Origin of the sequence: Methylobacter tundripaludum, from assembly GCF_002934365.1 — a bacterium.
GTDB lineage: Bacteria > Pseudomonadota > Gammaproteobacteria > Methylococcales > Methylomonadaceae > Methylobacter_A > Methylobacter_A tundripaludum_A.
Map to the genome: position 1 here is coordinate 55,938 of NZ_PTIY01000011.1, position 115,343 is coordinate 171,280.

Consider the following 115,343-nt stretch of genomic DNA (forward strand, 5'->3'; position numbering starts at 1 on the left):
CCGGGCGCAAGTCTGAACTTGGCCCGGTTCAATATAGAAGTCTAATCATAACTATTCAGCACGAAGCGCCTTATCCCTCTCCTGCTGGAGAGGGGGTGATCCAGCTGAAATTCGCGGGCTGTTGCGCTGGTTCCCAAGCTCCGGCTTGGGAACCCAGTTAGCGAAGCTCCAGCTTCGCGAGTCGGGAAGCTGGAGCTTCCCAAGACTGCATTCCCAAGCTGGAGCTTGGGAACGAGCGAACCCGTGAGTTGCAGATCAATGTATCTTAATGAATTACGCCGCCTATATCAGGCCGCCTGTTTTAGCCCCACTTTCGGAAAGTCGATACTAACCCGGCTGGCCTTGCCCAGGATATTGGTCATTATGTTCATGCCGACGTGGGTGATCACCTCGACGATGTCCGCCTCGCTGAAACCGGCGTCACTCATGGCCTGCAACTCGGCGTTGGTGACCTCGCCCTTGTGCTCGACCAGGGCGCGGGCGAATTTAACCGCCACCGCCGCCTTGGCGTCCTGGCTGGAACCGGCCCGGTTGGCTTCGATTTCCGCCCCGTTCAAACCGGCTTTGCGGCCGATGGCGGTGTGTGCGGACAGGCAGTATTCGCATTCGTTCTGCTGGGCCAGCGCCAGCGCGATGCGTTCGCGGGTGGCGGCGTCCAGCGAACCGTGATTGGCGATGTGATGCAAGCCGAGGAAGGCTTTCAGGGCATCCGGCGAGTGGGCGAACACCCGCAAGAAATTAGGCACCATGCCCAACTGGCTTTGAATCGCATCCAACAGGCTGAGTTGTTCGGTGTTGGCGCTTTCGTTGCTAACGGTGGTAATACGGCTCATGATAGTTCTCCAAATAATGAAAGGGTTTGTTAGTCGCCTGGGTGAAATTCAGCAGGCGGGTACAGTGTGTCTTATTGCAAAATATTAAAGAATAGCTAAAATTATCAACTTACTATTCCGATAACTGGAGCTATCAATGAGTCGTCTGCATTTAATGAGCGTGTATGTCGCGGTGGTCGATGCGGAAGGCTTTGCCGGCGGCGCCCGCAAGCTACACATGTCGCCACCGGCTGTGACGCGTGCGGTGGCGGCGTTGGAAGAGCGCTTGGGCGTCAAATTGCTGAACCGCACCACCCGCTACGTGCGGATGACCGAGGCCGGCCAGAAATACTACGAGGACGCCAAACACATCATCGCCTTGGCCGATGAAGCCGACAACGCAGTGCTGGGCATCAACGCCGAACCGCGCGGCCAACTCACCGTCACAGCCTCGGTTTTGTTCGGCCGCATGTACGTGATGCCCGGCATCGTCGAGTATTTGCGCCGTTACCCGGCGGTGGAAGTCAACGCATTGTTCGTCGACCGGGTTGTCAACATGCTGGAGGAAGGCGTGGACATGGCGATCCGCATCGGCGATTTGCCGGATTCGTCGTACCGGGCGCTACGGGTCGGCGCGGTGCGGCGAGTGGTGTGCGCGTCGCCCGACTATTTGGCGGCACGCGGCATCCCGCAAACGCCGGAAGATTTACCGGCGCACGACATTATCCTGGCGCGGGGCTTAAATCCCGTCAACGAGATGCGCTTTGTGCGCGACGGCCTGCCGCAGACGGTCAAGTTACAACCGATATTGAGCGTCAGCGACAACGACTCGGCGGCCGGCGCGGCGCTGGCCGGACTAGGCATCACCCGCTTGCTGTCCTACCAAATTGCCGAGCCGCTACAGACAGGCAAACTGAAAATCGTGCTCAGCGAGTTTGAAAGCCCGCCGGTGCCGATCCACATCCTGCACCGCGAAGGCCGCCACTCGTCGGCCAAAATCCGTTCGTTCGTCGATATGATGGCAGAGCGTTTGCGGGCGGAGTTGTCGCTGAATTGATCGGTTTAGGAAGGATAGGGCATCCAGTAGCCAGTCTCTGTCAATAGGCCTAAAAAATCTTGTTCGGTACAGATTTAAGCAATGACCATGAAGCGCATGAAGGACATGAAGACTTCAATCCTTCATGCCTTTCATGTTCTTCATGGTTTAAAAATAAAACTCACATCACATCGCTCCGGGGCCGCTGTTTTCGGCCACCCAAAAGTAATACGGCAACTTTATCCGGCTTAGTTGCGCGGTGCCGTGGAATGATAGGTTGGAACGGGCGTTGAAAAAGCTGGGGGGATATGGCTGGGGAATTGATGCCGGTATTATGGCTTGTATAGACAGGCGAAGCATCACTGCCATTAAGTTAATAAGACAATGACAGCGTAGGAGCGGGCCGCGCCCGCGACATTTGGGCGACGATTGCAGTGCTTTCATCGCGGCATGGCCCGCTCCTACAATGCTTAATTTAATGGCAGTGAGGCAAACCATGATTAATTAATTCAATAATCGCTCAATTCCCTTTACCACTTCCAACCATGCTTGGTTTTCATTAACCCAATGTTGGGTGTTGGTTACCGGTTCGCCTTTATTCGGCAATGCATTGTATTTAGCAAAGTCCAATTTTTCCCAAAGGCAAAAATCGACAATGATTGGGACAAGTTTGCATTCGTCGTTTTTACAAAGCTCCTCAATCAACGGCAGCTCCACATTTTGAATATAATCGGTTGCCATACTATGGTGAGATACCAAATACAGCACTATATCGGCTTGGTGTAGCTCTTGTTTGATGCGCGTGTCCCATTCTTCACCTGCGAGCAAATCCCTATCGTTCCAAGTGATCATGTTGTTTCGTAATCCGGCAAGATGTTTGATTAACGTGTCTTTATGATCATTGTCGTGTTTGGAATACGAAATAAAAATGCTCGGTAAAATTTTTGCTTGGCCCCAGTCCGGCATCTTGTGGACTTGGATGCCATCCAACAGCTCCAATACCCGTACATCCTCATAACTGGCAGGGCATTCGATAGTTAATTTGCCGTCTTTTTTACGTTTCAATAGTTGTTTTTGCCCGAAAAACTCCGGCTCTGTTTGTAGACGGCAACTTTTACAATGACAAGGAATCAACTTGGTCACTTTTTCCGCCAAGCCGTTAAAAGTGTTGTTTAACTTATCCAAATCTGCCGCAAGCACACTCAATAATTCCTTACGTTCAACACCTCTGGCGCGTAACACGATTTCGCCGCCTTTGGGCGGAATTTCCACCAGCACTTGGGTTTCGTCACGCTCGAATAATGCCCCCGACATCCACGCTAATTCCGGCTGCTGCACAAAATAGTGCTGGCGCACCATCAGCCGACTGACCATGCCTTTGGGCAAAAACTCGTAGCAAAATCGCAATACCAAGTCGCCGGGCTTGGCCCAGTCGTTTAGCACCTCGGGTTTGGACGGCGGCAACAATTGCGGAGCCAGCCAAGTTTCAGGTCGGGTGTCGGGCAAGGCATAACATAATTCAAATTTTTGCATCAAAGCCAGCAGCTCCGGGTGCATATCCCTATAGTCCGAATCCTGCCACAGTCTGGCGCAATCACCGGCAGTAAAACGGCCTAACTGCGCTTTAACAGTTTCATCATCGAGCATCTTGAAAACTGCCGTCGTTGCCCACTGGTTTTGCAAAATCACTGTGCGTGCCAATAACTTGTCGTCCTGAAAATGCAAAAACACACCCAAGTCATGTAAATAGCGGCTTAAATGCAGCGCCTTGTCACGGTCGAACGGCAGATGTTTTCGGTAAAGATCAAAATATTCGTTCTGGGTGATGGTGGCTTGCAACTCGGCTAATTGCTCGATGTCGGCGCGTATGTCCAGCCAGCGTGCGGGCAGCTCTTCGCCGATATGCGGCAAGTTTTGGGCAAAAAATTCTATGGCTGTGCGTAAAGGCTCCGCCACGTCTTGTTGCTCAAGATTGCCCCGATAACAGTCCTTGACGTTATCGAAGCCGCCTTTAATACCGGCCAGATCGATAGATTTACTGCGCCCGCCTTTTTCGTTTTGAAAAATCAGCACCGGGCTATGGCTACTGAGCAAATCCACGGCTTCCAGCCAATATTTAAAGCCCTCGTCCAGCAAGGTTTTATGATCCTTTCGAGTGTCGTCCAGCAATACATACAAAGAACGCTGGGTTAAAAAAAATTGGTGGGTCGCATGGTAAATTTCCTGTCCGCCAAAATCCCAAACATTCAGCCGGAACATGCGCCCGTTCGGATAACGGGCGTCGCGCACCTCAAATTCATGCCGGTGTATCGCAATGCCCTTGGTGGTTTCGTTCTCTTCGGGCAAGGGTAATGCGGGTTGATACAAGCGCCGCAACAAACTGGTCTTGCCTGCGCCGCCTTCGCCGACCAACAGCAACTTGGCTTCATAAATATGGTCTGTGCCTTGGGCTTGTTTTTCACGGAAATAGTTCAGAATAGCGGCATTGCCTTGTTGGGCTATCGCTACCGGTGGGTTGATCAGCGGGCAGCCTTTGACATAAATCCCGTTGCCATTCCAATAATCTGAACTCCACTTTACCTCAAGACCTTTCTCAATCAGACGCAGTAATATTTTGATATCCGTGACTTGTGTGCCGAGGACATTAAGCTGCTGTAAACCTTCCAGGTTTGCTAGCGGTCTGAGGTCCGTGACTTTTGTGTAGCTGACATCAAGCCCCTTTAAACCGCCCAGGTTTGCCAGCGGGCTGAGGTCCATGATTTGTGTGCCGCTGACATTAAGCTGCTTCAAACCTCTCAGGTTCGCCAATGGACTTAAGTCTGCGATTTGTGTGTAGAGAGCATAAAACTGTTGCAAACTACTTAGGCGTTTTAAGGGGCTTAGGTTAACAACTCGTGTGTTACTAACTTCAAGGTATTTCAATCTGCCCAGAATTGCTAGTGGGCTTAGGTCTGTGACGGGGGTGCCGAGAATATCAAGTTGTTGTAAATTGCCTAGAGTAGCCAGAGGTCTTAAATCAGTAACTTCTGTAAGGCTAATAATCAGTTGTCGCAAACCGCTCAATCTCACTAATGGACTTAGGTCCGTAACTTGGGTACCTCCGATATCAAGCCGGTGTAATCCCGTCAGATTAGCCAGTGGGCTTAAACTAGCAACTTCTGTAGTGTTAATATCAAGCAATTGCAAAGTGTTCAGGCTCGCTAGCGGGCTCAGGTCAATCAAGTCGTGTCTTCCGAAAATGACGCCATTTAAAAAAAGTCTTTTTAATTGCTTAAGCCCCCTAAAACCACCACTGAGCCAGGCGATGTTATTTTTAGATGCGGTGTTTTGGCTTTCATATTTTTGTTTGCCATCTCTCCATTCACCAGCAAACGACAAACCTTCCAACCAAACCAACTCTCCAATTTCATCCGGCACCTCGGTTAAGCCGCAATTACCCAAATCAAGAAAAGTGGCGCGGGTCTTTTTATTTTCGGCGATAAGCCGCAGGGCAAGTTCTGACATGGTAAATCCAAAAATACATAGTAAAAGCTAACGTCAGCCAGGCTGACGTTCTGCATGACGGTTTGATTTAGACGGACTGGACGTAATTCAAAATGACGGATTCGCAGCCGAACGGAACGGGTTGACGATGGTCAAACAACCTTCAATCGTTTGCCCGTGTTGCATATCTTCACTGAACAAAGTTGCACAGCCGGCATCGATAGCTGCGGCGACAATCAGGCTGTCCCAGTAACTGAGCGAATAGGATTTTCTCAGACGGGATGCCAGCAAATGTTGGGATGCATTCGAGGTAATGACTTCGCAGTCTTGATACCAGCCTTGGATCAAGACGCGCATTTGCTCTTCCGGCATGTTCACTTTTTTAATCAGGTTGCTGCAAATTTCGCGGATAACTTGAGAATTAATGACGGGACGAGCCAAGTTCAGGAGAAAGCCGGCAGCCTGCCGATGCCTGTCATCGTGTTCTTCCGCTCTCCGAATCAGCGAATACAGCCAGATATTGGTATCGACAAAGACTTTAGCGGGCATTAGCTTCCTCACGGCTTAAAGGGGTAAAGTCGGCGACAAGCTGCGGGTGCGTTATCAAAGAAGCCAGGGACGATTGCGCAAGGGTTTTTTCTTGTCCATGTTCAGCCTGATTGCGGGCAGCCAAAAATTCAACAAAATCGAAAACCTCGGCTTGTTTGGCTTCGGGAAGTTGCTGTAATTTTTCGATTAATTCTGCATAGCTCATTTTTAAGCCCATTTATTTAATATGTTTATACGTGGTGGTGCAGTAGAAAGACACCAAGGTTTCCGAGAATATCACTCTCAAAGGTTCAGGCGCATATACAAATCTTGATCACGTCTATCGGATGGGGCGTTTTCGCAAAGCCCAGTGAGTCTTGTCTTTTGGAAATTAACAAAAAAGCGGGGAATAAGCCAGCGCTATTAACTCGCGCGGTGTCGATAGGGGTTGCCCCTGCGCCACGGTGACAGGTTCGTAAAGCTGTAAGGCGGTTTCGCGACAGCAAACCGCCATAGCCGGGAAGAGCTAATCTGATTCTCGCTCGGATTGTTTCAAGCGGTTTTATTATCCGTTGTATTTAGTCTTGTGCGGTGATTGCGGTAGCCGCCACGTTTTACTTTTTAATAACCAGCACATCATCAAGATAATCCCGAAACACCGCATCGTAAGTCACAATACATAGCTTCTCGTACTTGGCTTGGGCAATCAACAATCGATCGAACGGGTCTTTATGACGATCATCCAGTTCGAGAACGGTTTGGGCATGGTAAGGCGTGATATTCAGCCATTGAAAACCTTGCGCTTCAATATCTTCGGCGATGTGTTCCGAGGGCAAGGGCATTTTACCCAAGCCGTTTTTGATCGCCATTTCCCAGACCGTAACAGAACTGACCAATGCGCCTTCAGCCTGAATCCGCTCGATGATCGGGCGGTCCTTGATTTCGCCCATCAGCCAGTCGTAAACAATGCAGGTATCAAGCAGCAGGCGCATTGTTGCTATCGGTGAATAATTGTTCTACTTCGGCGTTGGTTGCGGCGGAATTCCAGTCCGCCGCATAAGCGGCCCGGCCTTTCCAGGCACCGGGGGGAGCGACTTTGTTGGCCGTATATTTAACAAGTTTGGCGACGGGGACGCCGTTACGGGCGATCACGACTTCCTCATCTCTCTCGGCGGCAACGATGAGGCTGGACAAGTTGTTTTTGGCTTCGAGTATGTTGACTTGCATCGAGGACACCGGGGCTAAATTGGCTAATGCTAGCCAACTTAATTGAGTCCGCCTTTATTGTCAAGAGAACGCTTCTTCTGTGGCGTTTGTAGGCGCGGATAAATCCGCACCTACAAACGCTCAAGTTATTACGAGTCAATTACCCTGACGCCTGACTCATCGCGCGAATGGCATCGGTGGTGACGGCTTGTCCGCCGACGCCCCATTGGCCCGAAGCGACATCCTCGATGATCACCCAGGTGACCGGTCTTAAGCCTTCGCCCTCTACCGAGACGATCGCATCGGTGACCTTGCTGATGATTTCCTGTTTTTGTTGTAGCGATAAATATCCGCCGATACCTTTGATTTGTACGAGTGGCATGGTGTTTCTCCTGTCAAAATGATTGTGGTTGTGTTGTTAAACGCGTATTTTTACTGGCCGCAGGATGAGCCGGGACTGGTAACGCAGCATGATCCTGCGGCCTGCTCAAGAAATTCCCGCTGCGTCACCGGCAAGGAAAACATCGGCCAGTTGTTCTCGACGGAAATGCGGTACTGCTCGAGACCGATGGTCGCGCTGGCGTCGGTGATGCCGAACACCCGGTAGCCTTTGTCGTAAGCGGAACGCATTGTGGATTCGATGCAGATATTGGTCAGCTGGCCCGCAAGCGCTATGGTGGTGATGCCGTGGGCGCGCAATACGAAGTCGAGGTTGGTTCCGGCGAACGCATCGATGCTGGATTTTCCGTCGATAACAATATCGCTGTCCCGGCGGTCGATGACCGGTGCGATTTCGCTGCCCCAAGTCTTCTTGACCAAAGCGCCCGCATCTTTCACCGTTGCCATGATGCCGTAAGGCGCATGGCCCATCTCCCGGTAATCGGGGGAAAATTGGATCGGCGTATGCACGATCAGCATGCCTTGTTCGCGCGCACCGTTGATCAGCCGGTTAAGATTGGCGATGACTTGGTGTTTTTCGAGCACGGGTTTCAAGAGCGGATACAGCTTGCCGCCCTCGCTGAGAAAGTCGTTCTGTAATTCCAGCAGGACGATTGCGGTCTGTTTTGCATTCATATAGGGTTCCTTCGATTGAGTTGAACGGCCGTGGTTATTGAGCGTAGGATGATTACGCGCATTGTTTGCCGCACTGGGCCGGTTCCTCCCATGCTTCAGCCTGGAATTGGGCGTCCAGCGGCGTGTGCATAATATGATTGGCGTAGTTGCTGAGGGTCTTCATGGTCACGCCCAGCACCACTTCCAATACCTGAGCGCGGCTATAGCCTGCGGCGATAAAGCTGTCCAACGCCTTGCCGACTACCATGCCCCGCTGCTTGACAACGGCACGGGTGAACGTCGCCAAGGCGTCCAGCTTCTTGTCCGGCAACGGCTGCTGTTCACGCAGTGCATTCACCATAGCGGCATCGGCCTTCACCATGTGCTTGGCAATGATTGAATGCGCCGCTACGCAGTAAGCGCAGTGGTTTTCGATGCTAGCCGAAAGCAGCACCACTTGCCGCTCCACCGGCGTCAGCGAGGTCTTGTCGAGGATGGCGCCCAGATTTAGATAGGCTTGTAAAACCGTGGGCGATTCGGCGAGGCCGCCCAGTAAATTCGGCACAAAGCCGTAATTTTGCTGAGCGCCTTCGAGCAACGACTGGGCGGCAAGAGGCGCTTTCGGGATGGAATAAATGTTAAATTGGGACATACTATATCTCCTGTTTTTCGATTAATCTGGATGGGTTTTGTTATGCAAGGGTTTGGGCTAAACGTTCATTTCACGGTCTACGCACTGAAAAATTTCGACGGGGATAGGTTAAGCAATTCGGCTTGCCGAACCCATGCTCGGGACTCCGGGATTGTTGTCCGATTGTCCGGGAGATTGATGTGGATGCTTTAACGGCGCTGGTCAACGCGCTGAACTTGCGCGCCAAACTGGTTTATTCGGGCGGCGTTTGCGGGCGCTGGTTGATGGATCACAATTCCGATACGTCGGTTTGGTTTCATTTAGTCAGCAAGGGGCAAGGCTGGGTGCATTCGCCGAGCCGGGAAACGCCGCTGGCGTTGGAAAACGGCGATTTGATTTTGTTTCTGCCGCATGCGCCGAAGCACTTTTTGTCCTACAGCGCCGAGCATTTGCCTTGCGATGCGGCCGACACCCGTTTGACCGGCTGGGAGGGCGGCGAGTCGGGATTTGTTTGCGGGGAAATCGAGCTGGCTACGCCCCGTTCATTGTTGTGGCAGGCGCTGCCCGCCGAGATTGTGATCAAAAAGAACCAGGCAGGCGACATACTGGCCAAGCTGATCGAGCTGGTTATCGGCGAGGCTTCCGGCCGGCGCTTCGGCAGCGACTCGGTCGTGGAACGGTTATGCGACAGCCTGTTCGTGCTGGTGATCCGCTACTGCATAGAGGAAGGTTTGGTAGGGCAAGGCGTGTTTGCGGCGATGCAGGACAGGCGGCTGGCAACCGTGTTGGGCTTGATTCATCAGCAGCCCTGGCAGCCCTGGACAATCGCCGAACTCTGCTCCCACGCCGGTATATCAAAAACCCTGCTGTCGGAAAAATTTGCCTTGTACCTTGGCGCATCACCGATTGAATATCTGACTCTTTGGCGCATGCAAATTGCGGCGCATTGGTTAAAAGAAACCGGGATGACGGTGGAGCGCGTCGCCGAGCGCTGCGGCTACGAATCCGTGCCTGCATTCAGCAAAGCCTTCAAGCGCTGTTTGGGCGCGTCTCCCGGCGCATTTCACCGTGCAGAGACAATTAGATAAAACCTCCCTGCCATGCGTTTCCCCGCGCCGCCTGAACCGAGAATGCGGTGTAAGGGTTGCGTTCCTCGTTTTCGCCGGGGGGCGAAGGGCCATCCTTGGCCCCTCTGGCAACGCGCAGTATCCCAATAGCGCCTTACGGGCTATTCCCGGTGAAAGCTCCGGTATTTTTTCTCGTTCCCACGCGCTGCGTGGGAATGCAGTTAAAGGCGCGCTGCGCCGCGAATTGAGTGCATTCTAGGCGCTCCATAGTATCTTACGCTTGTAAGGAATTCAGGGCGGCTCCGACCGATAGACAGGGCGGCTTTACGGCGTTTGTTGTTAAAACGCTCCCTGCCGTTTCAAACCGAAGTCCATCCGCTGTAAGGCGAGCGGGATAAATTTATCAGGATAGCTGTAAATCGCATCCGGTCTATATGAGGAATAAACATGGCGAACATCAGACGCCTCAGTACCTTGGCCCAAGGAGACACCGTCTGGGAAAGGCTGCGCCGAGCCGCGGTATGGCGGTTACAAGCTGCTGGGATCGTTGCCGCTCAACGGCCGGATAAGCGTCGATTTCCGGCTGTCAACCGCCGACAAAACCAGTCACAATCAACGCATAAACGTTTATGCAACATGGGGGGAATATGTACAAAAAGCTTCTGATCCGGCTGTTGCCGATCGCGATAGCCGCCTTCTTTCTGTTCGACGGTTCGCAAATGTTAAGCCTGGACAATATTCGCGAGCATCGGCAGGCTTTGATGGACTTTACCGACCGGTACTATTTGTTGATGTTGATCGCTTGCGCTATCGGTTACAGCCTGTCCACCGCGTTAAGCCTGCCGGGCGGTACGGTGTTGTCGCCGCTGCCTATATGGCTGAAACACAGGGCAAACGAGTGAGCGGAGAATTGGCATGAGAAGGTTAATCATCATGTTATTGGCGGTTTTAGCTATACCGGAGACGGCTGCCGAGTCTAAGCCGATGCTGGGCGAATTCAGCCGCAACCGGCTCGACGGTTGGGAGCGGCAAAGTTTTAAAGGCGAAACCCGCTATCAATTGCAAAACCTGGATGGTGTCGTGGTGCTTAAGGCCGACAGCCGCGCAGCGGGTTCCGGCTTGTTCAAGGAGCAGCGCATCGATCTGGAGCAAACGCCGTTTCTGAATTGGTCCTGGCGCGTTGCCAACCGTTTGAGCGGCTTGAACGAGCAAAGCAAGGCCGGAGACGATTATGCCGCCCGCATTTATGTGGTGATTAAGGGCGGCCTGGCGTTTTGGCAGACCAAAGCGATTAATTACGTCTGGGCGGGCGGCAGCGGAAAAGACAGTATCTGGCCCAACGCGTTTGCCGGCGACCATGCGATGATGCTGGCTTTGCGCGGCCCGGAAGCGGCGTTGAACCGCTGGTACAGCGAAAAGCGCAATGTCAGGGCCGACCTGCAAACACTGTTCGGCGAGGACCTGCGCATTATCGATGCGGTGGCGCTGATGACCGATACCGACAACAGCGGCAAGCAAGTTACCGCCTTTTACGGCGATATTTGGTTTTCCAGGGATTGACGATGCGTGTACCCGCTCTCTTCGGCTGAGCTCAGGGCTAACGGGATGTTGAAATACCCGGCTGCATTTTTAGGATCAAGCGCCTTGTTCAAAACAGGGCTAAGCCTTATACCCGCTGAAGAAGCTCCAGCGCATTGCCGTCCGGGTCGCGGCAAAACAGCGCTTTTCGCCCTGATTTGCTCAGGGTGTAGGCAATGCCGTTTTGGTCCAGCGCCTCCCGAACCGGCTCCAGGTCCGGCACGCTTAAGGCGACATGCCGATCGCGTCCGCCGTGATCGGGGCGTCCGGTTGTCGGGTCGGGATTTTCCAGCTCCAGTAAATGAATCTGTTGCGCGCCCAGTTGCAGCCACGCGCCGGGAAAGCCCAGATCGGGCCTGTCGGTTTGCTGCATGTCGAGAACATCGCAGTAAAACTTCAGCGATGCCGCCGTATCGGAAACAACCAGACTGGCATGATGCAGGGTGAAATTAAATTTTGACATTAAGCTCTCTTCCAAAGTGCGGACGAAAATCCAACTGCGATCGGCTCATTGCAGGGTTTTTACTTTTTCCAATACGTCCCGGGCATGGCCGTCGGGCGTGACGCCATACTCCACATCAACCAATGCGCCTTGTTTGTCGATGATGAACGTGGAGCGGAGAATGGCCATGCTTTTAACGCCGTTCTTTTCCCGTTCCCGCCATACGCCGTAGCTTTCGCAAAGTTCGCCATCGACGTCGGCCAGCAAATCCACTTTCAGATCGAATTTTTTAATGAAATCCACATGGCTGGCGCAGGAATCCTTGCTCACACCGATAACCACGGTATCCGCCTTCGCAAATTCCCCGGCAAGCTGGGTGAACTGGTTGGCTTCTATGGTGCAGCCCGGCGTGTCGTCTTTGGGGTAAAAATACAAAACGACATTCTTTTTCCCGGCGTAATCGGACAAATTAACCGTTTCATCGAATTGATTTTTTGAGCTGAACAGCGGGGCTTGTTGGTGTTTTTCTAACATGGGAATCTCCTTCAGAGTTCGCGGATTGTTAAAGCCTGAAACCGCAGTGTAAGCGGATCAAAGATTCCCTGCAAGCCCCATAAAACCTGGGTATATGTGCGTTATTTAGCCTGAAACGTGAAAAGCCTCTTATTCACCACGAAGGACACGAAGAAATAAAACTTCGTGTCCTTCGTGGTGATAGTTTTAATCGTAATTAATGATGAATTACGATTATGCCTTATTCTCGCCGCCGAATAACTCCAGCAAACGCGGCAGGAAATTAGCCAGTTCCAGCGACATAATCGAGAAATCGACATCGAACTGCTCGGCTTCGGAAGCGGTATCAATATCGGCCACCTGATCCTGGATCAAATCAAGAAACTTCAGGCGCTTAACGGCCAGATTCTCGTCGATAATGAAAGCAATGCGGTCGGCCCAATTGACCGCCAGTTTGATGACTTCCTTGCCGGTATCCAGGTGGTTTTTGATTTCCGGCAGGCTCAGGTCATGGCGTTTGCAACGGATGATGCCGCCTTCCTCTTCCGGTGCGCGCAATTCGCACTCGTCTTCGATGGTGATGTCGTCCGGGGGCTGATTGTTGACCAGCCACTCGGTCATGACTTTGACCGGTTTTTCGACGGTATTCAGCGGAACGGCTGGCAGCGAACCCAGGCATTTGCGCAAACTGCTGAGCAAATCCTCGGCTTTTTTGGCGGACGCCGCATCGACGATCAGCCAGCCGCCCTTGGGATCGATATAGGCGTAAGTCTTGTTCGAGAACGTGAAAGCTCTGGGCAGCAACTCAAAGATAAGCTCGTCCTTAATAGCCGTGCGTTCTTTTTTGGATAATTTACGGCCTTGCTGTTCCTCGGTTTCAAGAATCTTTTCCTGCATCATTTCATTGACGACGGACGCAGGCAGGACTCGTTCTTCCTTTTTTCCGCAGACCATCAAAAAGCCGTTCGCGCTGTGCACCAGCTGTTCGGACGATTTACCCAGCGGCGAGGTCCAGCCGAAAGTAAATTCTTCATGGCTGCCGCAGGGGCGGAACGCCATTTGTGCAAGTTTTTCTTCCAGCTCTGCCGGAGTCAACGTGAAATCTTCAGTAAGACGGAAAATGCTCAGATTTTTAAACCACATGTGCAACGGAACCCTTGTAAATAAAATGACTGCGCATTATCGCAAATTTGACGAGGTAAAAATAAAGTAAATTTCGGGCAAACGGGACAGGGGAATGTTTTAAAGGCAGCATGGCTATGGTTTGCATATGTCTAAATGGTAAAATTTACACAGGCATTATTAAATCAAGGAATTAAGCAAGATGAGATTAAAAGAAAAAGAGGTTGAAGTCGGCTATTTATATTTGACCACTGTAAATCAATATCGTGCCGTACTCGCGATGAAAGGCGAATTTTTGATTTATGCTCCCAGTTCGGAAGGGACTGCACCATTAAATCTGAATTTTGCAGAAATGCCGTTTGAAAACCAACCCTTTAAGAAATGCCAAATCGTTACCTTTGCCAAAAAGGATTATCAAGCGTTTGACTTCAACGGCACTGAAGCGATCAAACATAAATTGAATGAATTACAGCTGGCGGAAGCAATAGCACAGTGTAATGCCAAGTCAGCTATTGCCGCACTGTTGGCAGAATAAAGCCGTTACAACAGAAAAATCCGCTGGTTCGCTGGTTCCCAAGCTCCAGCTTGGGAACCCAGTGTCGGAAGCTCCAGCTTCCCGTCTACTTTCACCATACAGGAGCACAACCATGCCCAGAAGCCGCTACCGCGTCCAATGCGACCCGTGCCCACACTTCCTGACTGCAGCGGTAAACCACTGGCAGCCGTTATTTACCCGCCCTGAAACCGTAAACATCATTCTGGATTCCTGGCGTTTTTTACAGCGGGATGCAGGGTTTCGACTCTACGGTTACGTCATCCTTGAAAATCATCTACATATTATCGCCGCTTCGGAGAATTTGAGTCATGACATGCAGCGTTTTAAATCCTACACGGCGAAGCAAATCATCGCGCATCTGGAACAACGCCGCTCGGTCAAGCTGTTGGAGTTGCTGGCATTTTTTAAACGCGCTCATAAGCAGGAAACCACTTATCAGGTTTGGGAAGAAGGCAATCATCCGCAAATCATCGAATCTGAGGCGGTTATGCGGCAGAAGCTGGATTACATTCATCATAATCCCGTAAAGCGAGGCTAAGTAGATCAGCCGGAACATTGGCGATATTCCAGTGCGCGCAATTATGCCGGTCAAAGGGTTGATTGAGGTGATTCGGTCATGGTGAGTTGCTCGGGAAGCTGGAGCTTCCGAGACTGAGTTCCCAAGCTGGAGCTTGGGAACCAGCGCACATCTTCTTAGAATTTATGCCCATAAATAAAGGACTTGTACATCCACGATTACTTCGGGCAAGGCCATTCTTTCATGAGTGCAGCTTTAACAAGTGACTCGGCACTTGAACTCCATAATTCTGGATGCTCATTTAGGTATTTAGACACAACATTTGCAGCTTGATCCGAAGTGATATTTTGTGGGCAAAATAAACCCGACCCAATAGTTGCGTCAACAACACCCATTACATAATAAACATAAGCCCCGGCATCATAGAGCTCCGCATTGTCTATATCACCGCTTTTATAGGCGGTTGACTTGTCGTGAAGCTTCTGGCCATTTATAAAAGCATTGAAACCGGCGTTAGCTGAGATTGGCATCAGCATTGTAGCGATTAGGATTAACTTTGACGCTTTCATTTTTACACTCCATGAATTTTTTGTTACATCAGGACAGTTTATATCGATATAAACTGGATTACACGCGCAACTGATAATGACAGGGTTCGGCCCAGGCTGTGTCAAAACACACAAAAAACCTTCAGAGATAGAAATTACTCCATTTACTTGTAAAAACAGGATTAACTATTAATGACTACTCCCACTTTGGAGTGTAATTCAAGCAAAAGTAGGTTGATTATTTCCACCGACATGGGTGATTTTACGTTTTGACACAGCCTGGGCCAAAACCGGTCAATCAATAATTCTACATCAACGGCAGGTGAAAGTTCGATAACGGTCATTTAACGTAAAGTTGAGGGGCGCGCCGCTTTTGGCGCGTCCCTCTCGACCGCCATGTCAGGCTTGATATGTGTGCTGTGCATTCATTTTTTGTCGTTGCTTTCCAGCAGTTTTTTTCGTTCAGCTTCGTACTCCTGATACGAGATGAATTTGTCAGCCGATTTTTGCTCTACCGAAGGGCGAACAATCGATTCCCTTGTCTTTAAACCTTCGTAGACGTTGCCATAGTAGCGTTCGCTAATGGCGCACCCGGAAAGAAGTCCGAGGGGGACGCATAAGACAATGGCTATTGCTGTACGCATGATGTCCTCCTATTTCGGACCAATGAGTTGATGGCGTTGTTCGGCATTACTCAAAAGAACTCTGAATAATGAAGCCGAAGTGAGGAGTCGGATTGCTTACAATGATCTGCTCCCCAGAGGACTTTTTAATTACATACCCATCGAATATTTTTTCCTGCCCGCCCTGCAAATTTCCATACACTTTGACTTTCTCACCAATGGAAAGATCGAGTTCTTTGTTGTCTAAGAGCTTGGCTCTGACCTGGATTGAACCGGAATTATCCACCAGGGTAAATCCACTTTCACCAAGTTGCGTGATATTTCCCTCGATTGTGCTTACCGGCGGCAAGGCCAAATTTTTGATCGGCGTAGTGCCAGCACACCCGCTGATCATTAAAACAACTACAGCCAATAGAGGCAGAAAGCTAGCTTTCATTGCGATTTCTCCTTTTTCATTGATATACCTAAGCGGACGCTTTGAAGCGTCAGCGTAAAAGCGGTCCGGTTGACCGACTGGTTAAATGCTGTACTCACGCTCAACCTTAGCCACCCTAACCCGAAAACTGGAATACCATTGCTGATGGCCAAGTCTCTGAGCCTCTTGATGCTCAGTATTTTTCTTCCAGTTGGTGATTGCTTCAAGGCTTACCCAGTACGACACAGTAATACCTACGTTCTCTCTAGCAGACTCAATGCCCAGAAAACCTGGTTGCTCTGACGCTAATTCCACCATTCGTTCAGCCATTTCAGAGTAACCATTGTCGCCCTCTGTGCGATAGCTGCTGAAGATCACCGCGTAGTATGGAGGTTCAGGTGTATTGGCAATCTCTGACATAACTTCCTCTAGGTATTTAACGTAGAGCTAAGCCGGCCGCTGGAGCGGATCGGCTTGAGCGTTTTGTTAGCCATGTCATTCGTTTCATATACACAAGATCAATAAGATGTTCCGTCTTCGCGAAAAAATGCCCATGCTCCATTTACGAATTTCGCGCATAAATCGTCATCAGGATAACTGACCTCATCGCCGTCTGTTCTATCGCCAATTTCCAAATAGAGAACATCTTCTTTTGTTTCGTTGATGAGGGAGTGTGCATTGCCCGTTCCGGCCTTGAATCCTGCGCACATGCCAGGCGACAACTGTGTCTTGCCATTGTTGGAGTGCAGGGTTGGGCGTCCCTCCAAGATGTATACGATTTCATTCTGCTTAGCGTGCGCGTGGCGCAAAGACGACGCTGCGCCTGGAGGTAGGCGCGTCAGGTTGACTCCATAATTGGTTAATCCGAAAACATCCCCTAGTAGACGTTTCTCGCGTCCTTTTACTCGATCAGCCAACATCGGAGGATAAACGGAGGGCTTTGTACGCAAAGGCGCGTCGGCTGCATAGATAAAATCTGGATATTCTGTTTTCATCAAGGTTCCTTTATTGCTTTAGTTTTTTCTACTCTAGTGACAAGAAAATAGGTGCAACCGAGTTCGATCTCACGCACACGCTACGGATTGCAGCGTGCGCCGCGAAGGGTTAATCATTTACCACTTGTCATAATGACACTGGACGCGACTCACAAGTCCGTTTTCATCGAACTCAAATACCTCGGATGCGTTTAGATTATTTACGCTCTGATACTGAATAACAATGCTACGCACCCCGAATAATACGTTTTTTAGCACAAAATTAAGATCGGGATACGCTGCCAGCCCTTTTGCCAAATACTCTTTTAACGCCCATTTTCCGCGGAGTGTTCCGTGGGGATTGTTGGCTAGCCGTGTAAGGAATGGACTGAAGTATTCAACGTCACCTGCATAGTGAGAAACAATGGATTCAATGTCATGGTTATTCCATGCCTGTATCCAGTGCTCGGCAAATTCCTTCGCTTTGTGTTCGGTAAGCATGGAGCCTCCTGAATGGCTAACGTTACGGTAAGGGGCGCGCCGCTCACTGAGCTTAAACGAAGCCGCCAAACCTTGATAAAAAACCGAACTTCAAAACTGCCAACGGGTGGCGCGTCCCTTTGACTGACTTGTTAGGCCAGGCAATACCCACCAAGCCCACATGGGACGGTAATAAACTACAAATATTTAACACATCGCTATATTACAAGTTTTGACCAACGAATTTTTTTGCACGCCATAGTGCAATAACAACATCCATCTGGCTATTGTGCTTTTTGTTAGAGCCTTCTATAACGCGCAGCCACAGTTCCCGCGGGCTTTGTGCCCATGATTCGTTCTCGCGAAGTAGCTTTAATGCTGTTTCGGCATATGTTCTATTGTCCATTGACTTCGTGTATTTTCCTGATTTGACGCCAGCAATTTCACCGGACTCTGCCAGCCCAAGAAAGGTGGATTTTGGGCACCCCTTATGTTCGCAGGAAGGACTATCGGGGAACATCCTCGCGGCAGATGCTTTCCATGCAGCAATTGGATCAACGCCTTCGCTTGCAAAGCAAGCCGCTTCGACAGCAACTACCCCGTACTTTGATTTGCCGTATGTCATTGTTTACGCAATTCTATTGAGTGCAATGTTATGAAAATTCTTTAAAATCGGTAATTTGAACAGGATACATTGCAAACCATTTGTGCTCAAAAACAGCCTGCTGATCAAGAGGCAGGTTCTTGATAGTAGTTAATCCATCACCGGGCACCCCTGTGGTTTTATTTACAACCAAGCTTGTAAGTGGTGGAAGCCCATTTTTATCACAGTAACGCATGATGCAATCGAGAAGCGGAGCGAATACACCAGCCCCAGCAAAACCGAGGTAATCCGCTAACTCCCCATAGGTTATAGTGCTTTGATTGTCTGCTTTGCTTATCAAAATTTGCCAAATCTGCATTGCTCGCTCTGAGCGTGTCATGAAGTTACCTCGCAATAGCCTAACAAGTAATTATATGGTTTCTGTATATCATCCCTGATTGCCGTACTCTGGGCAATAAGCTCCGGTATTTTATCGTGACACTAACTGTGTATCTTTCCGTGTCGGACGATGTACAATTTCTTTTTATCGCGGTAACAGTCGGCTATGTAGCGGTAAACAGCCAACCATAGTTCGGTAGATTGGGTTGAATGCAATGAATCCCAGCCTCGACGGGCATAAATCTGGGTTTCGCGTTGCTCTACTCAGCCTACGACACTGCGTGGTATCGCAAATTTGACGGGATAAAACTGAAGTAAATTACCCTCAAAACCATATCAACTTAGCCGCCATCACAAACAGCAGCAGCGAGAAATAGCGTTTTAATTGTTCCGCGGGCAGTTTATGGGCCAGCTTTGCGCCGATCGGCGCGGTGTACATGCTGGTCAGCACGATGCCGAGAAAAGAGGGGACATAGATATAGCCCAAACTCCAGTCAGGCAGCTGGGACGCATCCTTGCCCAGCAGGGCGTAGCCCACCGTTCCGACCACGGCTATCGGCAAGCCGCAGGCGCTGGCTATGGCGACCGCATTGCGCATCGGCGTTTGAAAATGCACTAAATAAGGCACTATCAGCGTACCCCCGCCTATTCCCAGCAGCGACGACAGCAGCCCCATGATGCCTGCCGCAGCCAAATCCAGCTCCTTGGACGGTTGCTGTTGGCCCGGTTTGGGCTTTAACTGCAAAGCCATTTGCACGCCAACGCCTATCAAATAGATGATGAATATGAACCGCAATACGCCGCCGCTGACGTGATCCGCGACCACGGCTCCGACAGCCGAGCCGATCATGATTCCCGGTCCCAGGATACGCACTTTATTCCACAATACGGAATCCAAACGATGGTGCGCCAGCACCGAAGAGATCGAAGTAAGAATAATGGTCGCCAGCGAGGTTGCGACCGACATGATCATGACCAGTTCGGTGGGGAATCCTTGCGCCGCAAACAACATTGCTAAAACCGGCACAATAATCAAACCGCCGCCTATCCCGAAAAGCCCCGCCGTTAATCCTGCGACTGTACCCAATAAAACACTGGCTAAAAAAATGGCTATCACGTTGTTCCTTTGATTATGTTTGAGGTGATTCGTTGGTTTCCCGCAAGGCGCGTAAATCAGCGGAACATATCCTTGTTAACCGCTTTTTCCATTGCTATTTTTGCGGTAATCACGCCTCTGTCCACCAGCTCTTTCAGGTTCTGATCCAGCGTCTGCATGCCGTCCTTGCGTCCGGTTTGAATCGCAGAATACATTTGCGCAACTTTGGCTTCACGGATCAGGTTCCTGATAGCCGGTGTGCCGACCATGATTTCATGCGCGGCGACACGGCCGCCGCCGGTTCTCTTCAGCAAGGTTTGGGATATGACCGCCTGCAACGATTCGGAAAGCATGGCCCGGATCATGTCTTTTTCCGCGGCGGGAAATACGTCGATAATACGGTCGATGGTTTTCGCGGCGGAGGTCGTATGCAGTGTGCCGAACACAAGGTGGCCGGTTTCGGCCGCCGTCATCGCCAGCCGGATGGTTTCCAGGTCGCGCATTTCGCCGACCAGGATAATGTCGGGATCTTCCCGCAACGCCGAGCGCAACGCTTCGTTAAAGCCGTGGGTATCGCGGTGGACTTCGCGTTGGTTGATCAACGATTTCTGGCTTTCGTGAACAAACTCGATGGGATCTTCGACGGTCAGGATGTGCGCGTAATCATTGCAGTTGATATGATTGATCATCGCCGCCAGCGTAGTCGATTTGCCGGAGCCGGTAGGGCCGGTCACCAGAACTAGGCCGCGCGGTTTTTGGCAGAGTTCTTCAAAAAATCGGGGCGCTTTCAGGTCTTCAAGGCTCAATACTGTCGATGGAATGGTCCTGAAAACGGCCGCCGCGCCGCGCTCCTGATTAAACGCATTCACACGAAACCGGGCGACGCCGGGCAATTCAAACGAAAAATCGGTCTCCAGGAATTCCTCATAATCTTTGCGTTGCTTGTCATTCATAATGTCATAAATCAGCGCATGCACTTCCTTATGATCCAATGCGGGAATATTGATGCGCCGAATATCGCCGTCAACCCTGATCATAGGCGGGAGCCCCGCCGACAAATGTAAATCCGACGCTTTGTTTTTGGCTGAGAAAGCCAGTAATTCGGCAATATCCATAACATCCTCGTGAAGACAAAAATAAAATCGTTTTTATACCATAGTTCATCTTTTTGTTTTTTGAATGTTGCCGTTGTGTTAGTTTTTCGTGAAAACCATTGTCTAATGGGAGCCTCGAAAAACCTGTTCCGTTCATGCTTCGACAAGCTCAGCACGAACGGAACAGCTTGGTTTTCCTAGAGCCGTTCGTATTGAGCTTGTCGAAATGCGAGGTTTTTCGAGGTTCCCTAATAATTGATAGATTGATAGCTAACTGAACGCGGACAAGCAATGACCATAACTCAAAGACTCAAACAAATACGCTCCCAAATCAGTAATGCGGAGCTCGCCTTTAATCGCCAGCCCGGCTCGGTGCTGTTATTGGCCGTCAGCAAGACCAAGCCGGCCGAAGATCTTGCCGCCGCCTATCAATCCGGGCAACGCCATTTCGGCGAAAATTATTTGCAGGAAGCATTAGGCAAACAGCAGGCATTGGGGGCCTACGATATTACCTGGCACTTTATCGGCCCGATACAATCGAATAAAACCAAGGCGTTGGCGACGCATTTCGACTGGGTGCACAGCGTGGACAGCTTGAAGATAGCCCGGAGGCTTAGCGATCAGCGCCCGGCCCATTTGCCGCCGCTGAATATTTGCCTGCAAGTCAATATCAGCGATGAGCAAAGCAAATCCGGCATTACTCTGGACGAATTGCCGGAGCTGTGCGAACAGGTCGTAAAACTGCCCAAGCTGAAGCTGCGCGGCGTAATGGCGATTCCGGCCCCGCAAGACGATTTTGAGCGGCAACGCCGGCCTTATAAAACGCTGTATCAGGCTGTTGCAAAGCTGGGGCGGCCCGAATTGGATACCTTTTCGTTCGGCATGACCGGGGATTTACAAGCCGCGATAGCCGAAGGCTCGACGATCGTCAGAATCGGCACCGCGTTGTTTGGCGAACGGAATTATGCCGGCAAGTTAGTTTGACTCTCCACCGCTTAGCACAGGCCGCAGAGTCGAGCGTATATACAATCTGCCGAGGATTACAAAAAGATCAGCTTTTGCTGACATACGCCGGTGACTTTTTACTCCACAATGCCGCCTTGCCGTTTAGGCGGCGTTTTGCGTTCTTCAATATGGATTAAATCCCAGGGAACGATATTCCGTTAAGGAAGCGCTGAACAAATTGATTCCGTTTATGGTTCGACAAGCTCACCACGAATGGAATCAATACGTTACCGTTCGTCCTGAGCTTGTCGAAGGACTAAATCAGCGCTTCCTTAAGTTAAGCGATTATTTATTTCATATAAGAAAGAGCGTTTGCCGGAGTGCAAGCTCTGCTTGCGTTAGCAGGCGAAGCCTGCACTCCAATGGCCTGAAGCCTTAACTTAACGATATTGAGGTATTTAATCCGCAAGCAACCGAACCGGTAGCCGCTTTAATTTGCCGCCGGATCATAAAACACGCACACACAAAGAACCCCGGCCGCGTTCCGGGCAAATACAAAGAAGGGGATATCCATGTTTAACAGCACCACCCTGGAAGTCGCAATCGGGCTAGTCTTCTGTTACGCGTCCGTCGCGCTTATTGTCAGCTCGATTAACGAAGCCATTGCATCATTGTTTAATCTGCGTTCCAACACGCTGTTGGAAGGCGTCAAATCGATGCTCAATGATCCGAATTTTGACGGGCTTGCGCTTAATGTCTACAACCATAGTTTTGTCAGCCATTTAGGCCAGGGAAATGCCAAGAGCGCGCAAGACCTTGACAATAAACCCTCTTATATCGATCCCAAGCATTTTGCTGTCGCCCTTATAGACTGCATACAGACCAAAACCGGTGATGTCGCACAGCTGGGCAAGGACATCGACGCAATCCCCGACCCCCAGTTGAAACAGCTGTTGCAAGGCATCTACGCACGAGCCTCGGGAATTGAGGGCGTCTATACCGAGCTGGCGGCCTGGTTCGATGCCGGAATGAACCGCTTGTCGGGCAACTATAAGCGCAAATCCCAGCTTTATTGCTTCATGATCGCCTTGGCCATTGCGGCCCTGTTCAACATCGATACTTTTCATCTGTTCTCGACGCTTTGGCTGCACCCCGCCATTGCGGCCGGGATCAGCGCGGCAGACCACCCGACGGCCATTTCATGGGATACGTTAATGGCCTTGCCTATCGGCTGGCCGGACGGCGCGGCCTCAATCAGCGGGACTCAAGTTGCGGGCTGGCTGGTCACCGCATCGGCGACGCTGTTCGGCGCGCCGTTTTGGTTCGATCTGTTGCAGAAACTGGTTAACCTGCGGGGCACCGGCAACAAGCCGGTAACGGTCGGAACGCAAACTGGCGGCTAAGGCCGGACGGGCAAGCCTCAATCGCCTGGGGCAATGCAGAAACCGGAATTTAAACAAAAGGATAATACGATGTCTTATATCAAAATAATCGGCAACGCGGCCATCGCATTGATGCTGGTCTTGAGTCTTTCCGCTCATGCGGACGGCCAGCCGGGGAAGTTCGACTATTACCTGCTGACCCTTTCCTGGTCGCCCGAGCATTGCGCGGAAGCGCCGGGCGATAAGACTCAGTGCGACGGCGGGAAACATTACGGATTCGTCGTGCATGGATTATGGCCGCAATACAATAAAGGTTACCCCGATTCCTGCTCCACGGCGCCTGCCGTTCCCAAAGCGGTCGTGCAGGAAATGCTGCCGATCATGCCCAGCGAAAAGCTGATCCGGCACGAATGGGAAAAGCACGGCACATGCAGCGGAGAACAGGTCGGCGATTACTTCAAGCTGATCAAAAATACTTTCCAGGCCATCAAAATCCCGGATGCTTTCACCGATCCGAGCCGTCAGGTCAACACTTCGACCGCAAAAATCCGCAAACAGTTCAAAGACTCGAATCCGGGCTTGCAGATGGCCGTCGCCTGCAAAGGCGAATATCTGCAAGAGGTCCGCCTTTGTTTCGACAAGAAAATGCGGCCCACGGCATGCAGCTCCGGGGTCCGGGACTATTGCCCTTCTTCGTCCGTGATCATGCGTCCGGCGAAATAACTATCAAGAACATGGTGTGTGTATGAAACGTTATGCTTTAGTATTTATAGTTTTCTTATCGGTTGCTTATTTGACCACGCCGGCAAGCGCCAACGAGGCGATCGCAACGACTGAAACATGTTCCGCGCTGCCTAGTTCATCTTCCAGCGATGACTACTACATTAGCGATTGCCAAACCGTCGGTTCGGGTACTTATACTTACCAATATCTGCATGTGGTCAACGGCGGCAAGCTTATATTTAATGATGACGGCGGCACCATAAACTTTAATGCCAAATCGATTTTAGTAGAGCAAGGCGGCTCAATCAAAGCAGGGTCGTATGACGTGCCGTTTGGTACAGCGGGCGGCAAATTGATCATTGGGCTATACGGAGCAGGTCCCGGTAATATTGCGACAAACCCGAACCCGGATTATTCGCCGATCGGCTGCCAAGGTGATACTTGTTACGACAGTTCGCGCGTGGGCAAAGGTTGTCTCAATTCCGGCACATTTAACCCGGCGGATCCCTGTCAGGCGATATTGGCAACAGATCATTCCCAGGATAACAGCTATTTTGAAGGTTACGCCGCCGGTCAAGACGGGGATAATTCCATTTTCGGCTATAAAGTTTTTGCGGTCAGCTACGGCGGAAGCCTGGAGCTGTTCGGAAGCAAGGGCGTAGCGGCTCAATTCAGAACCGACCCCAGCATTCGAACCGCTACCTGCCCCGTCCCGGCGGCAGCCAATCAAAACGACATTACGCAATGGGCGGCATTAACCGGAAACAGCTGGGCGCGCGCCGGCGCTTCAAGTGCGGGCACTACCCTGACCCTGGATCGCGCCGTCGACTGGACGCCGGGCGACCAATTGATCGTCGGGACTACCGACTGGTCTGCCAGTCATTCCGAGCTTGCGTCCGTCAGCGCCGTTGATACGACCAAAACAATCGCCACGCTTAATACAGCCCTGCAATACCCGCATAATGGCGCGGCTTATACGGTGCCTTCCGCGTTGTTAACAAGCACCGGCAATCCGAATGGGCAGGTGGAAAACCGCGCCGCTATTGGATTGTTAACGCGCAGCATCACGATTCAATCTCTCGGCGCAACGGCTACGGATCCTTTTCCCGCGTCGGCAAATTGCGCCGCCGCGGCAAATAACCCCGACTGTTATTTCGGCGCTCAGATGATGGTGCGCCAGGGCTTTGCGAAGTTCCAGGTACAGGGCGTGGAATTTCACCAGATGGGGCAGGGCGGACGGATGGGGCGCTATCCGGTGCATTTTCACATGGTAAAAGACGCCTCCTACACCAATGCCTTCGTTAAAGACAGCTCGATCTGGGAATCGAACACCCGCTTTGTCGTGGTTCACGCCACGCATAATGTCGAGGTGTCGCGCAATGTGGGCTATCTGTCGATGGGGCATGGTTTTTACATTGAGGACGGTTCCGAAATCAACAATCTTTTTTGCCAGAACCTGGGCGTCTCCGCGCGCGCCGCATTGACCGATTATTTTACCAGCCAGGAAAGCACAAGCCCGGAGTACCGCTTCATTCCTCCGATTTTAAATACGATGAACGATCAAACCGTTCAGGGTAGCGACGCCGTTTATCCGACCATGTTCTGGATCATGAATGCCTATAATGAATTTGTCGGCAACCAGTCGGTCGGGGTGCATGGTTTCGGGGCGTGTTACTGGCCGCTCAGCTCCTCGGTCAGCGGGCCGAGCGCAACGATGACATGGGCTCGTAATAATGCGGCGGCACCCACGTACCAGACCTATTCGGAGCTGGACTACGCAAATTTTAACCAAGCTGGGGCGAGACAGGCGCCGTTTAAGCGATTCCGCGGCAATGGCTGCGCCACCGCAGCTTATGCGTTGATGACGGAGCGCGCCTCCCTGCAACCGGACGCAAGCAATTTTGCATTTACCCCTGCACTGAATCCGCCCGCTACCCCTCCAACCGCGAGTTCTCCTGTTCCGGTTAACGTAGCCTCCAATCCATACACGATTGCAACGTCAATGCTTCCGGTTGTCGCCAGCAATTTTTACGGCATCAAATATGCGATGAGTCCCGATACGAACCCTACCTGCGCTTCGGGTTATGGCCCCGGTCAAGCCAGTACAAACGGCCAGTATTGCGTGGCGACGGTAATAGACCGGTTTACCACCTCTTTCAACTGGGCTCAGACCAATTTCGGCTCGGTATGGCTGCGCCCCTGGAGTTATGTGTTCAGCAATAGCGCGATAACCGACCAGTTATTCGGCGGCCTGGGATTTGTCAGCGGCGGCAGCTGGGATCAGGTTCTTAATCGCCAGCTGGCCATAGCGAAAGACAGTCTTTTTGTCGGCAGTATTGCGCCTACAGATCAATACGCGGGCCAAAACGGCCCCGACATGAGCAATGCGATATGCTCACAAAACAATGGAACTCAACCGATGCCGTTTTGCTATTTCCAGAAAGACGGTACCGGTTTGTACATGGGCGGTTTTAACTCCAAACGGATGATCACCATTTATGACGGGCCGTTTTTTTCCGAGGGCAATATCTTCACGCAAGTGAATACGTCCAATTCCGGCGTCAAGACACAGCCCGGTTCAACGCCGCCTTATGCGACCGGTACATCTATTTACGATGCGACCAACCAGCCCGCTTATCCTCTAACGGCGTCCAGCATCCAGAATCCGGCCTTGAGTCAATACAGCGTCATCAATGCGGCGATAGGCTGGAAGCAGCCCAACGGTTTTTACTATCCTCCGGCTTTTGCGTTCCGCAAATCCGGCTTTGATTCTACAACTGAGCGCCACAATGTTTTGGATCAATATGCTTACTATATCCAAGGCCAGTTATGGGGCACGCCAATATCCAACACCGTTAATAATATGGGGGCTACACCGATCGATTCGACAACGATATTGAACGATCTGGACGGCAGCCTCAACGGTATGGCGCCATCAACCGGCGGCGCGCGGACATCGGGGCTTAGCAACAATGCTTTTTATGACGCGCCTTTTAAAGTAGCGCAATGCAACTCCTTCGGCACGGAAACCATCCCCCAGGATTTTGTTACGACCGTCATTACCAAATTGCAGGCGCCGGTGACGGCGGGCGGTTCCGCCACGAACACCGACACAACGTGGAGTCAAAGCCACCCCGCAGTGCCGGTGTACCGGCAGCTTGAAACCGGCAGCTCCGGCGACAGTTGCAGCACCAACGCTCAAGTCTGCGGCGTCGGCGTTACCCCCTGTTGCCGGCGCAGCACGCTCTTTATGGGCGCGGGCATTGGAGCGGCGCCGGGACTCACCATGAATCAGGGGACTTACTATATCGATACCAATGCGGCAGCCCTGAACGGCAGCGTTCCGGCCCCCTTCGTGAATGCAAACTTCACGGCTGGCGCAAGCTATTTGATTCACCATCTTTATGCCGCCGGCAACAGCAAAACGACCTACCAGGTCTATGTCGGGCCTAATTATGTGCCGGGCAGCGGGCAATGGGTGCGTGTAGATCCTCATGTCCAGAATAACGGATTGCAGGTTACTCCGGCTCCTGTAAGCAGTAGCTACGGGTCCAGCAGCTATGACGGCACATCGGGCATTCTGACCGTGACGCTGGATAACGGCACCGTGGCTTCAGATTATGCCTTTCCAACCAGCGCCGCTCCCGAGGATGCCTGTTTCCCGTCGAATCTCTGCCAGATCGAACCGGGAAATAATCCGCAGAAATGCACGGTGTCGGACACATTCCCTGAGCCTGATTTGAAGGAGTCTATCAAGAGCGTCTGTAATTATTGGAGTAGCAGGACGACCGGTCAAAGCGCGGACGGCGTCTATCTGAACGATTGCCCGCGAGGCGGCTGCATTGGTTTCAGCTTTACTCTGCCCGCAGGGTTCACCGCCGTACCCTATGCAACCGCAGGACAGGCTCTCGCAAGCTGTTATCCGAACAGCGCGCCCTGGAAAACCGGCTTGAAAATTACAGACAAGAACTGTGCGAAGCCTCCCAGCAAAGGTAATTTTTGTAAGTGACTTGCAAAGCATCGGGAACCGATGAGTGGCGAACGGGGCGGAGGGTATCTATAGCTCAACCTTGCCCGGCAGGCGTTTCTATTGAATGACGTGACCCAGCAAAATGATGCTACGGTAGAGCAAGCCGCCGCGGTCTTATTTGAAAGGAGAATCCAGATGCCGTCATGGCTCATGTTTGTGATTATCGGTATTTTCGGCGGCATCGCGGCGGGGCTTTTCGGCATCGGCGGCGGCATTATCATCGTACCGGCGCTTATTTATTGGGCCGGTTTCTCTCAGCACATGGCGACCGGAACGACGCTTGCGTTGCTGCTCCCGCCGGTCGGTCTCGCCGCCGCATTCGAATATTACCGGCACGGAAACGTAGATATTAAGGCCGCCGTCATTCTGGCCGCGACCATGTTCCTCGGTTCGTGGATTGGCGCTTACTTCGCGAATCAAATGGCGGGGCCGCAGCTTCGGCTTATCTTCGGCCTGTTTGTTTGCGGTCTTGGCGTGTATCTCGTCTATGGCGCTTGCAAGCGGCTTGGTTGGATTTGAATGCTGCCAGCGACACCTTGTCATGTACGTTAGACGTGTTGCTGATTGAGCCTCAAGAAAAGGCTGTGCTAAACTCCCGGCATGAAAGTTAAAGATCTTATCGCTTTGATTGAGTCGGATGGCTGGCAGTTGGTGCGGCAAAGAGGAAGCCATCGTCAGTTCCATCATTCCATCAAATCCGGTACGGTCACAATTGCTCTGGCAAGCCCAGCGTAGATGTCCCGCCCGGAACGCTTATCAGTGTTCTGAAACAAGCGGGCCTCAAGCAGTAGAGGTTTATATGCGTTATATGGTTGTCATTGAAGAAGGCCCGACAAGTTTTGGCGCCTATGTCCCCGATCTTCCTGGCTGTATAGCAGTAGGAGAGTCATCAGAAGAGGCGCTGCAACTTATCCAGGAAGCTATCGAGTTTCACATCGAGGGGCTTAAAGAAGAAGGCCAATGCATTCCGATGCCGCATTCTTCAAGTTCGTTCGTTGAGGTTCATGCCTGACATTGCGCTCAATCGGACCGCTGCTTATATTCCTTCATATTCGAGTAGCTAGTGGAATACGGGATGATCGGAGTCGCGAAGCCCCGGATTCCGCAAGCTACATCCAGGCTACTAGCTTATACTCTATCTAACTTTTGAGTTTTCTGATACCGCACTCTGTTGCCTTTAACGTTAGAATTACTCTGACTCCAAACATTTCTCTTGCCCCAAACATTTTTCTTTTTGCTTTCAAAAATATCATAAATTGTGCTGGCAAACTCAAGTGGTCCTTCAGTATCGTTAGAATCTGCCTTCATTAACTCTACCATTTCATCTAGTTCAAATGTTTGAATACCTATATCTTTCGGTGTTAAATAAAAGTATCTAATTATTTTATTCATGAGATTTTCTTAATGTTATTTTGATTAACAGTTTCTTTCCTAAACCCTAAGCAAATAATATTTGAAATTGCATTTGCGGCAACGTCAGCAGCAAATGCAACAGAATCGACATGCTTAATTGAAAAAGTTTTTCTATTTTTTGATGTGATAAATAAAATACCGATCATATCCTGCTTTTTACCACCCCAAGCATTCATTGGAGCTATCATTGCCGTTACAACTTCACTTGGATATTTTCTATCATTTTTAGTTGTCTTATACAAACCTAATTTTTCCGCCTCTATAAAATCATGATAAATCAGTACGCCTTGAGCATCATAATTCCTAAGAATCTTTGGGACACCTTCATTAATTGAGATAACCTCAGATGTTTTTTCCCTGTTAGGGTTTAAACCTTTTGTCCTTGCATATGTTTTATATACAATATTTTTATCTTTTAATACTGCAAGTCTAATTGCTACATCAATATGTCGATCATTTGTAAGCAAAATGAAATACTGTTTTAAGTTTTCGCATATTTCCTTTAAATACAGCTCAAGTTCATTTTTAGGCAATCTTTCGAATTTGTTATCATGATGATTTAACTTGTCAATTATTTTTGTTTGTTCATCCCTGATCGAATGTGCAAGCCGGTGTAAGTAATATTTTATTTGTAAAGAACGAATAGAACGGTCTCGTAAGTACAAGAATCCGAGACCAGTAGAAAAACCTAAAATGAATAAGAAATATACAATTGAATAAATCAAATCAATCTGAATCAATTGGGTTGTAAACCACCAGGGAGCCCCAGTTGCTGTCAAAAAGATAAATACCAAACTTGAAACAATTCCCCTACTACGTACAAAGAAGCCAGTAAATCCAAGTTTCCACGCTTCTCTGCCATCAGTTATATGTTCAACAGGTGGTTGCAATGCTTTTCTCATATTTATATAAACATCTAACGCATAACTATGCGGCCTCAATAGATATTATACCTTTTTCATTTACATTTGTTAGAAAAATGGTCGCGACGCGGACTACTAACTAAAGCTCCGCATACTTATGTTGGGCATAAAAAGCATGCTAAACCTACACAACCAATCTCAAAAATTAAACGCCTTAGTCGTGTAGGTTGGGCAACAGCTTTTCGTTGCCCAACATTTCGGCTTCCGGTGAAGGGAAAATCCGTCGCCATATCGAAACATTGCGATGTTGGGCATAAAAAGCATGCCCAACCTACAAAATTCAAAAATTAAACGCCTTAGCCTTAGCTGCCTGCACCTTAAACTGCTTCAACCACGATTTTCCCGACATTTTCTCAGCCAACGTAACGGCAAGATGCTGCGGATCGACGCCCATACCCTTGTTCCGGCCCAAGCCCTGGATGCAGGACGGGCAGTTGGTCAGGATCGTGGCCCGGCCTTTTTCCGGCATGACTTCCGCCAACGACTCGCGTTTGCGGTGCAGCATCGCGGCGGAGATGTCGGGACGGGACAAGGACAGCGTTCCCGCCTCGGAGCAGCAATTAGGCACGGGCGTAACGCTGCCGAATCCGCCAAGCCGGTCAAGCACGTCCAGCGCCTTGCCGTCCAGCGAGTCGTGGCAGGGCGCGTGATACAGATAGCTCTCGCTGCCGGTGCCTGCCAATTGCAAGTCCCGCTCCAGCGCATAGCGGGTTATATCGACCAGCCTGCCGCCGAACAGTTTGGCCGCTTCCATTTCGTTAAGCCCCTCGCGGCAGGTGCCGCAGGTCACGACGCAGCCGTCGAATTCCAGATGGGTGAACATGTCGCGGATTTGGTTCAGCAGAATGGTCACGCGCAAGCCGTTTTGCGAATGCATTTCGGCTTGACCGTTGGCGTAGGCCGGAAATCCGCAGCACAGGAACGGCGGCGGCAACACCACACGGGTTTTTAATCCCATCAAGACATGGAGGGCCGCCATCGATATGTCGGACACCATGCGTTCGGAACCGCAGCCCGGAAAATAGAATACGGTGCGTTCGGCTTCCTCGTCAGGTTCAAATACCAAAACCTGATCTTCCTTGCAGTTGGGCAGCAAATCGCGCAAGGTTTTTGACGGCACGGTCGGCATCGGCGAGCTCAGCAGTTGCAAGGGGTAATGCTTGGACTGGCCTTTTTTCGGTTGCAGCGGCTTGGCTATTACAGCGCCCAGCTGCTGGCCGACAAAACCGGCCCGAAGAACGCCGAAACGGAAAACCTTGTTGAACATCGGCGAATCGCTGTGCAGATAGCGCAGCGTCATCTTGGTCGCCGCCGCCGTGTGCTTGTAACCCCAATCGGCCAGAATCCGGCGCTCCAGCACCGATACGTCTGCGGAGTCTATATCGACCGGACAGGGCTTGGCGCATTTGTGGCAGGTCGTGCAATGGTCCGACACTTCTTCCAGCCATTGCAGCAGCTCGAATTTGGTCGAATATTCGCGCTGGGCGTCGAACAGCAAGGCCTCGATAATCGCGCCGATCGCCAGGTTCTTGTTGCGCGGATGATAGAACAGGCTGCCCGCAGGATGGAATACGCCGCAATCGGGTTTGCACTTTCCGCAACGCACGCAATGGGCGATTTTGTTCGCCAACTCTTCCAGCTGTCCGTGGCGGAGGATGCGCGCTTCCAGACCCAACAGGTTGAACGACGGCGTGAAGATATGTTCCAGCGCATCAAAATCATTCAGCTTGCCGGGATTCATCAGCCCGGTCGGATCGACTTCGCTGCGGTAGGCGCTCAGCGCCGCAAGGCGTTCCGGTTCCAGGTATTTCAGTTTGGTCACGCCGATGCCGTGCTCGCCGGAAACCACGCCGCCCAGTTCGACCACTTTATACATCACATGATCGATGACTTCGCCCGACCGCTCCAGCATGTCCCTGTCGTTGGACAGCACCGGCAGGTTCACATGCACGTTGCCGTCCCCGGCGTGCATGTGGGTTGCCAGCACGATGCGCCGGTCGCGCACTTCCTGATGAGCCAGCTCTACGGCGGCGATAATTTTGGGGAATCCGCGCGCCAGCTCGGCGAATTGCTGCCTGAACTCGTTGATGACCGATAGGCTGCGCAATGTTTTTTCGTCGGCTGTCGCCAGCGCGTTTCTGGCGGCTGCATCAAGTTCCAGCGCAACGCTTGACCGGGCGTCGAATGAATCGTTATTGTCTTCAAGCGGCGGTTCGCGGAATAATGCGGCCGCCCGGTCCAGGAATTTCAGCTGGGCGTAGCGCTCTTCTTCCACGTTGACTTCGTCGATAAAGCGGGCGAATTCGGCCAGCGTTTCCAACGGAATCACGACGTCCTCATTCAGCTTGAAGGCGTTGGTGCGGCGCGCAATCGCGCCGAATTTTTTGCGGTCGGCCCAGTACCGTTCGGCCTCGGCCGCATCGTGGGCTTCGAACAGTTCGCTGTTGGGATACTGCTCCAGAATCGCGCGGATTTTATCGATGCCTCGCTGCGCCTGTTCCAAAGAATGCCCCGCAACATCGATCAGCAGCACGGCTTTCGGCGTTTTAAACCGGCTCGATTTGACCTGGTAGTCGATCGCGCGCACGTACTCGTCATCGAAATGCTCCAGCGCCACCAGCGTGTCTTCGCCCCGGTCGGGAAACGGAAACGCCTTGGACAGCTCGACAATCACGCGGCTGGCTTCTTCCATATCATGGCCGAAAAATTCCAGACAAATCGTGCGCGTGGCTTCGAATTTCGGATAAAGGATAAATTCCGCCGAGGTGATGAGGCCGTCGGTGCCTTCCTTTTGCAGACCCGGAACGCCGCCCAAGGCCTTGTTGGTGATGTCTTTCCACAGGCCTTTTTTTCTGATCTCGCTGCCTTTCAAGACAATGATCTTGATCGATTCGCCGCTTTTCTGGTCCAATACTTCAAAAGTTACGTTATCTTCCGGCAATATTTTGCGCAATTGATGGTCGATTCTGCGCACTTCCCAACGCTTGCCGCCGGGCATCGCCATCCGCCAGGAAATCAGGTTGTCGATGCAGGTGCCCCAGCGTACCGCGCATTTTCCGCCGGCGTTTTCGGCTATGTTGCCGCCTATCGAGGACGCCCAGGCGCTGGTGGGATCGGTCGCAAAGACCAGGCCCCGGTTGCTTGCGAATTGATGGGCTTTTTCGGTGATGACGCCGACTTCGACTTCAAGCACTTGGGCCGTTGCGGTCTGCCCGTCGCTAAGCTTAAATTCCATGTCCCGCGTGCCGCGAATACGGTCGAGCTTTTCGGTGTTGACCACCACGCAGTCGGAGCGCAACGGAACCGCGCCGCCGGTCAGTCCGGTACCGCCGCCGCGAGGCACGGCTTTAAGGCCCATTTTGGCAATCGCCGTGAGCAGCGGCGCGAGCTGTGCTTCCTTGTCCGGCATCACGACCGCGACCGGTAAAAACAAACGCCAGTCGGTCGCATCGGTGGCATGGGAGACCAGCGAGAACGGGTCGAACAGGACGTTGGCAACCCCGGTGATAGCGCCCAGCTCCCTTTTCATGCGTTTGCGCAACCCCGGCGTTTTTTCGACGTCGCTGCGAAAATCGTCCAGCAGTTGCCGGGACGCGACCAGCACTTTATGTACCCTGGATTCGTCGCCGATATTCTGTTCGATGATCTTCAAGTGCTTTTCGGCATTCTCGAACATGCGTTTGCGCCTGCCGGCCGAAGTCACCAGCTCCTGAAACAGGTAGGGGTTGCGGCGGTAAATCATGATTTCCCCGAAAAAGCGCATCAACAAACGGGCGGAGCGCCCGGTGACGCGGCGGTCGCGCAATTCTTCCAGAATCAGCGCGATTTCGGCGCCCAGCAGGAAGGATACGACCTGCCAATCGTCGGCGGACGTGTAGTTGAACGGAATTTCCCGGTAGCCTCTGGGAATGCTGATCGTGGAATTGGCTGCGGTTTTTACGGTAGTTGGCGACATGGTTAATCTTATCCGGGCTAGTCAATATAACGTATTGTCTCTTAAAAATTGAGACGGGATGATGACAAAGGATTGCAGGGGCGGGGTTATGTTAATCATCATGGCGTATTGTCCCATTAATGATTGAGATGGTGAAATGTTGCTTGCGCGCTCACCGTCCCCGGCGCCGGTTTACTTACGCATTGACTGTATGACTTCAAGCAGCGAGGCCGACACAGCCAGAATCCAGATGCTGACAAAATACGGCAAGAATAATAGGAATCCGACCAGCGGCGCGGCAAAAGCCGCAACAATCAGCGCCGCCCAGATGGGGCTATCGCCCTGCATCGTCATCGCATAGGCGCAAACAAAACCGGCGGCCATTATTATTTGCGCGTGATAAGGCCAGTCTATGATGCGATCAAAGTTGCTTTTAGGCACGGCAAGCTCCTCTTTGAAGTAAAGCGCGGGTGTTCCGCCTCTTAGCCATACTATCGGAATTGCAAACGCTGCGCAAAAAAACAGTTGCACCGGACTGGCGTTATCAAGATGTTGAAAAATAAGTTTTTTCCACCCGCTGTCGCAACTTTAGCGGCTCTTTATAAGCGAATAAGCTTTGAGCCGCATATCATAAAAGTTTTCGGAAGCGGTCAGGCCCAACGCACCATGTAGGCTTCTATGATGTATTAACCTTTATCCAATATCGATAAGACTTCAGCGCCGGGCAGCGGCCGGCTGAACCAATAGCCCTGAAATGCGTTGCAGCCGCAATCGGCAAGATAAGCAACCTGTTCCGGGGTTTCGACGCCTTCGGCAATAATGTCCAGATTAAGACTGCCCGCCATTGCGATAATCGTATTGACAATCGCGGCGTCGTTTTCGTTGTGGGTGATGTCTTGCACAAAAGAGCGGTCAATTTTTAACTGGTCGATCGGCATGCGTCGTAAATAAGCCAGCGAGGAATAGCCGGTGCCGAAATCGTCGATTGAAAAACGAATGCCCCGCTGCTTCAGCAGCCGCATTTTTTCGATGACCTCGGTAATGTTTTTAATGATCAGGTTTTCGGTGATTTCCAGCATGATAGCGGCAGGATTTACGCCGGTTAGCTCCATTGCTGAGTTGACGGAATCGACAAAATTGCAATGAGTAAACTGCACGGGACTGATATTGATCGCCAGGTGCGGTACTTTGAAGCCTTGCGAATGCCAGGCGGCAAGTTGCCGGCAAGCCATGTATAAAAGACGCTCGCCCAGCTCGATGATAATGCCGGTTTCTTCGGCAACCGGCAGGAAATCAGCCGGAGAAATCATACCTTTTTCAGGATGTTGCCAGCGGACTAAGGCTTCAAAACCCAGTAACTGACGCGCAGCGTCATATTGCGGCTGATAAAACAAAACGATCTGGTCATTTTGCAAGGCAAAGCGTAATTCGTTTTCAATGCTCAGGCGTTTATTGGCCTGTTCCAGCATGTCGGGATGATAAAAACAGTAAGTGCTTTTGCCTTCGGTTTTTGCGGCATACATGGCGACATCCGCTTGGCGCAGCAGTTTCTCGGTGCTTTCGTCGAATGCTGTGGAAAAAAGGGTAATCCCCAGACTCGCCGATATTTGCAGTTCCTGATCCTCAATCAGGTAAACCTCAAGCAGTGCATTCAGCACTTTTTGAGCCACGTTGCCGGCGGTTTTTTCCGCGTCGTCCAACTTATGCGTCAATCCTGAGAGCAAAATAACGAATTCATCGCCGCCTAACCGCGCTACGGTATCTTCGGTGCGTAAATTGAGTTGTAGGCGTTTGGCGACTTCCTGCAACAATAGATCGCCGCATCTGTGGCCTAAACAATCATTGATTTTTTTAAAATCGTCCAAATCCAGGAAAATAACCGCTCCGAATTGTCCTGAACGCTTGGCGGCGAATAGCTCTTGCAGCAGACGTTGTTCAAATAACGCGCGATTGGCAAGGCCGGACAAGGAGTCGAGGTGCGCCATTTGCCATAATTTCCGCTCGGTGTTTTTGATGATCGAAATATCGCTGAACGCGGAAATGTAATAAAGCACCTGCCGGTTATTATCTTCAATGACGTTGATCCGTTGCCAGATTGAAAAGGCATCGCCGTTTTTATGTTTGTTGACCAGCTCTCCGCGCCAGTAGCCTTTTTGATTAAGGGATTCCCAAAGCTGATCGTAAAACGATTCGCTGTGTACTCCCGAACAGAGCAAATGCGGCGTTTGCCCGATCGATTCTTCAAGCGTATAGCCGGTAATGGCGACAAAGGCCGGATTGACATGCAGGATTTTACAATCGGCGTCAGCAATCAACATGGCGTCCGATGAATGTTCAAAAAAGCACTGATATACGGATGAGCCTATTTGAGGCAGCGATGATGCATGGTTCAGTTGAATGCGGCGGGTAACGAATGGGCTATGCAGCTGAAAACTCGAGTCCATCTCTTCAGCCAGGCTAGTGTTGAAATGATCTGCTTTTTTTAATGCCGACATGTACATGTCCTCCTATCAAATGTATTGCTGGAAAATAGCTTAGTGCAGCCAATGAGTAATAAACAAACGATATTATTCGAAACAAACATCTAATAAATCGATTTTGCAGGCTGGTTTATGCCGCGTTAATACGCCAAGGTTTGGCGGTATTAATTTTGAAAAGATAGCCGGCCAAACGCTCAATGGCTTTCAATATCTTTTTGTTTGTTGTAAAGACGGCGTGACCGGCTTTATGGCAAGCGATTCGCCCGATAAGATCTTGATCGTTTACGGGGGGGCAGGATGCATCAGTTTGGTAATTCCGTTTCATGATTCCACCCACAGGCTAAAAAGATGCGGCCAGGGCTGCTGACCGCACACAGAGGAAGAACAGCTGAACTCTAAGCCCTTTAGGAAAGGGAGCGCAAACAAGAGTTGCAGGGATTCTAGTCAATAAAATCAACCTTGAAAATGCGGCCGATTGTCGCGCGACAATATGCCGCCACAAATGGCGCGCTAAATGCTTAATACTTTGGTTTGCGCGATGAAAAGCGAGTCAAAATAGCGCGGCGGCAGGGCTTGAAAAAACGGTTAGGCAAATTAACACGGCATTTCGCTCGGAAAAATTAGGGCATATAACACCCCATGCTGTATCGCGGATCGAATAAATGCAGCACCGAAAGGACTTTGTTAAAGAAAAGTAAACAGCGCTGTATTATCTGTTTATTAGATTTTCTCATCTAATAATATCGTTTTATTAAAAATAAAAATTCCCCTAAGCTATATCCAACCAACGAACTGCCGTAAAAATACTGCGGCTTTGTTTACGGCGTGTGTGATGTCACTTTTTTATGTACCTCTCTATAAAACAGGGATTGTTTTTTTGGGCGGGTTTCGACCCGCCTCTTTTTTAAGTCGGGAAAGGTACAAATTTCTACGGTTTCCCTCATTACACAATACAACCATTCAACGTAACCGGAAGCGGAAATTCCGCCGCGGCATGCACTTTTACCTGATATGAGGAACAACAAATGCCATTACAAAATTTAGTCGACTATTTCAATGACCGGTTCGGGCAGGAGCATAGGTCAAGTTTTCGTCCCTTCCTGCTTGAAGACGGCGCCATAAGCGCGCTGTTTGGCCAAATTAAAATCGGCAGCGTTTTTTCGCCAATACGGCAAGCATTAAAACCCGCCGAGATTATCGGACATGCCTCGAAGCTTAAAGTTTCAACCCATGAAGTTCAGTACCTGTACTCCGACGAAATTGAAAACCTGCTGAGCAATCATCCGCACCAAGCCGACGGTTTTGAATCTATCATCAATTTCGATCGCTTGTCCCGCACCGTCCATATGCTCAACTACCTGCCGATAACTCATTTGCAAGGCGTATTATTCTTGGAAGTCGATCCGCGGCATATACTGGGCGTTAAAAAGGATCATGGCGCTTATTTTGAAGAGGTTATCGGGCAGTGCGGCCTGGAAACCAAAAATGTCGTGATTATTATGTCGGTAAACAGCCATTATGCCCGGCATTATCAGGAACTGATTACCGGCCTGGACAATTACCGGCGCCGGGGTTATCAAATCGCGCTTAAGTTCGAGTATGTCGCGCAGGAAAGCCAGTCGTTCGACCTGATTACCAAGCTGTCTCCGAACTACGTCAGTTTATCGGCGCGGCACCTTGAGCAGGTGCGCGACAATGCCCTGTTTGAAAAACTGCATGATTTAAAAGCGCTGGTTGTTTCAACCGGCGGGCAAACAATCCTGCAACAAATCGATCAAAAAAAATCCGAGTCGCTGGCGCGCACTACCGGTTTTGATCTGGTGCAGGGCAGTTATTACGAACGCCTGTCGGCTTCAGCGTTTTTACCGGAATTGGCCGAGGCCGCCGGCGCGCTTTATTGACTTGGCTGTACGGATTGATTGAATCTGTCCGCTTCAAAAGCATCGTCATTCCGGTAATCCCTGGCGTATTACGGTGCTTTCGGCTTACCGCGTCAGCCTTATGACGTGATTCGATACGATGGGCTGTAGCACTTCCCGGAACGTAGCGCGGCAATGCCATTAAGGATTTGATTAAAAATTTCATCCGTTCAATATCGGGAAGTTATTACTGAACATATCCTAAGGATCGTGCATGAAATAACTTGAGCAAATTTTATTTTTAAACCATGAAGCGCATGAAGGACATGAAGGATTTAAGTCTTCATGCCCTTCATGGTGATTGCTTAAATTAATTTATGCATGTTCCTAAGTTAAATACAACGGCGCGGCAGCCCGGCTGCAGCGCATTAACTCAATGATAGTGGCGTAGCGTGCCAGATCGAGAAAAATTCTAAATTGCAGGAGCAGCTTTGCCTAAAGCCGCCCCTGCAAAAATCCTTTATTGCTAAAAATCCTGACCGCTCTTGATCCGCCTGACGGTGCTGACCAACAGATCGACTTCCTCATGCGTATTGTAAAACGCCAGTGACGGGCGCACGGTGCTTTCCAGGCCGAAACGGCGCAAGATAGGCTGGGCGCAATGATGCCCGGTGCGTACCGCAATACCGGCGCGGTTTAATGCGACGCCAATATCCTGGTTGCTGTGTCCTTCCAGCACGAACGACAATACGCTGGTTTTCTCGGCAGCCGTGCCGATCAAACGCAAGCCGGATATGCTCCTCAGCGCATCCATCGCATAGACCAGCAACTCGTGCTCGTAACGGGCGATATTATCGATACCGATTTTCAGCAGATACTCAAGGGCTGCGCCCAGGCCTACCGCATCGGCGATATTGCCGGTACCGGCTTCGAAGCGGGCCGGTGCGGGCTGATAGACGATTTTTTCAAAGGTCACATCCTCTATCATGTTGCCGCCGCCTTGCCACGGCGGCATGGATTCCAGCAATTCCGCCTTGCCGTACAACACGCCGATGCCGGTGGGAGCGAATATCTTGTGCCCGGAAAACACAAACCAGTCGCAATCCAGCACCTGTACATCGACGCGCAAATGCGAGACCGACTGAGCGCCGTCCAGCAGCACCCGTGCCCCGACCCGATGCGCCATCTCGATCATTTCCCTGGCGGGCGTGACCGTACCCAGCGCGTTGGAGACCTGCGTGAACGATACCAGCTTGGTGTGAGAATTCAGCAACTTTTGATATTCGCCCAGCAATACCTGGCCGTCGTCATCAACCGGCGCGACGCGCAATGTTGCGCCGGTCGCTTCGCACAGCTGTTTCCACGGCACGATATTGGCGTGGTGCTCCAGCCAGGTGATCACGATCTCGTCACCCGCCTTGATATGCTGCCGCCCCCAGCTTTGCGCAACCAGGTTGATGGCCTCGGTCGTGCCGCGCGCAAAGACGATCTCCGCAGAAGACGACGCATTCATAAACTTGGCAACGGTATCCCGCGCTTTTTCGTAAGCGTCGGTCGCCCGCGCGGCCAGTTCATGCGCCGCACGGTGGATGTTGGAGTTCTCGTGCTCATAAAAATACGAGACCCTATCGATCACCGCCTGCGGCTTTTGAGTCGTCGCCGCGTTATCGAACCAGACTAACGGCTGACCGTTGACCCGTTCCTTCAGGATAGGAAAGTCCCGGCGCACCGCCTGTACATCAAAAGCCGGATGCGCAGAAACCAAGGTCGGCGCTTGCGCATTAAATCCTCCGTGTTTCAACTCATCGAGAAAATAAAGCGTTGAACCCGGTTCGGGGCTTGCCGGAATACCGGCAGCAGGCTTAGAAAACGAACCGAACAGCTCCCGCAACTCAGCTTCGCCCGGCAGGCCGTAGGCTTGAGGCGAAAGTCCCGCTATCAATGACGCATCAAAGGTAGGGTGGGCAACGCTTTTCTGCCCACCGCTTTTATCCGCTGAATTTTCAGCGAAAAGCTTTTGCAATTCCGCTTCAAAAGCCTGAGGTGAAGTACCCACTTTGGCTAATTGCTCGGCGTCAGTCAGCGATTCGGCTGTCAATTCGTGGCCCGCCACTGAAGACGGCGCGGCAGGAATTGAAGCTGTCTCGATACTTCCGGGAATGTGGCTTCCTGAGGGTACGCGCGAAACCAGCAGCTGTTGCAATTGCGCTTCATCGGGCAGGCCGAAGTTGTGCGGCAAAACACCCGCCAGCACGGATTTGTCCAAACCCGCCAACGGCGATGTTGCCGCCGCAGACGGGTTGCCGAAAACCGAGCCCGTATCAAGGCTGTCAGGAACGCTTGCTAAAGACGGTTGCCGCGGAGCAAACAGCTTTTGCAATTCGGCTTCCCCCGGCAGGCCGAAACCTTGCGGTATTCCCGATCCAGCCGCACCCGCCAACGGTGACGTAAACCCGCCCGGCACTGCCGAAGAGGCAGCGGCGATGCGCGATCCGTCGCAGGGTAAGGCCGTAAACAGCTCATTGGCGAGTTTGGTCAATTGCTCTACATCCGGCAATGTTGCGTTTTGTGAAAAATCGCCGTTATTTGTATTCATGGTACTTGCCCACTTCGACATTCTCGAGCACGCCGAGCGCATCGTCAGTCAATACCGCCAGCGAGCAATACAGTGAGATCAGGTAAGAGGCAATCGCTTTATGATTGATGCCCATGAAACGGACGGAAAGCCCCATGCTCAGTTCGCCGGTCAGGTTAGGCTGGTAAAGACCGACCACGCCTTGGCGGCTTTCACCGGTGCGCAACAGCAGAATATTACTTTTGCCGTTGACGACTTTAACTTTGTCGGATGGGATCAAAGGCAGGCCGCGCCAAGTTAAAAACTGCGAACCGAACAGGGTGACGATAGCGGGAGGCACGCCGCGGCGTGTGCATTCGCGTCCGAATGCAGCGATTGCCAGCGGGTGCGCCAGGAAAAACGCAGGTTCTTTCCAGACACGGGAAATCAATTCATCCAAGTCGTCAGGCGTCGGCGCGCCGGTACGCGGCTGTACTCTAAAGCCTGGGGCTACATTATTCAGCAGGCCGTATTCGGCGTTGTTGATCAGTTCGCTTTCCTGGCGTTCTTTAATGGTTTCTATGGTCAAACGCAGCTGCTCATGGATTTGATTGTGCGGGCTGCTGTATAAATCGGAAATACGGGTATGCACGTCGAGCACCGTATTAACGGCATTCAAGCGGTACTCGCGGCCCCATTCTTCATAATCGACAAAGGTTTGCGGCAGTTCTTTTTCGTCGAGGCTGGAGCAATCGACCAGCAGGCCGGTTTCATTCTTAACCTTGTTGACTCGATAAATACCGGCTTCCAGGGGTTTCCATTGCAACAGATGCACCAACCACCGGGGAGTGATGGTTGATAACATGGGGACGGTTTTGGTGGCGTTTGCCAAGGTACGCGCAGCAACATCGCCCAGCGCGGTATGGGTTTGGCCTTCGTGAATATCGGACATGACTTTTTCCTATTGTGGTTGGTGTAATTAGTAGTATCGTTCCCATGCTCCAGCGTGGGAATGCAGTTAGTGACGCTCCGGCGTCCCGTTTCGCAACGCTGGAGTGTTATACGGGTTCCCAAGCTCCAGCTTTCTATGTTTCGGGAAGCTGGAGCTTCCAAGACGGCGTTCCCAAGCTGGAGCTTGGGAACGAGCGGAACCAGCGGATATTTTCGCCTTTCACCTTTCGTTTATATCCCGCCCCCATCCTGAAACAATTCACTGCGCACATGCGCCTGTGTAATGTTGCTGCCGGGCGGTATGCTATGGGTAAGCCAGACGTTGCCGCCGATGGTCGAGCCGCGGCCAATGGTGATACGGCCCAGGATCGTCGCGCCCGCATAAATGACCACATCGTCCTCAACGATAGGATGCCGGGCATTGCCTTTGACCAGGATGCCGTCGTCGTCCTTCAGGAAACGTTTGGCGCCCAGGGTAACCGCCTGATACACGCGAACATGCCGCCCGATCACCGCCGTCTCGCCGATGACCACGCCGGTGCCGTGGTCGATAAAAAAACTCTCGCCGATTTGCGCGCCGGGGTGAATATCAATGCCGGTCGCTGAATGGGCAATCTCGGAAATAACGCGCGCCACCAGCGGCGCGCCCAATTGATGAAGGATATGTGCAAGCCGGTGATGAATAGCCGCGGTAATGCCCGGATAACAAACCAGCACTTCGTCGGAGCTTCTGGCCGCCGGGTCGCCTTCGTAGGCGGCCTGAATATCGCTGTCGAGCAGCTTCCTGACCTCAGGCAAGCGCGCGGCAAACTCACGGGTAATAGCGACAGCCTGCCGGTAAGTCTCTTCGGCAGGCGCATGTCCTGAAACGAAGTGCAGTTCGCGGCGGATTTGTTTGAACAGCTCGCGCAACAGCGTATCGAGCGTATGCCCGACAAAGTAATCAATGCCCTCGTCGTTCAAATCGGGCAGGCCCAAGCGGTTGGGAAACAACACCGCGCCCAGGCCGTCGAGGATTTTTTGCAGTTCCTTGCGCGACGGCAGTTTCGGCGGTTTATCGCGCCGTTGCCGGGTCTCCAGCGATTGCACGCGCAAATGGCGCAATTTAATGACCAGCTCATCGACGCCCCAGTCCTGCCTGGCATTTTGATAGCTTAAATCGCTCATGCCGCAAAACCGCCTGCGTCGAAAACGCCTTCGAACAGCGGCGAGCTCAAATAGCGTTCGCCGGAATCCGGCAGCACCACAACAATGGTTTTACCGGCGTTCTCGGGGCGTTTGGCGACCCGCACCGCGACAGCCGCCGCAGCGCCGCAGGAAATACCCGACAGCATGCCTTCTTCCCTGGCAAGGCGGCGTGCGAAAGCAATAGCTTCTTCATTGCTGACCTGCTCGATTTCATCGATTAACGATAAATCGAGCACATCCGGCACAAAACCCGCGCCGATACCCTGAATTTTATGAGGGCCGGGCTTTAGCGGCTCCCCGGAACGGCGCTGGCTGAGTACCGGACTCGCCGCAGGTTCGACCGCAATCGAAATGATAGGCTTACCTTGCGCCTGCTTGATATAACGGGAAATACCGGTAATCGTCCCGCCGGTGCCGACGCCTGACACCAGAATATCGATAGCGCCGTCGGTGTCGTTCCAGATCTCCGGCCCTGTGGTTTGCTCGTGAATAGCGGGGTTGGCAGGGTTTTTAAACTGTTGTAGCAATACATAGCGTTCGGGATCCGAGGCTGCGATTTCCTCGGCTTTCGCTATCGCGCCGCTCATGCCCTTGGCGCCTTCGGTCAGCACCAGCTTGGCTCCATAGGCGATCAATAACTTGCGGCGCTCCAGGCTCATCGTTTCCGGCATCGTCAATGTCAACGGGATGTTCCTCGCCGCCGCGACAAACGCCAGCGCAATGCCGGTATTGCCGCTGGTCGGCTCGACGAGTTCCTTGCCGGGACCCAGCAAGCCGCGCCGCTCGGCATCCCATATCATCGCCGCGCCGATCCGGCATTTGACCGAATAAGCGGGATTGCGGCCTTCTATTTTCGCCAGCAGGGTAACCGGCGCGCCGTCGCCGATGCGGTTAAGCCGCACCAGCGGAGTTTGCCCGATGGAGTGGGAATTGTCTTCGTACCAATGTGACATAAGAGTCTCCTGTGCGAGTTGCGAACTAATTGCCGGGGCTAAATTTTGGCCAAAAAAAAGCCAGTGGCCCCTAAGGGGCTCACTGGCTTCCGGTTGTCCGGTCAGCTGTGTCGGCTTTCGTTTTTTTATAAAGTACTTTAAGTCGTTACGCTCTGTCAAGGCGCATATTTGCATTCTCTCGAACACGCTAACAACAGCTTGCCTTATCTATTTATCAGACATATAAATCGAATAATATCGTTTTATTAAATATGTAAATCGTACTAAGCTGTTTTCCAACACCTGAAAACATGAATGCTTTGGTTAAACAAGCTTATGCGCTAAACAGCGTTACTAAGCCGCGATCAAAGATTGTTTTGTCTTACATCGAGGAAAAGTCAATGTTCAGCGAAATTACGTCATTCATCACCTTTGTTGAATCCTATTTAACATGGCTCTCAAGCATGTCAACAAAATTGGCGACATTTATCCTGCTGATTGCTTTTGTCGTACTGTCGGCCTTCGAGTTTAGTTTCCCTAAACGCAGACTGCCTGTTAAACAGTTATTTCTGTCTTATCAAACCAATGCCGGTCTGTTTATTTTTAACAGTCTTGTCATCTCGTTACTGTCGGTAGCGTCCTTATTGATGCTGGCCGACCGCTATTCAGACTGGGGGCTGCTGCGCCATATCTCCAATCCTGCATGGAAAGCCCTGCTGTCGTTCCTGTTGCTCGATTTGATGCTTTATTTGTGGCACAGAATCAGTCACCGTTTTGATTGTCTGTGGATGTTCCACAAGGTGCATCACAACGATCCTTATTTGAATGTCTCGACCGCATTCCGGCTGCACATTGTCGAGCTGTTAATCATCACCGCGCTGAAATCGGCGTACATTGTCCTGCTCGGCGTAGACAAGACGATGGTGCTGACTAACGAGACTCTATTGACCCTGTTCATCATGTTCCATCACAGCAATATCTCATGCCGCGGCGAGAAACGGCTGGGGCGGGTCATTATTTCTCCGTATCTGCACCGCGCCCACCATTCGACGGAGCGAAACGAGCACGACACTAACTACGGCGCGGTGTTTTCGATATGGGACCGTCTGTTCGGCACCTTGGCGGAACTGGAGCCTGTCAAAATCGGCATTAACAACAGCTCGCCGCAAACCGTTTCAGGCCTGATAAAATTCGGCTTTACTGTGGACAGTCCAGCGCCTGTGCCTGCATACGAACTGGACGTCAGTCTTAAATCGATGATCGCCGAAGCGGCCTATTACAAAGCGGAAAAACGCGCGTTCACGCCTGGAAATGAGCTTCGCGACTGGCTGGAAGCAAAAAGGGAAATTATCAGGATGGTTTACGGCGATAAGACCGCCAAAAAGCAAGCAAACGATTCTGACTGTCCCACAACCCAGCAGCCATGTACGCTCTGTTAACGTTTCCAGGTCATACTGGAGCGGCCATTTTATGGACTCTACATAGCCACAGGGATGTGGTAAATCCCGGCTGAACCAAATGGATTCTAAAATTATCAGTTAAAACGCTTCCCAGCCGCCCGTATCAGCCGTTACCGATTCAGGTTTATATTTGATTACGGCGGGTTTTGTTGCATCAGGGATCAGGCGGTAAGAGCTGTCCGGGATGTCATTGACTTTAAAACCGCTCACTGTGCCACCGGGGTTTGCGCCTGTTCTTCCAGAAATTCCGATGCCGCTGCGGCTTGTTTGCCAACGCGGCATCATCCATTTGCGCGATGGCTTTAAGTGTTACCGAGTCGCATAGAACGGGAGAAATAAGGTTTTATTAGTGCCAGATCTAAGCCTCCTATAAACTATCCCCACCTGGACAAATAGAGCGAGCTGAAGCATGAACCCAACAAATAGAACAAGCGCCCTGATCTTGGGCATATCGATTTTTCTCGGACTGGCTGCACTGGGGTATCTCCTTGGCCGGGCCGCTATCGACTTTAAAGAATACGAGCGCAGCGTTTCCGTTAAAGGTTTATCCGAGCGGGAATTGGCGGCCGATATAGTGATTTGGCCGATCGCTTTCACCGAGAGCAACAACGACCTGGGCGCTCTTTATAATTCGATTGAAACCGGTAAAAAGAATATTGAAGCGTTTCTGGTTTCCAAGGGCATAGCGGCAACCGAAATATCGTATTCCTTGCCCTCGGTTACCGACAAAGCAGCCCAGGAATTTAACAACGGCGAGAAGGCTCCTTTTAGATATGTGGCGGCTCAAACGGTTACCGTCTATTCATCGAATGTCGCTGTCGTCCGTAAAGCAATGAATGAGCTATCCGAATTAGGCAAGAGCGGGATAGCCTTTAAAGGCGAGGACTTTCAAAATCAGACCGAATACCTTTACACTGATTTGAATAAAATCAAACCGGAAATGATCCAGGAAACCACCACAAAAGCCAGGGAGGTCGCTTTAAAATTCGCTGAAGACTCGAATAGCAAACTGGGAAAGATCAAACAGGCTTCCCAGGGGCAGTTTACTATCGAGCCGAGGGATAAAAACAACCCGCACATCAAGAAAATCCGCGTCGTGTCTACCGTAGAATATTACTTGTCTGACTAGCCTATTTGTCGGGCCGGTTGTTCAACGATTACTGCACTTGCCGGATTATCCTGCCCTCTATCCGGTTGGTAACGGTTTTGTTAGGCAACTTGTCAATCGCTTCCTCGGTGGTTTTGCGGAAACTGACCGCCGCACCGTTGTCCAGGCGAGGCGGACTGGATTTTCCCGCGCCCTGGGAAAAAATTTCATAGCCGTCGCTAAAACCTTTTTCCCAGATGAAATCGATGGTGGCGACCCGGTATTTTTTATTCGTGTCCAGCGGCGTGTAAACCGAAGCGCCTCGCGCTTTGATCTCAACATCGGCGGGTTCGACGGCATAGGAATAAACGCCGTTCGATTCCTTGGCGCGGTACTTGAAACGAAGTCCCGACACCTGTAAAAATCGGCCGTTGCCAAGATGGGATTTGGAAACCGAGTTTTTCAGGACCTCCAGCAATTGCGCACCGGAAAGTTCGAAGCTGACCAGTTCATTGTCGTAATAGAACAGGCCTTCCATGTCGTAAACCGTGATCGGACCGGGAGGAATATTGTCGTTGATGCGAATACCGCCGCCATTGGTAAAGGCAATGTCGGCTTTCATCCGCTCGCGAATCACATCGGCCAAAAAGTCGCCCAACGCTGTTTCCCGGCTGCGTACTGCCGGCTCAACACCTTCCAGTAAATATCGGCTATATCCCAAGACTTGGTTCAGATCCTTGTTCTTTTTCTTGATTTGTTCCGCCAACTTGGCCAATTGTTTGCCCACTTCGGCATCCACCTGAGCATCTTTTTCAACCTTGCCGTCCAGGTCGATTTTGCGGTGACTCGTTTCGACCGCGCCGTCCGCTAAAACGCGAACATCATGAAGCACGGCGCTTTGGTTATCCGCGTCGGCCTTGGTAATCCAGGTCTTGCCGATTCGTTTCTCAAGATAGATATGCTCATGACCGCCGACAACCAGGTTTACATCGGGAAACTCGCGCGCCAGCCATTGGTCCTGGTCGAAATCCTGATGCGTGAGCGCGATGATAACGGCGGCGCCTTGCGCCTTCAAATCGGCGATAGCCTTGTTGATCGCAGCACGGCGAAGGTCTGGCGCGTAATCGAAACTGACGTAGGATTGCTTCTGAAAATCCAGCGTGATACCGAACAAGCCGACCTTGACGCCATTGATGTTCTTGACCAGTACATCGTGGACATTGCTTAGCCGATCCGAAAAGGGGGAACCCGCCGCCATTTCAGAAGAACGGTACCGGGTATTGGATGAAATCCAGGCAAAATCCGACTGGGCGATGCGCCCTAACAACACGCCGGGATCGGCGTCGTCAAACTCATGGTTGCCGAACACGACCATCATATTGTCATCGAATGCCGATTCGTTACCATCCATCAGGTTTAGAACCTTGATCATCGCATCGGCTTTTAGATACTTGCTCATGACCGATGGAAACAGAAAGTCTCCGCCGTGCAGCAGCAATACCTGTTCGCCGCCTTCCTGAAGCTGCCTGCGCAGCGTGCGCAAGCGGGCAAAGCCGCCGATACTGCCGTTTTCGATGCCCTCGATTTTATAGGAATCGTTAACCTGCAAAATCGAAAAACGCGCTTCGCGCCGATCGTTTGCGAGATCGGCGGTATTGCCGGGCTTTGATACCTGGGAACAGCTTGCAGCAAACACCAGGGTGCTGATGAGCAAAATTAGCCTAGCCCATTTCGAATAGTTCATCGTTTTTTCCCTTTTATTGTTATATATGTCTATTGTTAGGCTTGGTTTTATGAAAGTGAGTCGATTGGGGACATCAATTTTGCCGTTTCAAATTTAAAACTGCTAACAACGGCAAAACCAGCCAGTCAATTTCTTTCAATATAGTCCCGGATAACATATATTGAGCAAACCGCACTGACATTACAACTTTGTTGCCCTAAACGCTAAGAATAGGGAAGATATACGGAAACTTTATAATTATGAGTTAGGCCTTAGTATGAAGCAGACCTATAAATCCTTAAACATGCCCCTCTATAAGCCGAGCTTTTCTGGATTTCGGTTTGTAGCAGCTAGCATTGCGCTGAGTATTATATATATCGAGCCCAGTACACCAGCAGATTGGATAATAGCTGTTCTAATCATGGCGCCTACATTTTGGCTTGTGTTTGTTGGCCCGAGATTTCTTTCGGAATGGCAGTCTCATAGCAGATATATTTTCATAGGCTGGTTTATTTTTGCAGCAAAGCTTGCGTTGTTTTGGTGTGTTATTTCAATAGTAGTGCCATACGCTAGAACTGTTTTAAAGGTGTGGCTGCATGCCTAATAACGCTCAACCGGAGCGCGGTTTATGTTGTTTTGTTTTTCTGCTCTCCTGACCGCTCCCGGTTAGCTACGTTAGAACTTAGGACAGGCAACTACTATGTCGATATTCGGAAAGTCGATTCAGGCGCTAGCCAAAGAGCGCGATGCTTTGGAGATCGCAGTTGCTGACAAGGCAACGGTACTTACAAATAAAGACGTTGAGACAAATCAACTTGTAAGAGAGCTCCTTCCGCTGACGACCAAACTTCAATCCGTTAAGCGTGGCATACGTGATCGGACGCCGTTGGCTGATTTGAAGGCGCAACGAGATCAACTCCAGAACACGCTCGACAACTTGCCGGAACCCGATCCAGACATGGGGGACGTTGCCCGGCTATTGCTCGTGAATCAGCGCATGCCGCTCGAGAGCGAAATTCAGGAACTTGATAATTACCTGATGTTTAACTCTCGACCGCTGACAATTGTGGGGCGTTTAATACTTATAGCGGTCGGGTGTGCGGCAGTTTTTCTTTCCGGCTTGATTGGACGCTGGTTCGCTATGTGAGAACCAGCAAAATCAATCCACCGGAAATATCAAATAATCCGTCCATTTGACTTCGCCGCCCGCCTGATCTTCGCTCGGCAGCATGGCCACATTCCAGCCGCCGCCCAAGGCCTTGACCAGCTGCACCGAGGCGGTTAAGCGCTGGCCCTGCAACTGTACAGCGGTCTGCCGGTTGGACAAGGCCACGGTCTGGGCGGTCATCACATCCAGATAACTGACGGTTCCGGCTTGATACTGATTGGTGATCAGCGTCAGTGCGTGGTTGGCTGCGGTTACGGCTTTATCCTGCACCTGCTTTTGTTCATCCAGTATCCGCAAGGCGGCCAGATTGTCTTCCACTTCCTGAAAGCCGGTCAGCACCGTTTGCCGGTAAGCGGCGACGCTGGCGTCGAAACCGTCGATGGCCTGTTTGTACTGGGCATGCTTGGCGCCGCCGTCAAACAAGGTCAGCGCCGCACCGGCCGGACCCAGCGCCCAATAGCGGCTGGCCGATTTGAACAGGTTGTCCAGGGTGGACGTTTGAAAACCGTTGGTGGCGGCCAGATTCAGGCTCGGGTAATAGGCGGCTTTGGCGACGCCGATCTGGGCGTTGGCGGCGGCGATTTTGCGTTCGGCGGCGGCAATGTCGGGACGCCGCTCCAGCAGCTCCGAAGGCAGGCTGGCCGGAATCGGCGGCGGCTGCACATCCAGCGGCGCAGCCGCCAAGGACAGGTCAGCCGGGGTCTTGCCGATCAAGACCGCAATCGCATGCTCCAGTTTGGCCCGCTGCACGCCGATATTAATAGCCTGGGCGCGCACCGATTCCAATTGAGTTTCGGCCTGCATCACATCGCTCTTGCCGACCATGCCGACGGCGTAGCGGTTTTTGATGATTTGCAGGGTTTTGCTGTAAGCGACCACGGTTTCGTCGAGCAGCGCTTTTTGCGCATCCAGGGTTTTTAACTGAAAGTAATTGTCGGCCAAGGTCGCTTCGCTGGATAGCCGCAGCGCTTGCAAGGTCGCGGCGCTGGCTTGGGCGCTGCCGGTGTTGGCTTCGACCTGGCGGCTGACGCTGCCCCATAAATCGGGCTCCCAGGCGATCGCCCCGGCGACGCCGAACAGATTCCTGACGCCCGACACCGCCACGCTTTGGCCGCTGGCGGCGCGGAAACGGTTCGTCGTGCCGGTAAGGTTGAGTATCGGGAAAAACGCCGACTGCGCCGATTGCACCAGATGCTGGGCCTGGCGATATTGCGCCTCGGCCTGGATGATCGATTGATTGGCGACCGCGACCTGTTCTTCCAGTTTATTCAGCCGTGGATCGTTGAAGATTTCCCACCATTTGCCGGACAGCATAGTGTCGCGGGGTTGAGCCTGTTTCCAGCCCTTGCTTTCCTTGAACTCATTGGGGATTTTTGCTTCCGGTCGGACATAATCCGGGCCTACCGTGCATCCGGCCAGTTGCGCGGTTAATAGGGCATAAATCAAAGGTTGGGTAATGCGCTCTGTCATGTAAGTCTCAGAAATAAGTGGCTAACAAAAAAATCTTAAAATTCACCGCGAAGAACATGAAGGACACGAAGTTTTCACTCTCATTTTTCTTCATGTCCTTCATGCTCTTCATGGTTTTACGCCTTAGCTTGATGCGTATGAGTCGTCCCCAATGTTTCTGTGATGACTAAGTAAAGTAGTCGAACTTAACCAATAAATTAAGCAATCACCACGAAGAGCATGAAGGACATGAAGACGTAGATCCTTCATGCTTTTCATGTTCTTCATGGTTTAAAAAATAGTTGTTTCAAGCACGTTCCTAAACAGGCTTATTTGCTTCGGAAGCCGCGCGGTTAAAAAAGCGGCGATGAAACCACAGCCGGAAACGATCCAGGTAAAGGTAGACGACCGGCGTCGTGTACAAGGTCAGTATCTGGCTGAAGATCAGCCCGCCGACGATCGAAATGCCCAACGGTTGGCGCAGTTCCGCGCCGTAACCGCTGCCCAGCGCCAACGGCAATGCGCCGAACAGCGCCGCCATCGTGGTCATCATGATCGGCCGAAAGCGCAGCAAACAGGCTTGAAAAATCGCCTCGCGCGAATCCAGACCCAGCTCGCGTTCGGCAAACAACGCAAAGTCGATCATCATGATTGCATTCTTTTTGACGATGCCGATCAGTAATATCACGCCGATCAGCGCAATGATGCTGAATTCGTTGTTGCAGGCCATCAGCGCCAGCAACGCGCCGACCCCGGCCGAGGGCAGGGTGGACAGGATGGTCAGCGGATGGATATAGCTTTCGTAGAGTACGCCCAGCACGATGTAAATGCTGACCAAGGCGGCCAGGATTAAAAGCGGCTGGTTGCGTAACGACTCCTTGAAGGCTTTGGCCGAACCCTGGAAACTGCCTTGAACCCCGTTCGGTACGCCGATGTCGCGCATGGTTTTTTCGATCAGTTCGGTGGCGGTGGACAGCGAAGTGCCGGGCCGAAGATTAAACGACAGCGTGGCGGCGGCGAACTGGCCTTGATGGTTGACTGACAGCGGCGTATTGGTCGGCGCAAAACTGGCCAGCGCCGACAGCGGCACCTGGAGCGAGCCCGGTTGTTCGCCGGTCGGCAAGCGCTTGGCGGGTACGCTGATATAGACCTGTTTCAGGGCTTCCGGGCTTTGCCAATATTCGGGAGCCAGTTCCATGACGACCCGGTACTGGTTCAGCGGGTTATAGATCACCGAAACCTGGCGTTGTCCGAAAGCGTCGTTGAGGCTGGCGTCGATCATGGCTTGGCTGACGCCGTAGCGCGCCGCCATATCCCGGTCGACCACCAGGCCGATCTGCTGCCCCTTGTCTTGCTGGGTGGTGCTGACGTCGCTGAGTTCCGGCAGTTTGGACAACGCGGCCAGCACTTTCGGCATCCATTCCCGGAGCAGGCCCAGGTCGTCCGATTGCAGCGCGTAGTCGTAAGAGCCGAACGAAGGCCGGCCGCCGATACGCAGTTCTTGCGCCACGAACATATGCAGGTCGACGCCGGGAACGCGTTTCACCCTGTCCCGCAAACGCTTCATCACTTCATCGACAGGACCCCGTTCGTCGTGCGGCTTTAACACCACAAAGACCCTGGCGCTATTGCCGCTCTGCTGGCTGCCGGCAAACCCGACCACGGCTGACACCGCCGAGTCCTGCCGCAACAGCTCGGTAACCTCGAAAAATTTTTTCTGCAAAGCCCAAAAAGAAGTGCCTTGATCGGCTTGAATTTCACCATGCACTCTGCCGCCGTCCTGGGTCGGGAAAAAACCTTTGTCGATCACCGTGTACAGGTAAATATTGAGGCCTATGGTGGCGAGCAGGATCAGCATCATGATGCGCCCGTGGCGCAACGCCCAGCGCAATGTGCATCCGTAAAAATGCTGCACCCGGTCGAAAGCCCTGCCGATGCTTTGATAGAGCCGGCCATGCTGCGGATTTTCCTTGCCGACCCAGCGTGCGCACAGCATCGGCGTGACGGTCAGCGAGACCACTAGCGACACCAGCACGGCCGCCGACAGCGTCACCGCGAATTCCCTGAACAGGCGGCCGACCACGCCGTCCATCAGCAAAATCGGCAGGAACACCGCCACCAGCGACACGCTCATCGCCAACACGGTAAAGCTGACTTCCTTGGTCGCCAACAGTGCGGCCTTGAACGGCGGAACGCCTTTCTCGATATGGCGGCTGGTGTTTTCCAGCACCACGATCGCGTCGTCGACCACAAAGCCGGTGGCGATGGTCAGCGCCATTAAGGTCAGGTTGTTCAGGCTGTAGTTGAAAAAATACATGGCTGCGCAGGCGCCGAACAGCGAAGCCGGCACCGCAATAATCGGCACCAGTGTCGAGCGTATATCCCGCAAGAACAGCAGCACCACCAGAATGACCAGCGCCATCGCAATCAACAGGCTGTGTTCGACTTCGGTAATCGAAGACCGGATGCTCATCGAACGGTCGATAACCACCGACAGGTCGATCGCGCTGGGGATGGAAGCGCGCAGCTGCGGCAATATGGCCAGAACCTGATCGACGGTTTCAATCACGTTGGCCTGCGGTTGCTTTCTGAGAATCAGCAGCACCGAAGGTTTACCGTTTTTCAACCCGGTGTTGCGCAAGTCCTCGACCGAATCCACGGCCTCGCCGAGATCGGCGATGGTGACCGGCGCGCCGTTGCGGTAGCTGACGATTAGCGGCAGGTAATCCGCCGCTTTGCGCGCCTGGTCGTTGGCCTGGATCTGCCAACGTTGACCGCCGTTTTCCAGCACGCCTTTCGGACGGTTGACGTTGGTTTGAGTGATGGCGTTCCTGACATCCTCCAGGCCGATGCCGTATTTGCTTAGTGCGTTGGGATTCAGCTCGACCCGTACCGCCGGCAATGCCGCGCCGCCGAGCTGCACCAAGCCGATGCCGGGAATCTGCGATATTTTCTGCGCCAGGATAGTCGAGGCGGCGTCGTACATCTGGCCGCGGCCGAGAGTGTCCGAGGTCAGCGCCAGAACCAGGATCGGCGCGTCGGAAGGGTTGTCCAGCCGGTAACTGGGGCGATTGGGCATGCCGCTGGGCAGCATGCCGGCGGCGGCATTGATCGCCGCCTGCACATCGCGGGCGGCGCCGTTGATGTCGCGGTCCAGATCGAATTGCAGGGTAATCTGGGACGCGCCCTGCAGGCTGCTGGAGGTCATTTCGGCAATCCCGGCGATCCGGCCCAATGCCCGCTCCAGCGGCGTCGCCACCGTGGCCGCCATGGTTTCAGCGCTGGCTCCGGGTAACTGGGCGGTTACGCTGATGGTCGGGAATTCCACCTGCGGCAACGACGCCACCGGTAAGTTCAGGAAAGCCAGAATACCGGCCAGGGATATGGCCAGGGTCAGCAGACTGGTGGCGACCGGCCGGTAAATGAACAGCGCCGATAGATTCATCGCAAGCTTCCGTCGTCTTCGATGGTTTCAGCCGGATTCAGCTTTAGCCGGCCGGACACGCGCCGGGCCAGGCCGTCCATCCATAAATAAATCACCGGCGTGGTGTACAGGGTCAACAACTGGCTCAGCAACAAGCCGCCGACCATCGTGATGCCCAAAGGATGGCGCAGCTCCGAGCCGACGCCGCTGCCCAGCATCAACGGCAGAGCGCCCAGCAAGGCGGCCAGCGTGGTCATCAAAATCGGTCTGAAGCGCAGCAGGCAGGCCTGGAAAATCGCGTCGCTTGGCGACATGCCTTGCTTGCGCTCGGCTTCCAGCGCGAAGTCGATCATCATGATCGCGTTCTTCTTGACGATACCGATTAACAGGATGATGCCGATGATGCCGATGATGCCCAGATCGCCGCCGGAAACGATCAGCGCCAGCAGCGCGCCGACACCGGCGGACGGCAGCGTGGACAAAATAGTGATCGGGTGGATATAGCTTTCGTACAACACGCCGAGCACGATATAAACGGTGACGATGGCGGCCAGGATCAGCCACAGGGTATTGCCCAGCGAGGCTTTGAACGCCAGCGCCGCGCCCTGGTAATCGGTGCGGATGGCGGCAGGCAGGCCGATTTGCTGTTTGATGCGGTCGATAGTCTTTACCGCATCGCCGAGCGCCGCGCCCGGTGCGAGGTTAAACGATAAGGTCGCGACCGGGAACTGGTCGAGATGGTTGATCGACAGCGGTGTCGGCCGTTCCGATAATTGGGCTATCGCCGACAGCGGCACCTGCGTGCCGTTGCTGGAAGGAATCCGTAAATCGTTCAAGGCTTCCGGGGAATTTTGCGCGCTTGGATCGACTTCAAGCACCACCCGGTACTGGTTGGATTGGGTGAAAATAGTCGATACCAGCCGCTGTCCGTAAGCGCTGTACAGCGTTTCGTCGATTGCGGCGGTGCTGACGCCGAGGCGGCTGGCGGTGCTGCGGTCGATGTTGACATAGACTTGCCGGCCCTGGTCCTGCACATCGCTGGTGACATCGGCAAGTTCGGGCTGCCGGGAGAGTTCATCGACGAGCTTATGCGTCCAGAGGTTCAATTCATCGATGTCCGGTGTCTCCAGCGTGAACTGGTACTGAGTGCGGCTGACCCGGTTCTCCATCGTCAAGTCTTGCACCGGCTGTAAATACAGGCTAAGTCCGGTCAGCCCGGACAGTTTGGGTTTCAGCCGCGCTATGACCTCGCTTGCGCTTAGCTTGCGTTCGGCTTGCGGTTTCAGGTTGATCAGGAAACGGCCTGCGTTGGGCGTGGTATTGATGCCGTCGACGCCGATGAACGACGACAGGCTTTCCACAGCCGGATCTTCAAGCAGCAGCGCGGCCAGTTTTTGCTGGTGTTCGGCCATCGCCGAAAACGACACATTTTGCGGGGCTTCGGAAAAACCCTGGATGATACCGGTATCCTGGACCGGGAAAAAACCCTTGGGAATGAAAACGTACAGCGCCACGGTCAGCGCGGCGGTAGCGAAAAACACCGATAGGGTCAGGCCTTGCCGCTGCATGACCCATTCCAGGCTGCGGCCGTAAGCGGCAATCAGCTTGTCGAACCAGTCGTCCGGCTTTTCGGCAGGCTCCGGGTGCGAATGCAGCAGTTTGGCGCACATCATCGGCGTCAGCGTCAGCGATACGACCGCGGAAATCAGGATCGCCACCGCCAGCGTGATCGCAAACTCCCGGAACAGCCGGCCGACCACGTCGCTCATGAACAACAGCGGAATCAGCACGGCGATCAGCGAAAAGGTCAGCGAAATAATGGTAAAGCCGATTTGTTCGGAGCCTTTCAGCGCGGCTTTCAACGGCGATTCGCCGCGCTCGATATAGCGGGAGATATTCTCGATGACCACAATCGCGTCGTCGACCACGAAGCCGGTCGCGATGGTCAGCGCCATCAGCGTCAGGTTGTTGATGCTGAACTCGGCCAGGTACATTACCGCGAAGGTGCCGACCAGAGACAGCGGCACCGCGACGCCCGGAATGATCGTGGCGGGCACGTTGCGCAGGAACAGGAAAATCACCATCACGACCAGCGCGACCGCCAGCAGCAACTCGAACTGCACGTCACGCACCGAGGCGCGGATGGTTACGGTGCGGTCGGTCAGCGGCAGCACGTCGACGCTGAGCGGCAACGACGCCTGCAATTTCGGCAGCAGTTCCTTGACGCGGTCGACCACTTCGATCACGTTAGCGCCGGGCTGGCGCTGGATGTTGACGATCACCGCCGCCTCTTTGTTCGCCCAGGCGGCGAGGCGGACATTTTCCGCGCCGTCCACCACTTCGGCGACTTCGGACAGATGCACCGGCCCGCCGTTGCGGTAAGCCACGACCAGATCGCGGTATTCCGCCGCCGAGCGCAATTGGTCGTTGCTGTCGATAATCGCCGAACGCATCGGCCCGTTGAACATGCCTTTGGGCTGGTTGACGTTGGCGGCGGCGATCACGCTGCGCACATCTTCCAGGCTGATGCCGTATGCGGCCAAGGCTTTATGGTTGGCCTGTATCCGCACTGCGGGACGCTGGCCGCCGCTGATGTTGACCATGCCGACGCCGGATAATTGGGCGATTTTCTGGGCCAACCGGGTGTCGACCAGGTCCTGGACCTTGAACAGCGGCAAGCCTTTGGAGCTGACCGCCAAGGTCATGATCGGCGTGTCGGCCGGATTGACCTTGCTGTAAATCGGCGCTTGCGGCAAATCCTTCGGCAGGAAGTTGGCGGCGGCGTTAATCGCCGCCTGCACGGTTTGTTCGGCAACGTCTAAATCCAGGTTCAGGTTGAATTGCAGGGTAATCACCGACGCGCCGCCGGAGCTGGTCGACGACATCTGGGTGAGTCCGGGCATCTGGCCGAACTGGCGCTCCAGCGGCGCGGTGACCACCGACGTCATGACCTCGGGACTGGCGCCCGGATACAGCGTGATCACCTGGATGGTCGGATAGTCGACCTGCGGCAGCGCCGATACCGGCAACAAGCGGTAAGCCAGGATGCCGACCAACAACATCGCCACCATCAGCAGCGAGGTCGCCACCGGGCGCAGGACGAACAGCCGGGACGGGTTGAAATTCGGCAGGGCGTGGTTTGCTGGAATCATAGTCAAGGACGCTTATCGTTTTTACGCGACTTGCCTTCGGACTTGGTCTGCGCATTCGGATCGGCGGCCACGGCTATCCCGTCTTTTTTGGCAATATCGACCGGGCTGCCGTCGCGCAGCCTGTCGACGCCATCCACCACCACGGTTTCGCCGGCGGCAAGGTTGTCGAGCACCGCAACCTTGTCGTTTTCGGTCGGCCCCAGGGTGACGCGGCGCGCTTGCGCGGTTTTTTCCGAGCCGACCACGTAGACAAACGGGCCCTGAGTGTCGTGCTGGATCGCGGCGCTGGAAACCAGGGTCACGCCGGGCAAGGTTTCCAGGTGCATTTTGATGTTGACGAACTGGTTGGCGAACAGTGTGCTTTCGTTATTGTCGAATTGCGCCTTCAGTTTCAGCGTGCCGGTGGTGGGGTCGATCTGGTTGTCCAGCGCCAGCAATTTGCCGTCGGCCAGCTTGGTTTTACCGGCCCGGTCATAGGCTTCGACGTTAACCGCTTCGTTGGATCGCCAACGCTTCACCACCGATTGCACCTTGTCTTCGGGCAGGGTAAACACCACGCTGATCGGCTGAAGCTGGGTAATCACGACCAAGCCGTTAGCATCGTTGGCCTGGAGGATGTTGCCTTGGTCGATCTGGCGCAATCCGACCCGGCCAGGGATCGGGGCGGTCAGTTTGGCATAGCTGAGCTGGAGTTTAGCGTTATTGACCTGGGCTTTATCCATTTCCACAATGCCTTGATACTGTTTGACCTGGGCTTCCTGGGTTTTGGTTTGCTGGGCGGAAATAGAGTCCTGTTCGAGCAGGGTCAGGTAGCGCTCATGGTCCAGTTGGGCGTTTTTCAGCAGCGCTTCATCGCGCAGCAACTGGCCTTCGGCTTGCTGCAACTGCACCTGAAACGGGCGCGGATCGATTTCCGCCAGCAAATCGCCTTCCTTGACCATTTGGCCCTCGGTGAACGCCACCCGCATCAGTTCGCCGTCAACCCTGGAGCGCACGGTCACGGAGCGCAAGGCGGTGACGGTGCCCAGGCCGTTCAGATAGACCGGAAAATCGGCTTTGCCGGCGGTTTCCGCCGACACCGCCACCGGTGCGTCATTGTCGCGGCCGCGTTTGCCGCGCTTGGAATCGGATTTTTCACCATCCGGCGACGACGCATGCTGGAAATAAAAGACTGCGGCGATAATGGCCAGCACGATCAGCGATCCGGGCAGTAAAAAAGCCCGGCGTCGGTTGGCGGGCGGGAGTAATGTGCGGCGATTGTGTTGACTCATACGGGCGTTATTAATTAAGGGTTTGGGAACGGATAGCTTGGATACCGGCCAGCGAAAATTGCGCGACGTGTTCGGCAAACGCCTTGAGGTTGCTTAAGTCGCTGGGATGTTTGCGATGCGGCCGGGCGCCTTGCATGTGTCTTAACCGCAACAGCTGAAAACATTGGCCCATGATGCTGGCGTGGCAGTACTGGATTTGCTGTTCGCTGGCCGCCTGTCCCAGGCATTCTTTCAGCAAGGCGAACATTTGCAGGCGCTGAGGGTTGATTTCCTTTTCCAGAATATCGGCCAGCAGCCGGGTAGGCTGCGCCATTTCCTTATGAATAATCGCAAACGAATAGGAATTCTCGTCGCCGATGCGCCTGACCAGGGATTTAATCCATTCGGCCAGCCGTTGTTCCGCCGGTGCGTCGTCTGTCAGGCCGCCGTCGGGCGGGTACAGCTCAAGTTCCTGATTAAATGCAAAACGCCAGGATTCCAGATAGAGGGTTTCCTTGTCGCGGAAATGATAATTGACCGAGGCGATATTGGCGCTCGCCTGCCCGCAGATTTCGGCTATTGTCGCGTCCTGGAAGCCTTTTTCCGCGAAGATTCGGCTGGCTGCGGTTAACAGCCGGATGCGGGTTTTTTCCGGCTTGATTTTAAGGTTCGGCATGCAGGCAAATTGATCGAAACAGGCGTAGTAATGATGTTTGGCAATTGTAATTGAAATTTTAAATTTAAATACGCATTTTAAATTCAGTAAGCGTTATGCGGGGGTTTACAGTATTGTTTTTTCAGCTGTTTTTTGTTTCCGATTTGCTATTGACCGCTAGAAAATCAGCGGCAGTAGCGCAAATGCCGCCTGTCAATCAACAGGCTGTCGGCGTCATCGCGGGTGGATAATACTGTCAGGATGAAGCAGCCCGTAAGGCTAATTTGCCCTGGCGTTTATTTGACGACTTTCGGTTGGGCAATGCGACTGTCAAGCCGACAGCCGAATATACCGATCTATGCATGAAATTCTCTTGGGATTGTAGATGGAAAAATAAATATGAAGAACCGGTGATGCGTTGAGCAAAAAGACAGACCAACGGGTTGTGATGAGCTAGGAAGCGCTGAACAAAATGCTTCCGTTCATGGTTCGACAGGCTCACCACGAACGGAATCAATACGTTACCGTTCGTCCTGAGCCTGTCGAAGGACTAAATCAGCGCTTCCCTCAGGGACGGTTGAGGACTCGGCAGTGTTGTCTTTGCTAATAAAAAAAGCTGAGCGCTTCCGCAACACGCCCCCGTTGTGCTGAAAATCCAGCAGGCGCTGCTGATACGCTGTTTGTAAAGAAGCGATTTTGCGCTGATACCTTGCTGTTATAGCCGCAGTCGATCATTCCAATGCTCGGTTCGCGATGAATCGGCTCAAGTGTACGGAGGCGTCTCCTGAGTATGACCGTAAGATTCTCTGCGCTCGCTTCAACTACGCTTAAAAATGTTGTAAACAGTGCATGCAACAGAGCAGTTGCACCGGACTGATACAGTCAGCCGGCTTAAAAAAACAAAATTCTTTCAGTCGGCCGTTCATGTTATTTTCAATCCGCATAATGCAAGTATATGAAAAATAATTATTTTTTATGTGTTCTTGTGATATTTCCGGCTGTAAACGGTTTGTGGCTCGGATTTTGCTTTGATATAATCGAGGCGTTTTCTTAAGTAAAGGAGCCGAGCCTATCGGAATTATTGCCTCAGCCTTTTTTCATCAAATTGTCACCGTCTTTACTTAAGATGTCGTTGCACTAAGCTGTATTAAGGAGAAGACAATGTCTAGCGAAATTATGTCATTAATCACTTTTGTGGAAAGCTATTTAATCTGGCTATCAAGCATGCCCGGAAAATTGGCGACATTTATCTTGCTTATTGTATTTGTCGCTTTATCGGCTCTTGAGTTTTTCCGCCCCAAACGCAGATTGCCCGCTAAACAGTTGCGCCGGTCTTATCAAACCAATATCGGCCTGTTTATGTTTAACAGCATCGTTATTTCGTTGCTGTCTGCAACGCCTTTATTGATGCTGGCCGAACGTTATTCCGACCGGGGGCTGTTAAGCCACATCGACAATCCGGGCTGGAAAGCCCTGTTGTCGTTCCTGTTGCTCGATTTAATGCTTTATTGCTGGCACAGGATCAGTCACAGTTTCGATGGCTTGTGGATGTTCCACAAAGTGCATCACAACGACCCTTATTTGAATGTGTCGACCGCATTCCGTCTGCATGTTGTCGAGCTGCTGATCATCACCGTGCTGAAAGCGGCTTACATTATCCTGTTGGGCGTGGATCAAATGCTGGTGCTTATTAATGAAACCCTGTTGACCTTGTTCATCATGTTTCATCATTGCAATATTTCATTTCCCGGCGAAAAGCACTTCGGGCGGGTCATCATCGTGCCTTATCTGCATCGCACGCACCATTCGACGGAGCGCAGCGAGCACGATACCAACTACGGCGCGGTGTTTTCGATATGGGATCGCCTGTTCGGCACGCTGGCGGAACGGGAGCCTTTGGAAATCGGCATTAAAAACAGCTCGCCGCAAACCGTTTTCGGTTTGGTAAAGTTCGGCTTTACCTCGGCAAACCCGGAACCTGTTCCTGCATACGAGCTGGACGAGAGTCTTAAATCGATGATCGCCGAGGCGGCCTATTACAAAGCGGAAAAGCGCGCCTTTAAGCCGGGAAACGAACTGCGCGACTGGTTGGAAGCGAGAAGGGAAATTATCAGGATGGTTTATGGCGACAAGGCGGGCAGGGAACAGGCAGGACGCATCGGCCCGTTACCCATTTAAGCGCTGTTGATTCTAACATCCGACCCAAAAGGGGGTTGGAGGCCGTCAGGCAAAGGCTTCCTGGCGGCTTGTTAAACGGGTTGGGTAATCGTTTTTGTTGCCCAATATTCCGGCATACAGGGGTAGAATCCGCGACCATATCGAACATCGTATTCATAAAAAAATCCCTTGCTGGGCAAGCCAGGGCTTGATAAACAACAGCAACAGTCCCGCCGCGCCGCAAGCGCCGATGACCGGAATGACGCCCGCCTTGTAACGGAACAAGGTCAGCAAGGCGGTCGCCCCGATCAGCGCGGCAATGCCGTCGAAACGACCTTCGAAACCTTGCGGCCAGAACACATGCCAGGCAAAAAATACGGCAAGATTAAGAATCACGCCGACCACGGCGGCGGTAATTGCCGACAGCGGAGCGGTGAATTTTAAATTGCCGTGGGTGGATTCCACCAAGGGGCCGCCCGCCAGGATAAACAGAAAACTGGGCAGGAAGGTGAAATAGGTGACTACGACCGCCGCGACCACACCGGCTATCAATAACGCATCGGAACCGAGAGGCAACTGGCTCCAGCCGCCCAGGAAGCCGACGAAGGTGACAATCATGATCAGCGGGCCGGGCGTGGTTTCGCCCAGCGCCAGGCCGTCGATCATTTGCGTGGCGCTCAGCCAATGGTAATGTTCCACCGCTCCCTGGTACACATAAGGCAACACCGCATAAGCGCCGCCGAAAGTCAGCAGCGCCGCCTTGGTGAAAAACCAGCCCATCTGTGTGAGCGCACCGTTCCAGCCGTATTGCCCGCACAAAAATCCGATCACGCCGCCCCACAAAATCAATCCCGCCGCCGCGATTTTAAGCAGGTGCGGCCAACGGAACCGGGCATGGTCGGGAATCGGCATATCGTCATCGATCAGCGCGGGGCCGTAGCTTTGTTTGGCCGCGTCATGGCCGCCGCCCACCGCAAATTTGTCAGGGGCGATGCGCCCGCCGACGGCTCCGAGACAGGCCGCGACCAGCACGATCAACGGGAACGGTGCATGCAATGCGAAAATCGCGAGAAAGGCCAGCGCCGCCAGCGTCCACAATAGGCCGTTTTTTAAAGCCCGCGAACCGATGCGATACGCCGCGAACAGTACGATGGCGGTGACGGCGGGTTTGATGCCGTAAAGCAGCCCGGCCACCGCCGGAACCTGACCGAAACTCAGGTAAATCCAGCTCAGCAGGATCAACAGCAACAGAGACGGCAGGATAAACAACAATCCGGCGACCACGCCGCCCCAAGTGCGATGCATCAGCCAGCCGAGATAAACCGCGAGTTGCTGCGCTTCAGGCCCCGGCAACAACATGCAGTAATTCAGCGCATGCAGGAAACGCTTTTCCGAAATCCAGCGCCGCCGCTCGACCAGTTCCTGGTGCATGATCGCGATTTGCCCGGCAGGGCCGCCGAAGCTGATAAAGCCGAGTTTGAGCCAGAAGCGGAAAGCTTCGCCGAAGCTCACGGGTTGCGGTCGTTCCATTGAGTTCTCCTTCGTCAGGGGGGTGTAAATTGTCATTGGGCTTCTCTTCTTGTTGAAAAAACGGCATAACCAAAAAAACAAGAGCGCCATATAAGCCTTATATCCCGGCAGTTTTGTCCCGAAAAGCGTGCAATTTAACGCCGATCAATGTCCGTTGGGGGCGCTATGTGTATACTACCCATAATTGTGCCGGCCCTTAACTTGATCGACGATGCCAATACTACTTTCCATTAAAGCTTAAGTGTTATGAATAATCTTTTTCTGATCATTGCCGCGCTGTTGCTGGTCGCGCTCAATGGCTTTTTTGTGGCCGCAGAGTTCGGTCTGGTCAAACTGCGGCAAACGCGCATCCGCGCGATTGTTAAAACGAAAGGTTGGCGCGGACGCATTCTGGGAAAGGTGCACGCAAAACTCGATGCCTATTTATCGGCCTGCCAGCTGGGCATTACGCTCGCTTCGCTCGGTCTGGGCTGGATTGGCGAACCTGCGTTTGCCAGCCTGCTGGAATCCCTGTTCGACAGGTTCGACGTCACATCACCGGAAATGATACACGGCATATCCTTCGCGTTCGCCTTTACCGCCATTTCGTTTCTGCACATCGTCGTCGGCGAGCTTGCGCCGAAATCTCTGGCGATTCGTAATCCTGAAAAAATCGGCTTATGGAGCGCCGTTCCGCTCTACGGATTTTATTGGCTGATGTATCCGGCGATCTGGCTGCTCAACTCCAGCGCCAATTTGGTACTGCGCCTGTTCGGTTTGGGTAATGTTCATGGCCATGATGCGCATTACTCGGCTGACGAGCTTAAGCTTATTTTACGCAGCAACTTCCCGGACGACCGCTTTACCCGCGATGAATGGAATATTCTGGCGAAAACGCTGGATTTCAGCGAACTCGAAGTATCCGACCTGATGCGCCCGATCCATGAGATCACTGCCTTGCATCGCAACGAGTCATTGCAAAAAAACCTGCAAACCGTGTCTCAAAAACGCTTCAGCCGTTATCCCTATTTCGACACTAACGGTGTTGATGTGTTAGGGGTGATCCATTTGAAGGATTTGTTTTTCGCCCAACAGGAAGGCCACGCGATTGAGGATTTGACTCATTACCTGCGGCCTATCCAATACATAGCGGCGCATACACCGGCACTGGAACTGTTCCGTCAATTCCGCATGGGAACATCGCATTTTGCAATCATCGGGCAAAAAGGCCAAAAACCGCAAGGTTTCATCACGCTGGATAATTTGTTAAGCGCGATGGTCGGTGAGATACGCGACGAGTTCCGTCAAAACAACAATGACTGGACCCGGCTTGATAACGGCACGCTGATCGGCAAGGGCAGTCTGCCGATATTTTCGCTGGAACGGATTCTGGGAATCGATGTCGAGAACGAAGAGCTTGAATTGGAAGACGAGGTATCGATTGGCGGCCTCATCATGGCCAAGCTGCGTGACATTCCGGTAGAAGGCCAAAAGATTGAATTCAACCAGTTCGAAGTTGTGGTCAGAAAAATGAATGGGCCGCGCATCGTTTTTGTCCAGATTTACCCCAATGAAATAACGGATGTGATGCCGTAATCTCTTTTAAAACAGCATAAGAATAACCACGAAGACACGAAGGACACGAAGAGAAATGTCTATAGGAGTGCGGATAAAATCACTTCACAAGTTAAAACCCGCCAGGTCTGGGGATAGTGGCGATGCTATTTGCAAAAGTTATTTCATGCACATTCCTTAATAAAACTTCGTGTCCTTCGTGTCTCGGTAATTGCTCCTGCATCCATGCAGTCGTTCGTGGTGAATAATGCTTTTACCGTCTCCAGCGCATATACGAATCCCGCAGACTATATTAAATCTCTCTCCCAGCGACACCGAGCTCTTTAGCCGCAACCAGCAGCTCGTCGATGAAGTGCTGCGTATATAAAGGCAGGTAGTTGTTTTTTAAATAGGCGATCTTGGTTCTTGAGCTGGGAATAAGATGCGATAAATCCCGCGCCACCAGATCATGATCCATCGCCGGATCATAGGCCATGCCGGCGATAATGCCGACGCCCATGCCCAGGCGGACATAAGTCTTGATCACGTCGGTATCGGCGGCGGCCAGAATAATGTCCAGCTCCATGTCGGTGTTTTTAAAGGCGGTCTCGATATTTGAGCGGCCGGTAAAACCGAAGCTGTAGGTGAGTATCGGATAAGAGGCGAGCCGTTTAAGAGAAATGTCACCCTCGCTCAGCGGATGATTTTTTGGCACCACGACCGCATGATGCCATTCATAGCAGGGTTTGACGACCAAATCGGCATCTTCGTCGACCTTCTCGGTGCAGATCGCAATATCGGCTTTCCGGGTGTGCAGTTTATTAATCAGTTGTTCGGGCGACGCTTCGATCATATAAATCCTGACGCCCGGATATTTTTCCCTAAAACGCAGGATAGGGCTGGGTAAAAAATACTTGGCCTGGGTGTGCGTGGTCGCAATATGCAGCACACCCTGGTTGCTGTCGATATAGTCGGCCGCTATGGTCTGGATATTGTTCTTGGCCATGTTAATGGTCGCGACTTCTGCCATGATGCGTTGGCCCAGGGAGGTCAAGCCTATCAGTTTCTTGCCTTGCCGTTCGTAGATCGGGGACCCCAGCTCGGCCTCGAAAAGCTGCAATTGCCGGCTGACCGCCGATTGCACGATGTGCATTTTTTCCGCCGCTTTTGAAAGGCTGAAATCATTTTCTTGAAGAACGCGAAGTAATTCAATTTGGCTTAAATTCATTTATTAAAGATGTCCTATCTAATGATTGCACATGGATGACGCGGATTTAAACAGATGCCCGCGGATAACACTATAAAAAATTCGGGTGCGGCTTTTGTCCCCGCGCCCTACTTAGGAACGTGCATGAAATAACTTGAGCAAGTTTTATTTTTCATGTTTTAACCATGAAGGTCATGAAGTGGCATGAAAGGTTTAAGTCTTCATGTCCTTCATGCTCTTCATGGTAATTGCCTAAATTAATTTATGCACGATCCTTAGTTTCAAGTACCCGGCGCGCAACCTGACGGTCTCTATTAATGAAACCAATGCGCATGGCGTATCCGCAGGTCAACCTTGTCGCCTTTGTTCAGATGCAGACGCCTGAACTGATCATTGGGCATTTCCGCATAAACGCTTGCAGCCGAGCCGTTCTTGACCAACTCGATGCGGATCAGGGCGCCCAGGTGTTGCCAGTCTTTCAGCGTTACAAAGGCGTCGCTGTCGGCTCTCGATTTTTCAATAACAATATCATGAGGGCGGACGTGAGCAATCTTGCCATAGTGTTGTGCTGTCGGTAATCCCGCTGCCTGCAACCAATCGGAGTCGTGTTCTTCCAGGTTAAAAACATTGGTTTGGCCGATAAAGCGGGACACGAAAGCATTGGCCGGATGATCGTAAATGTCGCCGGGCGCGCCTTGCTGTTCGATGCGCCCGTGGTTGAGCACCACAACCTGGCTGGCGACTTCCATGGCTTCTTCCTGGTCATGGGTGACAAAAATACTGGTGACATTCAGGTCATGATGCAGGTTGCGCAGCCATTGCCGCAAGTCCTTGCGCACGCCGGCATCCAGCGCGCCGAACGGCTCATCCAACAATAATACCGAAGGCTCAACAGCCAGCGCGCGAGCCAGCGCGATACGCTGGCGCTGTCCGCCGGACAGTTGATCGGGATAACGGTCGTGCAGCCAGTCCAGTTGCACCAGGCCCAATAAATCATGCACCTTCTTGTGGATAATCGCTTCGCCCGGCCGCTCGCTGCGAGGCTTGACTCTTAAGCCGAACGCCACGTTCTCGAATACGGTCATGTGCCGGAACAGCGCATAGTGCTGAAATACAAAACCGATTTGGCGATTCTTGACCGGTTTATCGGTGACCTTATCGCCTTTCAAGAACACATCGCCTTGGTCTGCTTGCTCAAGACCGGCAATGATGCGCAGCAACGTGGTTTTTCCGCAGCCGGACGGCCCCAGCAAAGCGACTAATTCGCCTTCGGGAATGTCGAGGCTGATATTGTCCAGCGCGGAGAACGAGCCGAAATGTTTACTGATATGGTTTACGCTAATACTCATGGGATTTCTCTAAATATTTTAAATTCAGGGGAAAGATGAAGGGCGAAAATATTTCCTGTCCCACTCAGCCTTTAGCCTTTAGTTTTTTATCTTGATTTTGCTTCCACTCAAGGACGGTCTTAAACACCAGCGTTACCACGGCCAGGGCCGCCAATAGCGAAGCGCCGGCGAAGGAACCGACAAAGTCGTATTCGTTGTAACTGACCTCGACATGCAGCGGCAGCGTGTTGGTCAGTCCGCGGATATGGCCGGACACCACCGAGACGGCGCCGAATTCGCCCATCGCCCTGGCGTTACACAGCAGCACGCCGTTCAGCAGGCCCCATTTGACATTCGGCAAGGTGACTCTGAAAAAGGTTTGCCAGCCGCTGGCGCCGAGCGACAGCGCGGCTTCCTCTTCTTCATGGCCAATTTCCTGCATCAGCGGAATCAGCTCCCTGGCAACGAACGGGAAAGTCACGAACAGGGTCGCCAGAACAATCCCCGGCACGGCGAAGATGATCTTGATGTCATGTTCGGAAAACCAGGGGCCCAGCCATCCTTGCGCGCCGAAAATCAGCACATAAATCAAACCGGCAATCACCGGCGATACCGAAAACGGCAGATCGATCAGGGTAATCAGCAGGCTTTTACCGCGAAAGTCAAACCGGGCTATCGCCCAGGCGGCGGAAACGCCGAACACGGTGGTCAGCGGCACGGTGATCAATGCAATGAACAGCGTCAGTCTCATCGCAGCCAGCGCATCGGGGTGGGTCAGGCTGGAGCTGTAGGCCGTCCAGCCTTTGGCAAAAGCCTCAACCAACACGGTTAACAGCGGCAAAAGCAAAAACAAACCGATAATACCGAGGGTGAGTCCGATCAAGACATATCGAACCCAGTTGGGATCGGATAGCGTGAGTTTTTTTGAAGTAATGAAGGAGTTTGCGGAAACGGCGCTCATCACGAATTCCTCACAGTTGTCCTGAACGGCGGCGTACCCACCATTGCAGCCCGTTAATAAGTAACAGCAGTACAAACGACAGGATCAGCATGGTCAAGCCAATTGCGGTTGCCCCAGCGTAATCGTATTGTTCCAGTTTGGTGATAATCAACAGCGGCACAATCTCCGAGATATACGGCATATTGCCGGCAATGAAAATGACCGACCCGTATTCGCCGATGCCTCGCGCAAAAGCCAGCGCAAAACCGGTAATCGTAGCGGGCAGGATATTAGGCAAGATGACCTTGACAAATGTTTGCCGCCGGGTAGCGCCGAGACTGGCGGCGGCTTCTTCCATTGCGGTATCCAGTTCCTGCAGCACCGGCTCGATGGTGCGCACCACAAACGGTAAGCCGATAAAGATCAAGGCAAAGACAATGCCCAGCGGTTTGTAGGCAATTTGGATCCCGAGACTGTCCATGACCAGCTTGCCGATCCAGCCGCGAGGTTCGTAGATCGCCGCCAGCACGATGCCGGCTACGGCGGTCGGCAAGGCGAACGGCAGGTCGATCAGGGCGTCAAACAGGCGTTTGCCGGGAAATGAGTAGCGTACCAGCGACCAGGCGATGATAAAGCCGAATATCGCAGCCGCGGCGGCGGCAATTAACGCCGCGCCAAAGCTTAGCCTGAAAGAAGCCTGTACACGCTCATTGGTCAGTATCGCCCAGTATTCGTTCAGGCTAAGCTGTAACGTTTTCAACAGCATCGCGCTGAGCGGAATCAGCACGATCAGAGCCAGATAGAACAGGGTAAATCCTATGGCCGGGCGAAATCCCGGCATGATGTTACTTTGCGGCATGTCAGTAATTTCCGGTTACATTAAAACAGAGGTGTTATATTTCTCAGCTGTTTCATGTGTTTTTAACGTAAAAAAGCGGGAGTGAACGAGGCGCTCGCTCCCACAGGAAGGACAACTTATGGTTTGTAGATTTGATCGAAAAGGCCGCCGTCATCGAAATGCTCTTTTTGCACTTGCGCCCAGCTGCCGAACTTCTCGCTGACGGTAAACAGCTCCAATTTCGGAAAGCGTTTTAAGTCTTCAGGATTGGCGTGTTCGGGTTGGTAAGGGCGGTAAAAATGCTTTGCCGCCAGTTTTTGCCCAATCGGCGAATACAGGTATTGCAGATAACCTTCGGCCAAATCCAGGTTGCCGTTCTTTTTGGCGACCTTCTCGACCACGGCGACCGGGGTTTCCGTCTTGATACTGACCGGCGGCACCACGATTTCGAATTCACCGGCGCCCTGTTCGTTAACCGCCAAAAACGCTTCGTTTTCCCAAGTGATCAGCACATCGCCGATACCGCGTTGAATAAAGGTTGTGGTGGAGCCGCGCGCGCCGGAATCCAAAACCGGCGCATTCTTGTAAATTTTCTTTACGAAGTCCTTGGCGGCTTCCTTGCCGCCGAATTTTTTTTCTCCAAACGCCCAGGCAGCCAGATAGTTATAACGCGCGCCGCCCGATGTTTTAGGATTGGGCGTGATCACCGAGACGCCGTCTTTGGCCAAGTCATCCCAGTTTTTAATACCTTTGGGATTGCCTTTGTGGACCAAAAATACAATGGTGGAGGTATAAGGCAAGCTGTTATTGGGCAGGCGGGTTTGCCAATCTTTAGGAATCACTCCAGCCCGCTCGGCAATTTGGTCGATATCGTGCGACAACGCCAAAGTGACTACGTCCGCTTCCAGGCCGTCGATTACCGCCCGTGTCTGCTTGCCGCCACCACCGTGCGATTGTTGTACACCGACGTCTTCTCCGGTTTTTTCTTTCCAGTATTTAATAAATTCTTTGTTGTAGTCCTGATACAGCTCTCTGGTCGGGTCGTATGACACATTGAGAATGGTTCTTTCAGCCAAGGCCGTACCGCTTGAAAGCAGGGTTAGCGCGAACAGCAGATGTTTTAATGGTTTGGTGAGTTTCATGGTTTCTCCTTAATGGAAGCTGTTTTATTTGCTTTGCCGCATCGTTTTAATTTAAGCGTCATAACGATCCGCATGGAAAGCATGGTAATCAAATTAGGTTGGCAACAAAAACGATATATTTAGATGCATACATCTAAAAATTAGATAATAAGCCTGGGGCAGAATACTCAGCGGTCTTGTCGTGCATTATCGGATTTGCCTCATCCTTCATCTGCCGGAGCAAAGGAGGACAAGGCCGGAAAACCCGGTAGGACGAGGGAGAAGCGCTGATTGAGCCCTTCGGCAGACTCAGGGTGAACGCTAAGGCATTGATTCCGTTAGTGCTGAGTGTTTCGATTGCGCTCAGGAGAGACGCCTGTCGAAGCATGAACGGAATCAAGTTGTTCGGCGCCGACCTCGTTATAATTTGGGCTTGCCATCGCCAAATGCATTCAAGCTGACTTCAAAGTAGAAGAAGTTGCTGGCCTCAGTGGTGAAAGGACCGCTCGGTGCGGCCTGCGCCCTGGTAAAGCTGCCTGGTTCGAAACGGGCGTAACTTAAGCTCCAGTCGACATACGGATTGAGTTTGTGGCGCATGCGGAAGTCGAGCTCATGGCCCAGGAAACTGCCGCTTCGGCCCGTTGTATCCCTCAGGTTAGCCCGGTTCCAGGCCTCGGTTTCGCTTTCCAGCCAGAACGCGCCATAACCGGCGTCGAGGCGGACATCTTTGTGCGGGGTGAACTCCAGGCGGGCTTTGGGCGCATGCACGTTATCCCAGGAGAAATAGTCGTTGCGCGACCACGGCTGGTTGAAGCCGTAAAATGCATCGAATTTTTCGTTCGAGCCGCTTGAAGCATTTCTATTGGGATCCTTGTCGCCGGTACCGAAACCGTAATAGGCGCTGACTCTCGGTTTCCAGTCATGGTCAAAGGTGTAACCCGTTTCCAAAGAGTAAGCCAGTGCATCGTGCTGAAGCTCCAGCTCCTTGGCCACGCCCGTTCTGGTATAGCCAAACCGGCCGAACTGTTTGTTGATGTCGGCATCGAAATCGAAGCCGCTGTCGCCGAACAAGCCGTAAACCCGTAAGCCCGGTGCAAAAATATCCATACTGTTCTTGCGGTCGGCAACAATCCTATTATAAGGATCGCCATTGACCTTGCGCCCCATAAAGTAGGGCTGGATGGTGATGTAATCCGACCATTGCCGGATACTCAGCACGCCGCCGTAAAACCAGGTATCTTCATCGGGTTGGTCGAAGTCGTATTTCAAACGCTGAACCGGTTGGAATGCGAAGGTGTCCAGATCCCAGTTGTTTTGTTTCTTGCCGAATCGGACACGGAAACCCTCGAAGTTATTGGTGGTGTTGCGGAACTGGTTGCTGCCCACCAGACGTCGATCCAGCAATTCCAAAGCCTGGCGGCCGGCGCGGATGCTTAACGGCCGGTTATGGCCGAGCGCATTGTCAAAGTATAACTCGGCATAGCCCTGAATTATTTCAAACTCGTTGACATCGGAATCGGTCTTTTCATACAAACCGTTGTAACTGCGGGCGTCTTCAAACTCGACCGCAAAGCGCAAGGGGTCGAGAATGTCTTTTACGCCGACATAGCCACGGGTTCTCAACAGCCATAGATTGTCGGGATCGTTGCGATAAGTGGATAACGTAGCGCCGGTTGTGGAATCGTTTCTGCGCCGGTAATCGTTTTCCCGGTACTCGTAGCGGGTGCGGAAGTCCAGGCCCACATCCAGCCAATCCACATCACGGAACTGCTTGAATTGGGTCTTGCTCAGATTTCGCACATAAGCCGGCGGATCGGTGTCCGGTTCGACGCGATAGCCTTTAGTCTTACGGTAATAATCCTCGGCATTCGCCAAGCCGGGCCATGTCAGCAACAGGCCCAAGGCACCGGCTACCGACGCGGTATTTACGAGTTTACGCTTCATGATGTTCACCTAAAATCTCTGTTGGGTACAGTAACTTCCGGTGATCCGGTCGGTTTGTATTTATGATGTGGTAATGCTTTCGCCGTTTTTTACGGTAGAAATAGAAAATTATTTTTTATTGTCAAAGCGTAGTTTCTCCCTACGCTCGATTTGTACAACCTTGTTTTCGTGAATGGTAATTTCAATCGAACCGAACTTAATCTCTTGTAAAATGGCGGCAATCTGGTTTGCGATTTCAGTTGTTCGCGGATCTCTATATGTTTTTTCTAATTTAAGCGCCATGAAATACTCACTATCGAAGTTGAAATGTATCGATTACGTTGGCGGGAAGTTTAAAGAGAATTTTATATTTAATAAAACGACAATATTAGATGTTTGTATCTAATTAGAAGATATTATCCGTTTCACTTTCCGCTACCGGGTCCTTGAATTCAGCGGTTTCAGCTAAGGACCGTGCATAAATTAATTTAGGCAATTACCATGAAGGACATGAAGACTTAAACCTTTCATGTCCTTCATGGTTAAAAAATGAAAAATAAAACTTGCTCAAGTTATTTCATGCACGTTCCTAAGCGTTATTCCAGCGTAACGCATACAGTGGAAGCTTATTTGCAATCGTCCCGTCTTATTCTTTGTCTCATTTCATTGTCACGGCACAGAAAATTGCTTTTATCGGCGTTATAAGGCCGGGATCGTCAAAATAGACGAGGCAGGAGGATTGATTTTGCGTTGGACGTGGCGCGTAGAAACAGGGGAGGGGAGCAGTGGATTTTAGCGGTTTACTTGAGGCGGTTTGGGCCGGCGTAATCGTAAACAAACCGGCGCAACCGCGTCTTTACCGTTATTTAGCCTTTTCCACGTCAAACACCGTGCCGCGAATCGCGACGACTTTTACCTTGGTGGATATATCGCAATCTTCGCCATGAACTTTCCAGATCGAATCATCGACTTTTATTGTTCCCTCGCCGTTTTCTATCGGTTTGTACAGGCTGAAGACTCGGCCGATGTATTGAGCGCCGCGTTTGTTCAGCAAGGGGTGGTCTGTCGCTATCGGATGTTTTTTGCCGTAAAGCTTCCAGACAGCGATCGCGGCAATCGACAGGACGGAAAAAATCAATACCTGCAAGTCCGTGCCGATCACAGGTATCAGCAACAGCAGGCAGCCGGTGACAAAGCCGGATGCCGCCATCCACAGGAAGAAAAAGCCGGGGACCAGCAGCTCTATGACTAACAGCCCGAGCGCCAGTACCCACCAGTTCCAGAAAACAATTGTTAATTGATCCATGTCAGCTCTTTTTAGCGCTATTGGACATGGTTTCTTTCGCCAGTTCGCTAATGCCGCCGATGGCGCCAATCACGCTTGATGAGTCCAGCGGCATAAAAACCAGTTTGCTGTTGTTGGCGGAGCCTATGTCTTTTAACGCCTCGATGTATTTTTGCGCGACAAAATAGTTAATGGCCTGGACGTCGCCTTTGGCGATGGCTTCCGACACCATTAATGTCGCTTTGGCTTCCGCTTGGGCCAGCCGTTCGCGGGCGTCGGCATCGCGGTAGGAGGCTTCTTTGCGGCCTTCGGCTTCCAGGATGGCCGCCTGTTGCGCGCCTTCCGCGCGTAAAATCTCGGACTGCCTTAAGCCTTCCGCTTCAAGAATCGAGGCGCGTTTCAAGCGCTCGGCTTTCATTTGCCTGCCCATGGCTTCGACCAAATCCTTGGGCGGGGCGATGTCCTTTATTTCGATACGGGTGACTTTGATGCCCCACGGTGTGGTTGCATCGTCTACCACGGACAGCAGCCGTGCATTGATGTCGTCACGGCGCGACAACAACTCGTCCAGATCCATCGATCCCATCACGGTACGGATATTGGTCATCACCAGATTCAGGATGGCCCAGCCCAGCTGGCTGACTTCATAAGCGGCCTTGGCGGCGTCCATGACCTGGTAAAAAACCACCCCGTCCACAGTCACCATCGCGTTATCCTTGGTGATCACTTCCTGGGACGGCACGTCCATCACCTGTTCCATCATGATCATCTTGTTGCCGATGCGCTCAAAAATAGGCCAGATAAAGTCCAAGCCGGGCGTCAGTGTGCGGGTATATTTGCCGAAGCGCTCGACGGTGTATTCCATGCCCTGGGGAACCGACTTGACGCTCATAAATACCATCAAGACAGCGAAAACCAAAAATGCTAAAACAAAACCACCCATAAAACCCCCTGATTTTTTGACACGGGATGTGCCGGACTTCAACCGATTGAAAAAAAGCAATGCCAACAATTAAAGTAAAACCGTTAAAATACCGCCGGGCAGTGTTGCATTGCATGCATGGACTCGCGACCGCCCGACTAATAATAATATAAATCTATCTAAATGTAAGTTAACGGGTAATTATAATGCTGATAACCGCCGCTTTTCATACAGGGATCTGGACCCTGCTTTTTTTTGTTGTCGGAATGATTAAGCCTAAATGGCCTTTATTCTTTTTGAAAAAACCGGACAGGTTTTTAGTCCTGGTTATATCGACCGTGCTGTTTATGGTTTCCGCTACGCTGTTTGGCGAAGGCAACCGGCAAAAAGCCCTGGAGGAACAGGCCGCTAAAGACGCTGTGTCCAAAATCTTGGCTCCGGCTTCCGCCCCGGTTCCTGTGCCGGTGCCCGATGTTCCTGCGACCAAACCGGATTCCCCGAAAAAGTAACCGCGGGCAAGAAGCCTGACAACATTACCCAAAGCGCTGGCCGCGCAGGCGCTGGGTCTGGCGCTTACGATGATTCTGGCCTGGATGTCGCCGGCGCTGTTTCACGGCGTCTGGCGGTTGGTGCTGGCACAAGGCGCGACAGCTGCCTTGTGGTCTGTCGTTTTACGCCAGCCGTACTGGTGGTTCCCGATTCACTTGTTGTTTCTGCCCATCGCAATCGCGATGCTCGCCTTGCAGCTGCCTTCCTGGCTGTATCTGTCGGCCGTGCTGCTGCTGGCGCTGGTATTCTGGGGCACGGTCAAGGGCGATGTGCCGCTGTTTTTGTCCTCAAACGCCGTAGCGGATGCGGTGGCGGCGATTGTCGAACGGGAACATGCCGGTGTATTCGCCGACCTTGGCGCGGGAGTCGGCTCGGTGGCGGCGCCGCTGGCGCAGCAGCCGGCAGTGAAGGTCGATGCCTGGGAACGCGCGCCGCTACCTTGGCTTATCACCGTCTGGCGTTGCCGCAAGCTGCCGAATGCGGCTGTAAAACGCGCCAGCTTCTGGGACTGCAATCTTGCCCGTTACGATGTGGTGTTTGCGTTTCTTTCCCCGGCGGTCATGGCTGAACTGGGCGAAAAAGTCAGGCGTGAAATGCGCCCCGGCAGCTTGTTTATCTCCTCATCCTTCCCGGTACCGGCTTGGCAGCCGGAATCGGTGGTACGGATCGAAGACCGGCGCGGGACTAAGCTTTATTGTTATCGAATATGTAACTTCTCATTACCCACAGGTGAATAAAAGTTTTTTTATTCACCACGAACGACTGTAGGGATACAGGAGGTAGAGCAACGCAGGAGCAGTTGCCGAGACACGAAGGACACGAAGTTTTAATTCTTCGTGTCTTCGTGGTGATAATCTTTTAAGAATTACTCTGATAGAGCTTTTCAGGCTTTCAGATACTTCCACCAAAACCAGCTGCGTACATGCAGATAATTGCGTATCGGCGTCTTGACCAGCAGCAGTAATAACCCAATCGAATACAAACACCAGACCGCCGCCCATTCGTTGGGATTGCTGGTGGTCATCCAAGCCAGCAGCGGTCCGGTAGCAATGTGGTAGGCGGTCATTTTCCAGGAGCCGTAGAAGATAGGCATCACAAATGCCGCGACAACATACATATTGAACAGCACCAGATTGGCCGTCGCCGGGATTTCCCAGGCGATATGCCAGTCGCCGGACGTAGAGCAGATCCGCCTGCCGCAAAAAGGCACGTTGAACGACTCGGCATACAGGATAAACCGGGTTTTAACCTCGTAACAGAACGGCGCCCATTCGAACGGATACAATCGTATCAACAGGCAGACCGTGGTCACCAGGCAGATAAAATAAACCGATGCGGAAATCTTATCCCTGACTTTTTCGGGAATGAAATACATCGACACCGCGTTGACAAAAAACGGCTGGAACGCGATATGGATATAGCCCAACAAGGTTGCCACCTGATTGCCGGGATTGGCGCAATCGTCAATCACCGTATAGGTATAGGCCTGCAAGGCTTCCATTAACGAAAAGAAGCCCAAGGCGTAGCAAAGCGGGGCCGGTTCTTTTTTATAATAAAAATAAGCGGTGCTCGATAATCCGATAGTCGCTAATACAGTTGACGCTTCCCCGCTCCAGCACATAGGTTTTCCGTTCTTTTGTTAAATCTTCAGACAGCTTGGTTAGTTATCCCGGCTTAGAGCGGGAGATAAGTTTTGGATATTCAGGAACTCAAATCCCTGCAATAAATCCCACCGCTTCGATGCCTGCAATCGCGCAACGCTCGTCCTGGTCGGAACTGTCGCCGCTGATGCCGACTGCGCCGATCACATGATTTTTGGTATCGCGAATCAAGACGCCGCCCGGAACCGGCATGATTTGTCCATCCGCTATGTTTATCAGTGCGTTCATGAAGCCCGGTCTTTCTTCCGCCACGCTGGCCAGACTGCGCGATGAGATGCCCATGCTGACCGCGCCCCAGGCTTTTGCGGTCGCAATCTGCTGTCTGATGACGGTTGCGCCATCCTCCCGCTGCATGGCCTTTAAATGTCCGGCCTCGTCCAAAACCACCACGGTAATCGGCGCCATGTGTAATTTGCGGGCTTTGTTGGTTGCGGTATTGATGATGATGTTGGCTTTTTCAAGTGTTAATGTTTTCATTTGCGGTTCTCTTCTTGTTGAAGTTTTATTATTTTAATAGAGGCAGCAGCTGCGGCCATACTTTATCTGCAATGACCGGTTGCCCTTTGGCATTCGGATGCAGGCCGTCTTGTTGCATCATATCCTGGGTCAGGGCGACATCTTCCATAATAAAAGGCACATACGGGATGCCCAGTTCCGTAGCTAATTGCGGGTAAATAGTGTAGAACAAATCGATATAACGTTTGCCGTAATTGGGCGGAATTTTCATGCTCAGCAACAGCACCTTCGCGCCGTTTTGCCGGGCGAGCTGGATAATTCCGGCAAGATTATTTTTTATCAGAGTCGGCGGCAAACCGCGCAAGCCGTCATTGGCGCCCAGTTCAACAATGACGACGGCCGGCTTGTGCAAGGTCAGGGCGGCGTCTATCCGCGCCAAGCCGCCGGCGGTGGTGTCGCCGCTGATGCTTTCATTATGGATGATATGGCCTGTGCCTTGTTGATCCAGTTTTTGCTGCAATAACGCCACCCAGCCTTGCGAGACTTCAATTCCGTAACCGGCACTGATACTATCGCCCAATACAACAATGGACTTGGCCGTAGCGGTCATCGACATCAACGAAATTATCACGGCAAATAAAAAACGGGTCATTATGCAAACTCAATCATTGAACAACGGCTCCCAACAGGATTCTGACGTTATCGTAACGGAAAACCTGGGTAAATCGGTTACTACGTCCGATGGATTATTGCATATCTTGTCATCCATAGATTTGATAATCAAATCCGGTGAGAGTGTTGCGATCGTCGGCGCGTCCGGTTCGGGCAAATCAACCTTAATCAGCCTGCTGGCCGGGTTGGATATGCCGACCTCGGGAACCATCAGCCTGAACGGGAAATTATTAACCGCGATGGACGAAGACGGTAGGGCGGCGATGCGCAACGAACTGATAGGTTTTGTGTTCCAGTCCTTTCAATTGCTGCAAGGATTAACCGCGCTGGAAAACGTGATGCTGCCTCTGGAATTAAGCGGCGACAGAAACGCCAAAGCCTTAGCTGCCGCATTATTGGGCAGGGTCGGCCTGTCGCATCGTTTATCGCATACGCCCCAGAAACTTTCCGGCGGCGAGCAACAGCGCGTGGCCCTGGCTAGGGCTTTTGTGACCAAGCCCGCTATTTTGTTTGCCGACGAGCCGACCGGCAATCTGGACAGCAAAACCGGCGCGCATATTATCGATTTGCTGTTCGAGCTTAATCAGGAAAATCACACCACGTTGATCCTGGTGACGCATGACCAAGCCCTGGCTGCTCGCTGTCAACGCATTATTAAATTGGATTCAGGGCGCATTTTTATATAGCTTCACCACGAAAACACGAAGAACACGAAGTTGCCAGGCGCGTCTTAATGACTACAGCCAAGTATCTCGATGGCTATCGAAAGGCTAATAACCTGACTAAAAGCTTTTTAAACCTTCGTGTTCTTCGTGTCTTCGTGGTGAATTCCAAGCATAAATTTTATAGGCACACTTATGACACGTTTTAATTTGGCATTACGGCTGTTATGGCGCGACAGCCGTTCCGGCGAGTTGACGATACTGGGGCTGGCTTTGATCATTGCAGTTACCAGTTCAACTGCGGTATCGCTGTTTGCAGACCGCCTGCAACGCACGATGACCACGCAGGCGGCGGAATTTCTGGCGGCCGATCTGGTGATTGCAAGCCCGAGCACGATTCCTGCCGAATGGCTGTCCAAGGCGGCGCAACTCAATCTCGCTCAAGCGCAAACGCTGGAGTTTTCCAGCGTGTTGATTGAGCATGACGAGCTGTTGCTGTCTGGAATTAAGGCGGTCAGTTCCGCTTATCCGTTGCGCGGTTTTTTAAAAACTATCGGTGAGGGGCCGGTTGAGTCCGTCGAACACACCGGGCCAAAACCCGGAACCGCCTGGGTTGAAAAACGCGTCCTGTCGGCGCTTAAACTTAATCTCGGCGACATGTTAACGGTGGGCGAGCTTAAGCTCATCGTCAGCAATATTATTACCTACGAACCGGACAAACGCGGCGATTTGTACAGCTTTTCCCCGCGCGTGATGATTAATGCGGACGATTTACAGGCAACCGGCGTTTTGCAGCCGGGCAGCCATGTGCATTATTTCTTCCAGTTCAGCGGCGACAGTAAGGCGTTAACCGAATTTAATCGCTGGATCAAACCGCAGTTGAATCCGTCCCAGCGCATCATGGACATTCATGACGACCGCCCGGAGCTGGGTTCGGCGCTGGAACGCGCTGAACGTTATCTGGGCTTGTCCAGCATTGTCGTCATCTTGATTTCCGGCGTGGCGATAGCGATGGCGACCCGCCGCTATATCGAACGGCATTTTAACGCCACGGCCATCTTGCGCTGTCTGGGCTGCAAGCAGAACGAAATACTCCGGCTTTACGGCAGCCAGTTTGTCGTTTTGGGGTTGGTAGCCAGCGCGATAGGCTGTCTGTTGGGCTGGTTTACGCAGCAGGCGCTGTTTCATTTATTAAGATCGCTATTGCCGCAGCAGGTCGCCAGCCCCGGTTTGTTGGCGGTTTTTTTCGGCTTTATTATCGGCATGGCTGTTTTGCTGGGTTTTGCGCTGCCGCCGCTATTGCGTCTTAAAAAAGTTTCGCCGTTACGGGTATTGCGCCGCGAGCTGGAACCTTTGCCCAGCAGCGCATGGCTGATTTACGGCTTGGCAACCGGTATTATCGGCGTATTGATCTGGCGCTATACCGATGACCTGAAAATGACCGTGACCATTATCGGCGTAGGCCTAGGTGCGTTGCTGCTGCTCGGTGTGCTTATTTTTGCCCTGCTGCGGTTTAGCCGGAGGCTGTTGCCGCATCTTGGCTTGGTTTGGCGTTTCGGTTTACAGGGCTTGTTAAAAAACAGTGGGAGCAGCGTCGGCCAAATACTGGCTTTCAGTCTTACGTTGACGGCGATGGTGCTCAGTTTTATTGTGCGTACCGATTTGATCGAGGATTGGCAAAAACAGTTGCCCGCTAATGCGCCGAATCATTTCGCGCTGAATATTTTTCCCGATCAGCAACAAGGCTTTCAACAAGACCTGCAACAGCAACAAATCGACGGCAGCCGGTTTTACCCGGTAGTCAGAGGCCGTCTAGTAGCGATCAACAACACGCCGGTGCAACAAATCGTCAGCAAGGACTCGCAAGGTGAAAACGCCACCCATCGGGAATTAAGCCTGACTTGGAGCAAAGAGCTGCCGGAGGAAAACAACATCACTGCCGGAAGCTGGTGGGCGGATGCGCAAACCGGACAAGTCTCGGTCGAGCAGAAATTAGCCAAGAGCCTGAAAATAAAATTGGGCGACCGCTTGACGTTTACCGTCGGCAGCGAGCAATTTGAAGCGGCGGTTTCCAGCATCCGGGAGCTGCGCTGGGATACGATGAAGCCGAATTTTTACATGATCTTCTCGCCCGGTACGCTGGACGCGTTCCCCAGCACGTTTATCACCAGCTTTTATTTGCCGGAAGCCAAAAAGGATGTTTTAAACGCGCTGGTCAAAAAATATCCCAGCACCACCGTTCTGGAAGTCGATTTAATCTTGCGCCAATTTCAAACCATTCTGGCGCAATTGACCCAAGCGATAAACTATCTGCTGTACTTTGCGTTGATGGCCGGATTTACCGTATTGTTCGCCGCCGTATATGCAAGCTTGGACAGCCGTATTTATGAGGGGGCGTTAATGCGGACGCTGGGCGCCAACCGCACGTTTCTACGGAAAACCCACATCATCGAGTTTAGTCTGCTCGGATTGATTTCCGGCCTGTTGGCTGTCATCATCTCGGAGGCCATGCTCTACGCTTTGTACACCCAAGTCATGCATATGGAGTACCGTGCTAATTTCTATTTATGGGGCATAGCGCCGTTAACTGGCGCTTTGTTTGTGGGCTTGGCGGGCTGCTGGGGCGTAAGAAATGTGGTTAACAAGCCGCCACTTCAGGTTTTAAGGGATTTGTAGCCCTAAAAAAACAGCTTGGACTTTACCGGTTAGTGATATTACTTATTGATTGAAAGTATTGACTCGCGCCATACTGAAAACATATATAAAGCGCTAATTAATTTATTAAGTACAATAGTGCCGATGCGTTCATATTTTATTCATGAACAATTAGCTATCCTGAAAAAAAACAACTCCACCAGAGGTAATCAATATGAAAAAACTAACAACCAGTTTCGTTTTTGCAGGCGGCCTTTTACTTTCGGCTTGCGCCAGTCAAACCGGATGGACGCCAACCGTCGATACCTATAACGATCCTAATGCCGGCCGAATCAGTCAGGACATGGCTGAATGTAAAGACCTTGCAAGCCATGCGTCAGGCGGAACTGCAAAGGAAGCGGCTATCGGCGCAGGCGTGGGCGGTTTAATCGGCGCGGCCGGCGGCGCGGCTATAGGCGCTATAACCGGGAGTCCCGGAACAGGAGCAGCGATAGGCGCGGCGGCAGGCGGTATCGGTGGCGGCGCTAAACAAGGTATTGATGCGGAATCTGAATATAAAAGGGCTTATTCCAACTGTATGAGAAACCGCGGACATCGCGTTGTCAACTAACCGGGTCAACATTCAAAAACCACTCCAAATGTGGCCGGGCAATATCTGTTTCATTGCCCGGATTACGGGCGGCTAGCTCCCATTGAAATGTCGGGCATCAAAAGCATGCCCGACGTTCGCTATATCTTTTGTATGTCGGCCAACGCCTGTGTCTCGGCGTTCGAAAAACGGTTATTCCGCTTTTGCAAGATATGACGTTCCAGTTTTTGGAAATAGGCATGAATTGCATAAAGAAATCCCCCTGCTATCGGCAGCGCAAAATACCAATGCTCTTTAGCATAGGCCAATAAGTTCAATATTTCCTCCCCGTAGAAATAAGCCGGCGTTACCGTAATAGCGGACCACACCCATGCGCTGAGAAGGTTTATCAATGCGAATTTTCTTGCCGAATACTTGGTAATGCCAATCGACATCGGGATGACGGTGCGCAGACCGTACATATAGCGCTGCATAAAAATGATGGGCCAACCGTATTTTCTTAAAAGCAAATGCGCAATCGCAAACTTGCGCCGCTGGCTATGCAGTTTGCGCTGTATAAGCCCCTTATTAAAGCGGCCAATGTAAAAATAGATTTGATCTCCAGTGAATCCCCCGAGTCCCGCCACAAAAATCGTCACAAAGTATTGCATGTCCCCGGTATGAGACATGATTCCCCCCATGATCAGCCCCATTTCTCCTTCCAGTATGCTCCAGAGGAACAAAATAGCGTAACCGTATTCCTTTAGCCAGCCGATGAATAGTTCTTCCATAAGATCCTTAATTTCGTTTAGATACTGCGTTTAATTGTAATTATGTTTACAGTCATCAACGTGGAAACCTCACCTTCAAAAAGTATCGGATATGAAGAGTGAAATGTTCCGTGTAAACCGCCGTTAAGAAAATCAGGCATTCCATCCTGATATGTAATCATAAACTGATTAACGATTGGTTTCCAATCGTGTAAGGATATAGCCTCTTTTCAAAACGGTCTTTATAGCCGGATAAACGTTGGCTATTGGGAAATGCTTTCGTTTCCACGGGGCGATCCGCTATTTCTATGCTGACTTATTTTCCAGGTTTGGCTGCCGGCCATTGGTAAACCGCAACAGAAAATCCGCCAAATAAGCTTCACTGTCCCGGCTATAAACGTTGTGGGATTCATAAATCGTCAATAATTTTACCGTAATCGAAGCTGCTGTGCGGCTGAAGGTCAGTGCGGATATTTTGGCTTGGTTATGCGCATAGCCCCGAAAATCGGTTTGATTGATCAAATAAAGCCCTGCGGCTAAGGCCTGGGCGGAAAACTTGGCGACCGCATGAGCGGGAATCAGCAGATAAAACAAGCCCTGTGGGGCTAATAAACCTGCTGCTATGCCGATCAAATCGGCAAAGGGCAATTGATCGGTGTGCCGGGCGGTGTTTCTGAGGACTTCGGTAGTTTTGTTGTGATTTTCAAAGAACGGCGGGTTGCTGATGATCAAGTCGTATTGGCGGCCGCCTGTTAAGGAAAAGCGTTGAATATCCTGGTGCACGGCTTCAAGGCTTTTTGCCCACGGGCTGTTGTTGAAGTTGATGTCGGCCTCTTTAAAGGCTTCTTCGGTCAATTCCACGGCGGTCACTTTCGCCGCGCCCAGCTGGGCCGCGATCAGCGCAAGCACCCCGGTGCCGGTGCCGATGTCCAGCACCTGGTCGCCTGGAGTGACCGGGGCCATCGCGCCGAACAACACGGCATCTGTGCATATTTTCATGCCCGAGTGTTGTTGTAGTACGGAAAATTGCTGGAAGTGGAAGGTTGACATGGCGGTTTTATTGGGCCTAAAAATGTAGCAGGTTGATTAATGCACCACGAAGACACGAAGGAAAGCGAAAATAAGAGCTTCGTGTCTTCGTGGTTAATTATTTATCTTTCTGATTATCGGTTAACCACTTGTCTTCTTGTTCGACGGCTGCCGCTTTCTCTTTCTTTGCGGCTTTATGCCAAAGCCCGTTGCTGGAAAAACATTCCCAGCCCCATTTCAGCCAGTTGAGCAAAGACACCGCCAGCCAGAGCGACCAGGCCAGCATCAATAATCGATAGACTATCAGCGGCACCGAGACCAGCGTCGCTATCGGCAAAGTCGCAAGGCTTCTATCCTGATACCAGTTTAGGTTGAACGCCGAGGACTGGTTGCCGGTGATCTGCATATCGGGCGAACCCAGCAAACCCTGCTCGACCGCTAAAAACAGCAGGCCCAGCGATACCACGGTTAAGCCGCCGATAACAACTTGCAGCGCGTTAAAATAGCGCAAGCCGGAAGCCTGTTGCGTCTTACGCCAGCCCAGCAGCATTAACCAAGCAATAACAACGCCTGTCGATCCAAGGGGAATCTGGCTAAGCCCCACCAATAATAAAAACCATTGCCGGGCTTTTAATGGCGTCAGCGGGATTTTGCCGAGGCCCGGCGACAACATAAAAATAATAATCAGCACGCCCCAAAATAAAACCGCGGGCCCCAGCTTCGGTCCCATCGCAAATAATACCCAGCGGTCTTGGCCCAGGCCTATATTGATGTTTGTGTTGACGCTGGCCGCGCCTAAGTCTACCTGCGGCGTCGTCATGACGGTGCTTATGCCGGCAGCTTCCTTCCAGCTGACAGAGACCTGCTGTTTGCCGGGGTTAACCGGCACGGTAAGCTTTCGCCCATCTTGCCTGATCGGTTGGTTCTGCCCGTCAATAGCGACGTTTTGCAATACGGCTTGTTCCGGCAGGATCAGGGTATGCTGCGATCCTTGCGAGCTTCTTAAACTGATGTTTAGTTCGGCTTCCCGGCTGCGTTGTCCCGGTTTGATGCTTAACCGGCTGTTATCGATGGTCAGGGTCTGTCCTTCGACCGCTTCGGGCCTCGTTACTTGCAGGGTGATTTTTTCGCCCGGCCAGGGGCGCCATTCAGGCAACCATTGCCCGCCGTCATTCAGATGGATCATCGCGATGCCGGATGTTTCAACATGCCAGATCGGGCTTATATCCGCTTTCAGCACTTCTATCCATTGCTCGGTTTGAGTAGCGACAACATCGATTTTTTCCGATTTTTCCAGCGTGGCTTCCCATTGCAGCTCGGTTTGCTGGGCCGGGATATTCACCTCGATTTTGCCGTCCTTGACCCGAATACCGGCGCTGGTTACCGACTCGCCCGGCAGCAAGGGTACGGCCAAGACCACGGCGGAGTCTGCCGGGGAAACGCGAACGATCCGGGTGACAACCCGCCAATCGAGGCCCAGTTGCAAAGTGCGCTCAACCCTGACAAACGGCGGCAGCGCGCCCGGCTCCAGTTCGGCTGCGTTCTGCTGCTCGGCCCGGTTTATCCGGCTAAATTGCAGTTGATCGTCAACCTCGCCGTTTTCCTGTAGCCCGATGACTTGCCAGCCGGTATTTTGAATGCCGACCCAGTTCGGTTTTAACGGCAAGGGCAGGGTAAATTTGCTTAACAAAGGTGCAGTCCCGCTCAGTACAACCTGATGCTCGCCTGCGCCGAGGTTAATCCACAAGTCCTTGTTATCGCGGTAAAGCCCCGGCGCTGTTTTGCCGTCAACCAGGATTTGGTTGGGAAACCATTGTTCATATTCGGCGGGTAAAGGAACGGCCACGGACTGGTGGGCGTGAATTTGCAGCGAAATCGCCAGTTCCTTGTCGGTGATGGTTACTTTCATCTGCGGAATTTGCGCGCAGCTTGACATACAGTCCGGCGGCACCGGTTTTTCCAGCAGTTTGTTTCTGAGTTCTTCCAGTACGGCTTTGTCCGGAATCTCGGCATACGCTTCGGGCGACGGCATGGACAGCAGAGGCAACAGCAAGAACCACAGCAGCAACGGTGTCGAAGATCGCAAGCTTTTAAAGCTGAGCTTTTCCGCAACGCCGAACATCAGCAAAGCCAGCACCGCGACCAGAATCACGCGGACGAAGTTCAGCAGCATGGTCAGTGTCGGAGTTAAATACCATAAATGCAGCTGTTGCCCGGCATCGACCGAACCGTTCCAGGATAGCCGCACCTTGTTCCATTGCCATTGCGGCAAGCCGGGGCCGGTCTGCACTTTGGCTTTAGGGTCGATGCGGTCAAAATCGACCGGCGAGGCCGGATAATAGGATGAATCGGACGGCATCGATTTTCTTAACACCTTTGCTTTCATCTCGCTGAGCGCTTCAGAGACGGGGGCCGGTGCGGTCATTTCGACGGTTGTTCCAACAATACCGCGATCTTGGAAGATGGGCATATTGAGCGATTGCCAGGGTCTTTCCAGTTGCGGATAAAGGCCGGTGCGCACCTGCTCCACCATAAAAGGCAAGCTCGTCATGATTAACGCCAGCCAGAAAGCAGTGCGATACCAGCTCATGAATTTTAAAAACCGGCCTTGCGGCAAGACCTTGATCAATGCCGTTGCGGCCAGAATATTCAGCCAGACGAAATGAGGTGAGCCCGGCTCATGCCAGATCAATACCAGCGTTATCAGGCTAAGGGCTCCCCAGTAAGGATTCCACAGCCTGGCTGTCGCCAGCGCTGCGATTAACACCAGGAACAGGTCCAGCAAGGTCCAACGGGAAATCCAGCTGTCGGGCACATTATCGACGCCGCCGGCCGCCAGCAAACGCCAGCCCGGCGGCAGATTCAGTTCGGCGTGGACGGTGTGAAAGTCCTGCTCCCAACCCACGGCGCTGGTGGAACCGACAGCGCCGACGATACGGCTGTCGGCATCCAGCGTTATCGAGCCGGTTCTGACTTCCACGCCTTGCTTGCCGGATTTGTCCTGGGTAATAAACTGGTTGCCGCCGTTTAAGGTGACTTTTCCCAATTGCGTTTGCGGCAGGGTATTCAGCCGCCAGCCGCGGGTCATGTTGCCGGTAATCGTGTCATTGACGGTATAGCCTTCGCCGTCGAAATCCAGCCATAGCTTTCTGGATAGATTAAGTTGATTGGGTTCAGGCTCCGGGTCGCCGCGGCGTATGGTTTTAAAGCCCATAGCCTGTCCCTGGTTGATTTTATAGGCCGGGAGGTTTTTCCATTCGTCAGGCAAGTTGGTCATGCTGGGATCGATCGCGCTGAGTTGTTCGATTTCAACGACGCGCAGTTGCGGGCGGGCATCGAATGACCAGATTTCTGATTCCGGCCATTGTAATTGCTCGTTCCCAAGCTCCGGCTTGGGAACGAGAGCGAGCGGCAGCGCATTCAGTTCTTGACTGTTTCTGGCTAGTATGTCGATTTGCCAGTGACCGGGGCGCAGCTGGATCAACAGCTGCCCGTCGGGTTCCAGTCGGGCGGGCAATGGGCTTTGTAAGCTCAGCGGGATAAAACCGTCTGGAACAGGTCGGGGCAATTTCACCTCGCGTTGCTCGCCGGAGACTTCCAGCACCAGACGGGTTAGAACCTCGGCGGGTACGTCATCGGTGATTTTTCGAAACACCTGAATATCGAGGTTGTTCTGGAGGTTTTCCGGTTTCTTCAGACCTATCTCGCTTTCCTTTAGCCACAGCTGCCCGTCTTTGATGGTTGGTGTCGGTATGGTCGCGCCGTTAATGCGCAGATCAATCAGCCCGGTGTCGTCAGGGATCTTTAAGTTATCAGGAATGCCGGTCCACAAGAATTCGCCCTTGATTTGGTGCTGCAAGCCCGCAGTCAGCTTTATCGAGGGGGTGCCGTCTTTATCCATGACCAGCGCGGTCTTGTTGTTAACCGTCACATTAAGCGGCCAGTGTGTTTTATCGCCCGGCAAGCTAATCCAGCTGTCCCGGTACACCGTCCAGATCATCGAAAAAACGCCTTTTCCGGTCGTTAAATCCAGCTGTGTTTGGGTAGGCCAGCTACAGCGTTTTTGCTCATAGCTGTTGTAGATAAAAGGGCAGGGAGGTTCAGGGCTGTCCTGCAATACCCAGGCTATCCAGGGTTTGAGCGGTTCCGGTACCTGTTCAGGGGTTAACGGCTTCGCCTGAGTGGCTGATACAAACAATACGGCGCTTAAGAATAGCCAGACGATACGACTCATGATGCACTCCTGATTGATTAACCGCGAAGACACGAAGGGCACGAAGTTTATTCTTCGTATCCTTCGTGGTTTTTATGCTTTCAGTTGATGTGTTATTGTCTTAATTATGTGTCGGTATCTATGACGTTGGTGCGTAGGTGTATCACCTTTCCAAAAAATTCCTCAACATATCATGCCCATGCTCGGTCAGAATCGACTCGGGATGAAATTGCACGCCTTCAATATCCAGCTCTTTATGCCTTACGCCCATGATTTCATCCAGTTCGCCCGCCGCATCCTGCGTCCAGGCGGTTATTTCCAGGCAATCGGGCAGGGTCGCCTGTTCGATGACCAACGAATGATAACGGGTGGCGGTAAACGGGTTGTTAAGCCCTTTGAATACGCCTTGATCCTTATGAAAAATAAGCGAGGTTTTACCGTGCATGATGCTTTTGGCGTGGACGATATTGCCGCCGAATGCATAGCCGATGCTTTGATGCCCGAGACAAACGCCCAGAATAGGAAGTTTGCCTGCAAGTTTTAAAATGGCTTCAACCGATATGCCCGCTTCTTTGGGCGTGCAGGGGCCGGGGGAAATCACCAGTTTATCGGGCGCGAGCTTTTCGATGTCTGCTACGGTCACCTGATCGTTACGCACCACGGTCACATCGGCGCCTAACTCGCCGAAATATTGCACCAGGTTGTAGGTGAATGAGTCATAGTTATCGACCATGACGACTTTGACGGCGCTCATGACTGCTCCCCTTCCAAACCCGCTTCGGCCATACTCACGGCGCGGAAAATTGCGCGGCCTTTATTCATGGTCTCATCCCATTCGTTTCTGGGCACCGAATCGTAAACGATGCCGGCACCGGCTTGTATATGTAACATGTTGTTTTTGATCACGGCGGTTCTGATCGCAATGGCGGTATCGAGGTTGCCGGACCAGGCTATGTAGCCGACTGCGCCGGCATAAACGCCGCGCTTGACCGGTTCCAGCTCGTCGATAATTTCCATTGCGCGTATTTTCGGCGCGCCGCTGACGGTACCGGCGGGGAAAGTCGCGGCCAGCACGTCGAACGCGTTGTCGCCCTGCTGCAACTGTCCGGTGACGTTGGAGACGATATGCATCACATGCGAATAGCGTTCGACGATCATTTTGTCGGTCAACTGCACGGTGCCGATTTCCGCGACCCGGCCCACATCGTTGCGGCCCAGGTCGATCAGCATTAAATGCTCGGCCAGTTCCTTGGGGTCGGCCAGCAGGTCTTGTTCCAGCTCAAGATCCTGCTCCGGCGTTTCGCCGCGACGGCGGGTACCGGCAATCGGGCGCACCGTGACCATGTTGTCTTCCAGCCTGACCAAAATTTCCGGCGACGAACCGACGATATGGAAATCGTCCAGGTTCAGGTAAAACATGTACGGCGAAGGGTTCAAACAGCGCAAAGCCCGGTATAAGTTAAGCGGCGAAGCACTGTAAGGGATCGACATGCGTTGCGACAGCACCACCTGCATGATGTCGCCGTCGGTGATGTATTCCTTGGCTTTCAGTACCGCATCTTCAAAGCCTTGCTGGGTAAAGCCCGAGATGAAATCGGACTCTTCGACTTTGTTGCGCGTGTGATTCTTTACCGGCTTGGCTTGCAGTTCGCGCAGTTTGGCGGCCAAATCATCGACCCGCGCAACGGCTCGGTTATAAGCATCGTCTTGTTCAGGATCGGCGTGAGTTAGCAGCAGCATTTTGCCGGACAGGTTGTCGAACACCAGCATTTCTTCGGACACCATCAGCAGGATGTCGGGATTGCCCAGCGGGTCGGGCTTGCCGGTGCTGCGCAGCTTCGGTTCGATATAGCCGATGGTTTCATAGCCGAAATAGCCGACCAGTCCGCCGTTAAAACGGGGCAGCGTGTCGATGTCGGGAACGTTGTAGCGTTCCTTGAACTGCTCGATCCAGATCAGCGGGTTGTCGTGCGTGATCGATTCCAGCAGTTCGCCGTTTTGTTCCAGGCGGATTTGATTGCCGGTGATTTTGACGATGGTCTTGCAGGGCAGTCCGATAATCGAATAACGGCCCCATTGCTCGCCGCCATGCACCGATTCAAATAAATAGGAATAAGCGCCGTCGGCCAGTTTCAGGTAGGCGCTCAAGGGCGTATCCAAGTCGGCCAGCACTTCGCGGCAAACCGGGATGCGGTTGTAGCCCTGAAGGGCATAGTGATTGAATTGTTCAGGAGTCATTTGTTATTCAGCTATATAGAGTTCGGCAAGTGAGGCCGCTTTTAAAATACAGAACTATCATCAGGATGTGTATTGCGCTTTCTAAGCGAATCAAGGTCAAAATTGAGGTTTACCTTACCTTTATAAAATTTTAGTTCTGCAACTTTATTTTTATTAATTAACTCTTGTAACGCCAATGCAATAACTTTAGTTTTTGTTTTAATGTTAATAAATTGCATGGCTTCTTGTGTAGCTCTTCGATTGGATAAAGCGTTGTTTTCATTTTTGTAGCTCTTTTGTTAGCCATTTTTAACATTAAAGAATGAATGCGCAGGGTGGATTCGCCGTTAGGCAATCCACCCTGCGCATTGTTGGTCTTTAGCCTGCTTTAGCCAATTCAGCGCGCATGTCATCGATCACTTTTTTGTAGTCAGGCTGGCTGAAAATCGCCGAACCTGCCACGAAAGTATCGGCACCGGCTTCTTTAATCGCACGGATGTTGTCGGTTTTAACGCCGCCGTCGATTTCCAGGCGAATATCGAAGCCGCTGTCGTCGATTCTTTTTCTGACTTGACGCAACTTATCCAGCGCTGAAGGGATGAATGACTGGCCGCCGAAACCGGGGTTAACAGACATCAGCAAAATCATGTCCAGTTTATCCATCACGTAATCCAGATGATGCAGCGGCGTACCTGGGTTGAATACCAGTCCGGCCTTGCAGCCGCAATCTTTAATCAATTGCAGGGTGCGGTCGATATGCACGGAGGCTTCGGGGTGGAACGTGATAATGCTGGCGCCGGCCTTGGCGAAGTCGGGAATAATGCGGTCGACAGGCTCAACCATCAAATGCACGTCAATCGGCGCGGTTACGCCGTGTTTTCTCAGCGCTTCGCAAACCAACGGCCCGATGGTCAGGTTAGGTACGAAATGGTTGTCCATCACATCGAAATGCACAATATCCGCGCCCGCTTTTAAAACATTGTCGACATCTTCGCCCAGTTTGGCGAAATTGGCTGACAGGATGGATGGAGCAATCCAGTTTTCGTTCATCTTCTGATCCTCTGCGTTAAAAAATTATTAATTATATCTTTTTTTTGCACAAACTCTTACGTTTACAATAGCGGCATTTAAAATTGTACGGATAAGCTTAACTTATGAAATTGGTAACCTTTACTCATAATCACGAAACCCGTGTAGGCGCTGTCGTTGAAGGCTTTGTCGTTGACGGCAAAAATAATACTAAAATCCCGGCAACGATGCTTGAATTTCTAAGCTCAGGCGCAGACGCGCTGGATGCGATGCGGCAGCAGATCGACAGCGGCTTGGGCCGTATCGCGCTGGAGCAGGTCAAGCTGCATGCGCCGGTGCCAAGGCCGGGCAAGTATTTAGGCGTTAGCCTGAATTATGCCGACCATATCGACGAAACCGGCCTGGATAAGCCGGAATACCCCAGCTTTTTCACCAAGCAAAGCACCTGCGTGATCGGGCCCGGCGATGCGATACACCGGCCCAAAGTCTCCGATAAGCTGGATTATGAGGGCGAGCTGGCGTTTGTGATCGGCACCCGCTGCCGCCATGTGCCGGTCGATAAGGCGCATCAAGTCATTGCCGGCTTCACCATCGCCAACGATGTTTCGGTGCGCGACTGGCAGTTTCGTTCGCCGACCTTTACCTTGGGCAAATCGTTCGATACCCACGGCCCGCTAGGTCCGTGGATAGTGACCGGCGATGAAATTACCGACCCGCATAACCTGAATCTAAAAACCTGGATAGACGGCGAACTGCGGCAAAACTCCAATACCCGGAACATGATTTTCAACTGCTATGAAATGGTCGCTTATTTGTCGCAAGCGATGACACTGGAGCCGGGCGATGTGATCGCCACAGGCACGCCGGCCGGGGTTGGCGTAAAAATGAAGCCGCGCGGCTATATGCTGCCGGGGCAAACCGCCCGGATTGAAATTGAGGGTATCGGGACGCTGGTCAATCCGGTTATTGAGGAGCCGGATGATTTAGGGAAGCGCTGATTAAGTCCTTCGGCAGGCTCAGGACGAACGGTAAATTGTTGATTCCGTTCGTGGTGAGCTTGTCGAACCATGAGCGGAATCGATTTGTTCAGCGCTTCCTTAGGTTGATGTTAGCCAAGCCGCCATGCGGAAGGAGCTAATCCCCGCAGCATGACGACTTTGAAGCAAAATTGCGGATGACGATGATCGTATTGTTGTTTTGGAAACTTAGGGAGATCGATTATTCGTGGTTTATTTTTAAAAGTTGCAGTCTGCCGACGGTTTGAGTCCTTCCTGGTCGATAGACAATTCGGCCTTTCCTTCCGGGTAAGTGATGACCCAAATACTGTCGAAATCCTGACCTTGCCAGGAAGGCGGATTTTTTACCCCCAGCTGCTCGGCAATATGCGGAATCGCCTTGTGTTCCCAGACCATCAGAACCGTACCGGTTTTTTCCAGTACATTTTTGGCGACTTTTGAATAATCGTCTTCCTCGTATTTGCTGTCGACCGTCAGATTATACTTAATGGCGAATGGGCTAACCGTCTGGAACATTCTGGCGTGTTTGGTCGCTTTGCCCAGCCCCAGCGTAGGGACATAAGTATAATCGGGGATGTTGAATTTTTGGTACAGAACCGCCGGGAGTTGCAGGGCGCGATTCTCGCCCTGGCATGACAGATTGTCGCCGGGATCGGGCTTTTCACCATGCCGGATTATAACGACCTTAAGGTTGTTGTCGGGCTCAGCTTGAGCGATGCAGGAAAAGGACAGGGCGGATACGGCGATTCCAGCCAGGACGGCTAGCAGAATAGTTTTTTTCATCGGTTTACTCCTCTTTGTTTAGGGCGGCTTGTAGGTCATTGGTGCGTGAATTCGGCAGGAGTGCAGGCCTGCGCCTGCCTGTGCAAGCAAAGCTTGCGTCCCTGACTATAAGCTCTGCTGCCAAACGCGTCCATAACGTTCTTGGGAGGTCTGCCGCACTAAAACATTTCGAACCGGGCAACATGCCCCTCAAGAGCTTTTCTTGATGGTAAAAAAACTTAATTTACCCACATTCTTTTTAACGACAGATCGGGTGGCCGGTAACGGGAACACGACGGTCACTTTCAAGCCGCCGAATTCGGACTCGTCCAGAACCAGTTCGGCGCCATGTATCGTTGCAATGCGCTGCACGATCGAAAAACCAAGGCCGGTGCCTTGCGCTTTATTGGCGGTTTCAACGCAGCGGTGAAAGCGTTTTAGCGAGTTTTCATATTGATCGGGCGCGATGCCGGGCCCCGAGTCTTCAACGCACAGCTCCACGCAATGCTCCTTGCCCGTTAAGCTGACCCTTACCATTCCGTGAGCCGGCGTATATTTGATCGCGTTGTCGATAATGTTTCGGATCAAAATATTGATCAGCAAGGTGTTGGCTACGATGGGTACCGCGTTAGCTTCATCGTATTCCATGTGTATCCGTTTTTTATGCGCTTCGGGGTCCAGTTCCGCAATGATTCGCACCACTTCACGGCTGAGCACCGTTGTTTCTTTGGCTAAATACTCGGTTCCCGATTCAATGCGCGAGAAGGTCAACAGCTGCTGCACCATGTAGGTCATGCGGTTAACGGCTTGTTCAATCCTCCTGAGAGCCTGATGACGGACCGTTTCATCGCCGGTACGCAGCGCGACCTGGGCCTGGGTCAGTAGTCCGGCCAAAGGCGTCCTTAATTCGTGCGAGGCATCGGCGGTAAACCGGCGCTCGTGTTCGAAAGCCTGCTCAAGCTGGGCAAACAGGTTGTTGATCTCATTGACGACGGGGATGATTTCCTTGGGCAGTTTTTTACTGGATAGCGGCTTAAGAAAACTGGCTTCCCGCCTGGATAACGCTATTTCCAGCCGGTTAAGCGGTTTTAACGAATGCCCGACAATAATCCAGATCACGATGCCTAAAATCGGCAGTCCGACCAGGAATTGCATGACCAATTGCGCCGATATTTCATCGGTTAATTCGGCGCGAATTTCTTCCTTTTGACCGACATGAATAATATATTCGTCGTTTGAGCTGGAAATGCTGAACACATGCCACAAATGTTCATCGATATTGGTTTCGCTGAAACCGTTAGCCGCAGAGGAAAAGGCAAAGGTCGGCGCGCTTTCCGAACGGAGCAATAAGCCGTCGTTTTTGGACCACAGCTGGAAAGCGATTTTTCGTTCGTATTTATGGCCTAACGAGCTGGCTTCCAAAAGCCCGTCGAAGACATCCCATAATTGATCGTCAATATTCTTTTTGTTGACGCCGAGAACCGCAAATTCCGGCGAATTTTCCGAGCGCAGCAATAAGCCGTCGCCTTTGGCCCAGAGCTGAAAAGCGCTTTCCGTATTGCGCTTGCGCCGGGTGTTGACGTGCAGCCGGTCGTCGGTTTGCGCTTGCGCCCAATGCTTGGATAATGAACCTTCCCGCACCAGGCTTTCCACAAACACATGCAGCACTTTGGCCGATTGCGCCAGTTCCGCATCGAACAGGCTGGCGACTTCGTCGCGGGTGACTTTATAACTCATGTAGGCCGTCACTCCCCAGATCAGCATGGATGCGGAGAGTAGGCTAAACAACAGCAGATGGCGCAGCGAATAATTCATTAATTCTCGGTGTGATTGCTTGGCAATTAGGGAAATGGAATGTGGGTTAGATTGGTAAATACTGATAGGCACAAGACGAAAGGCGAAAGGCAAAGGGCGAAAAGTGTTTTTTGCCCTTTGCCTTTCATCTTTCGCCTTTTTTATTCGTATTCCATTATTAAAGTTAATCCTAATCTTCATCGATAATATAACCCACACCCCTGACGGTGCGGATAATTGACGGGTCGAGTTTTTTTCTAAGGTGGTGGATATGGACCTCGACGGTATTGCTCTCCACATCCGAATCCCATGAGTACAGGCTTTCTTCAAGCCGGGCGCGGGAAATAACCCGGCCGATATTGCTCATTAAAAAGCTCAATATCTCGAATTCCTTTTGCGACAGATCGACTTTTTCATCGTTCCAGGTCACCTGGTGCGAAGCCGGGTCCAAAACAATGCCTTTGTACTCGATATTGGGCACGCTGCGGCCCTCGTTTCTTCTCGCCAATGCGCGTAATCGTGCGCAAACCTCGTCCAGCTCGAACGGTTTAATCACAAAATCGTCGGCCCCGCTATCCAGGCCCAGCACGCGATCGGAAACGGTATCCTTGGCGGTCAACACCATCACTGGCGTTTCATCTTTGCGGGCTCTCAACGCCTTTAAAATATCGAGGCCTTCCATGTCCGGCAGGTTCAGATCCAGCACGATCAATTCATAGCTGTTAATTTTCAGCGCTTCGTCGGCCAGCTTGCCGTTGGTTAGCCAGTCAACCGCATAACCTTCCATTTTCAGGCCTTCGACCAGTCCATCACCCAGTATTTCATCGTCCTCAACCAGTAACAGTCGCATATACTCTCGCTTTAAAAATAGTTTGCCATCAACAAAAAGGCATGTAGACAGGTAGGGTACGCATCGCGTACCATTTTCTTAATGTCACTCCAAGCTCAAAAGGTACGCGATGCGAACCTGATTAAGCCATTCTAAACTAAATACCAAAAAATCTCTTGCCGCCGCTTAGTCTCTATATTCACATTCCCTGGTGCATTCAAAAATGCCCTTATTGCGATTTTAATTCACACGCGATTAAAGCCGATACGCCGGAATCGGCCTATATCACAGCGCTGCTGGCTGATTTAGCCGGCGACATACAGCGCTATAACATCACCCGGCCTATCAGCAGTATTTTTATCGGCGGCGGCACCCCCAGTTTGTTTGCTCCTGAATCGATTGACTGGTTATTACGCGGCATAGAACAACAGCTGGTACTTAAAGACGGCCTGGAAATTACCCTGGAAGCCAATCCGGGGACTTTTGAGAGCCGTAAATTTGCTGAATTCAGGGCGCTGGGCGTCAATCGCTTATCGATCGGTATACAGAGTTTTAACGATTCGATATTAAAAAACTTGGGACGGGTTCATTCGGCGCAGGAAGCTATCCATGCGGCCGAGATTGCCCACCAGTCGGGTTTCGATAATTTCAACCTGGACTTGATGTTCGGCTTGCCGGGCGCGGGTCCTGACAGCAGCAAAATAGACGTGGAAACGGCTATAAGCCTTGATCCTACGCATATTTCCTTTTACCAGTTAACGCTGGAACCCAATACCTGGTTTCATAAGTTTCCGCCCAAACTGCCGGATGACGAAACGATCTTCGGCACACAAAAACGGTGCCAGCAACTATTGGCGGATCACGGCTACCTGCAATATGAGGTCTCCGCCTATAGCAAACAAGGCCGGGAATGCCGGCATAACCTGAATTATTGGCGGTTCGGCGATTATTTGGGCATAGGCGCGGGCGCTCACGGCAAAATCAGCCAGACATTGCCCGATCGAATTATGCGCAGTTTCAAGCCTAAAAAACCGGAGCAGTATTTAAGCAACCCGGACCAAAGCGGTGGAGCCGATGCGATTGCCGTGCCGGAGCTGCCGTTGGAATTTATCATGAATCATTTGCGCCTGAAGCAGGGGTTTACGCTGGACGCTTATCAAGCCGCCACCGGCCTTGAGCCTGCCACGCTGGAGCCTGCTTTATCGGCTTGCTTGAAACAAAACTTGCTTGCCCGGCAAGATAATCACTATTATTGCTCGGAACAAGGCTGGAACTTTCTGGACAATATTTTAGAGAAATTCATTCCTGAAAACGGCGGCTGATCGACGAAAAACACGAAATAAATAATAAAGGCGAAGGGCGAAGGGCGAAGGGCAAAAAAGTTTGCGTTGCGGTTTTAGAACGTTTTCAATTTTTAGCCTTTAGCCTTTAGCCTTTAGCCTTTAGCCTTTAGCCTTTAGCCTTTAGCCTTTAGCCTTTAGCCTTTAGCCTTTAGCCTTGAACCTTGAACCTTGAACCTTGAACCGTATGCTTGATTATCAAAAAGACTTTATCTCCTATGCACTGGAATGCGGCGTACTAAAATTCGGCGAATTCCAGTTGAAATCGGGCCGCACCAGTCCTTATTTTTTCAATACCGGCTTATTCAATACCGGCGCTCAACTCGGAAAACTGGGGCAGTTTTACGCCCAGGCACTGATTCAATCCGGCATTAAACCGGATATTTTGTACGGTCCCGCCTATAAAGGCATCCCGCTGGTCAGCGCCACATCGATTGCCTATGCCCAGCTAACCGGCGGGGATATTCCGTTCGCTTTCAACCGCAAGGAAGCGAAAGATCATGGCGAGGGCGGCAGTCTGGTCGGTGCGCCGCTACAGGGCAAGGTGCTCATTCTTGACGATGTGATTACCGCCGGCACTTCGGTCAGGGAATCCGTAGACATCATAAAAAATGCCCATGCAACACCGGCAGGCGTATTAATCGCGCTGGACAGGCAGGAAAAAGGCCAAAATGACGTTTCCGCTATTTCCGAAGTTGAAGACCGGTTTGCAATGCCGGTCGTTGCCATCATCACTCTGGCGAATATTATTGAGTATCTGACCGCTAATGCCGAAGCGTTGAACGCGCCGCTTCTGCTTGATGCGATAAAAGACTATCAGCGTCTTTACGGCGTCTGATACGCACATAAATAAACGTCTTAAGCTAACAGTTCTTAAGATATAGACTACAATTAGCCGAAAATTACCGTCACCTGACGACTGCCGGGACGCAGGGGGGGAGTGCACCGCATGAAGCGGTTGCCGACATTTCTATAGCTTATTAAAACCATGTTAGCAACAAAAGGCGCGCCATGAGGAATATGGAATTTAAAGATCAAATGCACCAATATTCGCAATGGCGTGCAAAATTGGTTCAAGCTATAGAAATGTATCACCAATGGCGTAATCGCTATGGCATGAATGATTCTCACAGCACTGATACTATCTTAAATATTCTTAGCGGCCTGCAATCGGACAAGATCACGCTGGCTTTTGTCGCCGAATTTTCCCGCGGTAAAACCGAACTGATCAATGCCCTGTTTTTTGCCGAAACAGGCGTCAGATTACTCCCGTCTTCGCCGGGGCGCACCACGATGTCGCCGACGGAGCTTTTTCATGATGAAAACGGCGGCAATTATATCCGTTTGCTGAATATCGAAAGTCGGCTTGAAGATATTCCGCTATCTGAATTTAAAAAGAATCCTGAGCGCTGGACCCAGATAGACCTTGACTACGACTCGCCCACGCAAATGCAGGAAGCGTTTAAGGAGTTGGTCGCTACCAAGCTGGTTGACCGGAATGTTGCCGACAAACTGGGCCTGTGGAATGAACGCGAGGCGGCGGAGCAGGGCGTTATCAAGCCTGAAAAAGTGGAGATTCCCTGCTGGCGCCATGCCTTGATCAGCTTTCCCCATCCGTTATTAAAACAAGGCTTATCGATATTGGATACGCCCGGCTTAAATGCGCTGGGAACCGAGCCGGAACTCACCTTAAGCATGCTGCCCAGCGCCCAGGCCATTATTTTTGTGCTCGCGGCCGATACCGGCGTTACCAAAAGCGACCTGGAAATGTGGCATAACCATGTTTGCCATAATCGCGGCGGCAGCAAGCAGGGTCTAGCCGTGGTGATGAATAAAATCGATGCGATGTGGGACGATCTTGCCGGCGAAAACGGCTACGACGATTCCATACATTCGCAGATAAAAACGTCGGCGACGACGTTAAAAATCAATGAAAATGTCATTTTTCCGGTTTCAGCCAAACAAGCCCTGCTTGCCAAGGTTAAAGCCGATGATGATTTGCTGACCAAAAGCCGCCTGACCGCATTGGAAAGCTATCTTGCCAACGATATTTTAAAACAGCGCAAAAATATTCTGCTGGGAACCGTTAACCGCGACATCGGTTTTCTGGTTAAAGAGTCGTTCAATTTAATCAACACGTCATTGTCGAATGCCGTTGCCCAGCTTGAGGAATTCAAAAAGATCGACTTTCAGAATCGGGATATGACGGATAAGTTGATGGCCGAGACGCGGGACCGGCAAAACCTTTACATGACCAATGTCGAGAATTTCCAAGCCAGCCGCCGGGTTTTTGCCGTTCAAGCCCAGGCGTTGATTGACTCCTTCGCCAAAGAAAAAGTCGACGAGATCATCAAAACCACCAAGCACGACATGGCGAAGAGCCTGACCACCTACGGCATGAAGCAGAATATCCGTAAATTATTCGATGAATTGCGCGACCTGTTGCAGGACTCCGTCGATAGCACCAATGAAACCCGGCGTCTGGTCAAAGCGATACACAAAAAATTCAAGGATGAATACGGTTTTAAGGAGATCGAGCCGCAACTGTTTTCGATCAAACAATACCAGATTGAACTGGAGCAGATTTTCGATGAGGGCGAAGCCTTCCGTTCCAGCGCCAAAACCACGATGTCGGAACAAAGCATCGTTATCAACAAGCTTTACAGCACGCTGATCGCCAAGGCCAGAAATATACTCAAACAGGCGCATGCAGACGCCACGACCTGGAGTAACGGGGTTTTAACGCCTTTGATGCATCAAATCAAAGATCATAAAAAACAGATCGAAGGCCGCTTGCAAATGCTGAGGAAGATTAACGAATCCAAAGACGGCATTCTTGAAAATATTGCCAGCCTTGAAGCGGAACTCGGGCCGTTGAAACGGCGGCGCGACGAGTTGGCTATCATTATTAACGCGATGCAGCTGGATGTTCACAGCTCGTAGGATGGATGCAGGAGTTATTCGCGAGTAGCGCGGAACCGATCGTATAAACATTGAATTAGGATAGGTTTCATTTTTTTTTGAAAATCAAATCCCAAACGCCGTGTCCCAAGCGTAAACCGCGCTGTTCGAATCGTGTTAACGGCCGGTATTCCGGGCGTTCGCAATAGTCGCCGGTAGGGCTGGTATTGCCAAGTCCCGCTCCGGCGGACAATATTTCCAGCATGTGTTCCGCGTAATTTTGCCAATCCGTCGCCGCATGAAAATAACCGCCCGGCTGCAACTTCCTAACTAATAAATCGACAAAACTGGGGCGGACGATACGCCGTTTATGATGCTTCTTTTTCGGCCACGGATCGGGAAAGAACAAATGCACACCGGCCAAGCTGTTGTCGGCGATCTTGCACTCAATAATCTCAATCGCGTCGTGGCAATAAATCCTGACGTTAGTCAGGCCTTGTTGGTCCAGCAGCAGCATTAAATGTCCGACGCCCGGCCTATGCACTTCAATGCCGATATAATCGTTTTCGGGATTGGCCGCCGCCATCTTCGCCAGACTGTCGCCGGTGCCGAAGCCTATTTCGACAATCAACGGCGCTGTGCGGCCGAAAACCTGGCTGAAATCGTAGTCGACAGCAGGGTCGAGACAATATTTGTCCCAATGACACTCCAAAGCCAATTGTTGGCCTTGGGTGATGCGTCCTTGGCGACGGATAAAGCTGCGGATTCTGTGTGTGGGAGTTTGTTCAGGAGCGAGCATAAAGGTGTAATGATTTTCGATGGTAGGAGCTGGTTCAATACAGTTGACTTAAGCCGTTCGTGCTGAGCTTGTCGAAGCATGAGCGGCTTAAGTCATCCGTGTATTGCCCTTCGACAAGCTCAGGGCGAACGGAGAAAGGGTTAAATCAACAGTATTGACGCAAGCGGCTGACCCTAAAAATTAAAAAAACAAGCCGTCTATCGGCGATGACGCTGAAGCAAAACGCTTACGCGGCATGCGTCCCGCCAAGAACGCCTCCCTGCCGGCTTCGATACCTTTGCGCATGGCCGAGGCCATCAGTACCGGATTCTTGGCGGCGGCAATCGCGGTATTCATCAATACCCCGTCACAACCCAGCTCCATCGCAATGGCTGCATCGGACGCGGTGCCGACACCGGCGTCGACCAAAATGGGCACCTTGGCGTTTTCGACAATGGTCCTTATGTTATAGGGATTGCGTATGCCCAAGCCCGAACCGATCGGCGCGGCCAGCGGCATGACTGCCACGCAGCCGATTTCTTCCAGCCGTTTGGCCGCAATCGGATCGTCATTGGTGTACACCATCACGTCAAAGCCGTCCTTGACCAGCAATTCGGCGGCGATATAAGTTTCCGCGACATCGGGAAACAAGGTGGTTTGGTCGGCCAACACTTCCAGCTTGACCAAGTTGTGGCCGCCGAGTAGTTCCCGGCCCAGACGGCAGGTTCTTACCGCGTCTTCCGCGGTATAGCAACCGGCGGTATTGGGCAGGATGGTGTATTTGTCCGGCGAAATGACATCCAGCAAATTAGGCTCGCCCGGATTTTGGCCGATATTGGTGCGGCGTATTGCGACCGTCACAATTTGTGCGCCGCTGGCTTCGATCGCTAGACGGGTTTCTTCCAGGTCCTTATATTTTCCGGTGCCGACCAGTAGTCTTGAATGATATTTGACCCCGGCAAGCAGGAAAGAATCATCCTGTCCGCCGCCGATCGCGTGAACAATTTCCAGGCGATCTTCGGCCTTTAATTCCTGTGTATCGTATTGTTGAAACGGCAGAATTTCTTTATTCAATTCAATCGCAATTTTTTTGCCGGTCAAGCCCAAATCGCTAACCACATCGGCAACCGTGCTGTTTTCAGCGTAGTCACGGGTTTCGCCGTTTACATAAACTATCATCTGCTTAAACTCCGGCTGGTGTCCACGGCTCTGCGTTTTTGCACCGCTTGCGCCAGCTCTTTTAACAACGGAACGGTATCGTCCCAGGACAAACAGGCATCGGTAATGCTTTGTCCGTAGACCAGCGGCTGTCCTTCAACAACCTTTTGATTGCCTGCCTTAAGATGACTTTCGATCATCACGCCCATGATCCGGTGGTCGCCGTTGGCGATTTGCTGGGCGACGTCGTCGCCGACGATCAACTGCCGCTGGCATTGTTTCAAGCTGTTGGCATGGCTGAAATCGATCATGATGTTCGGTTTTAGATTTGCTTTCACCAAGCCTTCGGCGACCTGCTCGACGCTGACCGCATCATAATTAGGACGATCATTACCGCCTCTTAAAATGATATGCACGTCTTCATTACCGGTGGTTGAGAAAATAGCCGAATGTCCGGCTTTATTCAGCGAGATGAAGTGGTGCGGACTCATTGCCGCGCCTATCGCATCGATGGCGATTTTTATCGTGCCGTCGGTGGAGTTTTTAAAACCGATAGGGCAGGACACGCCCGAAGCCAACTCCCGGTGTCCTTGACTTTCGGTGGTTCTGGCGCCGATTGCGCCCCAGGCGATCAAGTCGGAAACATATTGCGGCGTGATCAAATCCAGGTATTCGGTTGCGGCCGGAACGCCCGCTTCGTTCACGTCCAGCAACAAGCGTCTGGCGATGCGAAGTCCCTTGTTGATATTAAAACTGGAATCCAGGTCAGGGTCGTTAATCAGGCCTTTCCAGCCCACCGTCGTGCGCGGTTTCTCAAAATAGACCCGCATCACGATCACCAGGTCATCGATTAACTCGTCTTTAACCGCTTTCAAACGCTGGGCGTAGTCAAGCGCAGCTACCGGATCATGAATCGAGCAAGGCCCCACGACCACAACCAGCCGATCGTCCTGTCCCGCCAGAACTTTGTGTATGTCCAGTCTGGCCAGTGCTGTCGTTTGCGCCGCAGCCTCGCTAATCGGCATTTCAGTATGAACCTGAACCGGTGCGATAACTTCTTTAGTCGCGCAAATCCTCAAGTCATCAGTAATATATTTTGTATGCATGAAAGCTATCAACCCGTTGCAGGATTATTGTCGGAAATTATTATTTTAACCGATTTTAAACGGCTTTTGTTAGTTCTTGCCATGGACAAGCCGGTATGCCTGTGTTGCGCACTGAGTAGGGGGTAATCCGGCGTTTTGCCGGACTCGAACAGTCATTCGTGGGAAATCTATTAAACGATGTTATTTAACACACTAAAAGTGTGTCATATGCCGCACTTTTCCAAAGCGCCGGCCGAATGAATTCATGTAGGTCAGTACTTACAATGGGTTAGCGAGCTGGCATGGTGCGTGCTTTATTAACATATCGTGAAATACTGATTAATTCTTATGTATAAATAAAATTTAGAGAAGAGAATGAAAAAAAACATTCAAAAAACGCAGGGTGAAAATGCTATTGGCGGAAATTTATGCCATAGCAAAATGCTTGCATTAATACCGCTATGCTTCGCCCCCGCTGTACTGGCCGCAGACAACAATACCAAGCCATCCGGTTCGGCTGTAACGCTGGAACCTATTACGGTGACTCATAAGCTTCCAATCTCCGAATCTTTGAATACAACGGAGATAGACGATAAAAAAATCCGTACCAAACAGGCCGCTGTCAGCGATACGGCAAAACTGCTTGAAGATACGCCTGGCGTTAGTCTGTACGGATCCGGGGGGGTGTCGAGTCTGCCCGTCATTCACGGCTTAAATGATGACCGGGTTAAGATTAACGTGAATGGCATGACGATTACTTCCGCATGCGCTAATCACATGAATCCGCCGCTGTCTTATATTGATCGCAGCAATATCGGCAAAATCACCGTCATGTCGGGGGTGACGCCGGTCAGCATGGGCGGCGACAGCATAGGCGGCACCATTTCCGTTGAGTCGCTCGATCCGGTTTTTGCCGAACCCGGCAAGGATATTTTGATCGACGGCAGCGCGTCGAGCTTTTATCGCAGCAACGGCGATGCCTTTGGGGGCAGTATTGCCGCCGGCATCGCTAATCAAAACGTGCGCTTGGACTATACCGGCTCACATACCGAAAGCATGAACTACAACGATGCTAATGGCGACAATGTTCAGTCCAGTTCTTATCGCAACCAGAATCACGCGGCTTCCTTGTCGTTCAAGACGGATGACCATTTAGTGGTTATTAAAGGCGGACAACAGCATGTTCCGTATCAGAACTTTCCTAATGCGCGTATGGACTTGACCAACAATGACAGCATTTTTGGCAATATCACGCACAAGGGCAAATTCGACTGGGGTTTGCTGGATAGCAATTTTTACTTCGAAAGCACTCAACACAGCATGAATATCGGCGAAGACAAGCATAATCGTTATCTTAATGCAGCCGGCGGCGGAAGCTTTGCGCCGCCCAATGACTACATGCCGATGGAAAGCAGGGGCCGGAACCTGGGTTACAAGATTCAGGCGGAAATACCTTTCACCGAACGCGACACTTTTAAAATCGGTAACGAATTTCACAGCAACCGGATCAATGATTTTTGGCCGGCGGTACATAACAACACCTCTATTCCGGCAAGCCAGCCGGCAAATGCGCGAGCGGCCTATTGGATGATGGCGCCGGAAAATTTCATCAATCTTAACAATGCCGAGCGCGATCGGGTCGGTTTCTTTGGAGAATGGGAGGCGAAATGGTCTCCAGAGTGGAAATCCTTATTGGGGCTGCGTTACGACCATACCAACACCGATACCGGGGCTGTACAGCCTTACAATCCCAGGCTATTGGGCGGCGCTGCGGCCGCAGGCGCGGGATTCTCGTTGAATGCGGCCAATGCCTTCAATGCGAGAGACCACGAACGCAACACCGATACTTTCGATGTTACCGCCTTAGCTCAATACAAGCCTAACGACCTCAGCGACTACGAATTGGGTTATGCCCGTAAAAACCGTGCGCCGAACTTGTACGAACGCTATACCTGGGGCGCCCGTAAAATGGATATGGCCATGAACGGTGCGTTTGGCGACGGTAACGGCTATATCGGCAACATGGATTTGACTGAGGAAACGGCGCATACCGTCAGTTTTACCGCTGCATTTCATGAGCCGAAAAACAGTTTATGGGAAGTCAAGGCGACCCCGTACTTTACTTATGTGAATAACTTTATCGATGCGGATCGTTGCTCGGGATCTACCAATGCGGCTAGCGGTTGTGACGCCGGCAACCAGACCGCGACTCAACGGTTTGTTTACCTTAAATATGCCAACCACGACGCGCGTTTGTGGGGTATGGACGTTTCCGGCCGCGCGGATTTGTTCAGCGATAAAACCTACGGGGATTTCTCCACTCACACCGCTATGAGTTACGTGCGGGGTGAACGCATGGATGGCGGCGACCTCTACCATATGATGCCGTTCAATATGAAGCTGAGTCTGGATCACAAGCGGGAGGGTTGGGATAGTGCTGTGGAAATGCAGTTTGTTGACAGCAAAGACGACGTGCAAGCCATCAGGAACGAAACCACCACGCCGTCCTACATTTTGGTGAATGCCCGTACCGGTTACGAATGGAAAATGCTGCGCTTGGATGTCGGTTTGGATAACGTGCTGGATAAGCAGTATTACCAGCCATTGGGAGGATCCTATCTGGGCGATCGCTATGGCATGAATCCGACGACTACGCCAGACGTAACACCGCCTTGGGGTAGAAACGTCGCCGGCATGGGGCGTTCGGCTTTCGTTGGCCTAACAGTCAAATATTAGCCGATCTGGGGCTTCTTTCGCCGTGCCGAAACGGAAATTATTCGGCGCGGCAACGATCTTCAAATTGCGACCCAACACACCGGGTGCGGCTGCTTGCGCCGCAGTCTCGTTAATCGGCGTTTCAATATGAACTTGAACGGGTGCGATGGTTTCTTTAGTCGCGCAAATTCCCAAGAGCGGATTCAACTTCGAAGTGCAATCCCGGCCAGCCTGCGCAACGAGTTATTTAACCTATTAAAAGTGCGGGATATGACGCACTTTTTTAAAGCCTCGGATCGGCGCGGCCACATAGTTATTTATTTACAATGGGTTAAATATTTGGCATGTAATGTGCTTTAGTTTGCGCGTCATGAAATTTTGATAAATATTATTACGCAGACAAAAAGTTAGAGAAGAGAATGAAAAAATACATACTATTGTTGGGGGTCGGTTATTTAGGCAGCGCAATTGCGGCCGAGCCTGTGGGTACGGAAAAAATCAATGCCAAATCCGGCCCAAAAAAAGAGAGCGCAAACAAGATAGCGGAGCCGCCGGTTTTGGATGTGCTGACCATCAAGGCGCAAAAGTCCAATATCGACCAGCCGTTCGGCAGTTATCTCGACCATTCCAATATAGTCTTGTCCAGAACGGCAACCAGCGATACCGCGCAAATGCTTAAAGGTACGCCCGGCATGAGTTTCTCCGGTGGCGGCGGCATTTCCAGCCGGCCTATTATCCACGGCATGGCGGATGATCGCTTGCGGGTTCAAGTCGATGGCATGAATTTGATTTCGGCTTGCGCCAACCATATGAATCCGGCGCTGTCTTACGTTGCTCCGTCCAGCGTGCTGAGCGCCCAGGTGCTTGCCGGAATCACGCCGGTCAGCATGGGCGGCGACAGCATCGGCGGCACGATTCGCGTTAACTCCGCCGATCCCGAATTTGCTGAAGCAGGCGCGGGTCCCCTTATAAAAGGTCAGGCTTCGACTTTTTACCGCAGCAACGGCGATGCGCGGGGAGGCAATATTTCGGCCTCGATAGCGAACGAATATGCCGAACTTAAGTACACCGGTTCGACGGTGCAGGCCCGTAATTACAAGGCGGGTGGAGATTTCACTACTCGAAATACAAAAAACAGCAATGATGTCGTGAGTTCTTCGGCGTATAAATCCGAGAACCAATCGCTGTCGCTGGCCTTGCGCAACGACGACCATCTGGCAGTGATCAAGGTCGGGCAGCAAAACATCCCTTATCAGGCCTTCCCCAACGTGCGTATGGATATGACCGGGGACGACAGCTGGTTCGCCAATATCTTCACTAAAAGCCAGTTCAACTGGGGTAATCTGGAAACGCGGGCTTATCACGAGGATGCCAAGCACAAGATGAACTTCCTGGCGGACAAAATGTCCACGCCGACCCGCAGCATGCCGATGGAGACCTATGGCGTTAACCAGGGCCTGTCGGTAAAAGCCAACATCGATATTACCGACAAACATTTGTTGACCGTGGGCGGGGAATATCAGCGCTATCGCTTGGATGATTGGTGGGATCCGCTTGGTCCGACTCTGCCGCCGCCAGCAACAATGATGCAAAATATGATGCGAGGTCCCGCGCCATTCTGGAATATCAATGGCGGACAACGGGATCGCGTAGATCTGTTTGCCGAGTGGGAAGGCCGCTGGAGCCAGCAATGGCTGACGCAGTTAGGCGCGCGTGTTGGCGGTGTGGAAATGAACGCCGGTAATGTGATGGATTATGGCATGGTTACGTCGGAAGCGCGGACTGTTAACAGTCAAAACAAGAAGCAAACCGACATTAATATCGATTGGACGGCATTGGTGCGCTACACCTTCAACGACATGCAAACTTATGAGCTGGGGGCCGCCAGAAAATCCCGCTCGCCCAACCTTTACGAGCGCTTTGCCTGGTCACGCGGCTCAATGGCTATGTTTATGAATAACTGGGTCGGCGACGCCAACGGCTATGTTGGCGACATTAACCTTAAGCCGGAAGTCGCCCACACCGTCAGCGCGACAGCAAACTGGCACGACGCGAATCAGGAAGACTGGGAAACTAAAATCACGCCCTTTTACACCCATGTCGAGAACTATATCGATGCCGGTCTTTGCCAGACAGCGAACGGCAAGACATGCGTCAGCCCGTCCGGGGGCTTTAATTTTCTGCAACTGGGCAACTACGATGCGCACCTGTTCGGCGTCGATGTTTCCGGGTCCAAGCTGTTGTTGGATACCGCTAAATACGGCAGCCTGACCGGTAAAACCGTTTTAAATTATGTCAGGGGGCAGAACAACGACACCGGCGGCAACCTGTATCAACAGATGCCGTTCAATGCGACGGTGGCGCTTGAGCATCGTCGCGGCGCTTGGTCGAATACGATTGAAACCCAACTGGTCGCATCTAAAACAGACGTGCAAACCGTCCGGGTAGAGCCTAAAACCGCAGGTTACGCACTGCTCAACCTGCGCAGCAGCTATACCTGGAAGCATTTACGCGTCGATGGCGGCATAGACAACATTCTCGATAAAAATTATGCGCTGCCTTTAGGCGGTACTTATATCGGCGAAGTAAGCACGGCCGGAATAGCCGTTCCCGGCATGGGGCGTTCATTCAATGTCGGCATGACGGTAAACTACTAACAAGCACTGGGCGGTCTTGTTCCGGCATTGATGCAATCGCCAATGCCGGAATAGAGTCGCTCCAGCTGAGCAAAGGAAATTAAGCAATGAAACGATTAGTCGTATGCCTATCAATGTGGCTGTTTATAGCGGCATCGCTCCAGGCGGCGGAAAGAGCGGGCGATGAGCGGCTTGACGAGGTTGTGCGGCGCGGTTCGCATGTGATGCCGTTCGACTTGGAGCAGACGACGCATGTTTTCTCAAAAACCGGAAAAGGCGGGTTGCAACAGGTCGTGGTCAAAGACAATTCCAATGCCGATCAAATCAAGTTAATCCGTCAGCACCTGACAAAGATTTCAAACGAATTTATGCAAGGCGATTTTTCCAATCCGGCTAAGATTCATGGCGAAGACATGCCCGGTTTGGCGGAATTGAGAGCGGCTAAACCAGGCCGGATCAAAATTACCTACAAGGAGCTGCCTAATGGAGCCGAGATCGATTATTCAACGGATGATCTAAAATTGATTGAAGCCATTCATCAATGGTTCGACGCTCAATTAAGCGATCACGCCCGTCATGCCATGCCCGGCCATTTAATGCACCACAAACCCTAAAAAGCAGAACCGGCGGGATTGATGCGGCTTCAATCCCGCCGGTTTCACTGCTTTATCCAACTTTCGCCCGTCCCTCGACAGGCTCGGGACATACGGAATTCTTGAATGCGTTATCTTCCGCTAAGTACCCGATCCAGTTATATTTTTTAGCTAAAGACAGTCTCGTACCGTCCCTTTGTCAATTGCGTTAGCCGGACGGCGACGTTGCGGTCAAATTAAACTATGTTATTTAACGCGCTAAAGTGCGTCATATGACTTGTTTATATTAAAGATATGTTACGCAAGCCGCGATAGGGCAAATCCATTAAAGGTACAAAACGTTTAAACAATTAGTTGTAAGCAATTGATTACCGAAGATAAGGAATTTAAGTGCGACGGTCCCGATAGTCAATATTGTTGCGAAGACAGCGGTTTGGCATGCAACGTGCTTTTACTGGCAGACCGCCCACAACTATAAAAACTAAAACAATGAAAAAATATCTACTGTTACTGGGAACAATTTATTTAGGCAGCGGAGTTGCTGCCGAGCCAGTGAAGGCTGTCAAACCGGCACAGAAAAAAGAGACGGCAAAAAACACAAATCAGCCGCAGGTTTTGGCGACTCAAGTCATCAAGGGGCAAAACGAGGGAGCAGAGGCTTATAAATGGTTTCCCAATACGGCCAAGGCGACGCCTACCTATACGATTAATGCGGAAGACGTCAAAACAAAAGTCAACGCGACAACGGTTGAGGATACTATCCGATACGCTCCGGGCGTACTGATACGCAAACGCTTTATGGGCGACCCGAACGGCACCCTGGGCATACGCAGCTCAAACTCGTTTCAAACCGCGCACAGCATGGTTTACGCAGACGGCATGCCGCTGCATAACCCTTTGCGCACCACTTACAGCGGAGCGCCCAGATGGTCGATGGTGTCGCCCAGCGAAATCGATTCGGCCGAAGTGCTTTACGGGCCGTTCTCATCGCAATACAGCGGCAACTCGATGGGCGGCGTGATTAACCTGATCACTAAAATGCCGGAAAAATTCGAAGCCCAAATGGACGCCACCGGCATGTTTCAGACTATGCACAGGTCAGGGCGCAATGAAACCTTAATGGGTTACAAAACCTTTATTTCAGCAGGCGACCGGTTCGATAAGTTCAGCGTCTGGGCCTCTTATAACCGCTTTGAAAACGAAGGCCAACCGCAGACCGTCAATGCGGCGGCTTTAAGCACGGCAGCCGGCGGAACGGCGGTCACCGGCGGTGAAGGTTACCAGACAACCACGGGTGCTCCGGCGATTGCCTACGGCGATATCGGCGTCGCCCAACAAACGACGGATCTGTTCAAGGCCAAATTCGCTTACGACTTTACCGAAGAGTTGCAAGGACGTTTTACCATTGCCTATGAAGACCGCGTCGGCAAAGTTGACGACCCGAACACGCTGTTAAGAGATGCGGCGGGCAACAAGGTTTGGGGCGGCGGAACAGCAGCCGGTCTCTCAACCAGCACCAACTACAGAACAGCGGCCGGAAGGTTTGCGGTGCCCGGTTCGGTCTTTTCGGTCAGCGATTCACAGCGCCAGGCGCTAAATTACGGCTTGGGCTTAAAAGGAAAAATCTCGAACGATTGGAGCATCGACACCACCGCCAGCTTTTACGATGCGTTCAAGGACAGAACGATCAGCTCGAATCTTAATCCAAGCCATCCTTTGAATCAAAACAAGGGCCAGATTTCCGATGAAAAACCCTGGTGGGCGACTTACGACCTGAAATTGGCGACCGACAAGTTTATGGGAAGAAACGATTTGTCCTTTATGGGCGGCTATCAATTCAACCATGCCAGTCTGAACCTGGATGTGTACGACACCAATAATTACACGGCCGGAACGGTCGGCGCCCGCACCAACGACAGCGGCGGCGCGACCCAAACCAACAGCGCGTTTTCGCAGCTGGAATGGCGATTCTTGCCGGACTGGAGCATCATGGCCGGCGGCAGATTCGATCATTGGCAAGCTCTCGACGGACATGTGCGGACTTTCGGCGCGACCAACAACATTCAAAACTATGCCGATCGCGACGCTTCCCGTATTTCGCCTAAAGCCTCGCTGGAATATTCGCCGGACAAATGGACTTTCCGCTATTCGTTTTCCAAGGCGTATCGCTTCCCGATTGCCGAAGAAATGTTCGCCAGTTTGTCCAGGTTGAACAGCATTACTACGGCGGCTCCCGGTTTGGGGCCTGAGGACGGTTATTTTCATAACTTCATGACCCAGTACGATATTCCCAGAGGTTATGTCCGGGCCAACATCTTTTTTGACCAGATCCACAACGAGATTAACAGCACCTCGGTAACCATTAACGGCCAGACGACCACAACCTTTCAGCCGATTGACAAAACCGAAGCCATTGGCGTGGATTTGACCTATCAACAGAACGAGGTGTTTAATCTGCCTGTCGATTTAATGGCTAACACCACGATAATGGACAAGCGCATTATCGAGCACAATCCTATCGGGACTAACAGCGCCAACTACACGGGCAAGCTGTGGGATCGTATACCCCGCCTGCAAATCAACGGCTCGGCGACTTATCATATTACTCGGCCGTGGGCGGCGTCTGTGGGCGTCCGTTATCGCAGCGATTCGTATCAAACTTTATCCAACACCGATACTGCGGCAAATGTCATGGGCGGCACCGATGAATCGACTTTCGTCGATTTAAAGACCTCTTATCAATTGCCGATCAATCCAAAACTGAAAAGCACGATTACAGCCGGGATCGATAACGTGTTCGGTGCCAATGCCTTTGAAAATCACCCTTATCCGCAGCGCACCTATTTTGTCAGCGCATCGCTGAAATATTAGCCGCAACGGATAAAACAGTTTATTGATCAGCACAAGGATGTGCGCCTTTAAACGCCACATACAATAAAAATAATTATTTTAGGAGGACACGATGACTCATTTCAAACCACCTTATCCGCTCAACGCCAGGCGGGCTCTGATCTGCTTGCTGATGGCGGCGTCCCCGCTCGTTGCGGCAGAAACCGGGCAAAATGCCGATAAAAAGAAAGCCGCCGGCAGCGCCAAAGCGGTTCCGGTGATGAAGGAAATGAAGGTCACCGAAACAGCAACACCTGCGGCCAAGACGCCTACCGCCAAGGAAAGATACCGGCTGCCGACGACGACGGAAAGCGTTACCAGCGACAAAATAGAGAGCACCGTCAATGCGATGACGGCCGAGGATACGATTAAATACCTGCCCAGCATCCAAGTGCGCAAACGTTATATCGGCGACACCAATGCGCCGGTAGGTTGGCGTACTTCGGGCACAGGCGCCAGCGCCCGGGGCCTGATTTATGCCGACGGCATCCTGCTGTCGTCCTTGCTGGGCAATAACAACGGCAACACCGGTTCGCCGCGCTGGAACATGGTGGCACCCTCGGAAATCGAGCGGGTCGATGTGATGTACGGTCCGTTTTCGGCGGCCCATGCCGGCAACTCTATCGGCGGCGTGATCGACATCACGACGAAAATGCCGGAAAAATTCGAGGCCGGCGCCGACGTCAAATCGACTTGGCAGGATTACGGTTTCTACGGCAAAAACAAGATGTTCGACAGCCAGGAATATTCTTTCAATGTCGGCGACCGCTACAAAGATTTTTCATTCCGTTTTGACGCCAGCCATCTGGACAGCCATAGCCAGCCGATAACGTTCAATAATCCTCTGGTTTCAACGACCGCCGCAACGGCTGCGGACAAAGTGGTGACGGGAGCCGTCTCCAACCTGAACGGCGCAGGCGTTCCTGCCGTGGTGTTGGGCGAGGGCTACCTTAATCACACGGTGCAGGATAATTTCAAATGGAAATTGGGTTATGACTTCACCCCGACCGTTCATGCAGCGTATACGCTCGGATTATGGCAGAACGACAATAATGCGGGCTTCAACAGTTTTTTACGCGACAGCGCCGGCAATGTGGTCGATAGCGGAAGGGTCAATATCGGCGGCAAGCGCTATGATCTTGGCAGTACTTTCGCAGAAACCAGAGCCGAGCAGATGCACTGGTCGCATGGCATGAACCTTAAATCCGATACCGGCGGCATATTCGATTGGGACTTGTCGGGCAGCGTCGTCGAATACGGCACCGATCTTAGCCGGACATCGACACAGGCGCCTGCGTTAGCCGCCAACAACGGCGCCGGCACGGTGACCAGTTTGACTGGAACCGGTTGGCATACTGCCGATGCCAAGGGTATATGGCGTCCCGGCGTCGACCTGCTGGGCAAGCATGAAGTCAGCTTCGGTTTCCATCATGATTTGTATAATTTGGATAATCCGCAATATACCGTTGCCAACTGGCAATCGAGCGACATCGGGACCATTAACTCCAACTCGCAAGGCAAGACCCAAACCGAAGGCTATTGGATGCAGGACGCCTGGGACTTTGCCAAGAACTGGAACCTGACTCTGGGCGGGCGCGTGGAAAATTGGCACGCTTACGACGGCTTAAATCAGAGTTTGACTGGCGGTTCACTGAAATCGCTGAACCAGGCGGATCGCAACGAACTGGAGTTTTCACCCAAGGCCAAATTGACCTGGAAGCCAATGGAGCGGGTGCAAACCGGTTTAGCCGTCGGCCAGGCCTATCGCTTTGCTACCGTAACCGAGTTGTTTCAATCGACTACAGTGACTACGGGCGGGGTAACCAATATTGCCAACGGCAATCCGAACCTCAAACCCGAAGAAGCGCTGTCTTCCGAGCTGTCCGGCGAATATTTCCTGGATCAAGGCAAATTGCGTCTTAGCTTGTTCCAGGAACGCGTAAAGGACGCCATTTATACCCAACGCGGCTTTTTAGCCACCGGCGGTACGGTTAATTCCGCGCAAAATGTCGGAGAAGTTCAAACCTACGGTGTCGAGTTTGCGGGCGAAGCCAGCGATGTCGGCATACAAGGGCTTGACCTGTCCGGTAACGCCACCTGGACTGACTCCAGAATCACCGAGAACGATGTGGCGGATGCGGCGGCCCTGGCCGCAGGCAACACCGCCGCTAACCCTTATGCGACTCAGCCGTCAACCGGCAAACGCCAGCCACGGGTTCCCGAGTGGCGCGCAAGTGCGACTATCGCTTATCGTCCGACCGACAAGTTGGTCACTTCGGTCAGCGGCCGTTACAGCAGTCCGCAGTTCGGCCAGTTGAACAACAGCGATACCAACCTGGCTACCTATGCGTCGGGCGGCAATTCTTACTTCATTGTCGATTTACGCACCAAATATCAAGTCACCAAGCAAGTCAGCGCTTCGGTGGGTATTGATAACGTCAACAACAGCGAGGTCTGGTTATATCACCCGTTTCCATCGCGCACTTACTTTGCCCAGTTAAAGTATAATTATTAGGCCTTTCGTAGGGGCGCATGCAATGCGCCCCTACGGCTTTATAATTCCGCTCGATTCTTTAAATAAGCAGGTTTAACCCATGAAATCCCGTGCCTCTTTACTATTTATCGCTGCGCTGGCAGTCTCCGGCTGCGCCAATGATGCGACGGTAAGACCCGCAGACGACGCCAAACAACACGCGCATCATCACGGTGCGGAAACAAAAGGCGTTTGCGCCGATGCCAATGCGTCGCCCTCGAATCAATGCGCCGAAACGATCAGCGCCGCTTTTGACGGCAACGGTGTGCTATGGATCACTTGGGTAAACAATGATCACGTTTATGTGCAGTCATCGGACGATAAGGGCTTAAGCTTTACCTCGCCGGTGATGGTCAATGCCGCAGCCGAAAAAATAGAAGCCAAAGGCGAATATCGCCCGAAAATAAAGCCGGACGCCAAGGGTAATATTTATTTAACCTGGACACTAAAGCTGGAGGGTAAACATAGCGGCCACATCCGCTTTAGCCGCTCGACCGACGGCGGCGAGCATTTTTCCGCGCCGGTTACCGTCAACGATAATCTGGACATCATCAGCCACCGCTTCGACAGCATGGCGATCGGCAAAAACGGCGAAATTTTTATCGCTTGGCTGGATGCTCGCGATGTTGAAGCCGCAAAAAAAGCCGGTCAGAAATTTGAAGGCTCTTCGCTGTATTACAGTTGGTCGGACGATGGCGGGCAGCATTTTTATCCCAATAAAAGAATCGCTACCCATACCTGCCAGTGCTGTCGGCTGGATACCGCGATAGCGCCGGACAACACGCCGGTCATTACTTGGCGGCACGTTTTCGAAGGCGGCGTCCGCGATCATGCGCTGGTTAAATTCAATGACTGGAATACGCCCGGCGATACCCACCGCTTGGGCCAGGATAACTGGAAAATCGACGCCTGTCCGCATCACGGCCCCGGCCTGTCGATTTCCGAATCCGGCATTTATCACGCGGTATGGTTCAGCAATTCTCCAACCAATCAGGGCCTGTTTTATGCCTATTCGGCCGATGCCGGACGGCATTTTTCCACGCCGGTCAATTTCGGCAAGGCCGGTTCAGGTCATCCGCATGTACTGGCTGTCGGTTCGCGGGTCAATGTGGTTTGGCAGGAGTTTGACGGTACTAATAATGTTATCAAGCTGATGAAGTCGGCCGACGACGGCAAAAGCTGGTCGAAGCCCGAAGTGATTGCGCAAACGGCCAAAACCGGCGATCAGCCGTTTTTGGTGACTGACGGGGAAAAGATATATCTGTCCTGGAAAGCCCAGCAGCAGGATTATCGATTAAAGCCTGTTGCCGAGTAGTCGATGCGTAGGATTTTTATCCCGTTCCCACGCGCTACGCTCGTCGTTATGGGCAAGTCCGTTCAAGAGCGTCATTTGGGCATGGACGTTGACTTGGATGTAGGCCGGAATAAGACCGCCCGGCGACAGCCAGGGTGGGCGTTTCCGGCAAGCGGAGCGCCGGAAACGCCAGTCCTGCGCTTAACGCGCGGACTGAGTAAATTTTTCTCGTTCCCACGCGCTGCGTGGGAATGCAGTTAAAGGCGCGCTGCGCCGCGAGTCATGTGCAACGCCTAAAAACATATACAGTGTAAACA

98 protein-coding genes are annotated in these 115,343 nt (G+C 52.1%); 34 read left to right on the plus strand and 64 right to left on the minus strand.

Annotated features, from left to right (window positions below):
* Positions 1 to 287 precede the first annotated feature (287 nt).
* Positions 288 to 833, minus strand: a complete 546-nt coding sequence (locus tag B0F88_RS13715) for a carboxymuconolactone decarboxylase family protein (RefSeq protein WP_104424496.1) — start codon at positions 831 to 833, stop codon at positions 288 to 290.
* 136 nt (positions 834 to 969) lie between these two features.
* On the opposite strand from B0F88_RS13715, the gene B0F88_RS13720 reads away from it, so the two are divergent.
* A complete protein-coding gene (locus B0F88_RS13720) occupies positions 970 to 1,869 on the plus strand; it encodes a LysR substrate-binding domain-containing protein (RefSeq protein ID WP_104424497.1) in 900 nt (299 codons plus the stop codon).
* A gap of 483 nt (positions 1,870 to 2,352) precedes the next feature.
* On the opposite strand, the gene B0F88_RS13725 is transcribed toward B0F88_RS13720, so the two are convergent.
* The 8 genes from B0F88_RS13725 to B0F88_RS13760 form a co-directional block, all read right to left on the minus strand.
* Complete coding sequence (locus B0F88_RS13725; protein ID WP_104424498.1) at positions 2,353 to 5,352, minus strand: COR domain-containing protein; 3,000 nt, start codon at positions 5,350 to 5,352, stop codon at positions 2,353 to 2,355.
* A gap of 87 nt (positions 5,353 to 5,439) precedes the next feature.
* Positions 5,440 to 5,880, minus strand: a complete 441-nt coding sequence (locus B0F88_RS13730) for a PIN domain-containing protein (RefSeq protein WP_104424499.1) — start codon at positions 5,878 to 5,880, stop codon at positions 5,440 to 5,442.
* Entirely contained in the window at positions 5,870 to 6,085 is a 216-nt protein-coding gene (locus B0F88_RS13735) for a DUF2281 domain-containing protein (RefSeq protein ID WP_104424596.1), read from the minus strand. The genes B0F88_RS13730 and B0F88_RS13735 overlap by 11 nt, the downstream gene beginning before the upstream one ends.
* A gap of 388 nt (positions 6,086 to 6,473) precedes the next feature.
* Positions 6,474 to 6,851: a type II toxin-antitoxin system VapC family toxin gene (locus B0F88_RS13740; protein ID WP_104424500.1), complete on the minus strand. Its 378-nt coding sequence runs from the start codon at positions 6,849 to 6,851 to the stop codon at positions 6,474 to 6,476.
* Positions 6,835 to 7,086: a type II toxin-antitoxin system Phd/YefM family antitoxin gene (locus B0F88_RS13745; protein WP_104424501.1), complete on the minus strand. Its 252-nt coding sequence runs from the start codon at positions 7,084 to 7,086 to the stop codon at positions 6,835 to 6,837. The genes B0F88_RS13740 and B0F88_RS13745 overlap by 17 nt, the downstream gene beginning before the upstream one ends.
* Before the next feature lie 139 nt (positions 7,087 to 7,225).
* Positions 7,226 to 7,447: a tautomerase family protein gene (locus B0F88_RS13750; protein WP_104424502.1), complete on the minus strand. Its 222-nt coding sequence runs from the start codon at positions 7,445 to 7,447 to the stop codon at positions 7,226 to 7,228.
* A gap of 50 nt (positions 7,448 to 7,497) precedes the next feature.
* On the minus strand, positions 7,498 to 8,139 hold the full coding sequence (locus B0F88_RS13755) for an isochorismatase family cysteine hydrolase (protein ID WP_104424503.1): 642 nt from the start codon (positions 8,137 to 8,139) through the stop codon (positions 7,498 to 7,500).
* Between the two features lie 52 nt (positions 8,140 to 8,191).
* The gene (locus B0F88_RS13760) at positions 8,192 to 8,770 is read right to left on the minus strand and encodes a carboxymuconolactone decarboxylase family protein (RefSeq protein ID WP_104424504.1); all 579 of its coding nucleotides are present in this window, start codon (positions 8,768 to 8,770) and stop codon (positions 8,192 to 8,194) included.
* A 179-nt stretch (positions 8,771 to 8,949) separates the two neighbouring features.
* Between B0F88_RS13760 and B0F88_RS13765 the strand changes: the two genes are divergently transcribed.
* The 3 genes from B0F88_RS13765 to B0F88_RS13775 all read left to right on the plus strand — a co-directional run bounded on the left by B0F88_RS13765 (position 8,950) and on the right by B0F88_RS13775 (position 11,376).
* The gene (locus B0F88_RS13765; RefSeq protein ID WP_104424505.1) at positions 8,950 to 9,837 is read left to right on the plus strand and encodes a helix-turn-helix transcriptional regulator; all 888 of its coding nucleotides are present in this window, start codon (positions 8,950 to 8,952) and stop codon (positions 9,835 to 9,837) included.
* A gap of 626 nt (positions 9,838 to 10,463) precedes the next feature.
* The gene (locus tag B0F88_RS13770; protein WP_104424506.1) at positions 10,464 to 10,718 is read left to right on the plus strand and encodes a hypothetical protein; all 255 of its coding nucleotides are present in this window, start codon (positions 10,464 to 10,466) and stop codon (positions 10,716 to 10,718) included.
* Positions 10,719 to 10,731: 13 nt separating this feature from the next.
* A complete protein-coding gene (locus B0F88_RS13775; RefSeq protein ID WP_104424507.1) occupies positions 10,732 to 11,376 on the plus strand; it encodes a DUF3047 domain-containing protein in 645 nt (214 codons plus the stop codon).
* A 106-nt stretch (positions 11,377 to 11,482) separates the two neighbouring features.
* Here B0F88_RS13775 and B0F88_RS13780 read toward each other — a convergent pair whose 3' ends face one another.
* The 3 genes from B0F88_RS13780 to rdgC all read right to left on the minus strand — a co-directional run bounded on the left by B0F88_RS13780 (position 11,483) and on the right by rdgC (position 13,492).
* Entirely contained in the window at positions 11,483 to 11,857 is a 375-nt protein-coding gene (locus tag B0F88_RS13780; RefSeq protein ID WP_104424508.1) for a VOC family protein, read from the minus strand.
* Between the two features lie 45 nt (positions 11,858 to 11,902).
* Positions 11,903 to 12,370: a peroxiredoxin gene (locus B0F88_RS13785; RefSeq protein ID WP_104424509.1), complete on the minus strand. Its 468-nt coding sequence runs from the start codon at positions 12,368 to 12,370 to the stop codon at positions 11,903 to 11,905.
* Between the two features lie 213 nt (positions 12,371 to 12,583).
* Entirely contained in the window at positions 12,584 to 13,492 is a 909-nt protein-coding gene (rdgC, locus tag B0F88_RS13790; protein ID WP_104424510.1) for a recombination-associated protein RdgC, read from the minus strand.
* 181 nt (positions 13,493 to 13,673) lie between these two features.
* Here rdgC and B0F88_RS13795 point away from each other — a divergent pair, with 181 nt between their 5' ends.
* Both B0F88_RS13795 and B0F88_RS13800 read left to right on the plus strand, forming a co-directional pair.
* The gene (locus tag B0F88_RS13795; RefSeq protein ID WP_104424511.1) at positions 13,674 to 14,006 is read left to right on the plus strand and encodes a hypothetical protein; all 333 of its coding nucleotides are present in this window, start codon (positions 13,674 to 13,676) and stop codon (positions 14,004 to 14,006) included.
* Between the two features lie 112 nt (positions 14,007 to 14,118).
* The gene (locus B0F88_RS13800) at positions 14,119 to 14,565 is read left to right on the plus strand and encodes an REP-associated tyrosine transposase (protein ID WP_445641281.1); all 447 of its coding nucleotides are present in this window, start codon (positions 14,119 to 14,121) and stop codon (positions 14,563 to 14,565) included.
* A 197-nt stretch (positions 14,566 to 14,762) separates the two neighbouring features.
* On the opposite strand, the gene B0F88_RS13805 is transcribed toward B0F88_RS13800, so the two are convergent.
* From B0F88_RS13805 to B0F88_RS13850, 10 genes are all read right to left on the minus strand, one after another.
* Positions 14,763 to 15,113: a Rap1a/Tai family immunity protein gene (locus B0F88_RS13805; RefSeq protein WP_104424512.1), complete on the minus strand. Its 351-nt coding sequence runs from the start codon at positions 15,111 to 15,113 to the stop codon at positions 14,763 to 14,765.
* Positions 15,114 to 15,517: 404 nt separating this feature from the next.
* The gene (locus B0F88_RS13810; protein WP_104424513.1) at positions 15,518 to 15,736 is read right to left on the minus strand and encodes a hypothetical protein; all 219 of its coding nucleotides are present in this window, start codon (positions 15,734 to 15,736) and stop codon (positions 15,518 to 15,520) included.
* Between the two features lie 46 nt (positions 15,737 to 15,782).
* Positions 15,783 to 16,151 carry a hypothetical protein gene (locus B0F88_RS13815; RefSeq protein ID WP_104424514.1) on the minus strand — a complete coding sequence of 123 codons (369 nt, stop codon included), beginning with the start codon at positions 16,149 to 16,151 and terminating at the stop codon, positions 15,783 to 15,785.
* Between the two features lie 81 nt (positions 16,152 to 16,232).
* Positions 16,233 to 16,550 (minus strand): antibiotic biosynthesis monooxygenase family protein, encoded by a 318-nt coding sequence (locus tag B0F88_RS13820; RefSeq protein ID WP_104424515.1) that lies wholly within the window; start codon positions 16,548 to 16,550, stop codon positions 16,233 to 16,235.
* A gap of 98 nt (positions 16,551 to 16,648) precedes the next feature.
* Positions 16,649 to 17,125: a cupin domain-containing protein gene (locus B0F88_RS13825; protein ID WP_181049909.1), complete on the minus strand. Its 477-nt coding sequence runs from the start codon at positions 17,123 to 17,125 to the stop codon at positions 16,649 to 16,651.
* A 117-nt stretch (positions 17,126 to 17,242) separates the two neighbouring features.
* Positions 17,243 to 17,605 carry a nuclear transport factor 2 family protein gene (locus B0F88_RS13830; protein ID WP_104424517.1) on the minus strand — a complete coding sequence of 121 codons (363 nt, stop codon included), beginning with the start codon at positions 17,603 to 17,605 and terminating at the stop codon, positions 17,243 to 17,245.
* A 202-nt stretch (positions 17,606 to 17,807) separates the two neighbouring features.
* Positions 17,808 to 18,209, minus strand: a complete 402-nt coding sequence (locus B0F88_RS13835; protein WP_104424518.1) for a DUF6979 family protein — start codon at positions 18,207 to 18,209, stop codon at positions 17,808 to 17,810.
* A 28-nt stretch (positions 18,210 to 18,237) separates the two neighbouring features.
* Positions 18,238 to 18,546 (minus strand): hypothetical protein, encoded by a 309-nt coding sequence (locus tag B0F88_RS13840; protein WP_219820859.1) that lies wholly within the window; start codon positions 18,544 to 18,546, stop codon positions 18,238 to 18,240.
* Positions 18,547 to 18,891: 345 nt separating this feature from the next.
* The gene (locus tag B0F88_RS13845; protein ID WP_104424520.1) at positions 18,892 to 19,683 is read right to left on the minus strand and encodes a sulfite exporter TauE/SafE family protein; all 792 of its coding nucleotides are present in this window, start codon (positions 19,681 to 19,683) and stop codon (positions 18,892 to 18,894) included.
* Between the two features lie 56 nt (positions 19,684 to 19,739).
* Positions 19,740 to 20,777 (minus strand): type IV pilus twitching motility protein PilT, encoded by a 1,038-nt coding sequence (locus B0F88_RS13850; protein ID WP_104424521.1) that lies wholly within the window; start codon positions 20,775 to 20,777, stop codon positions 19,740 to 19,742.
* A 270-nt stretch (positions 20,778 to 21,047) separates the two neighbouring features.
* Between B0F88_RS13850 and B0F88_RS13855 the strand changes: the two genes are divergently transcribed.
* From B0F88_RS13855 to B0F88_RS19940, 7 genes are all read left to right on the plus strand, one after another.
* Positions 21,048 to 21,740 carry a YggS family pyridoxal phosphate-dependent enzyme gene (locus B0F88_RS13855; protein WP_104424522.1) on the plus strand — a complete coding sequence of 231 codons (693 nt, stop codon included), beginning with the start codon at positions 21,048 to 21,050 and terminating at the stop codon, positions 21,738 to 21,740.
* Between the two features lie 533 nt (positions 21,741 to 22,273).
* Positions 22,274 to 23,104, plus strand: coding sequence for a hypothetical protein (locus B0F88_RS13860; protein WP_104424523.1), 831 nt, complete (start codon positions 22,274 to 22,276; stop codon positions 23,102 to 23,104).
* A 69-nt stretch (positions 23,105 to 23,173) separates the two neighbouring features.
* Entirely contained in the window at positions 23,174 to 23,806 is a 633-nt protein-coding gene (locus tag B0F88_RS13865; protein WP_104424597.1) for a ribonuclease T2 family protein, read from the plus strand.
* A gap of 22 nt (positions 23,807 to 23,828) precedes the next feature.
* The gene (locus tag B0F88_RS13870) at positions 23,829 to 27,815 is read left to right on the plus strand and encodes a G8 domain-containing protein (RefSeq protein ID WP_104424524.1); all 3,987 of its coding nucleotides are present in this window, start codon (positions 23,829 to 23,831) and stop codon (positions 27,813 to 27,815) included.
* A gap of 90 nt (positions 27,816 to 27,905) precedes the next feature.
* Positions 27,906 to 28,355, plus strand: a complete 450-nt coding sequence (locus tag B0F88_RS13875; protein WP_258076679.1) for a sulfite exporter TauE/SafE family protein — start codon at positions 27,906 to 27,908, stop codon at positions 28,353 to 28,355.
* Positions 28,356 to 28,436: 81 nt separating this feature from the next.
* A complete protein-coding gene (locus B0F88_RS19935) occupies positions 28,437 to 28,571 on the plus strand; it encodes a type II toxin-antitoxin system HicA family toxin (protein WP_258076671.1) in 135 nt (44 codons plus the stop codon).
* A gap of 73 nt (positions 28,572 to 28,644) precedes the next feature.
* On the plus strand, positions 28,645 to 28,848 hold the full coding sequence (locus B0F88_RS19940; protein ID WP_258076680.1) for a type II toxin-antitoxin system HicB family antitoxin: 204 nt from the start codon (positions 28,645 to 28,647) through the stop codon (positions 28,846 to 28,848).
* A gap of 116 nt (positions 28,849 to 28,964) precedes the next feature.
* Here B0F88_RS19940 and B0F88_RS13890 read toward each other — a convergent pair whose 3' ends face one another.
* The 5 genes from B0F88_RS13890 to B0F88_RS13910 form a co-directional block, all read right to left on the minus strand.
* Positions 28,965 to 29,228, minus strand: coding sequence for a hypothetical protein (locus tag B0F88_RS13890; protein ID WP_104424526.1), 264 nt, complete (start codon positions 29,226 to 29,228; stop codon positions 28,965 to 28,967).
* Complete coding sequence (locus tag B0F88_RS13895; protein WP_104424527.1) at positions 29,225 to 30,151, minus strand: hypothetical protein; 927 nt, start codon at positions 30,149 to 30,151, stop codon at positions 29,225 to 29,227. The genes B0F88_RS13890 and B0F88_RS13895 overlap by 4 nt, the downstream gene beginning before the upstream one ends.
* 301 nt (positions 30,152 to 30,452) lie before the next feature.
* Positions 30,453 to 34,127, minus strand: a complete 3,675-nt coding sequence (locus B0F88_RS13900) for a DUF3683 domain-containing protein (RefSeq protein ID WP_104424528.1) — start codon at positions 34,125 to 34,127, stop codon at positions 30,453 to 30,455.
* A 171-nt stretch (positions 34,128 to 34,298) separates the two neighbouring features.
* Positions 34,299 to 34,547, minus strand: a complete 249-nt coding sequence (locus B0F88_RS13905) for a hypothetical protein (RefSeq protein ID WP_146083354.1) — start codon at positions 34,545 to 34,547, stop codon at positions 34,299 to 34,301.
* A 245-nt stretch (positions 34,548 to 34,792) separates the two neighbouring features.
* On the minus strand, positions 34,793 to 36,601 hold the full coding sequence (locus tag B0F88_RS13910; protein ID WP_181049910.1) for a putative bifunctional diguanylate cyclase/phosphodiesterase: 1,809 nt from the start codon (positions 36,599 to 36,601) through the stop codon (positions 34,793 to 34,795).
* 1,010 nt (positions 36,602 to 37,611) lie between these two features.
* Between B0F88_RS13910 and B0F88_RS13920 the strand changes: the two genes are divergently transcribed.
* Positions 37,612 to 38,487, plus strand: coding sequence for an EAL domain-containing protein (locus B0F88_RS13920; RefSeq protein ID WP_104424532.1), 876 nt, complete (start codon positions 37,612 to 37,614; stop codon positions 38,485 to 38,487).
* Between the two features lie 484 nt (positions 38,488 to 38,971).
* On the opposite strand, the gene B0F88_RS13925 is transcribed toward B0F88_RS13920, so the two are convergent.
* The 4 genes from B0F88_RS13925 to cysK all read right to left on the minus strand — a co-directional run bounded on the left by B0F88_RS13925 (position 38,972) and on the right by cysK (position 44,091).
* Positions 38,972 to 41,041, minus strand: coding sequence for a family 2A encapsulin nanocompartment cargo protein cysteine desulfurase (locus B0F88_RS13925; RefSeq protein ID WP_104424533.1), 2,070 nt, complete (start codon positions 41,039 to 41,041; stop codon positions 38,972 to 38,974).
* Positions 41,028 to 41,951, minus strand: a complete 924-nt coding sequence (locus B0F88_RS13930) for a family 2A encapsulin nanocompartment shell protein (RefSeq protein ID WP_104424534.1) — start codon at positions 41,949 to 41,951, stop codon at positions 41,028 to 41,030. The genes B0F88_RS13925 and B0F88_RS13930 overlap by 14 nt, the downstream gene beginning before the upstream one ends.
* A gap of 230 nt (positions 41,952 to 42,181) precedes the next feature.
* Positions 42,182 to 43,117 (minus strand): serine O-acetyltransferase EpsC, encoded by a 936-nt coding sequence (gene epsC, locus B0F88_RS13940; protein WP_104424536.1) that lies wholly within the window; start codon positions 43,115 to 43,117, stop codon positions 42,182 to 42,184.
* Positions 43,114 to 44,091 carry a cysteine synthase A gene (gene cysK, locus B0F88_RS13945; protein WP_104424537.1) on the minus strand — a complete coding sequence of 326 codons (978 nt, stop codon included), beginning with the start codon at positions 44,089 to 44,091 and terminating at the stop codon, positions 43,114 to 43,116. Before cysK ends, epsC begins: the two co-directional genes overlap by 4 nt.
* A gap of 380 nt (positions 44,092 to 44,471) precedes the next feature.
* Here cysK and B0F88_RS13950 point away from each other — a divergent pair, with 380 nt between their 5' ends.
* A complete protein-coding gene (locus tag B0F88_RS13950) occupies positions 44,472 to 45,509 on the plus strand; it encodes a sterol desaturase family protein (protein ID WP_104424599.1) in 1,038 nt (345 codons plus the stop codon).
* A 99-nt stretch (positions 45,510 to 45,608) separates the two neighbouring features.
* Here the strand turns inward: B0F88_RS13950 and B0F88_RS19755 are convergent, their stop codons facing one another.
* Complete coding sequence (locus tag B0F88_RS19755; protein ID WP_258076672.1) at positions 45,609 to 45,740, minus strand: hypothetical protein; 132 nt, start codon at positions 45,738 to 45,740, stop codon at positions 45,609 to 45,611.
* Between the two features lie 199 nt (positions 45,741 to 45,939).
* Between B0F88_RS19755 and B0F88_RS13960 the strand changes: the two genes are divergently transcribed.
* Positions 45,940 to 46,659: an SIMPL domain-containing protein gene (locus tag B0F88_RS13960; protein ID WP_104424539.1), complete on the plus strand. Its 720-nt coding sequence runs from the start codon at positions 45,940 to 45,942 to the stop codon at positions 46,657 to 46,659.
* Between the two features lie 28 nt (positions 46,660 to 46,687).
* Here the strand turns inward: B0F88_RS13960 and B0F88_RS13965 are convergent, their stop codons facing one another.
* Positions 46,688 to 48,361 (minus strand): bifunctional metallophosphatase/5'-nucleotidase, encoded by a 1,674-nt coding sequence (locus B0F88_RS13965; protein WP_104424540.1) that lies wholly within the window; start codon positions 48,359 to 48,361, stop codon positions 46,688 to 46,690.
* A 679-nt stretch (positions 48,362 to 49,040) separates the two neighbouring features.
* Here B0F88_RS13965 and B0F88_RS13975 point away from each other — a divergent pair.
* Positions 49,041 to 49,487, plus strand: a complete 447-nt coding sequence (locus B0F88_RS13975) for a hypothetical protein (RefSeq protein ID WP_104424542.1) — start codon at positions 49,041 to 49,043, stop codon at positions 49,485 to 49,487.
* A 12-nt stretch (positions 49,488 to 49,499) separates the two neighbouring features.
* On the opposite strand, the gene B0F88_RS13980 is transcribed toward B0F88_RS13975, so the two are convergent.
* The 5 genes from B0F88_RS13980 to B0F88_RS14000 all read right to left on the minus strand — a co-directional run bounded on the left by B0F88_RS13980 (position 49,500) and on the right by B0F88_RS14000 (position 59,459).
* Positions 49,500 to 50,978: an efflux transporter outer membrane subunit gene (locus tag B0F88_RS13980; RefSeq protein WP_104424543.1), complete on the minus strand. Its 1,479-nt coding sequence runs from the start codon at positions 50,976 to 50,978 to the stop codon at positions 49,500 to 49,502.
* Positions 50,979 to 51,276: 298 nt separating this feature from the next.
* A complete protein-coding gene (locus tag B0F88_RS13985; protein WP_104424544.1) occupies positions 51,277 to 54,402 on the minus strand; it encodes an efflux RND transporter permease subunit in 3,126 nt (1,041 codons plus the stop codon).
* On the minus strand, positions 54,399 to 57,533 hold the full coding sequence (locus B0F88_RS13990) for an MdtB/MuxB family multidrug efflux RND transporter permease subunit (protein ID WP_104424545.1): 3,135 nt from the start codon (positions 57,531 to 57,533) through the stop codon (positions 54,399 to 54,401). The genes B0F88_RS13985 and B0F88_RS13990 overlap by 4 nt, the downstream gene beginning before the upstream one ends.
* 2 nt (positions 57,534 to 57,535) lie before the next feature.
* A complete protein-coding gene (locus B0F88_RS13995; protein WP_104424546.1) occupies positions 57,536 to 58,804 on the minus strand; it encodes an MdtA/MuxA family multidrug efflux RND transporter periplasmic adaptor subunit in 1,269 nt (422 codons plus the stop codon).
* 10 nt (positions 58,805 to 58,814) lie between these two features.
* On the minus strand, positions 58,815 to 59,459 hold the full coding sequence (locus B0F88_RS14000; RefSeq protein WP_104424547.1) for a TetR/AcrR family transcriptional regulator: 645 nt from the start codon (positions 59,457 to 59,459) through the stop codon (positions 58,815 to 58,817).
* A 1,140-nt stretch (positions 59,460 to 60,599) separates the two neighbouring features.
* Between B0F88_RS14000 and B0F88_RS14005 the strand changes: the two genes are divergently transcribed.
* Complete coding sequence (locus tag B0F88_RS14005) at positions 60,600 to 61,616, plus strand: sterol desaturase family protein (protein WP_104424548.1); 1,017 nt, start codon at positions 60,600 to 60,602, stop codon at positions 61,614 to 61,616.
* 153 nt (positions 61,617 to 61,769) lie between these two features.
* Here the strand turns inward: B0F88_RS14005 and chrA are convergent, their stop codons facing one another.
* The gene (gene chrA / locus B0F88_RS14010) at positions 61,770 to 63,125 is read right to left on the minus strand and encodes a chromate efflux transporter (protein WP_219820862.1); all 1,356 of its coding nucleotides are present in this window, start codon (positions 63,123 to 63,125) and stop codon (positions 61,770 to 61,772) included.
* 246 nt (positions 63,126 to 63,371) lie between these two features.
* Here chrA and B0F88_RS14015 point away from each other — a divergent pair, with 246 nt between their 5' ends.
* On the plus strand, positions 63,372 to 64,700 hold the full coding sequence (locus B0F88_RS14015; protein ID WP_104424550.1) for a hemolysin family protein: 1,329 nt from the start codon (positions 63,372 to 63,374) through the stop codon (positions 64,698 to 64,700).
* 271 nt (positions 64,701 to 64,971) lie between these two features.
* On the opposite strand, the gene B0F88_RS14020 is transcribed toward B0F88_RS14015, so the two are convergent.
* The 9 genes from B0F88_RS14020 to B0F88_RS14060 form a co-directional block, all read right to left on the minus strand.
* Positions 64,972 to 65,886: a LysR substrate-binding domain-containing protein gene (locus tag B0F88_RS14020; RefSeq protein ID WP_104424551.1), complete on the minus strand. Its 915-nt coding sequence runs from the start codon at positions 65,884 to 65,886 to the stop codon at positions 64,972 to 64,974.
* Between the two features lie 293 nt (positions 65,887 to 66,179).
* Positions 66,180 to 67,214, minus strand: a complete 1,035-nt coding sequence (locus B0F88_RS14025) for a sulfate/molybdate ABC transporter ATP-binding protein (protein WP_104424552.1) — start codon at positions 67,212 to 67,214, stop codon at positions 66,180 to 66,182.
* A 64-nt stretch (positions 67,215 to 67,278) separates the two neighbouring features.
* Positions 67,279 to 68,154: a sulfate ABC transporter permease subunit CysW gene (gene cysW / locus B0F88_RS14030; RefSeq protein WP_104424553.1), complete on the minus strand. Its 876-nt coding sequence runs from the start codon at positions 68,152 to 68,154 to the stop codon at positions 67,279 to 67,281.
* A gap of 10 nt (positions 68,155 to 68,164) precedes the next feature.
* Positions 68,165 to 68,992, minus strand: a complete 828-nt coding sequence (gene cysT, locus B0F88_RS14035; protein WP_104424554.1) for a sulfate ABC transporter permease subunit CysT — start codon at positions 68,990 to 68,992, stop codon at positions 68,165 to 68,167.
* Positions 68,993 to 69,108: 116 nt separating this feature from the next.
* Positions 69,109 to 70,113, minus strand: coding sequence for a sulfate ABC transporter substrate-binding protein (locus B0F88_RS14040; RefSeq protein ID WP_104424555.1), 1,005 nt, complete (start codon positions 70,111 to 70,113; stop codon positions 69,109 to 69,111).
* Between the two features lie 399 nt (positions 70,114 to 70,512).
* Positions 70,513 to 72,036, minus strand: a complete 1,524-nt coding sequence (locus B0F88_RS14045) for an alginate export family protein (protein WP_104424556.1) — start codon at positions 72,034 to 72,036, stop codon at positions 70,513 to 70,515.
* A gap of 108 nt (positions 72,037 to 72,144) precedes the next feature.
* Entirely contained in the window at positions 72,145 to 72,318 is a 174-nt protein-coding gene (locus B0F88_RS14050; protein ID WP_104424557.1) for a YezD family protein, read from the minus strand.
* Positions 72,319 to 72,877: 559 nt separating this feature from the next.
* Positions 72,878 to 73,321, minus strand: coding sequence for an NfeD family protein (locus B0F88_RS14055; RefSeq protein WP_104424558.1), 444 nt, complete (start codon positions 73,319 to 73,321; stop codon positions 72,878 to 72,880).
* 1 nt (position 73,322) lies between these two features.
* Positions 73,323 to 74,243, minus strand: coding sequence for an SPFH domain-containing protein (locus B0F88_RS14060; protein ID WP_104424600.1), 921 nt, complete (start codon positions 74,241 to 74,243; stop codon positions 73,323 to 73,325).
* A gap of 245 nt (positions 74,244 to 74,488) precedes the next feature.
* Here B0F88_RS14060 and B0F88_RS14065 point away from each other — a divergent pair, with 245 nt between their 5' ends.
* Positions 74,489 to 74,731, plus strand: coding sequence for a hypothetical protein (locus B0F88_RS14065; RefSeq protein WP_258076673.1), 243 nt, complete (start codon positions 74,489 to 74,491; stop codon positions 74,729 to 74,731).
* Positions 74,732 to 74,800: 69 nt separating this feature from the next.
* Positions 74,801 to 75,508 (plus strand): hypothetical protein, encoded by a 708-nt coding sequence (locus B0F88_RS14070; RefSeq protein ID WP_258076674.1) that lies wholly within the window; start codon positions 74,801 to 74,803, stop codon positions 75,506 to 75,508.
* Between the two features lie 146 nt (positions 75,509 to 75,654).
* On the opposite strand, the gene B0F88_RS14075 is transcribed toward B0F88_RS14070, so the two are convergent.
* The 3 genes from B0F88_RS14075 to B0F88_RS14085 all read right to left on the minus strand — a co-directional run bounded on the left by B0F88_RS14075 (position 75,655) and on the right by B0F88_RS14085 (position 77,540).
* Entirely contained in the window at positions 75,655 to 76,392 is a 738-nt protein-coding gene (locus B0F88_RS14075; RefSeq protein WP_104424561.1) for a DUF5765 domain-containing protein, read from the minus strand.
* 88 nt (positions 76,393 to 76,480) lie between these two features.
* Positions 76,481 to 76,909 carry a GlcG/HbpS family heme-binding protein gene (locus B0F88_RS14080; RefSeq protein WP_104424562.1) on the minus strand — a complete coding sequence of 143 codons (429 nt, stop codon included), beginning with the start codon at positions 76,907 to 76,909 and terminating at the stop codon, positions 76,481 to 76,483.
* Between the two features lie 28 nt (positions 76,910 to 76,937).
* On the minus strand, positions 76,938 to 77,540 hold the full coding sequence (locus B0F88_RS14085) for an arylesterase (RefSeq protein WP_104424563.1): 603 nt from the start codon (positions 77,538 to 77,540) through the stop codon (positions 76,938 to 76,940).
* A gap of 1 nt (position 77,541) precedes the next feature.
* On the opposite strand from B0F88_RS14085, the gene B0F88_RS14090 reads away from it, so the two are divergent.
* From B0F88_RS14090 to B0F88_RS14100, 3 genes are all read left to right on the plus strand, one after another.
* The gene (locus tag B0F88_RS14090; RefSeq protein ID WP_104424564.1) at positions 77,542 to 78,246 is read left to right on the plus strand and encodes an ABC transporter ATP-binding protein; all 705 of its coding nucleotides are present in this window, start codon (positions 77,542 to 77,544) and stop codon (positions 78,244 to 78,246) included.
* Positions 78,247 to 78,417: 171 nt separating this feature from the next.
* Positions 78,418 to 80,898, plus strand: a complete 2,481-nt coding sequence (locus tag B0F88_RS14095) for an ABC transporter permease (RefSeq protein ID WP_104424565.1) — start codon at positions 78,418 to 78,420, stop codon at positions 80,896 to 80,898.
* Positions 80,899 to 81,091: 193 nt separating this feature from the next.
* Entirely contained in the window at positions 81,092 to 81,487 is a 396-nt protein-coding gene (locus tag B0F88_RS14100) for a glycine zipper family protein (protein WP_104424566.1), read from the plus strand.
* A gap of 119 nt (positions 81,488 to 81,606) precedes the next feature.
* Here B0F88_RS14100 and B0F88_RS14105 read toward each other — a convergent pair whose 3' ends face one another.
* From B0F88_RS14105 to rpe, 7 genes are all read right to left on the minus strand, one after another.
* On the minus strand, positions 81,607 to 82,236 hold the full coding sequence (locus B0F88_RS14105) for a DedA family protein (protein ID WP_104424567.1): 630 nt from the start codon (positions 82,234 to 82,236) through the stop codon (positions 81,607 to 81,609).
* A 285-nt stretch (positions 82,237 to 82,521) separates the two neighbouring features.
* Positions 82,522 to 83,214: a tRNA1(Val) (adenine(37)-N6)-methyltransferase gene (locus B0F88_RS14110; protein ID WP_258076675.1), complete on the minus strand. Its 693-nt coding sequence runs from the start codon at positions 83,212 to 83,214 to the stop codon at positions 82,522 to 82,524.
* Between the two features lie 148 nt (positions 83,215 to 83,362).
* Positions 83,363 to 87,478, minus strand: a complete 4,116-nt coding sequence (locus B0F88_RS14115) for a hypothetical protein (protein ID WP_104424569.1) — start codon at positions 87,476 to 87,478, stop codon at positions 83,363 to 83,365.
* A 142-nt stretch (positions 87,479 to 87,620) separates the two neighbouring features.
* Positions 87,621 to 88,211 carry an anthranilate synthase component II gene (locus tag B0F88_RS14120; RefSeq protein ID WP_104424570.1) on the minus strand — a complete coding sequence of 197 codons (591 nt, stop codon included), beginning with the start codon at positions 88,209 to 88,211 and terminating at the stop codon, positions 87,621 to 87,623.
* Positions 88,208 to 89,695 carry an anthranilate synthase component I gene (trpE, locus tag B0F88_RS14125; RefSeq protein WP_104424571.1) on the minus strand — a complete coding sequence of 496 codons (1,488 nt, stop codon included), beginning with the start codon at positions 89,693 to 89,695 and terminating at the stop codon, positions 88,208 to 88,210. Before trpE ends, B0F88_RS14120 begins: the two co-directional genes overlap by 4 nt.
* 41 nt (positions 89,696 to 89,736) lie before the next feature.
* Positions 89,737 to 89,913: a type II toxin-antitoxin system VapB family antitoxin gene (locus B0F88_RS14130; RefSeq protein WP_181049911.1), complete on the minus strand. Its 177-nt coding sequence runs from the start codon at positions 89,911 to 89,913 to the stop codon at positions 89,737 to 89,739.
* 139 nt (positions 89,914 to 90,052) lie between these two features.
* A complete protein-coding gene (gene rpe / locus B0F88_RS14135; RefSeq protein WP_104424572.1) occupies positions 90,053 to 90,724 on the minus strand; it encodes a ribulose-phosphate 3-epimerase in 672 nt (223 codons plus the stop codon).
* Positions 90,725 to 90,828: 104 nt separating this feature from the next.
* On the opposite strand from rpe, the gene B0F88_RS14140 reads away from it, so the two are divergent.
* On the plus strand, positions 90,829 to 91,701 hold the full coding sequence (locus B0F88_RS14140) for a fumarylacetoacetate hydrolase family protein (protein WP_104424573.1): 873 nt from the start codon (positions 90,829 to 90,831) through the stop codon (positions 91,699 to 91,701).
* A gap of 237 nt (positions 91,702 to 91,938) precedes the next feature.
* Here B0F88_RS14140 and B0F88_RS14145 read toward each other — a convergent pair whose 3' ends face one another.
* From B0F88_RS14145 to B0F88_RS14155, 3 genes are all read right to left on the minus strand, one after another.
* A complete protein-coding gene (locus tag B0F88_RS14145; protein ID WP_104424574.1) occupies positions 91,939 to 92,502 on the minus strand; it encodes a histidine phosphatase family protein in 564 nt (187 codons plus the stop codon).
* Between the two features lie 189 nt (positions 92,503 to 92,691).
* Positions 92,692 to 94,296 carry an ATP-binding protein gene (locus B0F88_RS14150; protein WP_104424575.1) on the minus strand — a complete coding sequence of 535 codons (1,605 nt, stop codon included), beginning with the start codon at positions 94,294 to 94,296 and terminating at the stop codon, positions 92,692 to 92,694.
* A gap of 169 nt (positions 94,297 to 94,465) precedes the next feature.
* A complete protein-coding gene (locus B0F88_RS14155) occupies positions 94,466 to 95,125 on the minus strand; it encodes a response regulator (RefSeq protein WP_104424576.1) in 660 nt (219 codons plus the stop codon).
* Between the two features lie 155 nt (positions 95,126 to 95,280).
* Between B0F88_RS14155 and hemW the strand changes: the two genes are divergently transcribed.
* From hemW to B0F88_RS14170, 3 genes are all read left to right on the plus strand, one after another.
* The gene (gene hemW, locus B0F88_RS14160; RefSeq protein WP_104424577.1) at positions 95,281 to 96,426 is read left to right on the plus strand and encodes a radical SAM family heme chaperone HemW; all 1,146 of its coding nucleotides are present in this window, start codon (positions 95,281 to 95,283) and stop codon (positions 96,424 to 96,426) included.
* Between the two features lie 205 nt (positions 96,427 to 96,631).
* Positions 96,632 to 97,282: an orotate phosphoribosyltransferase gene (pyrE, locus tag B0F88_RS14165; protein WP_104424578.1), complete on the plus strand. Its 651-nt coding sequence runs from the start codon at positions 96,632 to 96,634 to the stop codon at positions 97,280 to 97,282.
* A gap of 173 nt (positions 97,283 to 97,455) precedes the next feature.
* Positions 97,456 to 99,387, plus strand: coding sequence for a dynamin family protein (locus tag B0F88_RS14170; protein WP_104424579.1), 1,932 nt, complete (start codon positions 97,456 to 97,458; stop codon positions 99,385 to 99,387).
* 67 nt (positions 99,388 to 99,454) lie between these two features.
* Here B0F88_RS14170 and trmB read toward each other — a convergent pair whose 3' ends face one another.
* The 3 genes from trmB to aroG all read right to left on the minus strand — a co-directional run bounded on the left by trmB (position 99,455) and on the right by aroG (position 102,387).
* Positions 99,455 to 100,144 carry a tRNA (guanosine(46)-N7)-methyltransferase TrmB gene (gene trmB, locus B0F88_RS14175; RefSeq protein WP_104424580.1) on the minus strand — a complete coding sequence of 230 codons (690 nt, stop codon included), beginning with the start codon at positions 100,142 to 100,144 and terminating at the stop codon, positions 99,455 to 99,457.
* A 180-nt stretch (positions 100,145 to 100,324) separates the two neighbouring features.
* Positions 100,325 to 101,302: a sulfur carrier protein ThiS gene (thiS, locus tag B0F88_RS14180; RefSeq protein WP_104424581.1), complete on the minus strand. Its 978-nt coding sequence runs from the start codon at positions 101,300 to 101,302 to the stop codon at positions 100,325 to 100,327.
* Positions 101,299 to 102,387, minus strand: coding sequence for a 3-deoxy-7-phosphoheptulonate synthase AroG (gene aroG, locus B0F88_RS14185; protein WP_104424582.1), 1,089 nt, complete (start codon positions 102,385 to 102,387; stop codon positions 101,299 to 101,301). Before aroG ends, thiS begins: the two co-directional genes overlap by 4 nt.
* Positions 102,388 to 102,741: 354 nt before the next feature.
* Between aroG and B0F88_RS14190 the strand changes: the two genes are divergently transcribed.
* The 6 genes from B0F88_RS14190 to B0F88_RS14215 all read left to right on the plus strand — a co-directional run bounded on the left by B0F88_RS14190 (position 102,742) and on the right by B0F88_RS14215 (position 115,047).
* A complete protein-coding gene (locus B0F88_RS14190; RefSeq protein WP_104424583.1) occupies positions 102,742 to 105,102 on the plus strand; it encodes a TonB-dependent receptor plug domain-containing protein in 2,361 nt (786 codons plus the stop codon).
* 398 nt (positions 105,103 to 105,500) lie between these two features.
* On the plus strand, positions 105,501 to 107,738 hold the full coding sequence (locus B0F88_RS14195; protein ID WP_104424584.1) for a TonB-dependent receptor plug domain-containing protein: 2,238 nt from the start codon (positions 105,501 to 105,503) through the stop codon (positions 107,736 to 107,738).
* Positions 107,739 to 107,824: 86 nt separating this feature from the next.
* Positions 107,825 to 108,331 carry an aspartate carbamoyltransferase gene (locus B0F88_RS14200; protein ID WP_104424585.1) on the plus strand — a complete coding sequence of 169 codons (507 nt, stop codon included), beginning with the start codon at positions 107,825 to 107,827 and terminating at the stop codon, positions 108,329 to 108,331.
* A 468-nt stretch (positions 108,332 to 108,799) separates the two neighbouring features.
* Positions 108,800 to 111,181, plus strand: a complete 2,382-nt coding sequence (locus tag B0F88_RS14205; RefSeq protein ID WP_104424586.1) for a TonB-dependent receptor — start codon at positions 108,800 to 108,802, stop codon at positions 111,179 to 111,181.
* 91 nt (positions 111,182 to 111,272) lie between these two features.
* Positions 111,273 to 113,714 (plus strand): TonB-dependent receptor, encoded by a 2,442-nt coding sequence (locus tag B0F88_RS14210; RefSeq protein ID WP_104424587.1) that lies wholly within the window; start codon positions 111,273 to 111,275, stop codon positions 113,712 to 113,714.
* 79 nt (positions 113,715 to 113,793) lie between these two features.
* Complete coding sequence (locus B0F88_RS14215) at positions 113,794 to 115,047, plus strand: sialidase family protein (RefSeq protein WP_104424588.1); 1,254 nt, start codon at positions 113,794 to 113,796, stop codon at positions 115,045 to 115,047.
* Positions 115,048 to 115,343: the final 296 nt, after the last annotated feature.

Coding starts and splice junctions, on each gene's coding strand:
- B0F88_RS13715 (WP_104424496.1), bottom strand. CDS start 833: ATGAGCCGTATTACCACCGTTAGCAACGAAAGCGCCAACACCGAACAA.
- B0F88_RS13720 (WP_104424497.1), top strand. CDS start 970: ATGAGTCGTCTGCATTTAATGAGCGTGTATGTCGCGGTGGTCGATGCG.
- B0F88_RS13725 (WP_104424498.1), bottom strand. CDS start 5,352: ATGTCAGAACTTGCCCTGCGGCTTATCGCCGAAAATAAAAAGACCCGC.
- B0F88_RS13730 (WP_104424499.1), bottom strand. CDS start 5,880: ATGCCCGCTAAAGTCTTTGTCGATACCAATATCTGGCTGTATTCGCTG.
- B0F88_RS13735 (WP_104424596.1), bottom strand. CDS start 6,085: ATGAGCTATGCAGAATTAATCGAAAAATTACAGCAACTTCCCGAAGCC.
- B0F88_RS13740 (WP_104424500.1), bottom strand. CDS start 6,851: ATGCGCCTGCTGCTTGATACCTGCATTGTTTACGACTGGCTGATGGGC.
- B0F88_RS13745 (WP_104424501.1), bottom strand. CDS start 7,086: ATGCAAGTCAACATACTCGAAGCCAAAAACAACTTGTCCAGCCTCATC.
- B0F88_RS13750 (WP_104424502.1), bottom strand. CDS start 7,447: ATGCCACTCGTACAAATCAAAGGTATCGGCGGATATTTATCGCTACAA.
- B0F88_RS13755 (WP_104424503.1), bottom strand. CDS start 8,139: ATGAATGCAAAACAGACCGCAATCGTCCTGCTGGAATTACAGAACGAC.
- B0F88_RS13760 (WP_104424504.1), bottom strand. CDS start 8,770: ATGTCCCAATTTAACATTTATTCCATCCCGAAAGCGCCTCTTGCCGCC.
- B0F88_RS13770 (WP_104424506.1), top strand. CDS start 10,464: ATGTACAAAAAGCTTCTGATCCGGCTGTTGCCGATCGCGATAGCCGCC.
- B0F88_RS13775 (WP_104424507.1), top strand. CDS start 10,732: ATGAGAAGGTTAATCATCATGTTATTGGCGGTTTTAGCTATACCGGAG.
- B0F88_RS13780 (WP_104424508.1), bottom strand. CDS start 11,857: ATGTCAAAATTTAATTTCACCCTGCATCATGCCAGTCTGGTTGTTTCC.
- B0F88_RS13785 (WP_104424509.1), bottom strand. CDS start 12,370: ATGTTAGAAAAACACCAACAAGCCCCGCTGTTCAGCTCAAAAAATCAA.
- rdgC (WP_104424510.1), bottom strand. CDS start 13,492: ATGTGGTTTAAAAATCTGAGCATTTTCCGTCTTACTGAAGATTTCACG.
- B0F88_RS13795 (WP_104424511.1), top strand. CDS start 13,674: ATGAGATTAAAAGAAAAAGAGGTTGAAGTCGGCTATTTATATTTGACC.
- B0F88_RS13800 (WP_445641281.1), top strand. CDS start 14,119: ATGCCCAGAAGCCGCTACCGCGTCCAATGCGACCCGTGCCCACACTTC.
- B0F88_RS13805 (WP_104424512.1), bottom strand. CDS start 15,113: ATGAAAGCGTCAAAGTTAATCCTAATCGCTACAATGCTGATGCCAATC.
- B0F88_RS13810 (WP_104424513.1), bottom strand. CDS start 15,736: ATGCGTACAGCAATAGCCATTGTCTTATGCGTCCCCCTCGGACTTCTT.
- B0F88_RS13815 (WP_104424514.1), bottom strand. CDS start 16,151: ATGAAAGCTAGCTTTCTGCCTCTATTGGCTGTAGTTGTTTTAATGATC.
- B0F88_RS13820 (WP_104424515.1), bottom strand. CDS start 16,550: ATGTCAGAGATTGCCAATACACCTGAACCTCCATACTACGCGGTGATC.
- B0F88_RS13825 (WP_181049909.1), bottom strand. CDS start 17,125: ATGAAAACAGAATATCCAGATTTTATCTATGCAGCCGACGCGCCTTTG.
- B0F88_RS13830 (WP_104424517.1), bottom strand. CDS start 17,605: ATGCTTACCGAACACAAAGCGAAGGAATTTGCCGAGCACTGGATACAG.
- B0F88_RS13835 (WP_104424518.1), bottom strand. CDS start 18,209: ATGACATACGGCAAATCAAAGTACGGGGTAGTTGCTGTCGAAGCGGCT.
- B0F88_RS13840 (WP_219820859.1), bottom strand. CDS start 18,546: ATGCAGATTTGGCAAATTTTGATAAGCAAAGCAGACAATCAAAGCACT.
- B0F88_RS13850 (WP_104424521.1), bottom strand. CDS start 20,777: ATGGATATTGCCGAATTACTGGCTTTCTCAGCCAAAAACAAAGCGTCG.
- B0F88_RS13855 (WP_104424522.1), top strand. CDS start 21,048: ATGACCATAACTCAAAGACTCAAACAAATACGCTCCCAAATCAGTAAT.
- B0F88_RS13860 (WP_104424523.1), top strand. CDS start 22,274: ATGTTTAACAGCACCACCCTGGAAGTCGCAATCGGGCTAGTCTTCTGT.
- B0F88_RS13865 (WP_104424597.1), top strand. CDS start 23,174: ATGTCTTATATCAAAATAATCGGCAACGCGGCCATCGCATTGATGCTG.
- B0F88_RS13870 (WP_104424524.1), top strand. CDS start 23,829: ATGAAACGTTATGCTTTAGTATTTATAGTTTTCTTATCGGTTGCTTAT.
- B0F88_RS19935 (WP_258076671.1), top strand. CDS start 28,437: ATGAAAGTTAAAGATCTTATCGCTTTGATTGAGTCGGATGGCTGGCAG.
- B0F88_RS19940 (WP_258076680.1), top strand. CDS start 28,645: ATGGTTGTCATTGAAGAAGGCCCGACAAGTTTTGGCGCCTATGTCCCC.
- B0F88_RS13890 (WP_104424526.1), bottom strand. CDS start 29,228: ATGAATAAAATAATTAGATACTTTTATTTAACACCGAAAGATATAGGT.
- B0F88_RS13895 (WP_104424527.1), bottom strand. CDS start 30,151: ATGAGAAAAGCATTGCAACCACCTGTTGAACATATAACTGATGGCAGA.
- B0F88_RS13900 (WP_104424528.1), bottom strand. CDS start 34,127: ATGTCGCCAACTACCGTAAAAACCGCAGCCAATTCCACGATCAGCATT.
- B0F88_RS13910 (WP_181049910.1), bottom strand. CDS start 36,601: ATGTCGGCATTAAAAAAAGCAGATCATTTCAACACTAGCCTGGCTGAA.
- B0F88_RS13920 (WP_104424532.1), top strand. CDS start 37,612: ATGCCATTACAAAATTTAGTCGACTATTTCAATGACCGGTTCGGGCAG.
- B0F88_RS13925 (WP_104424533.1), bottom strand. CDS start 41,041: ATGAATACAAATAACGGCGATTTTTCACAAAACGCAACATTGCCGGAT.
- B0F88_RS13930 (WP_104424534.1), bottom strand. CDS start 41,951: ATGTCCGATATTCACGAAGGCCAAACCCATACCGCGCTGGGCGATGTT.
- epsC (WP_104424536.1), bottom strand. CDS start 43,117: ATGAGCGATTTAAGCTATCAAAATGCCAGGCAGGACTGGGGCGTCGAT.
- cysK (WP_104424537.1), bottom strand. CDS start 44,091: ATGTCACATTGGTACGAAGACAATTCCCACTCCATCGGGCAAACTCCG.
- B0F88_RS13950 (WP_104424599.1), top strand. CDS start 44,472: ATGTTCAGCGAAATTACGTCATTCATCACCTTTGTTGAATCCTATTTA.
- B0F88_RS13960 (WP_104424539.1), top strand. CDS start 45,940: ATGAACCCAACAAATAGAACAAGCGCCCTGATCTTGGGCATATCGATT.
- B0F88_RS13965 (WP_104424540.1), bottom strand. CDS start 48,361: ATGAACTATTCGAAATGGGCTAGGCTAATTTTGCTCATCAGCACCCTG.
- B0F88_RS13975 (WP_104424542.1), top strand. CDS start 49,041: ATGTCGATATTCGGAAAGTCGATTCAGGCGCTAGCCAAAGAGCGCGAT.
- B0F88_RS13980 (WP_104424543.1), bottom strand. CDS start 50,978: ATGACAGAGCGCATTACCCAACCTTTGATTTATGCCCTATTAACCGCG.
- B0F88_RS13985 (WP_104424544.1), bottom strand. CDS start 54,402: ATGAATCTATCGGCGCTGTTCATTTACCGGCCGGTCGCCACCAGTCTG.
- B0F88_RS13990 (WP_104424545.1), bottom strand. CDS start 57,533: ATGATTCCAGCAAACCACGCCCTGCCGAATTTCAACCCGTCCCGGCTG.
- B0F88_RS13995 (WP_104424546.1), bottom strand. CDS start 58,804: ATGAGTCAACACAATCGCCGCACATTACTCCCGCCCGCCAACCGACGC.
- B0F88_RS14000 (WP_104424547.1), bottom strand. CDS start 59,459: ATGCCGAACCTTAAAATCAAGCCGGAAAAAACCCGCATCCGGCTGTTA.
- B0F88_RS14005 (WP_104424548.1), top strand. CDS start 60,600: ATGTCTAGCGAAATTATGTCATTAATCACTTTTGTGGAAAGCTATTTA.
- chrA (WP_219820862.1), bottom strand. CDS start 63,125: ATGGAACGACCGCAACCCGTGAGCTTCGGCGAAGCTTTCCGCTTCTGG.
- B0F88_RS14015 (WP_104424550.1), top strand. CDS start 63,372: ATGAATAATCTTTTTCTGATCATTGCCGCGCTGTTGCTGGTCGCGCTC.
- B0F88_RS14020 (WP_104424551.1), bottom strand. CDS start 65,886: ATGAATTTAAGCCAAATTGAATTACTTCGCGTTCTTCAAGAAAATGAT.
- B0F88_RS14025 (WP_104424552.1), bottom strand. CDS start 67,214: ATGAGTATTAGCGTAAACCATATCAGTAAACATTTCGGCTCGTTCTCC.
- cysW (WP_104424553.1), bottom strand. CDS start 68,154: ATGAGCGCCGTTTCCGCAAACTCCTTCATTACTTCAAAAAAACTCACG.
- cysT (WP_104424554.1), bottom strand. CDS start 68,992: ATGCCGCAAAGTAACATCATGCCGGGATTTCGCCCGGCCATAGGATTT.
- B0F88_RS14040 (WP_104424555.1), bottom strand. CDS start 70,113: ATGAAACTCACCAAACCATTAAAACATCTGCTGTTCGCGCTAACCCTG.
- B0F88_RS14045 (WP_104424556.1), bottom strand. CDS start 72,036: ATGAAGCGTAAACTCGTAAATACCGCGTCGGTAGCCGGTGCCTTGGGC.
- B0F88_RS14050 (WP_104424557.1), bottom strand. CDS start 72,318: ATGGCGCTTAAATTAGAAAAAACATATAGAGATCCGCGAACAACTGAA.
- B0F88_RS14055 (WP_104424558.1), bottom strand. CDS start 73,321: ATGGATCAATTAACAATTGTTTTCTGGAACTGGTGGGTACTGGCGCTC.
- B0F88_RS14060 (WP_104424600.1), bottom strand. CDS start 74,243: ATGGGTGGTTTTGTTTTAGCATTTTTGGTTTTCGCTGTCTTGATGGTA.
- B0F88_RS14065 (WP_258076673.1), top strand. CDS start 74,489: ATGATTAAGCCTAAATGGCCTTTATTCTTTTTGAAAAAACCGGACAGG.
- B0F88_RS14070 (WP_258076674.1), top strand. CDS start 74,801: ATGATTCTGGCCTGGATGTCGCCGGCGCTGTTTCACGGCGTCTGGCGG.
- B0F88_RS14075 (WP_104424561.1), bottom strand. CDS start 76,392: ATGTGCTGGAGCGGGGAAGCGTCAACTGTATTAGCGACTATCGGATTA.
- B0F88_RS14080 (WP_104424562.1), bottom strand. CDS start 76,909: ATGAAAACATTAACACTTGAAAAAGCCAACATCATCATCAATACCGCA.
- B0F88_RS14085 (WP_104424563.1), bottom strand. CDS start 77,540: ATGACCCGTTTTTTATTTGCCGTGATAATTTCGTTGATGTCGATGACC.
- B0F88_RS14090 (WP_104424564.1), top strand. CDS start 77,542: ATGCAAACTCAATCATTGAACAACGGCTCCCAACAGGATTCTGACGTT.
- B0F88_RS14095 (WP_104424565.1), top strand. CDS start 78,418: ATGACACGTTTTAATTTGGCATTACGGCTGTTATGGCGCGACAGCCGT.
- B0F88_RS14100 (WP_104424566.1), top strand. CDS start 81,092: ATGAAAAAACTAACAACCAGTTTCGTTTTTGCAGGCGGCCTTTTACTT.
- B0F88_RS14105 (WP_104424567.1), bottom strand. CDS start 82,236: ATGGAAGAACTATTCATCGGCTGGCTAAAGGAATACGGTTACGCTATT.
- B0F88_RS14110 (WP_258076675.1), bottom strand. CDS start 83,214: ATGAAAATATGCACAGATGCCGTGTTGTTCGGCGCGATGGCCCCGGTC.
- B0F88_RS14115 (WP_104424569.1), bottom strand. CDS start 87,478: ATGAGTCGTATCGTCTGGCTATTCTTAAGCGCCGTATTGTTTGTATCA.
- B0F88_RS14120 (WP_104424570.1), bottom strand. CDS start 88,211: ATGAGCGCCGTCAAAGTCGTCATGGTCGATAACTATGACTCATTCACC.
- trpE (WP_104424571.1), bottom strand. CDS start 89,695: ATGACTCCTGAACAATTCAATCACTATGCCCTTCAGGGCTACAACCGC.
- B0F88_RS14130 (WP_181049911.1), bottom strand. CDS start 89,913: ATGCAATTTATTAACATTAAAACAAAAACTAAAGTTATTGCATTGGCG.
- rpe (WP_104424572.1), bottom strand. CDS start 90,724: ATGAACGAAAACTGGATTGCTCCATCCATCCTGTCAGCCAATTTCGCC.
- B0F88_RS14140 (WP_104424573.1), top strand. CDS start 90,829: ATGAAATTGGTAACCTTTACTCATAATCACGAAACCCGTGTAGGCGCT.
- B0F88_RS14145 (WP_104424574.1), bottom strand. CDS start 92,502: ATGAAAAAAACTATTCTGCTAGCCGTCCTGGCTGGAATCGCCGTATCC.
- B0F88_RS14150 (WP_104424575.1), bottom strand. CDS start 94,296: ATGAATTATTCGCTGCGCCATCTGCTGTTGTTTAGCCTACTCTCCGCA.
- B0F88_RS14155 (WP_104424576.1), bottom strand. CDS start 95,125: ATGCGACTGTTACTGGTTGAGGACGATGAAATACTGGGTGATGGACTG.
- pyrE (WP_104424578.1), top strand. CDS start 96,632: ATGCTTGATTATCAAAAAGACTTTATCTCCTATGCACTGGAATGCGGC.
- B0F88_RS14170 (WP_104424579.1), top strand. CDS start 97,456: ATGAGGAATATGGAATTTAAAGATCAAATGCACCAATATTCGCAATGG.
- trmB (WP_104424580.1), bottom strand. CDS start 100,144: ATGCTCGCTCCTGAACAAACTCCCACACACAGAATCCGCAGCTTTATC.
- thiS (WP_104424581.1), bottom strand. CDS start 101,302: ATGATAGTTTATGTAAACGGCGAAACCCGTGACTACGCTGAAAACAGC.
- aroG (WP_104424582.1), bottom strand. CDS start 102,387: ATGCATACAAAATATATTACTGATGACTTGAGGATTTGCGCGACTAAA.
- B0F88_RS14190 (WP_104424583.1), top strand. CDS start 102,742: ATGAAAAAAAACATTCAAAAAACGCAGGGTGAAAATGCTATTGGCGGA.
- B0F88_RS14195 (WP_104424584.1), top strand. CDS start 105,501: ATGAAAAAATACATACTATTGTTGGGGGTCGGTTATTTAGGCAGCGCA.
- B0F88_RS14200 (WP_104424585.1), top strand. CDS start 107,825: ATGAAACGATTAGTCGTATGCCTATCAATGTGGCTGTTTATAGCGGCA.
- B0F88_RS14205 (WP_104424586.1), top strand. CDS start 108,800: ATGAAAAAATATCTACTGTTACTGGGAACAATTTATTTAGGCAGCGGA.
- B0F88_RS14210 (WP_104424587.1), top strand. CDS start 111,273: ATGACTCATTTCAAACCACCTTATCCGCTCAACGCCAGGCGGGCTCTG.
- B0F88_RS14215 (WP_104424588.1), top strand. CDS start 113,794: ATGAAATCCCGTGCCTCTTTACTATTTATCGCTGCGCTGGCAGTCTCC.